Raw genomic sequence first — 115,343 nt, 5'->3', positions numbered from 1 at the left:
CGGAATTTCGAGACATGCTTCAAGACAATCGTAATAACAGGGAATGGCGACAAAAGTGGAGAAGAAATGGAAGCGAACAGGAGCAGGACGAAAAAGACTGGGGTCCATACGTGCCTGAACGAAGAGCTTATATGTTGAAGATTCTACTCCAAGCACAAAAAGAAGTACAGAAAACCGAAAAGGATCTGGTACTAATCAATTTTCAGGAATTAGTGGCAATTCAAGTAACTTGGCATCGTGATTCAATATTTCAATATAGCGTCGCGTCTATTTTCAATGATGTATATGGAACTGGGTACGAAAACTCCGACTTCAACGATCAGAACATTTTCGAAAAGCAAATATTAAAGGAAGCTTGCCAAACTGAAGAAGATTTTGAACTGATCAACGAGTTATTGGAAATTCAGAAGTCAAAATATATATTAGTCAATAACTATGGTTTGCAAAGTGACATAGAGAACCATATTGAGTCTTACTCTAAAAAATTATAAACTAATGTATATCGACAAAATCGAGATTAGTAATTTCAGGGTGTACTATGGGTTTAATCAGTTGCAGCTATCTAAAGATTCTACAGCTAATATTTCTGTGGTAGCTGGCAATAACGGATTTGGTAAAACTTCATTTCTTACTTCATTGGTATGGGCTCTTTACGGCAAAATTATGTCCGATGTTGACCAACGATATAAACAGGAGATTTATGAGGCGGGCGGTTACAAGAAATATTGCCATAAATTAATGAATAGAGTGGCATTAAAAGAATCTGAATTACAGCATGATAATTTGCCAATTGCTTTAGGAGAGGATAGTTTCCATCTTGGTAAAGAAAATACTTCAAGCGCAATAGATATTACAAATTCATTTAGTGTTACTATCAGGTTATCGGGAGTAATGATTCCGTCCGTTCAATCTGAGTTTGTACAAATTAAGAGAACTTATAATGTCAAAAGTCACAAAGAAGATGTAGAAATTCTTATTGATGGGAAGATCAACGAGTTAACTAAAAACGTTGGACCTGAGATTTTCATAAACGACTTTATTTTACCCAAGGAAATCGCTAAATTTTTCTTTTTCGACGCTGAAAAAATTGTTTCATTATCAGAAATTAAGACAACAGATGAAAAATTGTTTCTAAGCCAGGCTTATTCTGAAGTATTGGGAATTAAAAAATATACCGATTTAAAAAATCACCTGGAAAACGTTCGTTTGCGAATGCGAAATAGAGCGGCTGACAAAAGTGACAGAACGAAATTAAATAAGCTAACTGATCAGCTCGTTCAAAATGAAAAACTAATACAGGTCTTCAGGCAACAGATCACGGAAAAGAGCGAGATTCTTCAAAGTAAGTTGAATGCCTCCGATAGATATCAAGAACAATTAATCCGAGAAGGTAGTGGCATGACACTCTCGGAATTAAAGGGACTCAAAGAGTCGCAAATAAGCACAAATATTGAACTTGTGGCAGTTAAATCCCGTTTCAATGAGATGATAGAATTGGCTCCATTAGCAATGGCGGCTGGGATGATGCATGATGTTAAAACGCAATTGGAAAATGAAATTAGCAACAGTTCAATTGCTAATTCTATTTTGAAAAGCAAGGCCGATTTGATTGTTCATTCAATACAATCTCAACGAGAAGTTAATTTATCTCCCCAACAACAGACAATTCTTATTGAACTTATAAGAACAACTTTATTGCCAGCAGATTTGTCAAGTCATAAGGTTTTACTAGATCCTCAACCAGAATTTCAAAATAATTTTTTCGCAACTTATGAATTGCTGAGATCATCATATAGCAAAAATTTTAAATCAACGGTTGCAGATCTCAAACGTGTTCAAAGCATTTATAATGCTATTCAGAAAAAATTGGCGGATGCAGAATCAAAGGAAAAGGATTCGGTGGTAGCCGCTATAAGGAAGGCTAAAACGAAGGTTGATAATGAAATAGTTAATTTGGAAAATGAAATAGCTCAGCTAACTTATCAAATTAATAGTACAGGCACTGATAATCAAACCATTTTAAGACAAGTTTCGGAATTGAGCAAAAAAGTTAAGGTAGAAGATGCCGATCAACAGAAAGATTTAATTTCAGCAAGACTAATTGATAAATTAAACGTTTTCATTTTAAAATTCAAACACAAAAAAAAGGAATCCCTAGAACAAAATATATTAATAGAATTGAATCGCCTTATGCACAAAAATGGATTTGTGAAAGAGGTAAAAGTAATTATAGATGGTGAAATAATTGAGATTGAACTATTTGATCAACTTAACCATAAAATCGATAAAGAGTTACTATCAAAAGGCGAACAACAGTTATATGCGACCGCTTTGCTAAAAGCCTTAATCGAAGAATCGAATATAAGATTTCCTGTTTTTATTGATAGTCCATTACAAAAATTTGATAGAAAACATTCACAAAATATTATTAATCAATTTTATCCTAACATAGCAGCGCAGGTAATTTTATTTCCTCTAATTGGAAAGGAATTAACGGAAGTTGAATATAGGATGTTACTGCCAAAAGTTGGAAAAGCGTTTTTAATCAATCAAGTAGACAAATACCAGTCATCGTTTACAGAAGTTGATCCTGAAAATCTGTTCGATTATTATTTAAAACAAAATCAGTATGTTTAGTAATATTAAAACAGCAAAGGCAAATAAAGAAATTGTAACCAAACTCACAAATAAGCTGAATTTAGGTTCAGAGAACATTGTCGCTCGCATGGCACTGTCCTATTCTTTGACATCTGGCAAGAAATTCAATATAAGCGACATCTTAGATTCTGGAGGCAAGGAATATAGTATGAAAGTCTTGTTTGGTGAATTGTCAGAGTATTATATATCTTTCATTTGCGTACATTATTTGATTCACAAGACTAACAAAGACGTTTCCAAATATATTAAAATGCACATCGACGATGGTTTGGTAATGATTTCGTCTGAAATTGAAGGTAAAAATTCAATTTCCGGTACTGACTTTATTATTAACGAAGTAGAAAAAGGGCTTAGATATTTTGAAAATTAAAATAAATCCAAAATGAATGAAGCAAAAAATTAAGGATGTAGAGGCGTCGCCCTCAAAAAGAATCTATCATTCTATTATTGCTGATTATCATTTGGACATAGCATTATGTGAGTTAATTGATAATGCACTTGACAACTGGAAGCTTTTAGGAAAAAAAGCCAAGTTAACAGTTAATATCGACCTTGATTATACAAGACAGATAATACAGATAAGCGATAATAGTGGAGGATTAAGGGAAGATGAAATTCAATTGATGGTTAGTCCAGGGCATAGTAAAAATGCTGGTGATGAATCTAGTATAGGTTTTTTTGGTGTGGGTAGTAAACGTGCTGTTGTAGCATTGGCTGAAGAAGTAAAAATTTATACTCGCTTCAAAAAAGAAAAAACACTGTTTGTTGAAATAAATGATTCATGGATTAGTGATTCCAGTTGGGATGTCGAAGTTTTTCAAGTTGACAACATTGCTGAAAATTCTACATTAATTGAACTAGTAAAACTGCGGAGCCAACTGGTTGAGGCTAACCACCCTGACGCTTTCAATCACCTTGGCGCAACTTATTCAGAGTTTATAATAAATGAAGACTTTGAAATTGTTTTGAACGGAGAAGCGGTTGCTGCAGTTACATTCGAAAGTTGGTCATTTCCACCTGGATATGAACCTACCAGCTTTTCAGGAAACATTGACTTCGGTACAAAAGGTGTAGTTGGAGTAAATATAATTGGAGGGCTGACTCGTTCCGGTGATCCGTCTGGGGGTGAATATGGTGCATATTTTTATTGCAATGGCAGATTGATCGCCCGAGCATATAAGGGAAGTGAAATTGGTTATCGTCAAATTAGAATTGGTCAGCCTCACCCCTCTGTTTCCCTTGCTAGAGCTATTATTAAAATATCTGGCCCCGCCTCTTTAATGCCATGGAACAGTAGCAAGTCTGACATAAATATTAAACACCCAACTTACATTGCGGTTCTCGATCATATTGATCAAGTTTTATTTCATTATTCTCAACTTTCAAAAAAATGGAGTACCGGCGGCGGTTGGGAGCAAAATATATTTCAATATAAAACTGGTGAGATAAAAGAGGAATCTGTAGGCGTAATAACGAGTTCAACACGTATACATCTTCCTCCGATACCTAGGGTTGTTCAACACAAATTTGTTGATGTAATTAAAGCTCAAAACAAGGAGCTGGCCAAAGAAAAGCCGTGGGTGAAAGGTCATTATGAAGCGATTATCGCTGTGGATGAACTGCCCAAATTAAAATTAGAGCAAAATAATAGAATTAGTTTATTAATCTTAGACAGCACGTTAGAAATCGCCTTTAAAGATTATCTTGTAAATGAATCTCCCAATACAATATCTGAAACGCGATTGTTGGGAATAATGAAAGATAGATCGCAGGTTCATGCTGAAGTAAGGAGAACCGTCAAACTCACACCCAAAGTTTGGAAAAAAATAGAATATTATTACAAACTAAGATCTGAATTAGTACACAAAAGGGCAACTGTAACCATATCTGATGATGAACTTAAGGTCTTTAGGGAAACTGTAGAGTATGCGCTAAATAAAATGTTTAAGCTCACATTTAAGAGTTAAATAATTATGGCAAAAGATAACATTGAATATTTGGAGGCTGTAACAGCTTTACCGATAAAACAGGGTGAATTTGAATTTTATGTGTTTACTATTTCCGCCAAAAAATTACTTTCTGTTTCCTATACCAGCGAGCGTACGAAAAGTAATAGAACAGGTATTCAACGGGGCCTGAGAAGAGATCGTCTGATCACTATCGGGCGCTATTTGCAAGGGAAAATTTCTGGTGAGCCAATTTTGCCGAATACTATTATAATTAGCCTGAGTAATGACAGCTATTTTGAGAACGGTAAATTGCATATTGCTAACAAGCCGGCCGCTGAAGCTTTTGTCATTGACGGTCAACACAGGCTTTGGTCATTTAAAGAGGAATTCTCTGGCGACTTTGATACTCAAATAGTCGTTTCAGCATTTTTTGAATTAGAAGATGACAAAAAGGCTCTCATTTTCAAAACTATAAACGGGGAGCAAAGAAAAATAAATCCATCTTTAGTTTACGATTTGATCCCAATGCTGCGAGATAAAAATTGGGTTGAATTTGAAACATGGAGATCGCAAGAGATCGTAGAAATCTTAAACACAGATGAAAAATCACCATGGGCTGGTAGAATTTCCATGGTTGGAGAGTCAGGAAAAATAATTAGCCAATCGTCATTCATGACGGCTCTAAAAAAATTATTTAAAAAAGGGCATATTTTCAATATTTCTGATTCGCAGGATTTCTTAGAAACCATTACACAAGAGAAACTCTTATTTGAATATTTCGATGCTTTTAGCAACGAGTATAGTGTCGAATGGGATAACAAAGATTTCTTTTTATGTAAATATATAGGTGTGTCAGCGATCCTTAATTTATTAGAACTAATAATAGCTGATTTGAAATCAAATAATGTAACCGTCGTTGACAATGACGGTTTAAAAATACAATCAAAAGATTTTAAACCATACACTGATAAACTAAGTGTATATAGATTTTCCGCTAAAACAGCTAAAGCAGAAGGCAACTCATATGTTGGGGAAGGTGGAGTTAATGAGTTATTCAGAAAAATCAATCAAATAGTATTTCCTAAATAAAATGGTTGAAACCGGACCAATCACAACAAACTTTGATACGCTTAAAAGTAAAACTTGGACGTTAAATGATCAATTAGCCGCATTTTCGGGTAATTTCGTCAGTAATAAAGTTCCGTTAGCAAGCATAATTGAGCCTATAATTATTCCTTTGGGGTATGGAAATGCAATTCGTGACGGCCATACACTCGAAGGTAATGATATTACCTTTTCATTATTAAACCAATCATTAGAGTATTTTCAAAAAGCACTATACAATTTTGCTTCACACTATGCGCTCGCTCAAAAAGGATATAGCACTTGGGCGAGTGTTACTAATTATTACTCTAGCTACTTTTCGATCTTCTCCTTATTATCTCTTCAAGGTCGCGCATTAACAAGAATTAAATTAAATGGAGCCGATGACATATTGTGTTTATTACATCCCAGCGACTTCAGAAATCACCGATACATATTGACTACACAAGAAAATAGGAACGCTACTCATAAACTGCCATGGATAAAGTATTATGACATTTACAACCGCTATCCCTGTTTAAAACCTGAATTTAATGTAGTGCAATACAAGCAATTCGTAACTGAGCCGATAGATGAGTCGGAAGAAAGGAATAAAATAAACTATAAACCTTTTGAAGGTTTTCAAGAAGTGATGAGTCTTCCAGAGCTCGTTGCCTTTAAAACGCAATATACAAGTTCGATAGCTACACCTGCTATGGGCGATTCAATGGATAAATATTTACAGGCATTGAGCGCATTAGCAACTGATCCCGATTTGAAATTCTTTGCAAGGTCTGCATTGAGATTAGTATTAATAAGAACCCTTTTTGAAGAGTTAAGTAGTGTAAATGTAGATTTTAGAGATGAACTTCTTATAAGAATTCCAATTTGGCAGAATACTTTATTCGATACTTATAATCCGCCGGCAAATTACTACGAAGGTTTTATTCCAACTTTTGTGAATTAACTAAATTGAAATTATCGACGAAAAATAACAATAAAAAATCTTATAAAGAATTAGTAAGTTTGTTTAAGGCATAGGACCTTACCGATCATTTGAGAGGTCATTCTACGTTATGTTATTCATTAATTTTATCAGTTTAGCTACGGCATACTTTTAAAAGATGGGAACAGAATGCTAAAGGATGATAAAATCGAGCCCAAAGATGTTAGCCACTTTGGGCTTTTTAATATGATAATATTTATCCAATTTTCTATCACCGATGTCAGGGCCTTTAATGGAAGCCATAGCCATCTTCTTACATTGCCGCAATGGCCGTCTCCCACACCCGAGAAAGAATTTGTTAGAGGTTCAGGACAAATTATTGCGCGTTCTAAGAAAGGCTTAAATAATTGGATCGGTGAGAACTTTATATGTAAAATTAAAAGAGGTATCAAGTTAAATGAACCAATTTTGTTTGAGCCATTGAACCTCAAAATTCAAAATATTGGGAAGCACCAATTTTCATCAGAAAAGTTTATCTCAAATAAATATGAATTTGTTTTTGCGACCAGAGGATATGATGGAAAAAAAATAAAGTATGAAACTATTCTCCAATTAATAAGCGAATTGTTCCTTTTGAAATCTGAGGTTAGGGTTTCTTCTAATGAATGGAAAGCAGATCCTTTAAAAAGGTTAAGCATTAATTTAAAGAATTTTCACCTTTTTTATTCGACGAAGAAACTAAAGCTGTTACGAACTGATATTGATAATTTATACAATTGCACTCCGCAAGTCTACATTTATCTAGATGATAATGAAAAGTTTACATCAACACCAAAACTGATTGAGTCAAGTAAAAAAATATGGGCTGCTTGTAAGTTATATACTACTACGTTAAAAATTCAAAATCTACCAATACGGCTTTGGATTCATGAACGTTTCACACAAAGCACGTTGATTACTTTAAATAGATCTTTGAGGATAAGTATTTTACGATTACATACTGAATATGAATGTCTTAAAAACGTATTTTTGGCTATATCTCAAAATAAAATCGCTATTACTCCTTTTTCAGTTGAATCTGACAATCTTCAGGCATATCTAAATACGGCTATCAGCACTATTTTAAGTGATGAGAAAAATGTCGATGATCAAAGTGACAACGATTTTATATTGAGTATAAAAAAAGTGTTTTTTAATTTTCAACCAGGAGAACTGGAAACATTTAAAAATAAAATTTTAGCACTTAAATTTAGACCTCAAATACTCCAAAAAACAATTAATTATATAGATAATTCAATCAAAATTCAAATGGAAGAAAATTACAACGTCAGTCATTCTCAAGTCGGAGCAATAGGAAATAACGCTAAATCCGACAACAATACATTTCAGCAAATTCAATATAATATTCCTGGTGATATAAATTACGATGAATTGCAACAAGGCTTGGCAAAATTAAAGACAGCGATGAAAGGCGAAGCTGAGACATCGGATCAATTCGCCGCAGTGCAAAATATCGCAAAGGCAGAAGAAGAGGCGGTAAAGAAAGATGGGAATGGTGTTATTAAATTCCTAAAAGCCGGGGGGCAATGGGCGATAGATACTGCGACAAAAGTGGGCATTTCAGTTATCACAGAATTGATAAAACATAACATGTGATCTCATTTAACCATTAGTATTTTCAATCGTAAATCACTTATAACTTAGTTAATTGCAGAATTATGTTTGAGCAATAACCAGTTACGACGCTTTCAAGTGGTTTTCGTCAACTTTTTATAATTTGATTTGCCCTGATTATCAAACTATGCATTTTCGTATGATTAAAGGATAACTGAACATTATCAAAGCCTTTGACGGCCAGCAAGAGTGACTGTATTATGTGGTACACATGATTTATAAACACGCCATGGTATTGATAACGCCATCTATAAAACTTGCTTACAGGAATCATAATTTCTGTGTTTTATAAAATGACGAGAGAATATCCAATACCTGGAAAATTCAAATTCATCGCTATTCGCTGCTGCATTATCACCTATTATTAGCCGCTTACTACCCACCATTGTAACCTGACCGTTTCAAAAAATCATTGACGGCATCGACGTTGGCGTAATCCAGCTCGATTATCGCTTTCAGCGCTGCTTTTTTATCGGTCGCCTGGTCATAGTAGGCCTGGCAGATCCGGTAACCGACGAAATAGCCAAGGTCGGGTGCCGCTAATACCGGGTTATTACCGGTGCTCACCCAATTGTCGTTGTTCCGGGTGTACATTTCCTTTTGAAAGGACTGCCATACTTCTTTTTCATGCGCTGTCCCATGGTTCATATAGGGGGTTTTGGCGGGGATGTTCGTCACCAGGCTGGCTACAAAGTCGCATGCCCCTTCCCGGATAGCTGAGGTCAGCACGTTGATCTGCTGGAAATCCGGCCGCTTTTGCTGCGTGTGCATATATTCATGGATGCCCATCCGTACCAGTTCGTCGCCGGTCACCGCCTGGTTGTTCAAAACGACCTCAACCCCGATGAGGGAAAGATTACCGCGAATGGTTCCGCCCTGCTGCCTGATGCCAACGATCAGGAAAGACCGCGCGGGTTTAAAATCAGGGTACATTTTCCGGAAGCGAGCTATCTGGCTTTCCAACTGCCGCACGGCAGTATCGATCAGCGTTTTTTTCAGGTGCAGGTTATCCCAAAAACTTGGATCTGACTTCAGTAAGGCCAGCCATTGCAGGTCCAGGCCGTCTTTATTGCGCATAAAAGCGATCAGCCCCTCGCTCGCCCTGCCGATGTAAAGGCGGTTGACCAACTCCCGTTGCCTGGCGGTATTGCGGGTCACCCGAACACTGTCCCGCATTTGCCAAAAGTGTTCCCAATCGGTTTGAGAGACCTGTTGCGCACGGCAAAGCGCCGGCGTCAGTAAAAATAATACGATCAGCTTTTTCATAGAGATATGTTAATTAAATGTCCGCTCATTCGCTCCTTAGACTTCTGACCGGGTTAGTGATCGCTGCTTTGATCGATTGAAAGCTGATGGTGATGATGGCGACGCCGATCACCAGTAAGCCACCGGAAAGAAATAACCACCAGCTGAGCGCTATACGATAAGGATAGTGTTGCAGCCACCGGCTGGCAGCGATCCACGCGATTGGAACAGATACAGCCAGTGAGATCAAGATCAGTTTTAAAAAATCAACCGACAGCATGGAAACGATCCGGCTGACTGACGCCCCGAGCACCTTGCGCACACCGATCTCTTTGAGACGTTTTTCAACGGCCAGAATGGATAAACCAAACAGGCCGGTACAGGAAATAAAAATAGTCAGTATGGCACTGAAGAGGATGATCTGCTTCCACCTGGCCTCGGTCGCATAGCTTTGTTCATTTTGTTGCTGTTTAAAAGCGTAGATGAAGGGACTCATGGGAAAGAGCCGCTTAAATGTCCTGGCGATACCTTGCAGGCTTGCCGTTTCCGTACCGGGCTTGATCTTTATATACAGCATACCGTAGCCGCCAGCCGCATCCATTGTAAAAAACTGCGGGCCGATCTTCTCGGTTAACGGCCGGTAGTGGTAATTTTTTACTACGCCGGCAACCACATAGGTTTTCCCATCGAACGTTTTGATCTGCTCGCCGATGGGCTGCTTCCAGCCGGCTTCTTTTACGAACGCTTCATTCACCAACGCCGACTGTGCCGCATCCCCGGAATAATCCACAGAAAAATCCCGGCCTGCGATCACCGGTATGTGCAATAGTGTCAAATAGGAAGCATCAATAGTCTCCACGGAAATGTTTACCTGCTGGTCGCCACTTACTTTTACCGTATTATTATTATCGCCGCCATTCTTTGCTGCAACACCAGTGATCGTTGGGTTTTTAAGCAATTCCTCTTTAAAAAAAGCGGCTTCACTGCGGCTCAACGGATACTTGTTTACGGTAATCAAGTTCGTATCATCATAGCCCAGGTTTTGCGTAGTGAGGTAGCTGAATTGTAAATAAATGGTAATCGCGCCGATAATTAAAAAAGACGCCAGCGCAAACTGAAACACGACTAATATTTTCTGCAAATAATTTTTGCCTGCCAGGTTAAAACGGCTGTATAAGGTTGCTACTGGGTCATAGCCGGACAACACCATAGAGGGGTAAAATCCGGCCAGCAAACCCGTGCTCAGAAAAAGCGTGATATAAGAGATGATCATCCTGAAATTCAGCAGGTAGGTAAGCGAAAGCGCCTTATTGGCCAATTGGTTAAATACTGGCAATATTGTCACCACGATAGCCAACGCCAGCATAAAAGCCATCAGACAAAGGATCAGCGACTCACTTAAGAATTGGATACGCAATTGTCCACTGGTGCCACCGATGACCTTTCTTATGCCAATCTCTTTAGCTCGTTTGACAGAGCGCGCCACGGTAAGGTTGACAAAGTTGATGCAGGCGATCAGCAATACAAAAATGGCGATGGCTGAAAGGATATAAGAGAATTCGGGATTGCTTTTGTCGCTCAGGATCTCATTCTCATCTGGCACCAATCTGCCCAGATGGATGTCAGCAAGTGGCTCCAACAGGTAAGCTATGCCGATATTTTTTACGCCATATTTGTTTTTGATCTCGCTAATGGCCCTACCTGCATCAGATTCAAATACGCGGTCCATTTTATTTTGAACGGCTTTAATATCTGCACCGGGCGAGAGCACGACGAACGTGCTGAGGAAAGAATTGAACCAGTTGCCATTATTGCTTTCATCTGTGGCTGAAATATTGAGCGGCAGCAAAACCTCGAATTTTATCGAGGAGTTTTGCGGACAGTTCTGCGCAACGCCGGTTACCACATGAGGTGTAAAGATACTGTCCTGCCTTATGGCAATCGTTTTTCCTACCGCATCCGCAGTACCAAAATATCTTTTGGCCATTCCTTCGCTGATCACTATAGAATTGGGTTCCGTTAAAGCAGTTCGGGCATTGCCGCTAAGCAACGGGAAATTGAATACGGAAAAGAAATTTGTATCGACCAGGCGGATAGCTTGAGACTGAATGTCGGTACCTGTTTTAATATCCGCTTGCGCCGGTTGAAAACGTACAAAACTTTGTATTTCGGGGATGTTCGCAGCAAAACGCGGACCAGGGAAATAACCCGTATAGCTGCCATTTGAAACACTGCCGTCGCCTTTGCTAGTCTGCTTGTCTATGCGGTATATCCTGCTGACATTTCCATGAAAACGGTCATAGCTGACTTCATCCTGCACATACAGCAGGATCAGCATCGCACAGGCAAGTCCAAAACTTAAACCTGCGATATTGATGAATGAGTAGACCTTGTTCTGCAACAGGTATCTGAATGCGGTTTTAAAATAATTCCTGAACATGTAATTGCGGTTTGATTTTTCTTTGGCCCATGCTATCGGGCTTTCTGAAGGCAATATTACAGGGGGCATTGGTGAAGGGGTTGCCAACTTATCAATTGGCAGTTCTTTTTTCAAGCTATTTTTGTATTCTAAAGGGGTTTTGCCGGTCAGTTCTTTAAAAGCGCGGTGAAAAGTCCTTTCTGAGTTGAACCCTGATTCGTAAGCGATACCGACCAGCGTAAGGCGGTCGTTGGCCGGATCGCGCATTTTACGGACGATCTCTCGTACCCTGAATCCATTAATAAAATCGTTAAAATTTTGTTCCAGGCCAAGATTGATGCTCTTGGATAGATCATGGGGATGTATTCCCAATCTAACGGCGAGTGATGTTAATGTTAATTCCGGATCGGCATAGAGCCGGTTTACCGTCACTACCTCTTTTAACCACCTGCCTTTTTCCCTGGCATCTGACCTGTCGACCACGGGTACAGACAATTGAGTACTACCCTCCGGTTTTAATAACACATGCACAACCATTCCCATCAGCACAAATGCTATGGCAAAAGCGAAAAGGTCGTTAAACAGCCAGAGTATGCAGAAAAAGCCTAGCCACACCAAGGCTTTTTTCACTCTTCTGAAAGCGAAGCGTGGCCGGTCCATCAGGACAGGCTGTAGCTGACCATAGAACGCCTGTATTAGCTGATAGGACATGTATAAATAAATCAGCACCGATCCCGGGATCAACCAGGCCGGCATCCAGGCACCCGCAGGCAAGAGCCAAAAATGTAACATATCCTTCCAACTGAAATGCCTGTCTGGGGTGATACGTTGGCGCACATAAAAATATAACAAAGGCCCCAGGGCCGGCGAAAAAAACGAAACCATTCCCCCCGTTTTCAACACAGACACAGTCAAAGCGAAGTTTAAAAATAAGTTTGTTGTATGGCCGTTCTTTTTTGTGAACCCTAAAAGCAGAGCCAGCGTCAACCCGGAAAACAAAGTTGCCAATGAAGCCAAGTCGTAAAATGCGATATGCGAACTATGGTTCTCCAGTTGGTTTAACATTTCAATTGCTGTTTAAGAATAATAAAATACTGGCTATTATTCATGACAAAATTATCACATAAACATTGTGCGCGGATTGTATACCCAAAAATATGATTTGGGTGTACGGTACTAAGCATCAGCCGAAACGGGATAATTTATGGAGCATGATCTTAGATTTATTATACAAGACGCAGGGACACCTTAAATGTGACAAGCTGCCCCACTCAGCTATAAGAGCGGCCGCAGTTTTATTGGCAAAAAACACAAAAGCCAACCAAAAATATTTCATAATGAAAATAAGCCATTTAGGATTATCTTAAATGGATCTGTTGATATTCGCTTTCCTTTTTAAGTATTTGTTGTACAGTTGCCCAACCGGTAAGGAAGCAAAAAGAATTCTTACCATCACGAGTCCAAATAAAAGATGATAAAAATGTGCGTTGAGTGCACCAAATGGCATAAAACAGAGGCCGTCAGGACTATTTCGTGTTCTTGATAGGAATGAAAATCATAATTGTATTTGTTTTTACCGTTGAAATCCTTATTTTAAATGTTACAATTAGAGTTATTTCGCCTCATTGTTATTCGTAGCGCGGGAACACTTTTTTATCGTAAGATACTGACAATCAGATAATATAATGCGGATATTCAGAACCCTCCTTTTTCGCCAATTTTTATAAAACACCGCAAGCCAACGACTTGTGAGGATTTTTTCATTGTCTCTAAAAGACAGGAACCTTGCTTTTTAAAATTTACCCCCTAATTTGCGAAATTAAGCTGTTTTTAAATTTCGGTTCATTGAAAATTATCAAAAACACACCACCTCTCATTGCGTCTTTCGTTGCGTCTTTTTTTCTGGAAAAAGACGCTTTTTTGCCGTAATTAATTGAAAAGGAGATGATGTTATTGTTGGTGTTTTTTTGATAAAAACCATCATATACAAAGAAATCTAATTGATGAAGGAGAGCAGGTTACTGCGAAAAAATTAAAAACATTCTTACAGGCAAGAGAGAAAAAAAGCATTTCATTCTGGAAGCGTTCTCTTAGTTGGTAAATAGGAAATACCATACACGTGTAATAACTATTCATTCCGCAAACTTTGAACCGGATTTGCTGCCGCCGCTTTGATGGTTTGATAACACAATGTTATCATCGCAATGAAAAGCACAAATACAGTTGCAAACAGGAATATCCAAACGTTAAGATGGATTCTGTACGGATAATCCTGCAACCACGTTTGCATGGCCCACCAGGCAGCTGGTGTTGATATAGCTGCAGAAATTACAATCAGAAAGGCAAAATCGGCAGAAAGCTTTCTGACAATACCTTCGACGCTGGCACCTAACACCTTGCGGATTCCGATTTCCTTTTTTCGGTGTTCGGCAGATAATGTTGCCAACCCAAAAAGGCCAATGCAGGATATGAAAATAGTGAGTGCCGCCCCAAAAGTTACTATTTGCTTCCATCTGGCCTCTTTATCATATTGTTCTGCAAGTTCATCTTCTTTGAATTGATATTGATAAGGAATGAACGGGAAATCGGCCTTGAATTCTTTTTGGATGCGGTCTAATGCCTCCGGTTTATAATGGGGATTGATCCGGACAAAAATGTTCCCCCAGGGATAATCAGGGTTCATGCTGTACAGTATAGGTGAGGGTTTTTCCAATAGGGACAAGTAGTGATAATCCCTTACTACGCCGACCACCGTATACTTTTTATGATCATGAAAAAAATCTACTGTCTGCCCTATTGGATCTTTCCATCCGGCTTCTTTGACAAACTGCTCGCTTACCAAAACAGAATTGGCGCTGTCGGCAGCCATATTCCTTGAAAAATTACGGCCCTTAAGCACGGGCACCTGGAATAGAGGCAGGTAATCTTCATCAACTTTCTGCACATCAAAATTGAATACCCTTGATCCGTTTATGTAACCCTCCGTTCCCCATCTTCCGCCCTGGTCGGCGGTGATACCGTAGATATTCGGTGCTTTTGCCAGCTCTGTTTTGAACAGGTTGAATTTATTTTTGTCAATATTAAAAACGCGTATCGATACAACATTGTCCGCATTATATCCCAGGTCGAAATGCATGAGGTAATTGAACTGCGTATAAATGGTAATAGTTGCGATGATCAGAAATGTGGCTAATGTGAATTGCAGAATAACCAGGCCTTTTGATAAATACTTTTTATCCGTCAAATGGGGGCGGTTATAGAGCGTCTGTACGGGTTTAAAGCCGGATAATACCAATGCCGGATAAAAACCAGCCAGCAGACCGCTTAGCAGAAATATCCCGATATAGCCCGATACTAAGCGCCAACTCAGTAAATATGAAAATGCAAGTGCCTTATTGGTGAGTGTATTAAAAAAAGGAAGCGCCAGTTGAACCAAAGCTATTGCGAGCATAAATGCGATAAAGCTTAAGATAAGTGATTCGCCCAGGAATTGTACGATCAGTTGCGTTCGCTGGCCTCCAAATACCTTGCGGATGCCTATCTCTTTGCCCCGCTTGAGCGAGCGGGCCACCGTAAGATTCACGAAGTTCATACAGGCTATGGCCAGGATGAATAATGCTATTGCTATCAGGATATAGGAATATGTCGGTTTACTGGCATCGGATAGTCCATTACCAGCAGGGTAATCAGTACTGGTATGCATCGCTAGAAACGGTTGCAGTTTGTAAGTCATTTTATCCTTTGAGCCGGAAGACTTGAGCTCGCTTTCAGCATCATTCAGGTATAGCTGGTTGATTTTTGTAGACAGTTTTCGAATATCAGAGCCCGGTTTTATAATCAGGAAGGTGTTTTGGAAGAAGTTAAGCCAACCATCACGTACTTTTCTTGATGCCTGGGGCACCAGCATTTTAATTTTAATCGATGAGTTTTGGGGTGACTGCTTTGTCACGGCAGTTACCGTAAACGGCTGAAAAATATTGTGTATTTTTAGTTGAAGTGTTTTTCCTACGGGATCTCCGTGTCCGAAATATTTTTCCGCTGTTTCTTCCGAGAGGATAATTGACTGCGGATCGCTTAACGCATTTTGCTTTTTGCCGTACAGTAAAGGAAATGTAAAAACTGAGAGAAAATTGCTGTCTACAAATAGCGCTGTCTGGTCAAATACCTCATTATCCCGTTTAACCGTAAAATCAGTGCCATATACCCGGACAAAACATTGCACCTCGGGTAACTGGCTTTTGAATACCGGTCCCTGTACGTCGCCTGTGCCTGAAAATTTGTGTAGCTGTCCATCCGGGCTTTTGGCGTCAACCACCAGCTGGTAGATATTCGCAGCTTGTACGTGAAACCTGTCATAACTTACCTCGTCCATGGCATACAGGAAGATCAGCATGCAAGATGCTAATCCTACGCTAAGGCCTGCAATATTGATCACAGCGAACGACTTGTTGCGCCAAAGATTCCTGATTGCCGTTATAAAATAATTTCTGATCATAGATAGCTCATTTAATTTGTTGGACTGTTTTCAAATATTGTGAACGAAATTAGAAGAAGTACAAATGATTGACGTCCCAACTTATGAATTGGCACCCATTTGCCGCCTGTAAGCGAACAGTGCGCCGTCCGCTTTCATTACAAGGATGGTCTTTACCTTTTCCAGTAGTTTGATTACCAGATAAATGCTAAATTGGAACAATCATTGACAAACGATTTCCTGTTGAAAACACAACTATTTCATATCAGCTTATATGACCTGGCTTCATTGGGAACACTGTTCGCAGGAATTGCTGTTGCGCTGCTATTAGGGTTGGCTGAAAAGCCTGCGAAAAAGGCCAACTTATATTTGAGTCTGGCCCTGGTGGTTACGACAATATATACCGGGGGAATGACCTCATTTTTATTACCGGCAATGGGCCCGTTGTTATTTTTCTATGTAAGGCAGCTTATCCGGCCAGAACAACGGTTCGTTCTGAACGATATGTTATTACTCTGCCCCTTATTGATATCATACTGGATGCCGGTCTGGGCGATCTTGGTTTCAATCATCATTTATCTATACCTGGCGCATCGGCTGATTCAGAATTTTTATGATAAGCTTCAGCCTGTGCTGATGGACAGGCCGCGTTTTGCCTTTCGGCGACTTAACCGCACCTTGCTGTTGCTTGGTTTGCTTTGCCTGTTGTCCTGCTTCATTAACAGCCTGCTTTTTGCAATCGCTTTCCTGTTAATGATAATGGCGTCTGAACGGTTGATTCAACCGGATCATGATGTGGAGCTGATTAGGGCAAACAATGAAAACATCGATGCCAGGGAAAAAGGGCGATGGCTAAAGGAAACGGTTGCGGCAGGCCGTTTTTATACCGATCCCGATCTCGCACTGGCTACGCTTGCTGTGCAACTGGGGATTCACCCGCATGAGCTTTCGAAAATCATGAATTTGGGATTGAAGAAGAACTTCAGTGATTTTATCAACGAGTTCCGTGTCCGCGAAACCATCCGTAAAATGCGTGACCCGGCATACGATCACCTTAACTTATTGGGCATTGCCTACGAATCCGGTTTTAATTCCAAGACGACCTTTAACCGTGTTTTCAGGGAGATCACCGGCAAGACACCTTTAGAATATAAAAAAGAAGTACCAATTCATAAGTTGGCACTTCGCCCTGCTGTACAAGCTGCAATATTGCGTCAGGAAACCCAAAAACGCAATTTTATGATCAGGAATTATTTAAAGATCGCTTACCGCCAGTTGCTCAAGCAAAGAATGTATGCCGTGGTAAAGATCGGCGGCTTTGCCCTGGGCATCGCTGCTTGTTTACTCATTGGCCTGTATATACATTACGAAATGACCTTTGACCGTTTTTACCCGGGTGCTGATCGTATTTTCCGGGTGGTTGGCGATGGCGAGATGAGCCGTGGCCTGGCCTGGCCGGCACCCTTGTCAAAAGCGATACAGCAAGATTTTCCAGAGGTGGAATATGCCGGTCGCATGAGACTCCTTAACTCCTACCTGGGCCATGCACAAATACGCCGGGCCGATCAGCGGCAGAATACTTACGAGCAGGGTATCATTTATATTGATCAGTCGTTTTTCAGCGCCTTTGAGCTGCCCATGGTGTATGGTGATGGTGCTACTGCTTTAAAAGAGCCGCAAACCCTGGTGATCTCTAAAGCTATGGCCGATAAATACTATCCAGGCCAAAGCCCGTTGGGTAAGGTCATGTATATAGATAATGACCAGTCGCATCCTTACCGAATCGGTGGGGTGATGGCTGATATTCCTGCGAACTCGCATTTATACCCCTTCCATTTTTTCATCACCCTCTCCGGGATGGAATTTGGGGCCGGCGAGCAAAACAGCTGGCGTTGGTATAACTATATTCAGTACGTTAAACTGAAAGCCGGGACGAACGTGGCCGGATTTGAAAAAAAACTGAATACCGGCCTGCGCAAAAACTACCTGATGCCTGAAGCACGCAAAGGGGGCGCGCAAGACCCCAAGGCCGAAGCGGATAAGTTCCATATTTACCTGCAGCCGGTGCCCGATATTAATCTGTATTCTTACAATTTTTCAGACAGGTTAACCAATGGCGATATCCGTTTCGTCTGGCTATTCGGCGCTATCGCGCTGTTTATCCTGGTCATTGCCTGCATCAACTTTATCAATCTTTCTACGGCCAAATCGGCTAGTCGTGCTAAAGAGGTCGGCCTGCGCAAAGTGGTAGGTTCGCATCGCGGCAGCCTGATCGCCCAGTTCCTGACGGAATCACTGATCTACAGTTTCATTTCTTTCCTGCTGGGTATTATGATTGCCTGGCTGTTCCTGCCATATTTCAATAACATCGCTGCAAGATCGCTGGTCATGCCATGGCTGGAATGGTGGTTCGTGCCGGTCATCTTGCTTTCTGTTCTCGTAGTTGGTACGCTTGCCGGTTTGTACCCTGCTTTTTATCTTTCCGGTTTCCGGCCGGGACAAGTATTAAAGGGCACCATCAGCACCGGCAGCAAGAACCTGACTTTACGCAATGGGCTCGTTGTTTTCCAGTTCGCCGCCTCTATCATCCTGATGATCAGCACGGTGGTGATCTATAACCAAATGCATTTTATACTCAACCGTAAGGTGGGTTTTGATAAAGACCAGGTCATGGTCATCCAAAGCACGAATACGCTGGGCGATCAAAATATTAAGAATTTTAAGAGCGAATTGACTAAGATAGCTGCTGTCAAAAGCGCTTCCATCAGTGATTACCTGCCGATAAACGGCACCTCGCGTAATGGTAATGCTTTTTTTAAAGAAGGCCGTGAAAAACTTGATCCCCCCGTTTCGGGCCAGATCTGGCAGGTGGATGATACCTATCTCGGTACCTTAGGCATCAAGTTGCTCGATGGCCGGAATTTCTCTGAAGCTATGGCTGATGATACGGCAGGAAGATCGATGATCATCAATCAAAGTATGGTCAGGAAACTGGGTTTGAAACATCCGCTTGGCGCACGGATCAGCGACAACGGCATATTTACGGTCATTGGGGTGATGCGGGATTTTAATTATGAATCGATGCGGGATGAGATCGGGCCTGTGGCGCTTCACTATGGCCTGAGTACATCCATGATGACCGTTAAACTGCAAGGCGGCGACCTGCAGCATACGATTAGCAGTGTGACGGATGTTTGGAAAAAATACTCGCCCGATCAACCCATACGTTACACCTTTCTCGATGATGACTTTGCAAAAATGTATGCAGACGTGACCCGTACGGGTGAAATATTTACCAGCTTTGCAGCATTGGCTATTATTATTGCCTGCCTGGGTCTGTTCGCGCTTTCTGCTTTCTTAGCCGAGCAGCGCAGCAAAGAAATAGGCATCCGTAAGGTTTTAGGCGCCAGCGTACAGGGCATCACCACCTTATTATCGTTGGATTTCATTAAATTGGTTGTGGTAGCCATTTTAATTGCATCTCCCATTGCCTGGTGGGCCATGCACCAATGGCTACAGGATTTTGCCTACAGGATTACAATTAGTTGGTGGATGTTTGCACTGGCGGGGGTGGGTGCCATTTTGATTGCTCTGCTCACGGTCAGCTCACAATCCATCAAAGCTGCGCTGGCGAACCCTGTAAAGAGTCTTAGAAGCGAATAATGACTTTTAATACGCCGATTTCTGCTATGTCATCGTCGTACTTTAACTGAGTGAGTTAGTCTCGTCCAAGCAAAGATTCAAAAAGCATTTTATTTTTTCGCAACTTCTGCTTCAAGTATAGTTCCCATTAGTTACGTAAAACGCAGTTTTGAAGCAAAGCTGGCAGATAACTTATATACTGGTACATGCTGGAACATTTTTAGCTGAAAACGGAAATGAGATTTTAGCGTACACAGATACGTATTACGCATACTGTAACGAATTTTTTTTAAATACGTCTATTAGCTGTAAACCCATCCCATTGTTAACATGGTCGAGATCTTCGATAATATTAGAAAAACATACAACTTTGCATCACCATCTGGCGAACTTTACGAACATATAGAGTTTTACGGGGAGACTTGCGTTGATAAAACTAGCCTGTTTCTGAGGGGCCAGCACTATACGATCAAAATGTTTCCAAGCTGGACACCAACCATTTATCTGAATCTCGGAGCGCCATATCGTATGATCGTCGATGATAGACTCCATTTGATCGAAAAAGATCGCGATGTACTCATTTTGCGTGACTCCGTTGTCGAACGCTTGAATCAACCGGATGATCACATTTTCATCGTTAAATTCAATCCCGGTGGCCTAGAAGCGGTCCTGGGCATTAGTCAGTTGGCACTCCTGAATAAGGTAGTTGATCTACGATCTATACTGCCGCACTGTCTCATCAGCGAATTGAGGTCTGCAGAAAGCTTTTCGTGCCGGTGCAGGCTTATTGATGCTTATTTATTAAATAGTTATCGTCCAAAATATCAGCAAGATCATTACTTCAAATTAGTACAAGATGTTATAGATGTCTATGTCGATAGCGGCATGCAGCTCAATAATGCGGCGCTATCAGACAAATTTTTTACAACGTCCAAAACGGTGAACCGGTATTTTAGGAAAGTTATCGGGATCACGCCAAAAAAGTATTTTTCAACGCTCCGCGCACGTACCGCGCTGACAAGTTATATGACCCAAGGAAGCCATTTCAATCCTTATGCATTTGGTTATTTTGACCACAGTCATTTTTACAGGGATGTTGCCCACTTCACTGGTCAAAGCATCCGTCGGCACGATCTTTAAGTTGTCCGTTTTTTCCTATTTCGGCACCATTGCTTTGTTTTAATTTGTATCATGATGAAGATTAAACTACTTTCAGTGATACTCTTGCTTAAAATCATAGCAATTCATTCATCCGCCCATGCCCAGCATTCCAAGACTTCTATCGAGTGGAAAAAGTTTGCCCCCGCGGACCCTCGCCTGATCGTTAAATCCGGCTATCTTATCGTTTCCGAAAATCGGCTAAAGCCCAATGGGACTAAAGTAAAAATACCGTTTATCTTTATTCGTCGACCAGAGCAGGACGCGCGAAAAAACATATCGCTTTACTCAGTTGGAGGCCCCGGGTACAGTACAACGAGCGGCATTGACAGCATAGGTTATGAATTTGGCTATTTGAAATTCGGCGGCACCATTATGTTCAGCCAGCGCGGCACTAAAGATGCTATACCGTCACTGGCTTGCCCGGAGATTGACGAAGCCGTAAGGCAGAGTTATCGCTCGGGTAAAGATCGGAATGAGCTCCTTAATAATGCCGTCCGGGCAGCAAAGGAAAGATTAATCCGGTCAGGCATCGACTTGTCAGCTTATAACACATTGGCCTGTGCGGAAGATATCAACGATTTGCGACTGGCATTGGGGCTTGATTCCCTAAACCTGATCGGACTATCTTACAGTGGAGGCCTGATGATGACCGTCGCCAAGTTACATCCTGAGGCTGTACGGACACTCATTCTGAGATCCCCGCTTCCCAGCTTCGTTAATTACGAAGAAGATGCCTTAACAAATTTTAATGAAGCCTTAGAACAGATTTTCATAAATTGTAAAGCTGATTCCACTGGTAGCGAATATGGTGATCTGAAAAATAAGTTTCAGCGATATTTTACAAGGATAAGCGGAGAGAAGTTTAGCATGAAATATTTGGAAAAGGGAACAAAGGACAGTTTGACGGTCACCTATGATAAGAGTGATCTGTTGGATATAATCAACAGCAGGTTGAGCGACGGCGAGGTCAGTGGCACTCCAAAGGTCATCATAGATATGATCGGTGGTAAACACCAACCTTACATCAGCGCATTGCTTGACGGCTATTTTAAAGGCAACAGCTCCATATCACGCGGTATGCGATACTCGGTGTTTTGTTCTGAACAGGTTCAGTTCACCGATTACGCAAAACAAAAAAAACAGAATGAGGTACTTCCATGGTTAAATGGCTACAGATACAACGATGTAAACCCAACCGTCTGTAATTGCTGGAAGGTTGCAATTGAACCAGCCGCGGCTAAAATGGCTTTATACAGTTCTGTGCCGACCATTATTGTCGGAGGTGATACAGACCCCGGCTGCAGTATTTTCTATAACAGGTTAATTAAAAGAACGCTGCCTAACAGCCAGTTGCTGATCCGGCATAATGAAGGCCATGGAAGCGGGTTCAAGGTAGACGGTATCGATTACCTGGAGTTGTTTTTGGCTCATCCTTACCAAAAACTCGTAGCTCAATCTAAAGATCTTAAAATTGAGTGACCATTTGTGAACCAGGAATTCGCCTTTTCACAAATAATGCACTGAGGAGACAACGTAGGAAAAACATCGAATTAGAATAAAAACGCATTGACGTTTTTAGGATGTAACGCAGTATTTCCTTTTAATCGTAGCCCCAAACACCGGATCAAAGGTCGGTTCTTCTTGCAATCTGCTGAATACCCAGGATCAGTTGGTTCATGTTTATCCGGTTGTTCACCAGGATTACGCAGCCACTGCCTAATTCAGGAAAGGCTGAAAGATTAGCAGCAAAGCCCATCGTGCTGCCATTGTGCTGAATGTCCCTGTAACCTTTGCGGGCTGCCACGCCCCAACCAAGTCCTATCACATTTGCGGTTGGCTGATGGCTAAGCTTGACCGCCGCATCATTTTCGGCGATCTGTTGCGTCAGGTAAGTAATCATATCGTTAAGACTGGAATGGATAAAGCCGGCAGGGCTGAACATCCCTTCCTGTATGTAAATATTTGACCGGGCATTGTCGCTATAAGGTACTGCTATTCCTGCTTCAATGCCGGAGTAAGCGCTTACCAGGTGTCAGGCATTCCGAAGGGCCGGGTAACATATTGTTTTAATAGTCCCGCAAACGATTTACCACAGACCTTTTCCAGCAGGTGCCCCAGGAGGACATAGCCCCAATTGGAATACCGGAAGTGATACCCAGGTACCGTATCCAGTTTGACTTGATGGAGCGCTGCATAAAAATGTGCAGCATCAGTGAACGATTAATATTACGATTTTTGACTCAATCGCCGTAGAGACAAAGACTCGGCTCTTGTTCATACTAACCTGAACGATAGTTGAACCATTTTGTAAGATAGGACACAGTAACTTCGTTAACTTTCAAAGTAACATAGGCATGTAATCCAATAATAGATAACTGAACATTATCGTGCATCAAGTCAATTTGGTTTTTAATGAAAGAAGTCATTTTCGAATCTCCTACTTTATAGGAAATCGGCTAACGGAAATAACATAAAAAGGCAATCCGAAAATGATCCGGGTAAATTCAGGTACCAGACATTTAATGCAAATAGAATAATCGCCCTTTTTTAGGGTCTAGATTGTATTGATCGGATCGGCGCAAGACAAAAACAATTGACGCCTGTATTTGATATCTTTGCCGAATGACTAACGAAGAGTTGATCGCTTATTTTAAAGATCGAGAATTGCCTCAAATTTTAAGGATTAACCGCGCGATAACACAACATGAGGTAGCCGAAGCAGTGCAGCGGAATATCGAACTTTTACAGCATAACCCGAATGACAGCCGTGCTAAACACCGGCTGATGCAAATAATGGACGCACTGGAAAATCCCTACGACGGCCCTGGCATTCCGTCGTTATAACTGACAAAATTAAACCCCTTCGTAAGATTCGCGGAGGTACATAAATATTCGCGGTTTAAGTTCGTCAAGGCTGGTCAGCCGGATATGGTTCTCATACTTCTTGCCAGCGGCCACGCTTTTAATCACGGGCTTTTCTTTATGCTGCACTTTAGAATAGAATTTAAGGTCGAGCCACTTCTTCATCGGCCGGATCACCAGAAAACCGGTACGACGGTAAAATACAATGCAATTAGGTGTCGTACTGATGAGTACTTTCGGCCAGTCAGCAACTTCCGCCAGTATCTTGTCAAAAACCAGTAGGAGTTCTTCAGAGCGGCCTTCAAAAAGGCTATCCAGGCTGACCCGCTTACAATAATGCCGGAAGTCTTTCCAGGGCAGTTCGCGTTCGCATTTGGGACAGGTCCAGCTCATCATACTAATTTTTAAAAGAACAGGCCGAAGGGCGCTGTGTTTTAATCCTCAAAAAACTTGTTGGAATGGTATTTGTTAATTTACTAAAAACAACTAAAAACATCTACTATGAGCACCAGAGGAAGTAAAGTGGAACGGAACTCAGTATCGAACCAGCCACATGAGATCAAGTATGAAGCGCGTAAAGAAGGAACCAGCCAGCAGGCGATCAAAGACGCTAAGAAATCAGCCGGTAACCAGCGAAGCGCGATAGAAAAGAAAGTTAAATAAGCGAAGCCCCGAAAGGGGCTTTCGCATCAGCATGAATACCGATGAGCAGTGCATTTGTCAAAGAAACAGAATCCGAGCAGCTAAAAGATGTGATGCCAAATATGGCCTCGCTGTTATTTTTTCTGAAAAGGGAGAATGGCGGAACGATACGCGAACTCCATAGGCGCTTCAGCGAAAAGCATCAAAAGGAAGTCCATGAAATGAGCGACGGCCTCGGTTATATGCTCAATGAGGCTAACCAGTGGCAAGTCGTACTTGATTAAGCATGGAGGAACTGGAACAATACAAAGCCAAGCGGAATTTTAAAAAGACCGCTGAACCGGCTGGCGGCAAACCCGGCACGGACAAGCTGTTGTTTGTCGTCCAGAAACATCATGCTTCGCACCTGCATTATGATTTTCGCTTAGAGGTTAAAGGCGTACTCAAAAGCTGGGCCGTACCACGCGGTCCATCCATGGACCCCGAAGAACGGCGGCTGGCCATGCCCGTCGAGGATCATCCCTATGACTACAAGGATTTTGAAGGCATTATTCCCAAAGGGCAGTACGGCGGCGGCACCGTAATCGTCTGGGATGAGGGCTGGTATGAACCGGCCACCGACGAAAAGCTCCAAGACAAAGCCGCCAAAGAGCATTGGATGATGTCCAATTACTATAAGAATGCGCTGAAGATCACCCTGCATGGCCACAAGCTGAAAGGCGATTTTATCCTCATTAAATTCAAAGAAGATAAATACGATGGCGGCTGGCGGCTGATCAAAACGGATGACCAATACGCGACAAAAGATGATATTCTATTAAAAGACAAATCGGTAATTTCCAAACTGACCATTGAACAGATGGCAGAAAAGCAAGGCGTGAATATTTGGAATAGCAACCGTGAACCGGCAAAAGAAAAAACAACCGAAGTCAGCATCGATGACCTGAAAAAACAAGGTATTAAAAAAGCTATCCCTAAATCGGTGAAACCGATGCTCTGCACACTAACCAAAGACGTAGTGACGGATGAAGACTACCTGTACGAAGTCAAATGGGACGGCTACCGCATTATATCCTACATTGAAGATCGAAAAGTCCGCATGGATTCCCGCAGCGCGCTGGATTATACGAAGAAATACCCGCCGGTGGCCAAAGCATTAAAGGAACTGGGCCATGATGCTGTGCTTGATGGTGAAGTAGTGATTTTCAATGCGGAAGGTAAGCCTGATTTCGACGCGCTACAAACATTTAACGGTCACGATACACCGATAAATTATTGCGTGTTCGATCTGCTTTGGCTGGATGGCTACAGCCTGATGAATTTACCGCTGACTGGCCGCAAAGCGATCCTAAAAGAGTTAGTAGCGGGTAACGAAGTCCTGCGCTTCAGCGAATCGTTCGATGACGGCCAGGCGCTATACCAGCAGGCGCTCGACCTCGACCTGGAAGGGATTGTCGCCAAACGCAAAGACAGCAGTTATATCCCCAACGCGCGCGACAACAACTGGCTCAAAACACCCACCCGCAAACGGCAGGAATTTGTGATCGGCGGCTGGGCCGAATCCGATAAGGTGCGCTCTTTCAAATCCCTGCTATTCGGCGCCTATAACAGCCGGGGCGAATTCGAGTGGATCGGCCGTTCGGGCGGCGGCTATAAGCAAAAAGACATGCCGGGTATCCTGGCCAAACTCCAGAACCTCGAAATTAACAAAAGTCCTTTCATCAACAAAGTGCTGGATACCAAAGGTGCCAAGACCCACTGGGTCAAACCCGAGCTGGTGGCCAACTTTGAATTTGCCACCTGGACTAAGACCGGCCGGATACGCAAGCCGGCAACCTTTTTGGGTTGGCGGCTGGACAAAAAAGCGCAGCAGGTGGTGCGTGAAGTGCCTTTGAGTGACGCGCAGGAAGAACAGATCAAGGAAGAGCCAAAACCGGTTGTTACCGACGCAGACAGCAACTGGCCCAAGATCGAAAGCAAAAAGATCAACTCCGAACGCGAGTTTGATTTTGCCGGCCAGACCGTCACCATGAATAATATCGAGCAGGAGCTCTGGCGCGGCATCACTAAGGCGCGACTCATTACTTATTACTACCAGATTCGTCCCTATATCCTGCCGCACCTTAAAGACCGTCCTCTATCCCTGCACATTAAGCAGGACGGCGCTAATGCGCCTGGTTTTTATATCAAAAACATGGAAGGCAGGCAGCCGGAATACCTCGATATATTTTCGGATCAGCGCCGTCACAAAAAGAAAGGAAAACGTGACCAGATCGATTATGCGGTCTGCAATAATGAGGCTGCATTGTTGTACCTGATAAACCTCGGTAATATCGACCTGAATCCCTGGAGTTCGCGCGTCAGCAGCCCCCAGGAACCGGATTTCATCAGCATCGACCTGGACCCTTCGGATGAAGACTTCGGAAAAGCGATCAAAACAGCTCAAGCGGCCAAATCAGTTTTTGACACTCTCAAACTGACATCGTTTGTAAAAACCTCTGGTAAAACCGGCATCCATCTTTTCATTCCTTGCCAGGGCTTTGATTTTCCGAAAGCAAGGACATTAGCCGAAAAGATCTGCGACCTGGTTTGCCGGCAAGTATGCGATATAGCCACTACTGAAGTGAGCGTCGAGCATCGCGGCAATAAACTGTTTGTCGACCCCAGCCAAAACGATTATGCCGATACGCTGGCGGCGGCTTATTCGGTGCGCCCCTATAAACACCCGACAGTTTCTACGCCACTGGAATGGAAAGAAGTCAAACAAAAATTGGACCCCGCCAAGTTTACCATGGATACTCTGCCCGACCGGTTGGAAAAGAAAGGCGACCTTTGGCAGGACCTGCGCGCTTCAAAGGTCAGTCAGGCCAATACGAAAGCCTTATTGAAGTTGTAATTATGAGACCGGTTTTTACTATCTTCATTAAAGATTTCGTTTAACCCATGTAATATCTAAAATGGAGGAATATGTTGTTGAAAAGAATCGGGCTTGTATTTTTACTATTAGTAGCGCTTGGCCCGCGCGTCGTTGCACAAACCGAAACTCCGCTTTGGAAAACGCAGCCCGTTCCACCGCCCCTGCCTAAAGCGGATAAAAGTGGTTTCGCTCCGGTTAACCAGATCAATTTGTATTACGCCGTCTTCAATCAAAATGGAAAAGATCCCGTGATTTTGCTGCACGGCGGGTTTGTTAGTTCGGACGAATGGGGCTTTGAGGTACCGCTGTTGTCCAAAACGCATCAGGTGATCGTGGTAGACAGCCGCGGACATGGACGAAGCACACTGGGGTCTGCGCCGCTGAGTTATCAGCTGCTGTCCTCGGACGTGCTGGCACTCATGGATTACCTCAACATAAAGAAGGCATCCATCGTCGGTTGGAGCGACGGGGGCATCATTGGGATGATCCTCTCCGCCAAATACCCGCCACGCATTGATAAGCTTTTCACTTTTGGGGCAAACTATAACTTAGCCGGTTACAAAAATGAAGCGGGTGACCCCGAAGCGGGCAAGCGCTTTATGGCAAACGCCGAAGCCAATTACAGAAAGGTTTCGGCAACCCCCGACAGCTTCGCCCAGTTGAAAACAGCGCTTGGCAAAATGTATAGTTCCGAGCCGAACCTGAATCCGGCGGAGCTGAAAACAATCAAGGCTCCTACAGTTATCGCCTGCGGCCAGTATGAACAATTTATCAAAGCGGAGCATTTCAGGGAGCTGGCCGCCTTGATCCCGGCCGCCAAATTGGTCGTTATCCCGAATGTAAGCCATGGCGGGCCATTACAGGACCCGATCAGTTTTCACGAAGCCGTGGCAGGTTTACTCGATACCGCTAAATAATGTTCCCTCAGCTGCTGTAGCAATTTGTTGAAACTAAGCGGTCTGCTTTCTTGTTGCCATAAACAATGAAGATCGCGACTTATAATATCAATAGCATCAATCGCCGCCTGGAAAACCTGCTTCGCTGGTTGCAAGAGGCAAAGCCTGATATCGTTTGCCTCCAGGAATTGAAATGCGAACAGCACAAATTCCCCGAAAGGCAACTGAAAGAAGCTGGTTACAACGCGATCTGGCAGGGCCAGAAAAGTTGGAACGGTGTCGCGATCCTATCCAAAACGGAAATAAAGGAACTGCATGATGACCTTCCTGGCGAAGATGAGGAATTCACGCACAGCCGTTATATCGAAGCTTTCACCAATGGCCTGGTGATCGGCTGCATCTACCTGCCCAACGGCAATCCCTGGCCAGGCCCGAAATTCGACTACAAACTTCGCTGGTTCCAAAGGCTCGCTGATCATGCCAAAGACTTGGTGAACCGCGAACTACCGGTAATTCTGGTCGGCGATTACAACGTCATGCCCACCGAACTCGATACCTACAAACCCGAGAAGTACGTCAACAACGCCCTCTTCCGGCCCGAAACCCGCGAGGCTTACCGGCATCTGGTAGACCAGGGCTGGACCGATGCGATACGTACTTTACACCCCAACGAGCGTATCTATACGTTCTGGGATTACCTGCGCCAGGCTTATGAAAGGAACGCCGGCTTACGGCTCGACCATTTCCTGTTGAATAAAGCCATCGCACCGAAATTAATAAAGGCAGGGGTCGACAAGCTGGTTCGCGGCTGGGAAGACAGCAGCGATCACGCGCCCGTCTGGATTGAACTGGCCGGCAAGGCCGCTAAACCAACAAAGACTATGAAAAAAGAAAAGCCAGAAAAACCGGCCAAAAGTTTCCTCGATGAAAGTAAAGACAGCCAGACCGTCCAGGTGGATGGCTGCCCCTTAACTTTTAACCACCTATCCAAGGTTTACTGGCCGCAAGAAGGCATCACCAAGCGCGATATGTTCAACTACTATGACCAGGTCGCCGAATATATGGTGCCCTACCTGAAAGACCGGCCGATGTCGCTGCACCGTTTTCCCGACGGCATCAACGGCCTCGCCTTTTACCAGAAGGATGTTAAGGATAAAGCGCCCGATTGCATGAGTACTATGCCCCATACCACCAGTGACGGTGTCGAAAAAGAATACCTGGTTGCCAAAAACAAAGCCAGCCTGCTTTGGATGGCCTCGCTCGGTTGTATAGAGATCAATCCCTGGTTCAGCCGCGTCGGGTCACCGGATAACCCCGATTTCTGCGTCATCGACCTCGACCCGGATAAACAGCATTTTGACCAGGTCATTGAAGCTGCGCAAAAAGTAAGAGAAGTCCTCCACGCTATCGACGTGCCCTGCTATCCCAAAACCTCCGGTTCAACCGGCATGCACATCTATATCCCGCTGGGCGCCAAATACACCTACGACCAATCTCAAATGTTCGCCAAGATCATTGTCACTTTGGTGCACAAGCAGATCCCCGAATTCACTAGCCTGGAACGCATGGTCAAAAACCGGGGTGGCAAGATGTACCTCGACTTTTTACAGAACCGGCCGGATGCTACGATCGCAGGTGTTTACTCATTAAGGCCGAAACCGGGCGCGACCGTGTCTATGCCGCTGAACTGGGATGAAGTCAAACCTGGCCTGACCATGTGCGATTTTACTATCCATAACGCCATAGGCCGCCTGAAAGAAACCGGCGACTTGTTCCACGGCGTTTTAGGCGAAGGGATCGACCTGGTGAAAACGATCCAAAAAGCACAAAGCGTATTTTAAGTATTCTTAGAAGTTCCAAATCTGTTTAATTATTCCTGCAAGTTTTAAGGCATTTTCTTCGCGCTAAGAGATCCCCTCAGAGAGCACTATGCCTCCTCCGGCGAAGACCGTCCTCGGCAAAAGCCAATGGCTGCGCGTTCCAGTTCATGGTCTTGGTCAGGCCGCCTTTGCGGGCCGCCGCTTATTACATTATATGATTGGGCGAACACCCATATGCCATAGATCAAAGGTCTCACGGGGAAAGTTCACTGCTTATAACGAAGTCATCTGATAACCATATTTGACGGTTTTTCTACTAAAAGAAGACTCTTTTAAATAGCTTTGTTAAAAGCTTAATATGGTTCAACCCTTTGTACAATACTTGCGAGAAAAGGGCGGGCTTACGCCCGCCGAATTGGATGCTGTAGCAAGCGTTTCCACTTTTAAAAAGATCCGGAAAAATCAATACCTATTGGAAGAGGGACAAATCAGCGATTTTATAGGCTTTGTGGTTAAAGGCAGTTTCCGCCTTTTTCGGGTGGGAGAAGATGGACAGGAACACATCATGCGGTTTGCCATTGAAAATTGGTGGATAGCTGATTTCGCCAGCTTCATGAACGGGCAGCCATCGAAGTGTTATATTGAGGCGTTGGAGAACAGTGAGTTGGTGATCATCACTAAAGATCACTGGAATGGCTTATTGGAAACAATGCCCAACTTTAAACACATGATCGACATGCTCACCGCCAGGAATTTCGAAGCACATCAAAACAGAATCTACAGCAATATTAGTGAGTCTGCAGAAATAAGGTACGAAAATTTTGTCAGTAAGTTTCCAACCATTTACAACCGCATACCCTTGTACATGATAGCCTCCTTCCTGGGCCTTACCCGGGAAACGCTCAGCCGTATCCGCAAACAAGCGGTTAAAAAGAGCAGTACCGATCTTTAACAGGCTCTTCCTCCAACTCTTCCATCTTTAAGACATCGCCAGGCTAAAGCAATAGCAGCAGCTGGGTTCCTCTTTATTTATTGACATTTATCACGCTGCTTTTGTAACAATTGTCCTCACGCCAAGGGTATGAATTGGCTTAATTTTGTGCTTAACAAAAATTAGTCAATATGAAGTTAGAAAATAAAACAGCCATAGTAACTGGGGCATCAAAGGGTATCGGTGCAGCAATTGCTAAGGGCTTGGCCGCCGAGGGGGCAAAGGTAGTGGTAAACTATATGCACAGCGAAACAGGGGCGAACCAAGTAGTAGCAGAAATAGCAGCTAACGGCGGCACAGCGCTGGCTCTGCAGGCCGATGTTTCAAATGAGGCGGATATCATGCGTTTGTTTGATGAAACTGCTAAAGCCTTTGGCTCACTGGATATTTTGGTTAACAATGCGGGTATCTATAATTATGAACCCATTGAAGAAATATCTGTAGCCACCGTTCATGAACAATTCAATATTAACGTTTTAGGGCCACTGTTAACCATACGGGAAGCCGTTAAATTGTTTGGCAGGAAGGGTGGCAATATCATCAATATCAGTTCGGCAGCATCAAATCTTGCAATGGCTACAGGTTCTGTATACTCAGCTACTAAGGCTGCCTTGGATACCATCACCGTCGCGTTATCAAAAGAATTCTCCGGCAGGAATATCCGGATAAATTCAGTGCTTCCAGGTTCTGTTGAAACCGAAGGCACCCACAGAACCGGCGTAATGGGCAGCGATTTCGAAAAGACACTGATCGCAAACACCCCTTTAGGCCGAATTGGCCAGCCTGATGATATAGCTAAGGTGGTTACCTTTTTAGCGTCCGCAGATGCTGCGTGGGTTACCGGAGAGAAGATAGCCGTATCCGGCGGCATTTATGGATTTTAAATTTTAAACAATAAGAAAATGGAAAAGAATAATTATAACGGTGCACTGCAGCAACCAATTGGTTCAGGCTTTAACGCAGATTCAACCTCTGGCGAAGTTATTAAAGGTGCAAACCTGCACGGTAAAATTGCCATCGTTACGGGTGGCAACACGGGTATAGGGCTGGAAACTGTAAAAGCTTTATCGAAAGCCGGCGCAACAGTTATTGTTCCCGCAAGGGATGTAGAAAAGGCAAAGCAAAATTTGAAGGATATTGCCAATGTTGAAATAGAAGAGCTGGATCTTATCAAGCCAGCATCCATTGACGCCTTTGCGCAAAAGTTCATCGCCTCAGGCAGGGCGCTGCACCTGCTGATCAACAATGCCGGTATCATGTTTGTCCCACTGCGTCGTGATGCAGATGGAAACGAATCGCAGTTAGCAACCAACTACCTTGCTGTTTTCCGGCTTACGGCAGGGCTTTGGGATGCATTAACAAAAGCAGATAACGCAAGGGTAATTAACGTTTCTTCACTTGCTCATCATTATTCCCAATTCAATTTTGATGACCCCAACTATAAGCATCGCGAATACGATACCCTGCAAGCTTATGGCCAGTCTAAAACAGCATTAAACCTGTTTTCCCTTGAACTGAATGAGCGCGCCAGAGGTACCGGTGTTAAAGTCTATTCTTTGCATCCCGGGGCGATCTGGGGTACTGAACTAACCAGGGAAGCACCTAAAGCCATATTACAGCAATTTGGCTTTGTTGACGAAAATGGCGACGTAGTTCAGGCTGTGGTAGAAGCTATGAAGTCAGTACCACAGGGTGCTGCAACAACGATATGGGCAGCTACCACGCCACAACTGGAGGATTTGGGCGGCGTCTATCTCGAGGATGTAGAGGTTGCGTCGATAAATACTGATCCAGCAGAGTTTTCCGGGGTAAAAGCTTATTCCTTTGATAAGGCTAGCGCCAGCAAATTGTGGTTGTTAAGCGAAGAGCTGACAGGTATTAAATTTAATGGTTTGTAATTGCAGCTACTTGTCAGCTGATCTCAAAAGCCTGCTTACCATAAGCAGGCTTTTACTTTCGCCCGCAAGGATATAAAGATTTGAAATTAGATATTAAGACTGTTGATGGTGTATGGGCGGGGCTGGAAAACTGCTTGTCGATACTACCCGCGGCTGTTCACTCAAATATACCTGCCCGGCAGTATAATACGTTTTTCGTGAGGCTATTTCTCCCGGCGTGTGCAATAGGGTAAACTTTGCCGCCTGGCGAGTAGCCTTCTTTCAGCGCGAAGGTGATTTTATAGCTTTTCTTTTTCATAGTTCCGTTTTGTATTGCGTTTAGCCAGCCAGTCCTCAATAAACGCCAAAGGCTGCGCGTTCCAGGTCATTGCCTTCGTTAGCCCGCCCTTGCGTGCCGCAGATACGCCCCAGCGGATATTGTCGATCTCGTGGATACTGTGACTATCCGGGTCAATGGAGATCATTACGCCCTTCTCCAGTGCATAAGGGATATGCGACCAGTCCATATCCAGCCGATAAGGGTTAGCATTCAACTCGATCACCACGCCATTGGTCGCGCAGGCGTCGATCACCTTTTTAAAATCCAGCGGGTAACCGGGCCGTACCAGCAATTGGCGGCCGGTCATATGGCCGAGTATAGTGGTAAAAGGATTTTCAATAGCTTTAATTAACCTGGCCGTCGCTTTTTCTTCGGCCATTTTCAGCTGCTGGTGCACGGAGATGATGACCAGGTCAAACTGGCTGAGCAAAGCCGGATCATAATCCAGTTCGCCTGAGACCAGGATATCGCACTCAATACTCTTAAAGATCTTAAAGGGCCCGACCTTTTTATTCAGTTGGTCGATCGCTTCCAGTTGCCGCAGCACTTTATCCGGTTTTAATCCGCCGGCATAATGTGCATTTTGGGAATGATCCGATATGACCACATACTCATAGCACTTGCGCTGGCAGGCTTTGGCGAAGCTTTCCAGCCGGTCAACACCATCGCTCCAGTCGGTGTGGTTGTGCACCACGCCGCGGATATCTTCCAGGGTGATCAGCGGCTGCGGGTCTTTCGCCCAATCCCATTCCGCCATGTCCTCGCGCAGCTCGGGCACAATAAACGGCAGGCGGGCCTGTTGGTAGATGGCCTCTTCGCTGCTGAAATTGGCTGTAGCCGTCAACACCCGCTGCGTATGAGCCGAAGTGCCTGTGCGCAAAAACAATTCGCGGTAAAAGTCCGAAGGTGTGGTATGATAGATCGCCACCAGGATCTCGTCATGCGTATGACCCGTAGTTTCCGCCTCCGTCTGTTCGCTGACATTCATCAGCTTTTTCAGCCGGTCACGCGACAAAACCACACCCGCCAGTACTTCGATGCGCTCAACGGTCGTCGTTTGTCGCCGGATATCGCCGCACAAACTTATCAGCTCAGTATCAAAACGCTTTTTCAAAGCCGCCACGAATTCATCCGCCAGATCAGCTACGGTGGCGTAGTGAAAGTGTTCCGCACTACTGTTCATCGCCTCGATGGCTTCAATAATGTTTGCCTCGGTCTTGGCGCCGAAGCCGGGAATGCTGCGCAACTCACCGGCTTTAGCGGCCGACAACAAACCTTCGATCGTATCGATCTTGGCCGTTTGCCAGAGCACATGCAGTTTGCGCCCGCCCAGGCCTTTGATCCGCATCATATCGAACAAGCCGGAAGGGGTCAATTGGATCAGTCCTTCCAGCGCTGCGATGTTATGGCGCTTTTTTCCTTCCTTGATAATTTCGATGATCTCGGGACGGAATTGTTCCGCCATTTCATCCTCGCTCATATCCGTCACCCGCTTTTCCATTTGCCGGATACGGTAGGCGGCACCTGCCAGCCAATCCGACAACCGTTCACCCTGCCCGTGCAGTTGCAGCAGTTCAGAGTACAAAGAAAAAGCGCGGCTGACGAGGTGATTGTCCATAATGACTTAGGGCAATTTTACTTTAAACACCATATAAGGGCTCGTGCGTTTATTCACCCCGTTGTTATAGTCCGGCTGCTTATGGATCTGCGAGGTTGTGATGTAAATAAACCCGTCTTTGGAAATGGCATAGGTATCCGGCCAGATCAGGTGGCTGTCTTTGATCCAGGTATGCGGCTTCCCGTCAGGCGTAACTTGCACCATGCTGTAAGTCGTCGGGTCACCCAAATACAAATTGCCCTTAGCGTCGAATTCCATGCCGTCGGTATGCGCCACATTGCCCAGGTCCTGCACCTGCGCCGCCAGTTGCTGCGCGGTCAGCTTGGCATCATTCAATGCTGCGGTCGGTACCCGCCATAAGCGCGTATCCGTAATCGTCTTATAATACAGGTATTTGCGGTCGGGGCTCAGCGCGATCCCATCCGATTGAAAAGTCACCGGCTGCCCTTGCTTGCGCAGTTCATGGCCATCGATGATAAATTTAACGTTGGGCAGCGGGTGTACCGACTTATGCGCCTGCAATACCTGCCGCGACTTGCCCGTATTCAGGTCCAGCACCACGATACCGCCGGTCCCTGAATTGGTCAGGTATGCCATTTGCGTTTTGGTATCCACCCGGATATCGTTGAGGTAACTGCTGTTATCGATCGTACCCTCAAAACGGTAGACCTTTTCTATTTGATTGGTCGCCAGATCGAATCTGACCACCTTGGCGCTTCCAGCCACCACTTTGCCCAGCTTCGGCGCTGCCGGGTCCACGATATACAATTTATCCTGGTCATCCACATAAGCGGTCTGCACACAGACCCATTTATTTTTACCGTCCTGGCCGGGCTGCCATTGATTCATCGCAGCATCGGGATAGGGAACAGGCTTACCTTTTACAATTTCAACTACGCCATAGCGGTACGGCCCCGACCAGCGGGGGTAAGTCACAAATAAGCGGTTATGTGCCGAAACGGCCACGCCGGTCAATTGATACGTATTATCGCTGAATACCGGTTGCAGCCGCGGCTGCGCAAAAGACGCTGCGCTCAGCCCCAGGCCCAGCCACAGCAGTAAGGTGTGTTTCATAGATGAGGTGTTGTCATAAAATAAACAGCCTGAAAAATGAAAAGTTTACGAAAGGTGGGTTTCGTTATAATTGGAATGATAGTTTGTACTTTCGCCTAATGGAAGCAGAAAATCTGGTCACGTATTCACCGGCAGCGGTATTGAACCTGTTCAATAATTCTATTTCCGTGAACCAGACCAAACGGATCATCCAGCTGAAAGGTATCTATGTGCAGGGCAAAGGATCCTTGTACAGCGGCTATTATTATGATACCTTCCGGGATGAATCTTCGTACGCGGCTATCACGATACTCGCACCCCCGCTGATTCGGAACGAACTGCAGCCCAATAAAACGATCACGGTCAATGGCTTTATCACCCGCCGTATTGTGAATACGTCAGGCAGCATCCAGATCCAGCTCACCGTTACAGACCTGGTCGAACAAACGCTGAACAAATACTCGGACGAGGAGATCAAAAAGATCGAACTGATGCAGCGCAAGGCCAATGCCGGTTACCGCGACGTGTACAGCTGGCTGAAGGAAAAGATCATCAATGAAGAGCCGTTTAAGATCGGCATCATCATCGGCAAGACCGGTATCATCGATAACGATATCAAGCATCAGCTGCGCGAATCCATTGGATTTTATCATCTCAGCTTCCACCGGGTTAACCTCAGTTCGGAGGCGGAGATCCTCAGCACCATTGACCGGCTCAATACCGAACATTACGGGCTGATCGCCATTTCCAGAGGCGGCGGCGAGAACCTGGACATTTTTAATCAATTCAGCCTGGCCGAAAAGGCGATCACCAGCGAACCGCTGTTCATTACGGCGATCGGCCACAAGGACGATGTGACGCTGCTCCAAAAAGTAGCCGACAAATCTTTTATTACCCCATCTGAATTGGGTCAGTTCCTCAATGATACTTATAATCACACCGTCGAGGAGTTACAGAATTCCAGAGCCAAGCTCATCGATTCGGTCAAGGCGCAGCTGACAGCCAATTACCAGAAAGAGATCGATAATCTGAACGAGAAACTCAAAGCAAACGAAGAACTGCGGATCAAAACGGCCAATGATCTCGAGCAGGTCTATAAGGAAAAAATGGAGTTGCTGAACAGCCAGTTAAGCGGCAACCTGCAATTGCAAAATGAAAAAGTAGCGGTGCTGAACGAACAGATCAACGCTTATAAAGCACAGATCAGCGGCCTGGAAAACAAAACCGGCACGAACTGGACGCTGGTGATCATCGCTATTGTCCTGGGTGTCCTGATCGGTTACCTGCTCAACCGGCACTGACTCATTCTTGTCGGCATGTTCCGTTAAATATCAGGTTCCTGGTAGGTCTCGATAAAAACAACCAGATAAGCTTGTTCCGCGACACTCAGCACCTGGCCTTCAAAATGCTGAACGCTGCCGTTCTCAAAAACGAACCGGTCCAGGTAATCCGGATTCTCGTCGTCCGGCAGGTCATCGGCGGGTCCGTCGCTTTCCATGGGATCGGTAAATAAATGCGTTTCATCACCAAACGCATCTTTATAAATTTTAAAAACACCTGTGCTGCGCAGGCCTTGTTCGCCCTCCTTTTCCAGGATTGGTTCAATGATGACATAACGGTCGCTGCCATCCGGCTGCGGGATCGTGGTTTGTACTGGGTTGAACATCTTAAGCACCTTTTTTGGCGTTTAAGCTGCTCATCAGCTGGTCGTACAGGTCATCATTTTTAGCCGCTTTGGGTTTGAGTTTCTTGATGGTCGGACGTTTTCCCTTGGCTTTCTGTTCGATGATATTCATGAGCTCGGTATGGTATTCGTCTTTATATTTAGACAGGTCGAGCGGTTCGGCATACTGCTCGATCAGCGCCAGTCCCATTTTCAGTTCCTTATCGCTGACCTTGATATCATCGTCCAAATTCAAATCGCCCTGGTCGCGGATCTGCTGCGCAAAACGGATGCGGGTCACCACAATATCTTTATCTACCGGGTGAACAATACACAGGCTTTCGGTGCTGCGCAAAACGAAACGGGCTAAACCCGCCTTGCCTGATTTTTTTAAAGCTGCCAGCAATAAGGCGTAGGCTTTATTCTTTTTAGTAGCCGGTTCCGTATAATAGGAATTCTCATAATACATCGGGTTTACCGAATCAAGATCAACAAAACTTTCGATTTCAATCACCTTGCTTTTTTCCGGCGCGGCCGCTTCAAAATCCGCATCCTCAATGATCACATAGTCGTCATCATATTTATACCCCTTGACAATTTTGTCATAAGGCACTTCCTTTTTTGTGTTTTCATTTACGCGCTGAAACTTGATATGCGCATGGTCACGGCTGTCCAGCATATCCAGGTCAAGCCGGGTTTCCTGCACTGCTGAAAATAACTTAATAGGGATGCTCACCAGGCCGAAGCCGATAGAGCCCGTCCAGATACTTCTCATGGCTTTAATTTTCTAATGTTATCATTGATCCCGTGCGGGTGGTGCGCTTCGATCTTGTCCGCCAGCAAGTGCAGTACTTCCTCGTCAATACCGCCGGGATTCTGGCAGATATGCAAAAAGTCATTGGCATCCGGTTCAAAACTGGCTACGAATGCGCCGTTTTCGAACACACGGAACTTGCATTTGGTATCGTCATGGTGTGCATATTCCCCTACCTCGAAGTGATGCACCGCTTTATCTTTGCTGATCGTAATCGGGTAATTTTCCATAATGATACAACTATTTGAAAACCTTATTGTTTACGAATTATAATTCTCATACACAGCTTAACTAAGCAATTTGTCGTCCAGATCCGATATCGAAATTGTTTTAAGATCACGTCCTGTAAACGTTCTTCATACTTATCGCCCCACTGACCCAAAGCGGCAATTACGGTATTACCGTCCTGCCAATCGAAAATCGCAATCAATGCTTGTTTTATTGCTAATTTATTTAGTAAATTTGTTTCATGGCTGCTCAGATGGATGATCCAAGAGAATTTAATGTTGAGTTATACGGGCAAACAGCCAGTGTGTCGGCGCATACCATCAAGTCTGCGAAAGTCTTTCATATTACCTTTTGTGCCGGTCGAAAAGCACTAAATATTACCATTGGTACAGATAGCGAAGGCAATAAATTTTGGACATCGGTACCGGAAGGGCGTCAGGAAGAGGCAGAATTTGCAGGCAAGGTTATTGCTTCGTATATTCGTGAATACAGGAGGAACCAGCTATGTGTTACTACAACGGACAAAAAGTTACGCGCGCCGAGTTTATTCGATTAAAAGGACTCGAAAAGGCGATCAGGAACTATAATTTCCTGAATGCAGGCGTACACAATGGATTCCAATACGCCCCCTGCGCAATCCTCGTCCCTTCCGCAGATGGTAAGGACTTTGATATCGTACAGGCGGAATGGGGGTATGTACCCGGATTTGTAAAGACAAGAACCGAAGCTAATATCTTCCGGGCCAAGTACACTACGCTGAATTTTAAATCAGAAAACCTTTTTTTAAAGGAAGACGGCAAACCCTCTATGTGGTCTTCCGCAGCTAAGAACCGTCGTTGCCTGGTTCTGTCTACCGGCATTGTCGAAAGCCGGCATGTACCCAAAATTGGCAAGAAGGGCCAGGAATTAAAAGAGACCATCAAATACCCTTATTACGTGACGGTAAAAAACCAGGAGTATTTTTTTATGCCGGGCCTATACAATGAATGGTTAGACCCTGAAACGAGCCATTTCGTAAACACCGTCGCCATTGGAATTACCGAGGCCAATGCCCTTATGCGGCAGATTCATAATACTAAGTTGCGGATGCCAACTATATTAACGGAAGATTTGGCCTATGAATGGTTACTGGAGAAGCCGGACCAGGAACGTTTAAGCACCATCGCCCGGACGCAGATTCCGTCACGCCTGCTGGACTTTTGTACGGTTGACCCGGATTACCGTATCACTAAAGAGGCAACTCAGCGTGATTTTGGCGAATTAGCGCCTATTGACACGACTTACCTTGACTTTGCAGAGGAATTGCCGTTCAATCATTGGCCGGACGATCTGGAACCGGTTGCTGCTGACCTTGACAGGCCGAGAATGACCGTAGTTGAAAGTACAGTCAGGACCTATTATCCGCCGGGAATGAAAAAGCAAGGAGATCTGTTCAACTAGTCTTACTTAAAATTCCTGCCTTTGTGAAGGTAGTTCGCAGATTCCGTATCGAGCGTCTTTAGCGGCTTATCCATTGGAATGAATGGAGATGCTTTTTCATCAGCACGCGACAGTGTAAGTACAGGTTGCTTTTCATTTCGGATGGCTGTCAAATCTCCTAACAGTTTGGTAATATCAAATACACGCCTGACGATGATGTGGGTAACCTCGGTGCGTTCAACAACACCCTCTACCATCAGTAACCTGGCATGTGATATCTCTTTTCGGTATTTGGCAAACAGCTTGGGGAACACGACCAGATTAGTGGTCCCTGTTTCATCTTCCAAGGTAATAAAACAAACCCCTTTGGCCGTGCCGGGGCGCTGGCGAACGAGGATCAGGCCGGCAGTTTTGATCACCGTTTTATTTTCAGTTTGATTCGCATCTTTTGCCGTTTTGATATGCAGTAATTCCAGCGTATGACGAATGAAGCTGAGCGGATGGCCTTTGACAGACAGGCCGATAGTCGCGTAATCCTGCACCACGTGTTCCGAAAGCCGTAAGGTCGGCAAGGTAACTTCCGGTTCATGAAGGCTTTCTGAGGGCTGGCCCTGCATTAATTGCACCGGGCGGTCATGCAGGGCTGCGACTTCCCAAAGGGCGCGCCTGCGGTCAAGGTCCATGGAACGAAAGGCATCTGCGTTTGCTAATTTCTCCATGGTGGCTACACTGACCCCGGCATCGCAAATTTGATGCGGTTCGGTATAAGGATTTATCCTGCCGTTTACCAGCTTATCGATTTCTTCTTTGCGGATGCCGCCAATCTCCCTTAAGCCCAGCCGCACCGTAAAATACCGGCCATCTTTGGGTTCCAGTATGCTATCCCATTGCGAACGGTTTACATCAGGATGCAGGATTTTAACGCCATGTTCTCGGGCATTACGAACGATTTGTGCCGGTTGGTAAAAGCCCATAGGCTGACTGTTCAGCAGCGCTGCGCAAAATACTTCTGGATAATAGAATTTAAGCCAGCAGGAAACGTAAACCAACAAGGCAAAACTGGCTGCATGGCTTTCCGGAAAACCATAGCTACCAAAGCCTTCAAGCTGCTTGAAGATGCGGCGCGCGTATTCTTCGGTATAACCGCGTGAGGTCATGCCCGTGATCAGTTTATGCTCGAACTTGCTGACCATTCCGTTAAACTTGAAAGTGGCCATAGTTCTGCGCAGCAGGTCAGCTTCGCCCGGCGTAAACCCGGCAGCCACGATAGCCAGTTCCATTGCCTGTTCCTGGAAAAGCGGGACACCGAGTGTCCTTTCGAGGATCGATTTGATTTCGTCGGAAGGATAATCGACTGCTTCTTCGCCGTTCCTTCGCCTGATATATGGATGAACCATATCGCCCTGTATGGGGCCTGGCCGTACAATAGCAACTTCAATCACAAGGTCATAAAAGCAGGTAGGTTTCATGCGCGGCAGCATCGACATTTGGGCACGGCTCTCGATCTGGAATACGCCGAGCGTATCGGCCGCTGTGATCATCTCATAAACTTTGGGATCATCCTGCGGGATATTGGCCAGCGTCAGTGTAATACCATAGTGGCTTTGCACCAGATCAAAAGCCTTGCGGATACAGGTCAACATACCCAAAGCCAGCACATCCACTTTCATGAAGCCGAGCGCGTCAATATCGTCCTTGTTCCATTCGATATTCGTGCGATTTTCCATGCGGGCATGAAAGATCGGGCATAGGTCGCTGAGTTTACCGTCAGTGATCACAAACCCTCCGGTATGCTGGCCGAGCTGACGTGGAAAACCAATCAGAAGGGATGTCAATTCTATTACTTTGAGCAAATGCGGGTCTTTGTGGTTAAGCCCTAATGCACCAAGCTGTTCGGCGGTAATTTCTTCATCTGACAGATCACCATAGGCATCCGAAAGTTGTTTGACGACATCGACTGAAAGGCCCATGGCCCGGCCGACATCATTTATCGCACCTTTATAATGAAGGGTAAATACGGTTGGCAGGATAGCGGCACGATCACGGCCAAAGCGGTTATAAATATACTGGATCACTTCTTCCCGCCGCTCGTGCTCAAAGTCAACATCAATGTCAGGCGGCTCATTGCGTTCTTTCGACAGGAAACGTGCAAAAAGCAAATTCGACTTATCCGGCGGCACCGAGGTGATTCCGAGTACAAAGCATACGGCGGAGTTAGCAGCAGAACCACGTCCCTGACAAAGGATGTTTTGTTTCCGCGCCCAGGTCACATAATCTTCGACAGTCAGGAAATAATCAGCCACATCCAATTCCGCGATGATCTCCAGTTCATCTTTAAGGGCTTTAAATACTTTATCGGGGACACGGTCTATGTAGAAAGCATTTGCACCTTTCCAGGTTAGGTATTCCAATTGTTGCTGTGGCGTACGGCCATCCGTGGTCAGTTCATGGGGGTATTTGTATTTTAGCGACTTCAGATCGAACCGGCAGGTATCAGCAATATTCCGGGCATTAGTAATCGCTTCCGGGTAATTGCGGAACAGCCGCTCCATTTCCACTTTTTCTTTCAGGTGTCGCTCCGCATTTTGATGCAATTTATAACCGGCATTAAAGATGCTGCACTTTTCCCGGATACAGGTGAGCACATCCTGGAGTTCCCTCCTGGATACGTGATGATAATGTACATCATTGGTTGCGACTAAAGGGAGTCCCAGCTCGGCCAATAAGAATAAGCGCTTGGCATCATCGCCGGTGTAATACTTGGTGGCGGCTACATAAAGGTTGGACAGGTTTCGTTTGTAATCCTCGACGTGATGCGAAAAGACGAGTTCAAATTCGAAATCCTGCGTGATCTTATCAGGTGGTATAATAATAAAGTAGCTGCCTGCAGCGTGATCGTAAACATCTTTTTTACTGATATAGCATTTTTCCTTTTCGGCACGCAGGTTGCCTGACGTAAGCAGCGCGGATAGCCGGCCATAGGCTTCTTTGTTGGTCGGATAGGCTAGCAAGCTCGGTCCGTCCAGCAGGTCAAGGCGCACACCGGGGATCAGCCGAATATTGCGGTCTTTAGCAACTGCATAAGCACGTACGATACCGGCAAAAGTGTTACGGTCGGTCAGCGCAATGGCGTCATAACCGAGGTCAGCTGCCTGATCGACTAATTCTTCGGGATGGCTGGCGCCGCGCCTGAAGCTGAAATTGCTGGTCACCTGTAATTCGACGTAACTCATATGGTGTGTTAAGCAAAAAATCCATGTAAATACCAGTGCTGATTGTTTTCCGCGTTATAGTGACCGGAGCGGAAGAGCCAATAACGTCGACCTGCTTCGTCTTCGGCGATGTAGTAGTCGCGGTGTTCGCCCGGTTCCAGCCACCATTCCCGTTCTATACGTTCAGGGCCGTCTGCACCAACAATAATGTGCTGTTCACCTTTCCAGATAAAAAGCTTCGGCGGATAATCAGGCGTCAGCGCCATTGCTTCAATGGGTTCCGGTCTATCGAGTATCTGCATCGGCCGCGGTTTATCGGTGCGCCACTGGCTTTCGGGGGCCTTTTTGATATCGCTATTCAATTTCGGTGTACGTTCGGGCCAGTAATGTTCGCCGGGCAGGTAACGATGGATTGGGGCTGTGCCGATCTGGTTTGCCACGCGGTCGAGTAATTCAGCTACTTCTTCATTGTGGGCGCCACCTTTCGCGGACCATAATTCGCTTTGCTTGTCATTGATCGGCTCGGTTTTCAGGGCATCAAGCGTAAATAGTTCAATCCCGGCAAGACCGGGCGCAACCGTGTCCAGCTTAGTAAAAAAAAGCTTGAACAGATGTAGTACCCGGTTGCTGGAGTGATTGGTACCAATGGTTATATTACCGTTCTTCCCATCGACACGGAACCAGCTGAACATGGCCGAGCGCAGGCCCAGGCCTTCGCCATAAAGCCTTTTGCACAGTTTTTCCAGCAATTCATTCAGTGCGATCTCTATGGCCGGCCTTGTTTTGATGGCTTCCAGACATTCCAGCCGCTCACTGTAGGGAACGGGTTCTTTAAGCGGAAATAAATATTCCGGTTCCTGGCCGAGTGCCTGTTGTAAACGGAGCACCATATCCTTGCCAAAACGTCTGCGAAGTACCGAATTGGGCATATAAATAAAACTGCTAATCTGGTGCAAACCGAGGTTCCGTAGTTTCAGCAATTGATCCATCGGCAGGCGAAGTGCGGAAGGCGGTAGGGTCATCAGCGCATTACGATGAGCGCCGGCAGGAACAATCAGGCCCGAGGCTGCACAGCGCGCTACACCCCAGGCTGCGCCGATGGTATCGGCTATCGCCGGCCGGACGTCATAGCCGATTGTTTTCAGGCGCGAGGCGATTTCCTGCAAATAAGCTTTTTCGCCGCCCTTTAAATGCGTACACCCGGTGACATCTAATAATAAGCCGTCAGGCGGATCAAGCTGCACAAGCGGTGTATACCGCAGGCACCATTCGGCAAGGCCGGTTAGTAATTTTATATTACGGCCGGGTTTGCCGTCAAAAACCAAAAGATCAGGTGCGATCACCCGCGCGTCTGCAACGGTCATGCCCTCTGTTATCCCGTATTTACGAGCTTCCTCGGTTAGTGCCATGATCAGCATGCGTCCATGATCCGGCTCGGCGAAAACATAGGCTTTCCCTTTCAGGCCGGTTTGGTGGATTGCCTTTTGGTCTGTCAGTAAATGCCTGAACCATATGGAAGCAAAGCGCTTAGGCATAACGGCGGTTTGATTCGATGATCTGTGGAACAATAACGGTCTGGAAACTTTGCTTTTTCCATTCAACGGTCCAGTTTCCCGGCCTGCCGTTTCTAACCTTAAGCAATTCGACCTGCCAGCGCGGATGGCCAACACCCGGCATGCCTGGTCTTAACTGGCTGCGCACCGGCCGGATCTGCCAGCGAGTGACGCAGGCAGTGGTATTGGTTTTTTTGACATCCTTTCGCAGTATAAACCCGGTCACATGGCTCTTCTCAACGGCTAAAGCAAGACGTTGCGATTCCGTAAAACTAAGCGCTTTAGTTTCGCAGATCACGGTAGCCACGCCTTCGCACTTCAGTGCTTCCTCGGTCACCCAAAGAACATCTTTTTGCAGCGGTACATCGATAAAAATAACACGGTCCGGATCGACCCCGAACAGTTTCAGCGCTGGCGGATAAATGCGGCGGGTATAGCTGATCCACAGACAGGCCCCGCCGTTGCCTAGTATTTTTTGAACGAGACCGGCAATAAAGCCCCCGCTCGCGGCCGTATCTTCCGGGCTGCTGCTGATAAACTCATGGATAGCACCGGTGGGAAATACCCCATCCGAAAAAGCGGTTGCCACCGGTCCAAGTCCAAGGTCATTACTCGCGCCGGGTTGCTGCGGGCGAAAACCTTCCCAACGGATCATGTCCTGGCGAAGCTGGCTGATAATTTCTTCTTTTGTGGGTTTCATAAATCAGTAAATAAAGAGCGTTTCATGAATTTGTTGAACATACACCGCAGTTTGCGATTATACTGGCGGATAGCATTAGCTATTATTTGAATCTCTTCCGAAGCAAAATCATCTTCGATGCTGAATGCCAGCAAATGTTCAGGGTAATGGACGGCTTCAAAATACGCCTCCGCTTCCTGCGCTATTTCCAACGGCATTATTTGATCCTCAACTTTGAATGTACACCACAGCACGGCGCTTTCCCTCCCTGGCATCATAGCGTATAAAACCTTCGTCATCTGCTAAACGGTCAAGCTGTTCGATATTGATTATCACCGGTTTACCGGCCAGTTCTATTTCTAAATTAAATGGCACCATACTGTCAACATTTTAGGACTATAAAGTTATGCTAATATTTTTAGCATTTCCTTAATGTATTTTACATTTTTTTCTCCACTTTTGTTTTATGAGAAGTAAGTTGTTCGAAGAGCGGCCGAAAACGGCCAAAACAAACGAAGAAAGGTGGGTACGGGTGATGCCGGATAACGGAGATGGCTACCACCTTTATGACGTTTTACAAGAGACTGCTATCGGCCGGATACTGTTTGACTCAGCTGATAACTGGATTTATGACGGTGAGGAATTGACAGTAGAAGAACAGGAGGATGTGGCAGGTTTTATCAGCGGCCACCATAAAGAAATGAATAAATTGATCAACGGCCTATAAGAAGATGATGGAGCAATTGTGTTTTTTTCCCGAGGCGGGACAAAGTAAAGGCCTGCCTAATGATTATTTGGAATACTTTCCGGGCCTGTTCAGCCCACAGGAAGGTGATTTTTTCCTGCAAAAATTTATCGCGGAAACCCCATGGAAACAAACGGTGCAAAAGATGTACGATAAGGAAGTAATTACACCTCGCCTGACCGCGTGGTACGGCGACATCGGTACCGATTACTCTCATCCCGGACGTATATCCAACCCCACGCCCTGGACGCCAGAACTGCTGGCGATCAAAAAAGTGGTTGAACCACTGGCCGGAACCACATTTAACAGCGTTTTGCTGAACTATTATCGGGATGGCAACGATTCCGTTGCCTGGCATAGCGACAAGGAAAGCATTTTGGGCAAGCACCCGGTGATCGCATCGGTTAGCTTTGGCCAAGTCCGTAGTTTTGATATCCGCAGTAAAACGGATCACAGCGAGAAATATTCAGTTCGTTTGGAACATGGGTCGTTCCTGCTGATGAAAAGCGGGTTGCAGGAACGTTGGGAACACCGTATTGCCAAATCCGTTAAACCCATGACACCGCGTGTCAACCTGACCTTCCGGGTGGTGATCTAATGTTAACAGGCCACTATGCCGAATTGATAGCAACGTTTTCAAACGCTGGAATAAAAGAACAAACACGATACTCCTAAATCCGATATTTCGGTTAATTTCAACAGGGGAACAATAAGGATATTTCTCAGAACTGCTGAATTACAGGATTATATTGGATTGTTTAGCTTTATGCTTTGTTCAAATCGCTGATGCCTTTGGAAAATATTCGTCTTTCAACGGCAAAAAATAATCTTAAAAATCCATTTTAAAACGATGTCTAAAAAAAGCGAATTCGACTGGGAGGTTTATGAAGCCATCACGAAATACATCTTTGAGGAGCTCGGTGCCCGGCATGGGATTCAGGTTATAGGTTATGGACGCAATTTTAAGGTCAAAGGAAAATCCGGGCTGCAGCATCAAATCGACGTGCTAACTGAAGTTTTCGATGGGGAGCGAAAATTGCTTACTGCAATCGAATGCAAATACTGGAAGAAAAAAGTAAGCAAGGATACCGTCATGAAGCTTTCCGAGACCATGCAGGATTCAGGTATAGCGAGTGGCATCATCGTCTGTAAAACAGGATTTACCAGGGATACACTAACCTACGCTGAGTACAAAGGGATAAAACTTGTCGAATTGAGGGAAGCCGGGGAACATGATGTTGGCTTCAAAGAGTCGTTCGAAGTTGGAACCCTGGATGTTCATGTCAATATGATGGTTTCACGCGCTAACGTCACTAGCATTGATTTTGGCAGCCGAACTATCGCTGGTGAAGATGAAATAATGCGGATGTACTACGTCAATTTGGAGGATGCTTATGGAAAGGTAACTCCTTTTAGTAAGTACCTGGCGGCATTTTCGAGCGAACTGGAAAGTCGAGGAAAACTGCTGGAGACTACTACGATAGATTTTCCACTCACTTGCGAACTGTTCTGGAAGCTGCCGAAGGAGGAAATCACTGTCGAAAAGGTATCGATCACCGGATTTTTTACAAAGTCAGATAGAAGTTCCAAAAGATCGTTTCTATTAACCGATCAAATATGGATGATCATGAAAGAAATATTCGATAAGAGGAATATGGCCCTGTCAAAGAGCGGATTGATATGGAATTTAGCTCCAGACTGCTAAGATGCTGCTTCGAGTTCAATACGGAATCAGGTATTCGCTTTTATCCGACGAAAGATTTCCTCCAGCAAGTCACGGTCGTAGATATCGCCACCCGTAATTTCCCAGTCTTCTTCCATGAGTTCGATCTGGGCGGCTGGCTCGCCGTTGATCAGTACAATAAAATGGCCTTCCATTTCCTCCAACCGGATGTGGCTAACGACCTGGTCCCGGCCATATTTGAAGGTCAACGATATTTCCTGCTGATGCTCAGGTTTCGGCATAATGATACCATTGGCAACTTGCTGTTGTTTTCCCGCGGCAAAATCCTGTATGCAATCCACGATTTGCCAAACCTCGTCTTCCACCAGTTGATTGCCCTCGTATTTCCATTCAAATAAACCGATGCCTTTAAAATGGAGTTCACCTAAATAACCCGGGTTAGCATCCCCGATAAGTTCAAGGCTCTCCACATAACGCTCCCGTAAAGCATCAGCATCGAATAGATCGCTGTCGAATTCCGGAAAGCCACGATAAAGCTGAAATGTGCCGGTGGGTACCAGTTCATGATCCACCTCAATTAGCAAAGGGGCAGCCTCGACAATATCCCAGGTATTATCGGCCCTTTTGATTTGCAAATTGATCGGATTTGTCATAGCCAAATTTATAAAAAGGATTTTACCTGCTAACGGCTTGACCGTTAAAAGATATATTCTACAAAAGCTGTAGCGTTGCCTTGTCCGGTTCTCCGTGGAAATATTTTTTCAAGACTGCTGAAAAAACCGGATCGGCTCCCGGTACCTGCGCAAAAAGGGTCATGGATGAACGAAGCTTGAGATCATCCGGACTGCCCATCACCTCGTTTGCATTATTGGTGCTCAGCTGAAGCAGGACATGCGAAATCTCGATGAGCCTTTTGCCTAATACCGGATGTTCGAGGTAAGCCGCCGCTTCAGGTAAATTATTGATGGCGAAACGCTTTGACATTTCACTAAAGCCCAGGCCCGCGATCTGGGGAAAAATATACCAAATCCAGTGGCTGCGTTTATGACCTGCTTTTATCTCTGTTAATGCAATGGCATAATCCCGTTGCTGGGCATCTAAAAAACGTTTCAAACTATCGCTACTCATCTTTTGCTTTCTTCTTTTGCAAATTGGCGAAGTGTGCCCGCGCCTGTTTAAGTCCGGTGGCAATCGCTTCGCCCTCGTTACCGGTAGTTTTTAACACTTCGTTGGCTATCTCGGTCGCCTTATCCCGAATCTTCTTCGGTTGGTTCTTATATGAGGGCGGGTAATCTCCGTTATACCATGGCATAATTCTTCCTCCTGCTTTTATTCAAATTTTGCTTCAATCGCTTGTTTTACAGAAACGAAAACATCTTCTTCCAACGGCTCACCGCTGATTTGCTGCCATTCGCCAAGGTGCCGAATTTCCGCGATCACTTTGCCATCATAGGCGACAGTATAGCTGCATTCCCGCGCTGTTACTTCAAAACTATTCATTCCCCCATGATAGAATGCCTGCACATAAAAGCTCGCTGGCGATTCGTCTTTATCCTCCAACCGCTGGATATGATCAGCAATCTGTGATTGCTCCTCGTTATCCAGGAAATCTCCAAGATAAACCCATTCATATTTATTGTCCTGTTTGTGAGCGAATGACCCGATATCCGTAGTGTCGCCGGGATTATCCTCTGTATACTCACCAGCCGGGTCGTTGTGGCGCGTGGCCTGCAATTGGTAAACACCGGTATAAACGTATTTGCCGCCCTCATGATAGGATACAGGCTCAATTTCGACGTACAGCTTCGTTCCGTCGGTGCGTGTCAATTCGAGTGACGATGTAGCAATGACCATATTATTGATTGTTAACTCCTAATAAGACAACGCTCCTTAGTCTTTGTTTGTCGCACGGTAAACTCGGTACCATTGGCATACTCATTTCGAGAAACCTTTGCTGACAGCCGCCAGGAATGATGGCATTGTCCGGAGGCAGGTTTCATGCCCACAGACGAGACAGCGTTTATTCAAAGAGTTCCTGACTTGCCGTGTAATAAGTTTTCCGTGAATTGATTTCAGCTTTCAGAATAGCCTCGCCGGCCGGCGTCACCTGGTGCTTAGGCAAATGCACCTGCAAGAAATCGCGTTCCTTCTCTGTAATGGTATCAGGGAATAGGCTTGAAATATGGCTTTCGGCGTCTGCTAAGACCGTGTTTATCGCATTGATGATGACGTCAACTTTGTCTTCAGGGATTTTATTTGCTTTGGAAAATGGCGAGACCTTTGCTGCATAAAGGATTTCGTCAACATAGGCGTTGCCGATGCCCCGCACCACCTTTCCTTCCGTTAAAACCGTTTTGATAGGATGGGAATTGCCTTTTAACGCTGTGGTAAGATAACCGTCCGGAATGCTTAACGCGTCAGGAACCTTTGTAGGCTTCGGGTCGAGCGTTAATATGACTGCTTTTTGCCAGTCTGTTATAGCTAATCCCGTACCATCCGAAAACAGAAGCTCAGCGATTGTAAACCTGTTTTCATTCTTACCGTCGTACCAATACATCGTTCCATGCAGCATCAAATGGAGGCCCAATACATGCCCGTTTTCAAACGCAAAATGTAATTCTTTACCTTCCCTGGTGATAGCTGTGAGCTTTTGGCCTTCGAAGGCATCTTTAAGATCAGCTTCCGGTACTTTGAGTTTCCTGGGGACCAGGATGTTGATCTCACTAAGCGTTTTACCTGTAAGCCGCTTACGAAGATTTTTACCGAATATGTTTAAATCTGGAATTTCTGGCATATGATAGCTATAAATGATTGGTTGCTGCTTACTTTAATTATAGTGACTTTCGATTCTTTGCCCGATTTCGTCGATGATACTTTGTGGCAATATTACCCCTGACGCCTGAATCCAATTGAATTGGTCTGTGTGTTCGACAGACGCCATCCACAATCCATTAAAAAATATTTCATAACTCCGCTCAGTCATGCTCGCCTCACAATAAATCATTTCATCACCGTAAACTATCCCGAATCCAATAACAGGGTTTGCCATTGCTGCTAAAATAAAAATTTGCATCTATAATTACTATTGCTAATCGTTGAACTCTGATGCACCACGCACGATTTAATTATAAACAAGTCCATGTACAACTTGTGTTTTTTACTGTTTACTTTGCAATATGGAATTTGGCAGAGTTGACTCATTAGAACTTTCGGAAATTGAATTTGGGCTACCGGTTGATTCGGAATTAACCAATAAAACCCTTTTGGAATCGAACGGTAATGATGGTCTAAATATTTACGTTGGATGTCCGAGATGGGGAAATAAGGGATGGATCGGCCGGGTTTATCCTCCTAAAACAAATGAAAAACAGTTTCTCAATGAGTACAGTAAACAATTTAACTCGATTGAACTGAACGCTACATTTTACAGTATTCCCAAACCGGAGGATGTGAAAAGATGGAAAGACCAAGTCAGCGACAGACCGGACTTTAAGTTTTGTCCGCGATTTCCTCAGGCAATCACCCATATCAGGCGGCTAAAAAATGCAGAGGTACAGACAGCGCAGTTCTATGAATCAATAAAAGGATTTGGTGATAAACTTGGCGCATTAATGTTACAACTGGGAGACAACTTCAGTCCTAAAAGCTTTGACAACTTGAAACCTTATCTGGAAACTTTGCCTCAGGACATCCCGGTGTTCCTCGAGGTTCGCCATAAGGATTGGTTCAGGGATCAGGAAACCAGACAAAATCTGTTTTATACAATGCATGACTTAAAGATCGGTGCTGTGATAACTGACACTGCAGGCCGGCGGGATTGTGCGCATATGGAGCTAACAACGCCCCGCACTATGATTCGTTTTGTGGGTAACAATCTGCACCCAACTGATTACGCGCGTGCCGATGAATGGGTAAAAAGAATCAAAAGCTGGAAGGAAAAAGGCTTAAGGACGCTTTGGTTTTTTGTACACCAGTTAGATGAAAACAACAGTCCTGAGATGTGCGAGTATGTTATTGGAGAATTGAATAAAGAGTTGGGTACAAATCTCAGACCTCCAAGATTAATAAAATAGGCAGTAAGTACTAACGTTCCTACAAAGCATTTGAACAATTATAAGTTGAAATTCTGACATTTGCCAGCTGAAAATTTTTCTTTTTTTCCGTAATTTTTTTCAGTTTGGCGGGTTATTTTGTCAATGACATGGAGCTTGAAATAAGCTCGTTTGTTTAATTAATGATAAGTTTTAATCATTATTAATTTAAGGAGGACAGACCTATGACACTGGTTAAATTTAATTCCGACGAACGTAACAACGGTTCGTCATTGCCAGGCTTTAGCGACGTATTTGATTCTATTTTAAGCGACACCTTTTTTAGTGATAGTCTGACTCCGCGCGTACCTGCCGCAAATATCAGCGAAACAGAAGACCACTTCCATGTGGAACTGGCTGCACCTGGTTTGAAAAAAGAAAATTTTAAGCTAAATCTGGACCGCGATGCGCTGAATATCTCAGTAGGACAGCATCCGGAAGATTACAATCAGCAAAAAAACTACAGTAAACGCGAATACAGCTACGTATCCTGAGTACGTTCATTCACGTTGCCCGAAAGCGCCAATGCAGAGAACATAGAGGCAACTTATACCGATGGCATATTGAAGATCGATATCGCAAAACGCGAAGAAGCGAAAATGGAGCGTCGCCAGATCGAAATTAAGTAACTATTTTACAAGCTTGAAGTTGTTGAAAGGCCTCGCTCGCACGCGGGGCCTTTTCGGCATTAATAGTTTTTATAATAATAATCTTACGGAAGATCGGCTTTCGTTGCTGCTCAGTTTGAAAACTCCAGCCGGACGTCAGACGCTTTTTTGTGATGAGGCATCGCGTATTAGTAACTCGCAAACAGATCAGGCGGGAACCTAGTCGGTTTGTATGTTTTTAATTACGTTTAATAAACTCTTATCACGTTGATCGTAAATATCAATAAATCTAAGCTAAGCGAGGCACCTTACCGAGTCGGCCGGAAAGAAACATTCACATTTGAGATACGATTTAGGGGCGCAGGATATTTTTCACCTCATCCCAAATTATTGCGTAGATATCCGTACCAGCGTCGAGCAATTCGATCTTTTTAATGTTATAAGCCTTTTTTAATAAGTCATCTTTAACGCTCGAAAGATTAATATCAACGTTTAACAATACCGCACTAAGGCTTGCATTTAAAAGAGTTATCCCGGCCCCAATATCACTTATTACTTCTTTTTTTATAAATTCCAAAAGACGTTTTGCCAGTTTCATACCTTTCACAATTTCAGTCGCGGCTTCTAAGGGAGATTCAGTGGCCAACTTTACTGCTGCCTGAATCGCTTCTTTTCGAACTTGCCTTTCTTCGTCATTATTTTTAGGAAGCTTCAGAGCGAACATATAACGATTGAAAACCTCAACATCTTTGTCTGCATATAGTGATAAACATTCTGACGCTTTTTTGGCCTCTGTAATTAAATTCTCAAGCCCCGTTGAGGAATTATTTTTCTTCGAAATTTCAGCTGCCATGATAACTAATGACAGGCCTAAAGTCGCTGACACCACGCTTATTGATCCCCCACCTGGTGTGGGGGAATCACTTGCCACATTTCTTATCAGCTCATGCAGCGTGTTACCTAAAAGAGAAATCGACTTTTCCATTTTATTTGTTTTGCAACTTTACTGCTTTAATTAAATTTTTGAATATCAAAGTACTTGTTACGACTCCGACACCACCGGGAACAGGTGTATAAGTTTTAACTTTATCGTAAGTTGTAGGGGAAACGTCACCCACAAGTTTACCATTCAAAAAATTAATACCTGCATCAATTACAATTTGATTTTTTTGCAAATGAGTTTCATCAATTGCGTATGGCTTACCTATCGCCACGAATACGATTTCACAATCCTTAAGTTGATCGCGTAAGTTCACGGTTTTCGTATGGCAAACTACGACGGTAGCGCTGCGATTAATTAACATGTTAAAAAGAGGGCGTCCAACAGTCCGTCCACGGCCAATCACTGCAACTTTTTTCCCTATAAGTTCAGTTTCCAGTTCTGCCAAAGCTATACATCCTTGTGGCGTGGCTGGTAGTATAGCGTGACTTTCATCTCCCATAGCAATCAGACCAAGATTAGAAGCACTCAGTCCATCAATGTCTTTTATCGGATTAATCGAATTTAATGCTAGATCAGAAGTTATATTTTTATTTAAGGGAAATTCTAAAAGAATCCCGTGATTATTATTATCGTTGTTAAGACTTTCAATCAAGGTTAAAATTCGTAAATCGTTTGCGTTTGCCCCTATGTTTTCGACTTCGTACTTAATACCCAATTCAACGGCCACTTTACTTTTGTTGTAAGCGTAATTTATAGCCGCCGGATCATCAGTTGCCAGGACAACTGTCATTTTAGGGAAAATGCCCCGCGATTTTAACTCGTTGACATCATTAGCTATCTCTTGTTTAAATTTGACTGACAAGTCCTTGCCACTTCGTTTTGCTCCCATCTATTTTGCTTTTTTGGTATCTCTGATTTATTGGTTGATGCACTCGATAAATCTAAAAAAGAGAAGTTTGCTGCCCGTATTTTGGAATAAATAAGGTATGATCCAACTGCGGTGCTTTGTTCTGACCGATATACCTATTAACTGATAAGTTGAATAACTGGTGAATTGCTTCTGCCACATGTCCGTCGCCTTTCATGCGACGACCAAACTGGCTGTCATTTAAGTAACCCCCGTGACATTCGCGAATCTGATTCAGTATTTTTTCAGCACGATCAGGAAAGGCTTTGTGAATCCAGTCCGTGAATATTTCAGCAACAGATCCATTCAGCCTAATCAAAGTAAACAATGCAGAAGTCGCTCCTTTACCGGCGGCAGCTTTGATAATCTCCGGTATCTCATTGCTGTTTAAACCAGGGATTATCGGCGCTATCATGACGCGAACGGGAATACCGGAATTTGATAATTTTTGAATCACATTTAAACGACCCGCACCTGTTACGGTTCGTGGTTCTAACTTCTGACGAATTTGTTCATCAAGCGTGGTAATTGAAATATTCACTTTAACTAAATTCATTTTGCCAAGGTCTGTCAGAAGATCAAGGTCGCGCAAAATCAAGTTATTTTTTGTGATCAGACTTACCGGGTTTCGATACTTTAAAAGCACTTTCAAAAGTTCTCGCGTTATACCGAGCTTTCGTTCGATTGGCTGGTAGCAATCCGTATTCCCCGATAATTCAATAGTTACCGGCACATAATTCTTACGATTAAGATATTGCTCCAGAAGCTCCGGAGCATTCCGTTTTAAGATGATTTTTCTTTCAAAGTCAAGACCTGCGCTAAATCCATAATATTCGTGTGAGTTACGGGCATAGCAATATATACAGCCATGTTCGCAACCTTGATACGGGTTCACCGCATACATGTCGCCAAGATCGGGGCTGTGGGTTTCACTCACAATCTGTTTCGCAGATTCCTCGTAAAATTGAGTGGCCGAATTTTCCAACATTGGCTCATCCAAGCCCTCTATATGATCCTGAACATATTTATTTGACAGGAACTTATTCAGCGTGTTGAGCTGAGAACCCCGGCCTTTTAAATAATCGAATTTATCTTCCTCATTCATAAATCACCTTTCGAATTCTGATAGGACGCCGCCGAAACATATACCAAAGAGTCAACGACGGTTTAATACAACGCATTAAATATGGCGGACCGAACGACCCCGCAAACGTCGGATTTTTAAGACTGCTTCAAATGCGGTAGCATCCTAACGCTGACGCGGATCTAAATCCTTATACCTTTTATAATATTTGTTAACGGTCACCGGATGAGACACCAGGTCCTGTCTGACAGGGTGCACCGCGAGCAGTCGTTTTGGCCGTGTCGGCCTTTTTTCGAAGCCTCCGCCACAGTTTGGACAAACATTGTACAGCACATTCTCTACGCAATCCGTACAATATGTGCATTCATAAGTGCAAATCATCGCCTCACTACTTTCATTTGGCAAGGGCTTTCCGCAATTTTCACAGGATTGTCTTATTTCAAGCATGATTTTTTTATAACGTCAATCAATCGGTTAATTTGAGTGAATAATTAGTGACGAAGGTTCTTTTCCAACTAACGTCTAAATCAATTCTTCGATGCCATTTTATTCGCCACCCCGGCTTTATAAAGGGGGAATAAATTGGCCGATATCTCAAAGTCAGAAACCTAAATCCCGACAGCGTATTAGTCGTTGCTCGGTTCGGTACTAACCAATATTTTTCCTCGGCACTTCAAATGGTGACGGCATCAAGTACAATTGTCCAAGGTGATGCTCTAAATGCAGAACCCTGTTTAATAAAACGCTCAATTTGGTCCTTGACGGATCGGCTTCGAACGCTTCTGGGGAAACCAATTCATGCTTGTCCATCCAGGCGTCAAGCGGAATTTGTGCAAATTGCTTTCGTAATTCCGAATTGACATGTCTGAATTTATCCAGGAGTTGAGGGATCCCAGGCAGGTCACCATCTGGATAAGCCCGGTCTGCGCTAAAATACAAATCCAGCAATTCTGGATATAAAGCTGAACCCAACCCCAGGAAGTTAAAAAGCTCATCATTTGCCACGACTAGGTGGCCTAATAAATAACTTGCCCGGTTCTTTCCTGGTGCAACCTCTCTCTGAAAGAAGTCCGTATCGTAGGAGGTGAAAAATTTAACCACGCTACCATTATATTTCTCAAATTTTTGGAAAATTAGATTGATAGCTTTCTCATATAGAGTTTGTAACAATTTGTCTGAGGTATTTTTCATTTTTTGATAATTTAAAACTTAAATATCAATGACCGTTTGGTCATTCATCGTTTCTTAATATTTGATTTTGCATCTAGCAGCGCGGTGTCAACTAATGTTTCTACGTCCGCTTCTCTGCCTTCTATCTTTGCCAGGCGGGTATTTTCACTGGTAACCTGTAACTTCAAGTTGGACAGCTCATCTTTAAGCTGAAGGATTTCTTTTTTCATAGGAGCTAGTTTTGCTTCTATCATTTTTTCAAATTGGTCCATGGTTTCTTGTGGAGTCATTTTTTTGTGTTTTATTTCTTACTTTTTTTTAACCGACTGATCATCTGTAATACAACACAGAACGTGCTTGACGCACGTTGATTAGACAACCAAATTTTTTTTTGTGACAGAAAAAAAATTGGCTGTCTAATTAGTGTTTCGCTATCCGCACCAAAGGGGTCAGCGGGCATAATGACTGCCTATCGAGTAGCAATTTTGGAAGTTTGTTTTTCAGGAGAAAGGACCAAGTGATGCCGGTGTCCTTATTTTTTTGGCTTTTACGAAAAATTAAAACGATTTGCTCCAATTACGCATATGTGCTGTTTAGGAAAAATTCCAGTTTCTGGACATCAAAAATGTCATTATATCATTACTCTCGTGGCGTGAAAAGGGGCTAATAGCCTTAGAATTATCAACAATGCTTCTTTTGTTTTCTCGTTCGTGCTCATTAAGCTTTAAAACTTTTCATCTACAGCAAATCTTCCTGTGCTTTTTGTGAACGCCGGTAAGTTGTCACATTTATGAAAAATAGGTTCTAATTGCTGAGAAACTAAAATAAATCAATAAACCAGTGCCAAATTCAATTTTTGTAACAGATGCGCCGTTACCAGGATTTTAAAAATGAGTATCGAGGTCTCGATCATCGTCTCACTTTGTCTACCCGTCGGCCATTAGCTTGGCGAGGGAAACATTGTCGAGGATAAATTCAATTATAAAACAACCTTTAAATATATATATCATGAACAAACTGGAAACATTTTTTAACTTACATCAACAGGACAAGCCTTTAATTTTGCCAAATGCCTGGGACGCAGCTAGCGCTCGCATTATAGAAGATCAGGGTGCATTAGCAATCGCTACAACAAGTGCCGGCGTTGCCTGGGGACTTGGACATCGTGACGGGCACATTTTGCCGGTTAGCCTACTGGCTCAAGTCGCTCAAAGTATTACTCGCGTGATCAAAATACCGCTATCGATTGATTTTGAAAATGGTTACAGTGACAACGCCAAAGTTGTTGCAGAAAACATTAAGGCATTACTGGATGCAGGGATTGTCGGGATTAACCTGGAAGATGGTCGGGATTCCCCGGATGTTCTGTCCGCCAAAATATCTGCTATTAAAAGCGTGGTGGAAAGCCGGGGCTCAAGACTTTTTATCAATGCAAGAACTGATGTTTACCTGGCTGGCTTGGTCCCGGCAGAAGAAGCGGTAAATGAAGTAATCAAACGTGCGAAACTTTATAAAGATGCGGGTGCTGACGGCCTTTTTGTTCCGGTTATTACAGATGAAGGCGAAATCGCGCAAATCGCACAAAATGTTTCATTGCCCTTAAATGTTATGGCGATGCCCGGTTTAGGTAATGCTGACGAGTTAGGGGCATTAGGCGTAAAGAGGTTAAGTGCAGGGGCATGGATCACCCAGATCGCATTTCAAACTACCGCTAAACTCGCAAAAGCATTTCTTACCGAAGGAGATTCAGCAGTTTTTGAAGAAGACGCAATGTCAGGTGCAATGCTTCAAGAACTTTTCGCTGATAAATAATAAAATTCATAAAGCTATAATGCAATAAGCATTATAGCTTTATGATATAATTTCAAACGTTTATATAGTGCTTTTGGTAAAAATATATAAATATGAATTCCTTCAATATATATTTAATAAAAAGTAGTTTTACCAACAGCGAAATCAATTCTTCCACTTTTTTTGCCAATTAAACCTAAAGGAGTTTTAGGCCCTAAATATTAAATTTAATTGCTTACCAAATGGCATCCTTCGGATAAATCAATTATTATCCAGTTTAGCTGCAATTTTTTGTTTCAATTTTTCTTTGAACTCGTGGTTCAGGTTAGCTTCATCCTTTTGAGTGTTAAAAAGCTGCCGGATCATGCGATTGATCAGAATACTTTGCTGTTCGTAAACGCGGCAGATATAACAACCTGTAAGGTGAAATTGCAATTCCATTTTTTCTCTGACAGTCAGTTCAATTTCTTGCTGTTTTTCGATTAAAAGCGTCGCTTTCCTGCAATTATAAGCGATCCGTTCTTCCTCCGTTTTTAGTTCTTTTTTCATCTCACATCCAATTCTTCTGTAAACAAGATCTCAAGTTGACTTTTGCACGATGGATGATCACCCAATAGTTAGCCGAAGTGATCCTGAGTTTTTCGCAGATGAAACCCGTTTCTTCTTCGTCCAAATGCTTCAATTTGAAAACAGACATCCACAACGACGGAAGTTTAAACAGGCACTTTCGTAAAACATTCATAAATTCCTTATTATGGAGCGCGTCTTCGTCTTCAACGCCAAAAGGTGCCGGCCAATGCTTTTTTTTCCAGTTGTTCAAATCGGGGTCGAAAAACTCCGGTTCATCTTCGACAGAGCCTATACGCATTTCACCGCTTAAAGCGTTGGCCCTTTTGCGATAGGTATCAACGATCTTATTTTTCAGGATGGCGGTTAACCAGGAACGTATGGAACTTTCCGCCCGGAAAAGATTTGATTTTTCTAGAGCGGATAAAAATGTATCCTGCACCAAGTCCTGCGCCAACGCTTCGTCGTTTAGCCTTTTCAACGCAAAATTATACAGGTAGTCAGCATATTCATCTACCCATTTTGCTGGATTAAGTTCTTCATAATTTGCACGTTCCGTTATATTATTCACAATTATTTCATCACGCATGGCATCAAAGCTCAATTTTATATTTTAAATAAGACAAATCCATTAGATCTCGGGTCATAATTTAATGGACTCCGCGGCCTTTAGCAAAGATTTAGCTTCGACAAAACCCTCAATTCTGGTAATGATCTTTCCATCTTCATCTATAAACAACAATGTTGGATAATTATTAACGTTATAGTGTTCGGCAAATTTCTCACCGTCTCCTTTTTCTACATCAATGGAAATATTTATAAAATGGGAGTTGCAGTAAGCCGATAAAGCCTTATCCTTGAAGGTGTTCTGTTTAAGCTGCTGGCAGGGCGCACACCATACCGCGTAGGCATCAACAAAAACAGGCTTATGCTGTTGTTTCGCCGCTGATAAGGCAGCGTCAAGATTACCTTCTTTAAAAAGAATTTCGTTCCTTTTGCAAAGCTGCTGAGCGTAACTATAGCCGTTCAGCAGCAAGATCAAGGCGCATACAAGCCCTGGATATTTCCGATTAAAAATCATTGTCAAGGTTATTTAGCAAGATTTTCGTATTTCAAGGCAGTGGCAACAGCCTGCAAAAGCGTTGGACTGATGCGCTGTTTAAAATCGGGATTAATATATTCAAATTGGATGACGCCGTTTTTGTCTAAAATAAATACGGAAGGCACAGGCAATAATTTATCTACATTCTTTCCCGCCGAACCTTCAGTCAAGACCTTGCTGTAAGCAGCCGGGGCTTTGAATGCGATACCAAATTGCTTTGATACCGCAAGGTCGGCATCAGAAAGCAAGGTATAAGATAGCTGGTGTTTGTCGGCACTTTTATTCAGATTGTCAGGGCTATCGGTGCTTATGGCGATTATTTGGTAACCCATTTTGACTAGTTCTTCCTGAATACCTTGTACACCTGCTAGTTCCTTATTACAAAACGGGCACCAACCACCACGATAGAAGAATAAAACGGTTGGCTTATCACTAAGATGCGCATTAAGATCAAATGGCTTCCCGTTTGCAGCAGGGATGCTAACCGAAGGTATCTTTTCACCAATAAGGAGCGGACTGATATCGGTGGATTGTTGGGGGTATATCTGCGTAGCTGTAGTATCGCTTATGTTTAATGACAAGGCTGAGGCGTTGAAAGCGGTAAAACCAAGCAATAGTATGGTAATAAAGTTCAAGTAAAAAAAATTAAAGTTAGCCTTTAGTTTCATATAGATTAGATTAATGGAGTTAAAAAATGCCAACAAAAAGCACTGCTGGCGGCTGATATTACATTTTCGTCGTGTCCTTTTTTATTTTCGACATTTTGTCTGATGACTTGCTCATTTTATCATGGCTCATTTTAGACGTCTTCTTGGTGTCTTTTTTCATCGGGACCATTTTATCCTGCGCGTGAGCGCTTAATGATAAACAGATCGCGGCAATCGCGGTTAACGATAGGGCTTTAAATTTTAATGCTTTCATTTTGATTTTTTAGTATAAGATTTCCTCCTTAGTAGTATTCTTTGCCAATACCTTACAATATTTTTTAATAAAAAATTTTACGAGCTTCTTGTAAGGATTTTATGATTGTTACGACTAACATCAAACATTAAGTAGCGCGCATTAAGAAACATAGCCCTGCTTATATTTCAACTTACTTATTCAAATAATATATGTCACCATGTTAAAATTTTCTTTATTAGTCAAGCTGGAAGCAAAAGCAGGCAAAGAACAAGAACTAAGCGATTTCCTCAAAAGCGCATTATCATTAGCCCAGCAGGAAGCCGGAACGGTTAACTGGTATGCCCTGCAAATTGGCGCATCTACATTCGGCATATTCGACACCTTTGAGACTGAAGCGGCACGGGAGGCGCATTTAAACGGACCGATTGCTGCTGCATTGCTGGATAAAGCCCCCGAGTTGCTATCCGGGAGCCCGGTAATTGAAAAAGTCGATATTTTAGCTGTGAAGTAAAATAAAAAGAGCGACAGGTGTCGCTCTTTTTATTTCTGAAGCATGTATCAATTGCTGGCGTACCGGGAAAATCTACAGGAAGAACGATAAAGCCGTGCAGGTAATTACTGATCGTTTTATCTCCTTTACCAATATCATATCTATCAAATGGGCCTCGCTATAGTCCGCTGCTAAAAAATAATCTACTAAAGCTGCATCAGGCAGTCCGCTGTTTATCGCTGTTGCTTTAACAAACTTCGCCAAGGTACCAAGCCTGGTATCGAAATCGATATTCGCCTTACGGATCAGTAGAATCTCTTCCGTTGTAAAACCCTGTAAACCTCCAGCTACAGTATGCGCTATAAGGCAATAAGCGCATTCATTAACCTGGCTTACAACCAGGTTAATGACTTCCCGTTTTCTAGCCGTCAATGTATTTTTCCTGTTTTGGAGGACAAGGTAGTCTGCCAAGGCATTTGCATTTTGGCGAAATAGACGTACAGATTGGGAACCATACTCCAGATTAACAAACATATACCGGTTCATTTCTGATGTGTCAGCTTTCGTGAGAACTATAAAAGCTGTCATATCAATATGGAAAAAAGTGAGGCCGCCTATGCAGGCGGCCTATAATTTAATTATTTAAGGGTCACTTTGATAATACCGGTAACTGGCGGCAACGTGGTAAAGGCATTAGGATTTGGAACCGCAGTAATAGGTTGACTTTCCTTTAATGGAGTTCCTGCAAGGTTGAACTGCGTAAGTCCCGCACCGGGAAATTGATTGATTGCAGTTCCGTCATCGAACAATTTGATCGTGCCAGAAATGTCACCTTTTTGCGTGGCATCTACTCCATTATCGGCCGAAGCAAAGAACCAGTCATTCGAAAAACCATACATGGTGGCAATAGCCAAACGGTCGCCGGCGGCAACGTCAAGCTGTTGTGATACAACGCCGCCTTGCTTGCCTGCTATACTTGGTAGCAACACTTTAGTATTCGGCGCTGGCAAAACATAAACAGCCTTAACCCCTTTAACCGTTTTTAAATAAGCAGCGAGTGTATCTGCATTACCTTTTTGGGCCAATGGGGTAAGGCCTTTGCCTGCATCTGATTGGTTGGTGGTGTAAATAGGGTTATTAATGCCATTATATACAACTACCAGGACGGGGGACAACGGTGTGAAAATTCCTGTGATAGATTTAGCATATGCACTTAAAGCTGTGTTGTCACCAGCTTCAGCAATATTAGTTAAACCATTTGCCGTCGGCTGACCAACCGTATAAAGTGGATTTGGAGCCTGAAGTGCTCCGCCAACGATGTAAGAGACACTCCAAACGCCAGGGCTTAGCGGCGTCTCGTTGGTTGTGCCTGCCGACGTATTTTGCAGCGTCAACGTGAAAGTGGAATTACCATTGTATTTCAGCGTTGCCTTAACCAGTTTCGATGCAGGGAGGTAGGTGTTCCCTTGCGCGTCTGCGCCGATCACTTCTGAAATATTTTTCGCCTCTGTGACGCCTGGATGTGTTACTGTTGATCCTGGTTTCTGATTTACTCGGGTACCGTTGTCCCAAAGCTTAATCTGTGCGGAAACATCCCCCTCGATCGGGTTGCCGCTATTATCATAAACCTGAATACCGGGATTTGCCGGAGCAAAGAAAAGATCATTTGAAGCGCCGTACATGGTCGCAAAAGATAACGCTTCACCTTTTGCAGCTGCAAACGTGATCGTCGTTGACTGACCTGGTTGTATTAATGCCGGCGTACCGGTGCCCTGGAAGGTGCCGGATTCGACCAAAGGTTGGGATTCCAGCACATTCTCGATGGTAATCGTATTGGACTGAGGCGTTACCGGACTGTTATTACTGTCCTTTTTACATGCGGTTAAAGCGAAGGGCAGCAAAGCTGCCAGGGAAATTAATTTGATTTTCTTAAGTGGATTCATTTGGGTAATTTTTCTCCTTTGTCGACCCAGTTACAATTTGCTTACAGAAAAAAAGAAAGTTCATGTAAAACAGACATTCTCGTGACTTTCCCAGCACCCGGATTGGCTTAACCACGGGCAAATTGGGTTCTTTCTGATGATTCACTCCTGGCATGCGGCGATTCTTAACGGATTTTTGATTGATCACATCAATTCTATTTTTACAATGTTCTGTTCCTTTATCCGGCCAATGTGCGCACTTTTACAATAGGAATTTTAACGACGATGATAAAGATGAATAAGCATTTCAACGTGATTTATTTAGGTGGGCCGACTGTGATATTGGAAATCGGTGGTTTGCGCCTGATGACCGATCCGACCCTGGACCCTAAAGGTGAAACATATATGTTAGGTGATAAGCCTGGTTATTGGAAAACAGCCGGCCCTGCAATAAACAATATAGGTCATATAGATGCAGTTTTGCTTAGTCATGACCAGCATAAGGATAATCTGGATAACGCAGGAAGAGAATTGCTCGAACAAGTGGAAACAACGATTACGACAATTGATGGAGCGGTACGCCTGGGCGGGAATTCAAAAGGGTTAAAGCCTTTTGAGAGGATTGCATTAAATGACAGCATTTCTGTTACCGCAACCCCAGCTCGCCACGGGCCCGCAGGCACTGTTCACATCACAGGTGAGGTTATCGGTTTCGTCGTAGAAACAAGTGATGTGCAGGTCTATTTTACCGGCGATACCGTGTATTATGATGGTATTCAGCAAGTGGCTCAGCAGTTTAGCCCAGGTTTTGTTTTTATTTTCGCGGGCGCGGCGAAACCCCGAGGCCCTTTTAACCTGACTATGGGTACCAATGATGCCCTTGATACTGCATCCGCATTTCCTAAAGCGGTCATCATTCCGTTACATTTTGAAGGATGGTCGCATTATACCGAGTCTGATAAAGAATTGCGACAGGCCTTTGATATTGTCGGCATGGGTAATCGCTTGAGAATACTTGAGCCGGGAATTGCAACCAGCTTTTAGGAATTTTGTCCGCAGTATAAAAATGGTGAGCTCAACAGGCTGGCTCACCGTTCGAAAATTAATTGATTGGTTGCATTTCTGCAGTGATTTTTTAGTTAACAAGGGGTCTCAAGAGTATTCGCCTACATCGGGAAGTATCAAAGCTAACAGACCTGCTATACAAACCAGGTTTAATTAATATCCATGTGCTCCAAACACCGACCTTGTGGAGCCAAACCTGTTGAGATAGGAACCAAAAATATTACCCAGAATTATCTGAACGCCTGCAAACAGACAAGACGTTGATATTATTGCTTGTAAAATCGTTACATTACGAACTTTCGCAGCAGGCAAATTGACGCAAGAGCCATTTTGAAACATTTATGGCAATCAGCCCGCCTTGGCGAGTTGGGGGGACAGAGTGTGACTGCTCTTATGATTGTGACTTTGAGCTTTTACCGGGCCAACGCTAAACAGAGCGCCAGATCTTAAAACAGTTTTCATACGTACCATCCAGATCTTTTATAACAAGCGATAAGTGTTCATTTCGAATTGGAAAATGCTGGTCAATGGTACGATAGATTTGTTGGAGAAGGTTGCCTAACCGGTGCTCGACTTCGAACCTGGAAAGGGAAACAACTATTTGATTGGCGACCGTTTGAACGGTACCATTGGAAAGTTCACTTTTGATCAGTTTGGCTACAGAAGCGCAAAGACTTGCGACCTGGGAGATTTCAATCGGGTTCATTTCAATTTTCTTTAATCAGTAAAAAATAAACCAGCTTTCTGTACGGTGGCTGTACAAATATATTAATCAAGGAATTATTCTACTAAGTTCTGACGCCAATTTCTGTAGGCCTTATACAGCAAAGTCACTAAAAAGCTGGTTTATTAACATGGAAACCTCATTTCACACCCTCAGGGGTTAACTGCGACTGGGGATGTTAATGGCTTTGACAAGCTCCGCCAAAGATAATTGACGAGGTACGCCTGCCAACCGTTAAATCTATCAAATACGGCATTCACCCCATTCATGTCCGCTCTTCCGTTTATCAATTTGTGATTTTCTAACGCCCTTAATAACCCTACATCACCTAAAGGCAGACCAGTGGGGTCATTGAGAGATTGCATTATTACTGCGTTTGCCGTCCACAAGCCGACGCCCTTTAGGGCAGTCAATTTTTGTACACGTTCTTGGGAGGATACGGCCAACAATATCGATTTGCTGAGTTCGCCAGACGCAAACGCCGTTGCCGCATTGATAATATAAATCGATTTTTGTCTTGAGAACTGTAACGCTTGTAAATTTTCGATGGTTAAATTTTGGAGCATCTCGGCCGGTGGAAAAAGCATTAGTTTTTTGCCGTCGTAATCTATGCTCCCACCGTATGTTTGAATTAATGCGCGCTTCAACTTAAAGGCGAAGGTCATGTTGATTTGTTGGCTGATAATACTCCATATTAACGTTTCAAAAGTTTCAGGGTTTCCGATCAAACGAAGCCCTTTGAACTCCTCCGTCATGTAACTCAGTTCCGGATGTTGACTCAGAATTTTATAAAACGGCATCAGGTCTCTTTTGAGATCAAGCCAGTCTTCTACGAAGCTTTGAATGAATGGTGCAACTTCCAGATCTTCTGTATTAAGTTCGATCAGGATATATTCATCGCTCTCAGAAACGGTAAACGGAACATATTTACCATTCACTCTGATTGCCCGGCTAACACTTTCCTCATCAATTAATATGAGAGAGTCATCAAAATCCCTGTGAATAAACCATAAACACTCCTGAAAAGAGAATAGTTCAGGCCTTTTAATTTTTATTATAGATTTCATTTGATATAAATTCTTAAATTTTGTTTTTGCAGCAATTTTCGAAGCGTTTACCGGAAGAAGAAATCGTTATTTTCATACCGGCAAGCGAATTGAATGTCCCTTCCTCGTTTTATGTTATTGCGCCCTCCGACACCAAGCCTTCATCCACCAAAATACGCCCACAAAATTCGCAAACAATAATCCTCTGATGGAGTCTTATCTCCGCTTGTTGTTGCGCAGGGGTGTGGTTAAAACAACCTGAACAGGCATCACGTTCAACAGTAACGATTGCCAGGCCGTTCTTCGCTTTCTTTCGCAGCAGGGTATAGGCCGCCAGAAGGTTGCTATCTATATCCCTACCGGCGTCTAAAGCCAGTTGAGTTAGCTCCTTTTCTTTCGCTTGTGTCTCAGCGGATATTTTGTCAAGTTCGTCCTTCTTGATAATCAAATATTTTTGGTTTGCCTCGAGGTCGGTTTGAGCCGAGCGATAATCACTCGTTTTATTGACGATGTCGCCTTCGATTTTCATCAGCCTTTTCTGATGTAGCTGAATATCCAGGTGTTGTATTTCTATTTCTTTAAGCAGCGCATCGTATTCCCGGTTGTTTTTAACAGAACCCACCTCACTCTGATACTTACTCACGGCATCGTTGGACGCCCTAATTAAGTTCTTCGTGTTATCAAATTCGTGTTTCAGGGCATCAAGATCATTTTTTAACTGGTCTACCCTCGTTTTTATTCCGACAATTTTATCCTCGTAATCAGATACTTCCTCCGGCAGCAAACCCTTCAATTGACGAATTTTGTCAATTTGGGTATGCAGCGCCTGCAGCTTATATAGCGCTTTAAGTTTGTTTGCAATTGTGGTTTCCATAACAATTTTGTCTTAGACTTGAAAAATTCAACTTTTCTAAAAATTAAAATGCCTTATCTCCTGCCGTCTTATTTTTCAGCTCAAACTCATGGTTCATTTCACAATGTGAGCAAGAATACGGGTGCGGCCGGTGGCGATCACATTTTATCATGAGCTCATGCAGCCTCCCTGATAAACTGACAATTAGCGGTAATCACAACGTCTTCACCAAGCAACAATTGGCCTCCTTTGGTGTGTATAACATCCCCCACGCCGAAGTCTATTCTGTTAATCGTCGTGCTGATGGTAAATCCCGCCCTGATTTTTCGCCCAGCCTCCAAAATTGCGCCTCCGAAGGAGCCATGCATAATGACTGGCTTTGTAATTCCTTTAATGGTAAGTATTCCTTTTATAGCAAATTCTTTTTTCTCGGCTGAAAGAAATTCCCCTGGCAGTCCATCACTGCCTTGTATGATTTCTGTGCTCGTAAACAATATATCGCTGTACCGCGAAGCATCAAAATATTGATCATTTTTTAAATGCGCGTCCCTCATTGGATTGTGTGTGTTCAAAGAATTTACGTCCGCTACTAGCCGTACCTGTGTAATATTTTTAAACCCAGTCTCGTCCGTTTGAAAACTCGCGTCAAAAGAGGTTATAAATCCAGAGATCTTGGAGATCACGAGATAATCTGTCTCAAATCGCAGCTCACTATGCTCACGATCAATTTTCCAGTTACTTTTCATGTTGTTGTCAATGTTAAATTTTGCCTTGCCGCCAAAGTGTTCTGATGAGATCCTTCATCGTATTAATGCTCTGTGAAACGATAAATATCTTTCATCGGGTCATCAGGCTTCTAAGCATACATTGGACACAAAATTGGAAAAGTGTGACATGTTTTTGAATCATAGGCAAAGTTTGCTGCCCGGGATTTGGGCTTATTTTCTGGATTGTCACAGAAATTGAAATCGTTGTCTAACCGTAAATCTTAAAATATGAAACCTAACGAATTTAAAGGAAAAACCGCCCTCATAGTCGGTGGTACAAGTGGAATGGGAAAAGCAACTGCTCAATTACTCTCGTCACTTGGAGCTAACGTAATAGTTGCTAGCAAAAGAAAAGAAAGCGTCGCAGAAACCGTTACTTCGCTCTTAACGAACACCGGTGATAATTTTGTTAAAGGGCTGATAGTGGATCTCGCAGAACCGGTCAGCGTCGAAAGATTTATCGATGATCTGCGAGGTGAAGGCAAAATCGACTATCTTGTGAATGCATCCGGGATTTTCAGGCCAAAACCTTTTTTAAACACCACGCCAGAAGAATATCTCGCGCTGCTTAACATCAACCAAGGATTTTATTTTATCACCCAGGCGGTAGCGAAAATTATGAAGAACAACGGCGGTGGTGCAATAGTGAATATCGGTTCATATTGGGCAGATAACGTCGTGAAAGGAATGCCCACCTCCGCTTATTCTATGGCGAAATCTGGTTTACATTCTTTCACTAAACACCTGGCGGTTGAACTTGCACCGGATCAAATACGTGTAAATGCCATTGCACCGGGCCTCATCGAAACTAATGTGCTCAATGATGTTGTTGGATTGGATAAAGTAGAAGAAACATACAACAGTTTCACTGGGCTTAATCCAACAGGTCGAAATGGTAAAGCTGAAGAAGCAGCTAGCGCCATTAAATATCTACTTTCTGAGGAAAGTTCGTGGGTGACAGGGGTGATCCTATCAGTCGATGGCGGGATGGCTACCGGAAGAGGGTGAAATTATTAAACGCAGATATTTTCATTTATTTACGGGGCGTCAAAGCAGGCTTGAATTTCGAAGACATTGATCCGTCCCGTAAATATCGAATTTATTCCGAATTGAATCGTTGCAAGATGACATTGCCTGCGGCATCGAAGGTTGCATCTAGTTTTATTATTGGTGTCTGACTAACCTCGCCTTTAAATGATTTTGAAATTCAGTTGCCTGGTGTGTAGACATATTCAATTCATAAGTGATGCTGTCTTTTTCGAATGTGAAAATACGTTGCGAATGAATTGTTTTCGGGTCAACCTGGATGTTTACGCTATCAAAAACAAAGTGGTCATTGTCGTATGACGTCAACTTGTACTGCTCCATACGCCCGCCAACTTGCACACTATGAAGCAAAATGTCATTCTCCTTTAATAAGATAAACCCAGTGTCCCAAAATACGGTTTGGCCATTATTGCTCGTGTTATTTTTATACCATGTTTTTTGATTGAAAAGAATGGCATCTTTATGTTCGTCGGGAATAAAAACTGTTACTTCGGTGTAGGCAGTGTCGTCTATTGTCGGGAATTTGGCAAACCCTTCACCCATCCAATCACCTACTGATAATTTTTTTATTCGGTTAATTATCTCCTTCAAATCCATGATGCAGCTGGTTTAATTAAAAAGTCTATCTGCAATTATTCCTTGCAGGCACAAATCTACCCGTAATAATTGCAGTTTGTAAAAAATATTTTGAGTTTCTTGGCCGCTTCAACTTTCCAAGCGAATTTTTAAGAGATATTTTTAGTTCTTACTACTGAAAAGTTAATATTTGAATTTTTGATCGACAGATATTGACAAATATTAAACAATTCAAGACAATGATTTTATTTGTAGGTTATTTTTTCTTATCATTCCTAATAATTTTAAAAAATTCAGTCAATATTTTGTAATTATGTTAATTGTTTATCAATTACCGCGCATACGTAAATGTATATTTGATAATGCAAAACCGTTTTAACTCCCTTGTAATTAGGTGATAATAGCTTTTTATTGACGTTTCAATATACTGGAAAAATGAAAGATGACTTTTATTTATCTGTCCATGAACCCTGATAATCAATTTTCCCCGTAAGTAAATGAGGTAATGTATGGATGGCTATAGTGATTTTCCGGATTCTCTGCTCGTTGAACGATTAAGATCAGATGATAGGGCGGCTTTTGCCGAAATTTATCGTCGTTATAAAGGTCCTCTGTATGTTCATGCCTTCCATCGGCTACAAGACAGAGAGGAAACCAAAGATTTGTTACAACAGTTATTTGCAACCCTTTGGGAAAATCGAAAACACTTGAATATCGACGGTTACTTATCGGGCTATCTTTTTACTGCCGTAAGAAATCGAGTATTAAAATTTGTCGCACGCCAGAACGTTAATTCGAGATATATTGCATCTGTTCAGTCTACGATAAATAATACGTCTTATCAATCAGATCAACTGGTAAGGGAAAAAGAGCTTTCAGCGATCATTGAGAAAGAAATAAGCGCGCTCCCTACTAAAATGCGCGAGATATTTGAATTGAGCCGCAAGCAGCATCTTTCAAACGCGGAGATAGCCGAAATTCTTGACATCAGTGAGAAAACCGTCCGTAATCAACTTAACAACGCTTTGTCAATACTTCGCTCAAAACTTGGATTGTTCGGCGTGTTGTTTGTTATGTTATATCAACATAAATTTTAATTCGTTGAATATCAACTTATTAATAATTAACGTAAAAATAACCTTAAATTTATTTCAATTTAATCTGGGCAAATCCTTATTCAAGGGGTCTTTATCATCAATTATCTAAAGATGAATAAAGAACAAATTCTAGCTTTGCTTTCAAAATACGCTTCGGGAGAATGTACTGAAGAGGAAAAAGTATTATTGGAGCATTGGTTTTATATTCAAAATTCAACAGACTTACCGTCTATTGAAGAAATTAATGCGGATTTGGATGACGTATGGAGCGGCCTTCAGCAAGAACCTGTATCGATGCGCCTTTGGCCTCGATTTGCTGCCGCGGCTTCTATTATACTATTTCTTTCTTTTGGTGCTTACGTCATTACCCGTAAAGCGAAGCCAGAATCGAATCGCGAAGCGAAAAATCAAATCATTACTCCCGGACATAATCAGGCTACGCTTTCTCTTGCTAATGGGAAAAAGATAATATTGACTAAGGGTTTGTCCGGCCGACTGGCAATCCAAGGTAAAACAAATATCATTGCGTCTCAAGGCAATATTTCATATGCCGGTTCTGCCGACGAGAAGAGTGTTAGTTACAATACCATGTCTACTTCAAAAGGTCAGCAATCTCCTTATCCCCTGGTTTTAGCGGACGGCACAAAAGTTTGGCTAAACGCAGATTCAAAGTTGACCTTTCCGACTGCGTTTATTTCTAGAGAAAGAAATGTCAAACTTAAAGGCGAAGGATATTTTGAAGTGGCTAAGGATCCAAAACACCCTTTTATAGTAACTACCGACAAACAAGAAGTCAAAGTTTTGGGAACCCATTTTAACATATGCAGTTATGATGATGATCCTGCCACAATCACCACTCTTATAGAAGGAAGCGTCGAGATAACTGAAAAGAAAAATGAAAGGGAGGGCATTCTTAAACCGGGCCAACAATCCATTCTCTCGAGCAACCAGATGAAAATTCGTGAAGCTGATGTTGATGAAGCAATCGCCTGGAAAGACGGATATTTTATGTTCGAAAGCGGCGATATCGAATCAATTATGCGAAAAGTCGCCAGGTGGTATGATATTGAGGTCGTATATGAGGGTCCTATACCACAAACAAAATTTTATCTCTCGGCTGACCGTTTTTCAAGTATTTCGAGTCTTTTAAAACCTTTGGAATCTTCCAAAAGAATACATTTTAAAATCGAAGGAAGGAGGATTACTATAAGTAAATAACGTTTCCTCAACCTCTAATTCATGGTCTGCAGAAAAAAAAAGCCAGAAGTGCTACAACACCGCTGGCCAAGTTCGGATCATGTTAAACTACGTAATTGTTAAACCTTTAACGAACATTCAAATGTATAAAAATTATACTAATAGAATTTCTTTGCCTTTTCGGTGGCAAAAATACCGAAATCTTCTACTGGGCGTCCCGCTTTTTTTATGTCTTATTTTTGTTGCTTCTGTTGCCAACGCACAATCTATTACGGCCAGCTTTAAAAACGCTCCCTTAAAGTCTGTTATTAAAGAGCTAAGAAAACAAAGCCATTACAGCTTCTTTATTGCAGAGGACCTGTTAAACACGGCTCAACCCGTAACGTTGAGCGTTCAAAAGGAAAATTTAAAATCAACTTTAGATCTGATATTTAAAGATAGCCCGCTTACTTTCATTATTGAAGATCGATCTGTAACGATTACCGAGAAGGACAAAAAGCCCGGTAAACAAAAATCTTCCTCTGCCTCAGTGACGGCATTGGGACTAGTCTATAATGAAGACCATGATCCTTTAGAGGGGGCAACAATCCGAGTGAAAAATAAAGACTTAACTACAACTACCCAACGTGGGGGAGTTTTTACATTGCCAGGGGTTGAAGAAGGAGATTTACTTCAGGTAACCTATATTGGCTATGCACCGGAAACGCTTTCGGTGACCGGAAAATATCAAATTGTAAATTTAAAACGCGCCCAATCAGAACTCGACGAAGTCCAGGTTATTTTTAACGGCAAAACGAGTCTGCGCAGTAGCACCGGTTCACAAGTAACTATCACTCACGAACAATTAGCGGTCTCTCCATCACCAAATATAATTGAAGCCCTCGCCGGTCTGGTTCCTGGATTAACCATCACTCAAAACGGGCCGAATGCGAGCGCCAACTACGCAATCACACTAAGGGGAACAAATGCTTTGCCAGTTAACGGATCTTCCGATTTATTGCCCTACGTGAATCAACCTTTGATTTTACTCGACGGTTTTCCTATAGCGCAGATGCCTGGCACGACGGGTGGACCTTCTTCATCAGGTCAATTGGGAACCTTTAGCAAAAGCTCTTCTCAGAGCGCAAATGGTTTGAGTGCCCTGTTTTCACTTAATCCTGCAGATATCGAAAGTGTTACGGTATTGAAAGACGCCGATGCGACCGCTATTTACGGAACAAGAGGGGCTAACGGAGTTATAATCATAACGACAAGGAAAGCCAAAGGTGGCGATCTGGTCGCTAGCGCTTCTGTTCTGTACGGTTTATCAACTTACGCGCGAAAGCTCGATCTGATGAATACAGACCAATACCTGGCTATGCGAAGGCAAGCCTATAAAACTGATGGTAAGTCTCCGACAGCCAGTGATGGCCCGGATCTTTTGACATTTAGTCAAACTCAAAATACAAACTGGCAAAAGGAACTTTTGGGAAGCAAACCAACTTACACAGCGAATTTTTCAGTGTCAGGAGGAAAGGGTACAACGACGTTTATCGCCAACGGCGGTTATTTCTATTCCGATGGCGGAGTAAAGGGAGCGCCAAGCGCAACCCTTAGAGACTACAATGAGAAAAGGACCAGTTTTTCACTGTCTACACAAAGCGTGTCCGCAAATGGCCGTTTACATTTAGACTCTTATTTCGGTATTTCCGTGGTCAACAATGATTTGCCGGCGGGCTCACTAGAGAGCCTGATATTTTTAGCCCCGAATGCGCCGTCACTTTTTGATGCGCAAGGAAATCCGAATTTTGCTGGTTGGGCCGAAAAGGGCGCTGTATATCCTGGAAGCGCACCAGGCGTCTTCCTGCCTACTAATACCAAGAATACCGCAACTAACGCCAATATAAAATTCGGGTATGAAATTCTTAAAGGATTAATTTTTAATCTTGAAAGTGGCTATTCTATCAATAATATAAACTCGTTCTTCGAAAGTTCGTCTCTTTACACCACCAACCCAAGTACGGTTGCTCTTTATGCGTCCATCGGACTTGGAACCAGCTCTTTTAGGAGCAGCAGTTTCAATTACGGAACGATCAGTAATTTTACGTTGGAACCCAATTTGAATTACAATCGCAAGATCGGGAAGGGATACCTCAATGCACTGGCTGGTATAAGTTACAATGATCAGGCTTACAATACCCAAAGTTTTGCCGCATCAGGCTTTACGAATGACTATCTGGAGCGAAGTTTGGTTGCCGCCGGATCGATTACGCCAAGCGCTAACCTGGACCAGCAAAAATTAGCATCTGCCTATGCGAGGTTAAATTACAGTTATAACGCCCGGTATATTCTAATGGTTTCAGGAAGACGAGACGGAGCTAGTACATTCGGACCGGATAAACGTTGGGGCAGCTTTGGATCAGTGGGCGGTGCCTGGGTATTTTCAGATGAGGAGTTTTTGAAAAAAATGAAAAGCGATTTCTTTTCATTTGGAAAGTTACGGTCTAGCTATGGAATCACGGGAACCCCAGTGAATAGCTCATTCGGCTACCTATCCACGTTCACCGCTGGTTCTGGATATACTTATGAGGGACAGTCGACTTTTAACATTACCCAAGCTTCAAACCCAGACATACGCTGGTCCCAGACCAAAAAACTTGACATCGGGACAGACCTGGGATTTTTGAATGACCAATTGGTAGTAGCCGGTGATGTTTATAGGTCTTTAACCGATGATCAGATCGTTACTACAAACTTGGGATCTGTTACCGGGCTCAATTCACAGGTTATCAATCTACCCGCTAAAGTTCAAAACAAAGGCCTTGAAATTTCAATAAGTTATCGTTCTGAGGCGATGCATAAACTTACCTGGTACCTGGCTGGAAACATCGCCTTTAATGCGAATAAGCTTGTTTCATTTCCGAATTTGAAAACTTCCGCATTCGCAAACTTTTATGATGTCGGTCAGCCGATTGGGCGAGTTAGAGTGTATAATTTACCGCCGTTAAACAGCCAAACAGGCGTTTACGATTATACTAATATCCCGCCAAATTACGTATTCGTGAACTTCGCACCGAAATTCGCGGGCGGCATACAGCAAGGAATAAATTACAAAGGATTTAGTCTGTCACTCAACTATGAGTATAGGAGCCAGGCTGGATTTAACAGTTATAGCCAAGGAGCGGTTTTAGGCTCGTATCAAAGCGGAATCGGAAATCAGTTAGTGAATGTTGGGAAAGATAGCTGGAAAAGTCCGGGGGATCAAACGATTTTCCCGAAGCTATCGAATAGCTATACCTCGAGCTTCTTTCTAAATTCACAATGGCTCGAAACACAGGTGTTTTATATCTCATTAAAGAATGCTCGCCTTGGTTACACACTTCCTAAATCTGCGATGAAAAAGATCGGGATAAATTCTTTGGGATTTAATTTGGCAGGAAACAACCTCTTTTATATCACCAACTATAAAGGTCCTAACCCGGAAAGTCCGAACCCGACCATTACGACAGGTTCATTGTTACGCCGTCAGTTCTCAGCAGGTATAAATGCAACGTTTTAATCTTAAGTATTCGCAAAATGAAAAGAACAATACGAATAAAAAACAAAGTGATTAGCCTCTTATTAGGCTTTTCAGCGCTGTGCATCGTTTCGTGCAAAAAAGCGCTCGAAGTTCCCTTGCCTTCAAATCTTATCCTGGTTCAAAATGCTTATAATGATGATGGTACTGCAATTGCCGCCGTCAGTAGCATGTATACGCAAATGACTAAACACACCAATTTTGAGTGGGGTGGGATAACGGCTAACACTTCTCTTTATAGCGATGACATACAACGTTCCTCTAGCGGAGTTACTACGAATAATTTTTATATAGCAAATCTTACTGCAGCAGGTTCAGATGTTAAGTCAATGATGGCTGAAGCATATTCGACGATTCTTTATATAAATACTAGTATCGAACAATTAACTGCTAGTGCCTCTTTATCACCACCAATCAAAAAACAACTGTTAGGTGAATGTTATTTTGCCCGGGCATATACCTATTTCTATATAGTTAATTATTGGGGCAGTGCTGCCGCAATGCCATTAACAAGTGAGCTTACGATTAGTCAGGTATCACCAAGCACACCGGCGGACAAAATTTATGCACAAATAATTGCGGACTTAAAACTTGCACAAGCGAATCTAACGAATGCTTATCCCGTTACAGATAAAGGCAGGCCGAACCTGCAAGCGGCAAATGCATTATTAGCCCGAGTTTATCTGTATTCGGGAAAATATGCTGACGCCATTACCCAAGCTAGCGCAGTAGTTAATAGCGGGTTGTACTCCCCACTGCCTTCTCCAGCGGTCAGTTTTTTGAAAACAAGCAATGAAATTATCTGGTGTCTGCAGGGCCAAGCCAGTCCTACGCTCAATCCGACTCCGGATGCTTATCTTTTTTTTCCCACAAATTCCTATTTCCCACCGACCTATACGCTCACCCCTAGCTTGCTGGCTTCTTTTGAACCAGGGGATCTACGTTATACGAATTGGGTTTATACGGTTGCCGTTAGTGCGGTGATCGGATCACCTGTAAAGACTAATTACTATGTTCCCGGAAAATATAAACAGCCTACGGCTTCATCCATTTCTTCGGCAACAGAAAACTACGTTTTATTGCGGGCAGCAGAAATGTATTTGGTATTGGCGGAAGCTTATTATAAAACCGGTGACTTGCCAAACGCGGTAGCTAACCTCAATGTCATTAGAACCAGGGCAGGATTGGCCAATTTGTCTCCATCGTTGACGATGGATCAATGCAGGGCCGCGATTGAGCAGGAAAACCGCATCGAATTTTTTGCAGAACAAGGCCATCGCTTTTTTGATCTTAAAAGATGGCCTGGCATTTCCGGAGGGAAATGGCGTTCTGACGAAGTTATACCCGTATCAAAAGCCGGGGTGCCAAATTTTACCTGGGCCACTTACAAAAATTATTTTCCAATCTCTGATCTTGATCTGTTGTCGGATAAAAATCTTATTCAAAATCCTGGCTATTAAACTTGATCTACGGGGGATATAATTCGCTTGACATGAAATTGCTACGCCCCCTCGAGGCTTTAAGCCAAAGCGGGTGTAGCTTTTTAAAATGCTGCCAGAGAAGGTGTATCACAAGGAATAAACATATTACATGCCATATAAATCGCCTCCTTTTATTGAATTCAATTATGAATAAATATATTCTCTTTTGGCTGCTTTTTTTTGCCATTACGGCGACATCCGCACAAACAGCAAAAAAGTTTCGGCCTTTTAACTCGGTCATTACCGAAGATGCCATTGCCTCTAAGGGGCTTTTTAATACCTATCAAGTCCGTGATTCTGTATTTATTGAAATTCCTGATTCGCTTTTAAAACGGCCGATCATGGCAATCAATGAATTTGTCAAAAGTGCCGTTAGGGCGACGGATAAAGGGACACTATTAAGTCCTTCTAAATTGCCAGAAGAAAACCTTAACTCGGTGACTTTTTATTTTGAATCATTTCGCTCAGAAAACATCTTGGCTAGGCACTCGCAAGATAATATCCTGGCAGATGTAAACAGCAAAATTCGAAAAGCCGTGAAGAGAGCCAATGATGATGAGATTCTTCAGACAATGAAAATTGTTGCTCGAAGCGAAAACCAATCTGCATACCTGGTTGATGCTACCGACTTCATTAACAACACGACTTTATTTGCGAGCGCGCCGGGAACTGCGAAGCATATCGACTACGTGCGAAGTTATCCCACAAATGTCGATTTCGGTATTGAACGAGTCCTTGCCCAAGATCCATTTTTAGGTGGATCAGATGAAGTCATCGTCAATACTTCCTTTATAGCGCTGCCAAAAATACCGATGCGAGCCAGAATTTTTGATTCAAGAGTCGGCTTTTTCAAGCCCCTCACAAACGTAAAGACCATTTATGCCGACAATCAACAGGGAAGCGCCACTGTGAAATATATAGACCGCTGGCGCATGGAGCCCAAGCCTGAAGATCGCGAACGTTATTTACGCGGAGAATTGGTCGAACCGTCAAAGCCCATTATTATTTACATTGATCCGTACACCCCAAAAAAATGGGTTAAATATTTGATCATGGGTATTAATGATTGGCAAGCCGCATTCCGGCAGGCGGGATTTAAAAATGCAATTAGGGCAGAGGAATGGCCCAAAGATAGGCTAGCCGATCTTCACGATGCAAGGTATTCATTTTTATGTTACCTGCCATCATCCACTCCAAACGCATATGGGCCTCATATTTCTGATCCCCGTACAGGAGAAATCATTCAAACTCATATTGGATGGTTTCACAGCGTGCAGGTCATTCTCGACGGCTGGTATAAATCTCAGGCAGGCGCGTTAGACTCAAATGCAAGGAAACTAAAATTTGACGATGAATTAATGGGGCAGTTGATCAGGTTCGTCTCCAGTCATGAGGTTGGTCACACTTTAGGTCTCGCACATAATTTTATTTCCAGCAGTGAAACCCCGGTAGAAAAAATGCGTGACAAAGCATACCTTAAAGTTCACGGACATACCAGCAGCATCATGGACTATGCCCGATTCAATTTTGTAGCACAGCCTGAAGACAGCATTCCTAAGGAGAATCTGTGGCCTCATATCGGTGAATATGACAGATGGGCTATTCAATGGGGGTATAAATATCTTGCTACGAACGATATCGAGAAAGACAGGTTAATAATGAGCAAATTAGCCTCGGATAGTTTAAATAGTAATCCAAGACTTTTATTTGGTAATGAAGAGATGGAAGTCTTTCCACAACTTGGAATGCTGCCAAACGACCCAAGGATTCAAATGGAAGCCTTAGGTGATGATAATATGAAAGCTAATAGCTATGGTATTAAGAACTTTAAAAGAGTTTTATCCGACCTCCATAGCTGGAATTATGAGGAAAATGGCCAGTATGACGAAACAGCACAAGTTTACACTTGGCTGTTCAACCAATATAAGAAATTTATAACGCAAGCGATCGCCTACGTAGGCGGAGTTCAACGGACTTATAAAAGTGAAACTCAGTTAGGAGCAGTTTACGAATCAACACCGAAAATCCTGCAAAAAGAGGCGGTAAGTTTCATAAATGATGAATTATTTAAGACGCCAAATTGGCTTCTAAACCCCGCTATATTAAATAAGATATCAGCTCCCGTGGGGACCAATGATATTGCTAAACTTCAACGTTCGACATTGAGACAGTTGCTGGACTTAAAGACGTTTGTTCGGCTCACCAAGGGAACTACGCTATTACGGGATGATAGTTATACGCCAAATGAGTATTTATCTGATTTGCATAAATCGGTTTGGAGCGATATTAATGAGCGCCAGCTAACAGACGTAAACAGACGGGATCTTCACATAACCTATTTGAACAGCGTAGCCATCTTGCTCACAAGCCTCGACCCCAACGTGAAGGAGACCGCTTGGTGGGAAGCGATATATAACGATTTCAAAAGAATCGACAAAGAGGTGAAAATAGCGGCTGCAAACTGCCCTGATGACACAGTTCGGGAGCATCTCCAATCAGTAGAGTTTCTTATCAACAAAATTTATAAATCATTGCAATCCAGGAATACATAATCTTATGAAAACTAAAATTTTAAAACACATTTCCGCAGCTTGTCTCTTTTTAGGAGCCTCAATTTTTTTATTTAGCTGTGGTCTACCAATTGGAAACACTAGTAATACCAAAGGCGGGCGAAAAAAAATGCTTTATTCTGATGGCGGGGGGATTGGCTGGGATGCATATAATTCAACAGGTTCGACTGCAGCAAATCAGTCGGTTGATCAAACTCCTTATCCTGCTCTACCTTTCCAAATTGCCGATACCGTAATTAATTTCGGGACAAATAAGGCATCATTTTATGTAGTGCGTGTGCCCTCTGATAATTTTGACTTTTTACTTCCGTTGGCTAAAATTTATGAACCTTATTTGGTCAGCTCAATGAGTACCTGGGCTCAAACTGGCAGATCTGGAATCGCAATAGATTTTTCGTCGGGTAGCATCAGTCGCCGTAGCTTATACTCTCTGAACAATTCTTCACTTCATGTTTCGATTCCGTTAGTGATTCTTTACGATGACGCCTCCCAGGCGCGAGCAAACAATTTAACAAAGCTTATCCAATCCTTGAACACGATTCGCATTACCGAATTACAATAACCCACTCAAAAACATTGATACTAGCCAACTCAAAAATGAAAAAATATCTAATTCTATTCATCATATTACTGTCTTTTGGCAATGCCAAAGCTCAACTGCCTTTTCCTTTTGGCCAAACGAAGCCGAAAACCGAGGGCGACCGATTGGACTCGCTGTTAGCGCTTTTGAATGGGAAAAAGAAGAATACGAAAATCAGACCCTATCAGGCCGTAATCACCAAAGATGCAGTATCGGAAAAAGGCCTCTTCAATGTATACCGCGTCCGTGACTCTATTTTTTTTGAACTACCTGACAGCTTATTTGAACGACGGGTACAACTGATTAAACGTCTGACTAAAGGAACAGCCAGCAAAGGTCCTGCGGGAACAATAATGCCTGGAGAAGAAATTGACGACAAAACCGTCTATTTTTCATTTGGGCGTAATTCAACTATTGATCTGTACGAAGATGTGATTTTAAATCTCGCCGATCCTAAAAGTAATATTGCCGCCGCTGTTAAAAACGCCAGTGCAAATCCTATACTAAATAGTTTTACCATCGTCGCCATTGATAAAAAGCGAAGTGTTTACCTTGTTGACGCTACTAGCTTTATAAAATCCAGGACTCCGTTGAATAGCATTGGTACTGACGCGACGGCCAAAGCTTTTGACCTGGATTATGTGCACGCATATCCGATCAACGTTGAATTTGGGATTTATTGTACGATTGGGAATTCAGCGGTTCCAATACAGCTCAACGCTTCGTTTATTGAGTTGCCTAAAGTGCCTATGCAACAGCGTATTTTAGACCGTCGCATAGGCTATTTGAGCGACTTCGCCTATTACTATTCCGATGACCAGCAAAAGGTTGAAAAACGTAATTTTATACTGCGGTGGAATTTACAACCACGTCAGCAGGACGTGGAGAAATGGAAGCGTGGCGAATTGGTACAGCCGTCAAAACCGATTGTCATTTATATTGACCCCAATACGCCTAAACAATGGGTAAAATATCTTATTCTCGGGATAAACGATTGGCAAAAAGCATTTGAAAAAGCGGGATTTAAAAATGCGATTATGGGAAAAGAATGGCCAAAAAACGATACGATACATTTAGATGACGCCAGGTATTCTTTCATAGATTATATTCCGGTTGAGAAGACCAACGCCTACGGCCCCAATATCCATGACATGCGAAGTGGTGAAATAATTCAAACCCATATTGCGTGGTACCATAATGTAATGTCGTTATTACATAACTGGTATTTGATACAGGAAGGCGCTAATGATCCTCGGGCCCGAAAAGCTAAATTTGATGATGAGCTGATGGGGCAGCTAATCCGTTTTGTGATCAATCACGAGGTCGGGCATACTTTAGGCTTAAAACATAATCTGGGCTCTAGTAGCCAAACACCGGTAGCTAATCTCCGAAACAAGGAGTGGTTGAAAAACCACGGACACACGGCAAGTATTATGGACTACGCGCGTTTTAATTACGTTGCTCAGCCCGAGGATAAAATTCCCGCGGAATATTTAATGCCTCGAATTGGAGAATACGATTATTGGGCTATCGAATGGGGTTACAAATATTCTGGAGCGACCTCAGCTGAGGAAGATAAAAAGATCTCCGGAAGATGGATCACAGAAAAATTGGCAAAAAATCCTCGCCTATGGTTTGGAAGCATGGAGGGTGAAAATAAAAGTTCCCCGGGATGGACTGTAGATCCCAGGATGCAACCCGAAGACCTGGGCGATAACAATATGATCGCCAACACTTACGGTATAAGGAATTTAAAACGTATACTCCCGAATCTGGCAAAATGGACACAGGAGCCCGGTGGTCAGTATGAAAACTTGAATTCCGCCTATGACGCGTTGACAGATCAATTCCGCAAGTACATGGGCCAAGTTTTGGTAAATGTAGGCGGAATAGAACGCACCTATAAAAGTGAGGATGAAGCCGGTGACATCTACGCGCCTGTACCAAAGGCGATGCAGGAACAGGCTCTTGCTTTTTTCGGCGAGCAATTATTTACAACGCCGGCTTGGTTATTAGACGCAGAGGTTATAAATAAGATACCTCAGGACAAAGGCGATCCGGACTTTGTAGGGGATTTGCAGGTACGAGTACTAAATTCATTATTGGACACTGGAAAACTGACATCTATTTCCAGCCTAAATTCCAGGTTTGGTAGCCAGAAAACGTTCTCTCAAAGTGAATATATCGCTCATATTCATAAAATGATCTGGGACAATTTGGCTACGGGCAAACCGATGGATTTTTATAGAAGAAATCTTCAAAAAAGTTATATCGGAGCGCTGATTGATATTATAGTTACAGTTGATCCAAACGTTACGGAAACGGAAAGCTACACAACGGCGAGGACAGAATTGATACGTTTGCGAAAAGAATTGGAAAGCGCATTGCCTAAATTTAATAATGCCGATGACAGAAATCACATTGAAAGCCAGCTCGAGGTTTTAAAACGGGCGTTTAATGAGAAATCGTCTGCGTAGCCGCACATTGTGAAAATGTTGCAATATCGATTTTTTGCTAAATTTTATTCAATATTTAAATGGATCGGCTTACAAGCTGGTCCATTTAAGTTATCAACTATATATGAGGCAGCTGTATTCCAGTACGTACAAAATAATTTTATTTTAGATTTATGCCTTTTTATTTTTTAATAAACAATAAAGAGTTCGACTGGTCTCTTCATTTTCTTATTCAAGAAGGCCGGCCAAATGCTTAAATGGAGCGTATTCCTATTAAAGCGGGCATAGAAGTTTTAGCGGTTTGGTCCGCACTTCCTTTTTTATCACCATTCCTTTTAAAGGCACTTTAGGCACATGCAATTTTATAAGAAAAAACTGTTTGCCAGTTACAATTATTATTCATTTTTATGGCGGGTAACCGATGCGATAAGAATAACGCTTTCTATCGTTTTCCCTGTGGCACTATTGTATGCGTATGGCATACCATCGGCCGCCATGCCAATCGGGATCGGGTCGCTGCTTGCCAGCTTGATCGATTACTCAGATGTCTGGAAGGAAAAGGCGAAGGTTTTTCGAATCCTGACAGTTTTGTTTTTTCTTATCTGTCTCATGGTATCTGAGGCCTTGCTCTATCCAATTTCCATAGTCACTATTATTTTTTTATTCTCGTTTGGGTTTTCGTTTTTTCATGTGCATAGCAAAAGGTGGGCTATTGCGGGTTCCGTCTGCATCGTACTTATGGTATTTGCAATTGCCTTTAGGCCTACTAACCCTGTTTTATTTAGCGCGCTGGTTACCGTCGGTTCTTTATGGTATTACCTGTTGAGTTTCATTTTCTATCGTCTTTGGCCATTTAGATCAGCCAATCAGGCCATCATAGAGTGCATGATAGAAATGGGCAAATTCATGTATTGTAGAAAAAAATTATACGACCCTGATATTCCACTTGAAAATGCATTCAGGCTTGTCATTTCCGGACATGAAACAGTCAATGCGAAACAGGAAATGCTACGATCGCTGATTTTATCAGATAAAGTAATCGTTAACCAACAGAGTAAAAGCTCCAAAAAGTTGCTTCCTATATCAATTATCCTTATTGATCTTTATGAACAGATACGTGCTATGCCTTTGGACTATGGGGCACTGCGGCGAAATTTAAGAAAAGATGAGTTATCCCTAGTTCGCAATTATATTCAGATAACGGCTTTGAGGCTGATCAAGTTAGCCATAACGAAATTCAAAATGGACGCAAATTTCAGCCATCCGGTTTTTCAAACTAATTCTGCTATAATTAGCCAGCAAACTAGGCAGCACGCCAGCAAGCAGATCGGCTCAAAAAAAGAAATCTTTGAAGGTATTATTAAAAACATCGATAACATTTCAGCCCAGCTCGAAACGCTGCAGCGTCTTATTTACGATCGTGACGGGATTCCAATCGCTGTCATTGAACCGTTGAAATTCGCCAAATTTGTAGAACCGCCCAATCGCCTGACTGGTCAAATCAGGAAGCACTTCACTTTGAATTCCGATACTTTTCGTTTTTCGCTGCGCATGGCGGTGGCGATGACGACTGCTTACTCCATTTCAACAATTTTTTCTTTGGGGCACTATAGTTATTGGATCATGCTCACGATTGCTTTGGTGCTCCGGCCTGATTTCGTTTCGACACAACGGAGAAGTTCAGCCAGATTAACGGGTACATTTACTGGCGTAATCGTTGGGATTCTACTGACGCTGGTATTCAATAATTTTTCTTTTAACATTTGCGCGCTATGTGTTTGTTTAACGGGCTATTTTTATTTCTTGCAGATCAGTTATGCGACCAGCGTGGCTTTTATCACCACGTTCGTAATCATCGCCTTGTCTATGGGCAAAAGTAACCAACCCATGTTCGTGACGGAGAGAATATGTGATACCTTGTTGGGCTGTGGCTTGTCATTTTTAGCGTGTTTTATTTTTCCGGCTTGGGAGGTTAATAGTCTTAATAAAAACCTAAACGAGTTGATAAAGGCCAACCTGGGCTTCGTCGAAAGCAAACTTGATAAGCTTAAATTCAGGACCCCGGATTTTACACACTATAAACTATCGAGACGGTGGTTTTACATTAATTCGGCTCAATTTACAGAAGCAGCAAATCGAATCAGTCATGGGCCAGGCAAAAATCGAGTTAATCTGCCAGCAATCGAACGATTTGTGATTTTGAACTACTTGCTTTACGCTGCCATATCTTCTATGGATGCAGGGAGTTTTTATAATGAAGGCTCATATGATTCTATCATATTCGCCATTGAAAACGCGGTAAAAGTACTTCGATCTGAATCTTCGCCCTTTAAAGATTTTCAGCGCAATTTCACCCATTACGGCTATAACGTTCCTCGCACTGATACAATGATTTATAATAGTCAAACCTGTAAAACATGGCATAGCGACTATATTCAACGCCTTGCATTCGATATAATCTTTCAGTTAAATTCTATAACTAAGAATAAGGGGTAAAATAATCACCTGATCAGGTCCCTTCATTTTTTCGTGACCATATAACCCGAGTTGTCACACTTTATTTTTTTTGCATCAAAAGGTAGTCAACATTAAAAACAAGATATATGAAACTTCTATCTTCTAAAAGAGTAATAATTGTCGGCGGAGGATTCGCCGGCGTAAATTTCGCTCAAAATATTGCTGGAAATGACAATTTTCAAATCACTTTAATCGACGCGAATAATTACAATTACTTTCCGCCTCTATTGTACCAGGTAGCTACCGGTTTTCTAGCACCATCGGATATCAGCTATCCGTTTAGGAAATTATTCAGGCATCGCAACATTCAATTCCGCATGGGGAAACTATTGCGAATAGATCCGGACAACAAGATATGTTATCTTGATAATGGGGAATTGGCGTACGACTTTCTGGTGCTGGCACATGGTGCAAAAAGCAATTTCTTTGGAAATGCCCTGGTCGAAAAAAACGCTTTACCTATGAAAACTGTTGACGATGCGCTAAGCATGAGAAACGTGCTTTTTACTAATCTTGAAAAAGCGACGGTAACCACTGACCTTGAAGAACGCAAAAAGCTGCTGACCATCGTAGTTGCTGGTGGCGGTCCCACGGGCGTAGAAGTTGCGGGGATGCTCGCTGAGATGCGAAAATACATTTACAAAAAAGATTATCCGGAGTTACCGCCTTCTGAGGCTACGATCATGCTCGTTGACGGTTCGCCAAATGTTTTGAACCCTATGAGTGAAAAGTCTCATAAAAACGCTAAAACTATTCTTGAAAATCTTGGCGTCACCGTGATCCTAAACACGACAGTCACGGGTTACGATGGAGAAGCGGTAATTTTATCCAATGGTTCGATTATACCTTCAAAAACATTAATATGGGCAAGTGGCGTGACTGCTAACACGCTTCCTGGAATTCCGCAATCTTCCTTAGGCAGACAAAACCGAATTTTAGTTAACGAGTTCAATCAGGTGTTGGGATTATCGGACATATACGCGATCGGAGATATCGCGCTCCTCACCTCTGATAAAGCTTATCCTAATGGCCATCCTCAGCTGGCTCAACCCGCCATTCAGCAAGGCAATAACCTCGCTCGTAACTTGAAAAAGTTGGCTAACTTAAAACCCATGAAACCTTTCGTATATTTTGATCGAGGGGACATGGCCGTTATCGGAAGAAATAAAGCCGTGATCGACCTTTTTAAAAACAAAGTCCATTTTACGGGAATAATTGCAATATTCAGCTGGTTATTTATACACTTAATTTCATTGGTTAACTACCGAAATAAATTGAAGACGCTCTATAACTGGATAGCCGCCTACATCTCAAGGGACCAAGCTCTTCGGATTATTTTCAAAACCAAACTGCTGGATTAACGCCAGGCTTCTCATTGCTTCAAGAAAGAGAGAGTGCTGCATTATACCTGAAAACTGGATTTGTAATACAGTATTCCATTAAAAAAACGGTGACTTTTGCAATTTTATAAGAATTGCCGCACCCGGTTTCATTTAAAACGCCCGAGACAATCCTTTTCCGTTGAATCGAAAACACGCTCAGTAAGGTAGTATATGACATTGATAACATATTATGATTCGCTTCGATTTTGTCACAGTTTTAAAATTGCGTGTCCTAGTTTAAAACAAATCATTCGAACATTATGACTCAGGTAGTAGACCAACAAATCGCTTTCGAGACAGAAATCTTAGAGGGCTTATCCTCTCATCCCAAACGGCTGCCCTCTAAATATTTCTACGATACTTTAGGTGATGCGATATTTCAGGAAATTATGGACATGCAGGAATATTATCTAACCAGAAGTGAAATGGAAATTTTCATCACGCAGTCCAAAAAGCTTGCCAGAATCATTTCGAGTTACTTCAAAGAATTTAGCCTAATAGAACTTGGCGCAGGAGATTGTATCAAGACGGTCTATCTGCTAAAACAACTGCTATCAGATGCTGCTCGTTTTACTTATGTTCCAATCGATATTTCCGCCAATGTTGTGGATAATTTGACTATTGATTTGCCGAATCGACTTCCAGGATTAAATCTTGAAGCCCTTAACGGCGAATATTTTGATATGTTAGGCCGGTTTAGTCAACAGGATGGAAGGAGGAAGGTGGTCTTATGTCTGGGAGGCAATGTAGGCAACATGACAATAAAGCAGTCGGAAGAGTTCTGTAACAATATTCGGGCTTATCTTGTCCCTGGCGATTTGGCCATAATTGGATTCGATCTTAGAAAAGACCCGGAAAGAATTAGAGCTGCTTACAGCGACCCGGCAGGGATCACGGCGCGGTTTAACTTAAATCTGTTGGAAAGAATTAACAGAGAACTAGGCGCGAACTTTGATCTTTCAAACTTTAAACATTATTGTAACTATGATCCTGAAACGGGAGCATGTAAAAGCTATCTTATCAGTAAGCAGGATACTACAGTTGTTGTTGCAGGAAATGCGATTCAATTCGACCAAAATGAGTTCATTATTACGGAGATATCCCAAAAATTTTCGGTCCCGGAAATTCATCAACTAGCCGAAAAGTCCGGTTTTAACACGCTCGACATGCTGTACGATACTTTTGGCTTTTTTACAAATGCTGTTTGGATGGCCGAATAAAACGGAATTCCTTACTGACCCATTACGCCAAGATAACGTAAAAACAACCGTAAATTTGATACTGTTGTCGAGGTGTGAAAGTTAGAGGCGTTGGTTTAATCCCACGACTAAACCAAAAGGTCGCGCCTGCGACCTTTTGGTTCTTAAATAAGCATGCTTGACCCGGTTAACGATCAAAGTACCTTAAAAGCTACCTATTCATTTCGAAGTGCTAATAAAACTTATCGAGGTTCCTTATAAATTCCGAATTCCGCGATCGAAGGAGGAGTGTCGTATGATTCAATCAGCATTCTTACCTTCTCGCCTCGTAGCGTCCCAAAACGATGAAGTTTTACGCGCTCGGACTTTTCGCCATCAAAAAGGGTGTTCCATTTATTATTTGCGAAGTACTCCAGTTTATATTTTTTAATATTAGACTTGTGTTCAAAAATGACGATCTCGTTGAAAGATTGAGGTGATTTAAAATCAACTTCATACCAGGGACTCTTTACTTCCGGATTCGACTGCCAGGACGAACCAAAGTCGTCATCGTTCGCAAAATCCATTATATTCATGTCGTCGCTCCAGCTGGAATTCGCGGGCTGGTGTTTAGCCAGGTTCGTCGCTATAATTGGTGCGCCGGTTGGCTTAAAATCCACGTTGGAACCATCGCTATGCCAAAGTTTTCCAATTTCTTTTAACGCTGCGATCGCATTGTCATCAAACAAGCCATCGCGGTTCGGAGCGACATTCAGAATAAAATTACAATTAGCTTTATTAAGTGGCACGATGGTTTCCTCAACCAATTTTGCCGGATTTTTCACTTCGGTTGATGGGAAATTAGTTTTCCAAAACCAGGAAGATTGCAGTGGCAGACAGGCTAATGACGGCATCTGGTTGATGTCTTTAGACATCCGCTGGCCGGCGCCCATTTCGTAAGTTTTGATATCGGTATAATAAAGACCATCCTTCGGATATTTAGCGCCGTTGAGATCCATTAGGATACAATTTGGCTGAAGGGCTTTTACCAATTTGTAAATCTGCTCAAATGGCACGTCATCATAAGATATACGTGACCAGGGAGCATCCCAGCCATCAATAATCAGCGCTTCAATCTGACCGTAATTAGTTAACAGTTCGGTTAATTGTCTTTTAACCATCTCGATGTGCTTTGGCTGGATCTCATTTGGACGTAATTTATGATGCGTATCTAATATCGAATAGTATAACATTACTTTCAATCCGTTGGCACGGAATGCATTGACAAACTGCCGCACTACATCTTTTTTGTATGGGCTGTGCATAACGTTATAATCCGTGGTTTTCGTATCCCATATACAGAAGCCGCTGTGATGTTTGGTAGTAAGGCAGCCATAGGTCATGTTCGCTGATTTTGCAGCTTTGGCCCATTGATCAGCATCTAGTTTTGTCGGGTTAAACGCAACCGGTGACGCCTCCGGATCAGGCCAGTCCTGGTTAAAGTAGGTTGGGATATTAAAATGAATGAACATACCGAATTTAAGGTCAACAAACCTTTGCTGAAGCACACCAAGCGGTTGTTTGGATGTCTGTTGGGCAAAAGCTTGCACCACGAATAAATGTAGAAGTAAAAACAGACCGGTTTTTAAGGCAGATTTAAATTTCATGCGTATGGATTAGTTATAGGACAAAAAGATAGTGAATAGAAGGGCAGCAAACTTTGCTGCCCTTTTGATAAATTATTTCCATAATGGATTTTGGGTCAATATACCCTTAGATGCATCGATAGCTGATTGGGGGATCGGCCAAACATAAAATTTCGCATTGTTAAAAAAACGTTGCTCGATGACCGTTTTCGGGTATTTATTGATATGACCGTTAGCAGTGCTGATATTTGTGATACCGGCAGTAGCATCAACCGTATAGATAGGGCCTTGCATCACCTGCTCTCCAATTTTCCAGCGTAATACGTCGAAATAACGAAGTCCTTCTCCTGCCAGCTCTATTCTACGTTCATGGCGTATGAAAGTTCGCATGTTCCCCTGATTGAGGGCTAAAGAATTCGTGGCAAAAGTCTGGGCGATTGTTGGCATGCCTGCCCTTGCACGTATTTGGTCTAGCGCGGCGACAACATCGGCCGTTGGGCCGCCCACCTCGTTTTGTGCTTCTGCGTAATTCAATAATATTTCAGCAAAATGAAAAGCTTTCCAGTTATTGACGCCTGATCGTACATAATCATATCGGTCCACATTTTTGCACCAGGAATAGCCTGAACGGGAGCCTAAATCCCCTCCGATACGATCGCCTTGATTGTTAAACGGATCATACTGATTGATGTTGGGGAAATACGGATACTTATAAATGTCACCAGGGCAAAGAATAGTTTGCCTTAGCCGCGGGTCACGGTTGTTGTAAGGATCGGTCGCAATGTACCCTGGATCTTTGGTATAAGGATAATAGCCGTTTTTGCTTTCATAATCGTTAACCAGTTCAGAAGTCGGGTCTAAAATGTTTCTACCGTTCATCAGAGCCTGTGATCCTAGTATATCACGCAGGCTGTTTTGATGTACGGATAGGGTATACCCAAACGACCAAATATCTTCAGATGAATAATCACCGTCCTTCTGGAAGAAATCAAAGTAGCTTGGGTAAAGTTTATAAATGCCCAGGTCCATAACCGATTTTGCCGCCGCCGCTGCGTTAGCGTAATCTCCCGCGTATAAATAAATGCGGGATTTTAATGCAAGCGCAGCACCTTTGGTTGCCCGACCCTGGTCCGCTCCGGTATAGCTCAATGGTAAATCAGTTGCTGCTTCATCTAGCCATTGTAGCTCCGCCTTCATTATATCCGCTTTGGCGCTTTTGGGAATATCTGCCTTGTTAGGATCAGTTATCAGAGTAGTAACCAACGGAATATCGCCATACAGCGTGGTCATTATAAAATACCGATAAGCTAGCACAAACTTGACCTCCGCAGTTAAACGTTTCTTTAACGCCGGGTCCATATCGGGGACCTTATCTACGTTGGCAAAGAAACTGTAAGCCTGGCGCATAGGCTCATAACTCCACTCCTTGCTACTTATCGTTGGATCCTGGGTACTGTTGCCAAAACGGCGCGTCGTTGGATCATTACTGATCCCATTGTCGCTCATGCCTTCATAATACACAAAATTGTCTTGGGGCATGTAGGTGTACATCCTTGTTGCAAACATCGTCGCATCAGTTGCCGACTGCCAATACGTTTCATCGGTGATCTGATTGAGCGGATGCTGGTCAAGCAGCCCCTTTTTACATCCCGCCATAGAAAAAATAGCTGAGATGGCTATTATCGTTGTTGATATCTTATATCTTAAATTTTTCATGATCTTATCTTCAAAAATTAAACCTTTGATCAGAATGTCACATTTAGCCCTAGACTGATATTGCGTACCTGCGGATAGTTTGAGCCGTCTCCATAATTTGCGATTTCCGGATCAAGGCTTTTGGGAAAGTTTTTACTGGTGATCAGGAACAAATTATCCCCGGTTAGGAAGAACCTTGCTGAGCCTATTCCAAGATGTTTAGTCAAACGATCTGAAAACGTATAACCGATTTGCGCATTTTTAAAACGCATGTATGCAGCTTTGAAAAGCCACCAACTGTTGAACTGTCCGTTGTTAATAGATTGATCAGTTCGTAAAATAGGATAACGGGCATTGGGATTAGAAGGAGACCAATAATCAAGTTGTGATTGCAGGATATTGCCATCTCCGTTAAAATAAAACGGAACCTGTGCCCCTCCTTGAACACGAAGTAAATTGCTCATTACCCCCTGCAACAAGATCGAAACATCAAAGCCACCATAGCTCGCGCCAAGGCTGATACCGTATCGATAATGTGGTGTTGCCTGGCCCAGGACCACGCGATCATCTGGAGTAATTTTACCGTCTCCATTAACATCCTTGATTTTGATGTCGCCCGGGATATCACGCGGGTCTTGTGTAGCATGATTAGCAATGTCTTCTTTTGACTGGAACAGGCCCTCCGCCTGAAGCCCGTACCAGACCCAGCGAGATTGTCCGACAAGCAAAGGGTTGTCGCCTAGTTGCTCTGGTGCCCCGCCAAGACTTAAGATTTTATTCCTGGCATCTGAGAAATTGATGGCGGCACGATAAGTAAGCTTGCCAATATTGTTCTTGTAAGCTACATTGACCTCAAAACCCTGATTCCTTAAAATACCAACGTTTTGTTGAGGACCGGAAATACCATATGTAGTTGGAACTGTCAGGTATTGTAAAATGCCAGTTGTTCTGTCACGGAATACATCAACATTGACATCCAGGTGTCTGAGCAATGTTAAGTCCAGCCCGAGGTTGATCGTTGTTTTTACTTCCCAGGTTAAATTAGGGTTCGGAGAATTATTATAGAATGTCGTGGTCGAGGCCGCTTTATTTAGCACATACTTATCCTGTCCAATGGTATTGGCCCACGGATACAAGCCACTCGCATTTTGATTACCCACCTGTCCTAATGAAGCACGAATTTTCAGGAAGTTGACGGTATTTTCCAGAGGCTTGAAGAAATCTTCTTCGGATGCCACCCATCCGGCTGAAACTGATGGAAAGAAACCATATTTTTTGTTTTCAAATACGGAGGTTCCGTCGTAACGGGCGTTCGCTTCCAACAAATATTTACCGTTATAATTATAATTAACGCGACCAAACCACGATCTGATGGCATATTCAGTAGCATTACCTGAAACGTTCGTCAGCGTAGGGTCTGAAGAGCCGGCATCGATCTGATCGAGTGAGTTATTCAGGAAACCGTAACGCGTGATACTATTGTAGTCATAACGATCCTGTTCCTGCGAGTAGCCTGCTAAGGCTTTGATATTATGTTTACCAAAAGATTTGTTGTAATTTAAGGTTATCAGCGTCGTTGGATGAACCCTTGAATAGTTCGCTTTATAAGCGCTGTTAGGATCATTATTGTATACCACAATCTGCTCATCATCATTATAGAGAGGATATTTATTATTAAATCCTGATAAAAAGCTGCTGGTATAGTTATATCCATAGGTCGCGTTCAACAACAGATTGTCAAGTATCTTGAATTCCGCCAGGAAATTCGTATTGATCGTGTTAAGCGTTTCGTTTTGAACGCCAGCCTTGGTCATAATATCGTTCGGCTGATCACCACCCCGATAACTGCGGTCATGCCCGTCTTTTGTGTATGGATATTCTGTTACAGGAACGATGTAAGACCATTGCAGCGCGTTTCCCAAGCCGTATGATGGCTGTAATTTATCCTCCTTGGTCAACACTGTGTTGATACCCAGTTTTAATCTTTTGGATACCTGAACATTCACATTCGCCCTTGTACTGTACCGCTTGTAGTCAACGTTTTTTATCAGACCTCCTTGGTTGAGGTAGCCACCGGAAACATAGTAGTCAGCGGTTCCTGATCCGCCTGCAACACTCAGGTTTTGCTGATTTTGCAAGGCCTGGTTGTGTAAAATGTAAGGCAGCCAATTGGTACTTGGCAACTCACCAGATTTATATTTTTGTACCTGATCAGGCGTAAACTTTACCTGCACCCCTGGATTATCATTAAGTTGAGCCTGATTATATAGATCCACGAATTGTGGCGCATCGACGAATTTTGGAAGCCTGGCTGGACGCTGATAACCGAAGATAGAGCTGTATTGAACTATAGGTTTAGAATTCAGCTTGCCTTTTTTGGTAGTAACCAGTAAAACTCCACCGGAAGCCCTGGCACCGTAAATTGCCGTCGCGGACGCGTCTTTTAAAATACTTACGGATTCGATGTCATTGGGATTCAGATAGTCAATTCCATTGACCGCCATTCCGTCCACAATGTAAAGCACTGGATTATTGGAAATTGTACTGTTACCACGAATGTCGACCGAGGTCGATCCGTAACCTGGATTGCCATCGGTTTGCTGAATGTTAAGACCTGCCGCCTCACCCTGCAAAATGTTTAATACGGAGGGAACAGGACGGTTTACTATTTCTTTGCTGGATACTGTTTCAACTGAACTGGTGAGGGAAGCTTTTTGCTGGGTACCATAGCCAACTACAACCACTTCGTTAAGACTGGCAGACAAAGTAGCCAGTGTTACTGCGAGATCCTTGTTGTCCCCGTTTACAGTGATATTTTTTTCGTATCTGGCAAAACCTATGCTGGTGACAACTATATGGTAATCACCTTGGGGGACCTTTTCAATTTTGGACTCGCCATTTTGATCCGTTATGGCGCCTTTTTCAAAATTGTTGCCTTTAATGCTAATCGTTGCACCTGGCAAGGGCTGACCTTTATCATCCTTAACGGTTATGTGAAAATCAACGGAAAGCAGTACTGCTTTAATCCTGTCAAGGAAGGATATCTCCTTTTTTTGCACCACAACAGTTTTCTTGGATATACTGTATGTTAACGGCAAGCCGTTGAAAATTTGTTGCAGCGCGTCGTCCAGGCTTGCATTTTTAATATCCACTGACAACCTGATACGGGAAACATCATCGCCCTCCCAAAAGAAACGATAACCAGTTTCCTTTTGGATTTGCTTGAACATGTCAGTTAATGGTTTATTGGTGCCATTTACGGACACCAGTTGCCCATAAGTTTTTGCAGAAACATGTAAACACGCAACAATCACCATGATGAAAATTAGCTTCATTATCATCAAAAATTTTAGCACAGCACGCCGTTGCTCATAGGAGCGCGCCATACACCAGTTTAAATTCATACTTTTGTACGTTTGGGTTAGTGTAGTTAATTTATTGCTCGATTGTTGACTGGATTTCCAGCCAGTGAAAGGACTACCCGGACGGCGCTGGGGAAGGGTTCGAAGCACTCCTCAGCGTTCCTTTATCCTTTGGAAAGGTTTGTTTTTTATCTCATCATAGGCATATATGCATTTGGTTATTTGTTGGATTTATTATTCGATAATGAGGCATTTTTGACTACCTGCATTAGACGCTTTTTCTATTTTGAAATGAATATTTCCGAGCTCCAATACTTTTAAAACTTCTAATAATGTATAGTCGCGTTGGATCTCCCCAGAAAAATTTCTTGACTTAAGGTGTTCTTTATAAATTATTTGTACGTTATACCATCTGGCTAACTGACGCATCAGCTCGTGTAAATCTGTATGGTCAAATACAAAGACCCCATCCTTCCATCCCGCAGCGGCATCACTATTTACGGAACGAATCTGTATCATTTCGTCATCCTGTTGAGCTTGTTGTCCCGGTTTGATGATCACCGTCTTGGGTGTCTTATCGTTCGTGGTTATTTGAACTAATCCTTCCAGCAACGTTGTCCTTTGTATCTTTTCGTCGTCGTAGGCGTTAACATTAAAGTGTGTTCCGAGAACTTTGATGTCTTGTTGAGGAGTATGTACAACAAACGGCCAGGTCTTACTTTTGGCGACTTCAAAATAGGCTTCTCCCGAAAGAGTTACCGGTCGACTATGACCCGAAAATGCTGAGGGATAACTGAACTTAGATTTGGCATTCATCCATACTTTAGTCCCGTCAGAAAGAACGACCCGGTATTGGCCACCGGATGGAACAACCAGGCTGTTATCTCCATACTTCGGACCATTAAAAATTGTTTTATCGATATGGTAGGATATTTGACCCGTCGAATCTTTAGTAATAAGCAGATTCTCTTTTTGAAATAATGGCCCTATTTTAGCTTTTTCAAGGTCTATGACCGAACCATCTGACAATATTAAATGCGCAGTGTTTTTTCCGGGATTAGCATCAAGTGTCGCCGGATTATTGGGTTCAGACTGCCGGAATTTGATTAAAGAAAATATAAGGGCCGGAAATAATATAAGCCCGATTCCGATGAAACGCCAATTTGCCCGTTTCCTGTCAATTCCACTTTTTGAATCTCGCTTTGGAAGTTTTTGATTGATCCTGGCCAGCATTCGGCCGCGAACAACATTTATCTGGTCCCCATTCAGTTCATCTGTCAGTTTTGTCTCCTTGTCAAATGAATCGTACCATCTATCCAGTTCAGCTAATTCCTCGGGTGTCGCCACGCCATTCTTAAACTTTTCAAGAAGGAGAAGTATTCGGGTTTCACCGTAGTTCATATCAGCCTTTTTAATGAAGTCACTTTAAAAAGGAAAAGGTGCTATACGAACTAAAAAATTATTTAAAAAAAGGCAACAACAAAAAGAAGGTGATCAGGAACGTGCCGGAATTATCATCACGAAACTCTGTTCGCATGGCGGCTATCGCTTTGGTTAAATGTTTTTTTACTGTGCTAAGGGAAATCCCCAGGCGATCGGCGATTTCCTGCTGACTGAGATGCTCAAACCTGCTTAGAATGAACACTTGTTGGCATTTATCAGGAAGCTTAGCAGCAGTGGCCTCAATCCGGTGCCTGATTTCTTTAAGGGCAACGGCCTCGTCTGGTCTGAGCGGGGATATCTCGTTTTGGCGAATAAGTTCGTTAAGATGTCGCAAATGAATTTGCTGCGACCGGTAATTATTAAAAACCTTATATTTCAGCGATGTTTTCAACCATGCTTCTAAGCTGGACGTTATTTCTATTTTTTTCCTGTTCTGAAAAAGACTTAAAAAAACCTCCTGGACTATTTCTTCAGAAGCCTCGCGGGATCTGATGCGCTGGTATGCCGCGTCCAGCAAAATCTTCCAATATCTAAAATAAATTTCTGTGAAAGCGTCATAGTCATCCCTCGCCGCTAAAAGAGCAAGAAGCTTTTTATCCGTAAAAATAGAGAGTTGGTATTTACGCATCGATACGGTTACGAAGACAAATTTAAAGGTATTGTAGTTCTTTTTAAAATTATGATTAACAAATTGTTGTGTTAAACATCATCTGTATTAGGTTCTGGAAAAATTGCGTCAATGCCTTTACCGGCTTCAGCAGGGAAAATCATGTTGGTGTTTTGAAATCTCCAAGCGATACAACATTAAAATCTTCCCGCGTTGAGGTCTATAGATCCCAGGATTTGTTGAAAGTAAAAATGTTACCGTATATAGTTACATTTTTAAATGTCATATTAATAGGCGGGTAGAAGCAAAGGTAAAGGATATTGAATCCGATTTACCGTCATAGTTCCGCGGTCCATTGAAGGAAAAATATCAAAAAATCGTAGGATTGTCTATTTTTGTTCATATACACTTGGTAAAATGGGAAAAGCCGAAAGGACAAAACAATTTATTATTGAAGAGGCCGCGCCAATTTTTAATACCAAGGGCATTATGGGCACAACTGTCGATGACGTTATTAAAGCCGCAAAGGTTGCGAGGGGGTGCCTCTACAACCATTTCAATACGAAAGACGCTTTAATATATGAAACCGTGGATTATCTTTTAAAAGAAGCTGTGGAAAAAGTGCTTTATGCCGTTAATAAGAAAAAAAGTGCGAGGGATAGAATATTTGCCTATCTCGATTATAACAAAGACGTACTGGAAACTTACTCAGGCGGAGGTTGCCCAATTCTTAATATGGCTGTGGATTCCGACGATATCAACCCCGTTGTTAAACAAAAAGTAAAGAAGGTCATCTCACTGGAGAAAAAAATGTTAATGTCAATTTTTGAAATGGGGATCATAAATGGTGAATTTTCAAGTGATTTAAACCCGGAAGAATTTGCTTATAAAATATTCGCGTCTATCCAAGGAGGAATTGCCATATGCCGGGTTTTAAATAGCAACAAACCTATGTCTTTTATCATAAAAAGCCTCAAAGCAGATATTTTGACCTTCAAGATTAATCGAATTTCATGAGCGTTAACATCGATTGGTTTGAAATCCCCGCGAGAGGTGGGGGTTTCAAACCACAGCATATTGTTTCTAACTACAAATGCTGATTAGGCGGCCTATCGGCCACTTGCGCACCCCAAGTTTTGTTAGGCCTTGGGCCCATATCAAACTCAATAACGCCTCCTTTAAGAATATCACTGTATGTTAAATAGGCGTGACTATACTTTTTTCCATTTAATTTGGCCGATTGAATGTAGATATTTTGTTGAGCGTAGTTTTTCGTAATGACCTGAAAATTCTTATTGTTAGACAACTCTATTCTGGCTGATTTCAATACGGGTGAGCCTATCGCGTAAACTTGCCCGGTAGGGTTAACGGGATAAAATCCCATGGCACTAAAAATATACCACGCGGACATCTGCCCGCAATCTTCATTGCCTGCATATCCAGATGAACTGGTATTATAAAGCTCGCTGCACACTTTAGCATTATAATACTGGGTTCTCCACGGCTGCCCCGCAAAATCGTAAAGGTAAATAATATGGTGGCTCGGCTCATTACCGTGTGCGTACTGGCCGATAAAACCCGACGCATTGTTATTCAGTTGCCCTGAAGGGTTTTCTAAGGAAAAAAACCTATCCAGCCTTGCCACAAATGCTTTTTCTCCTCCGATCAAGTCTATAAGATCCCTGATATCTTGTGGGACATACCAATTGTATTGCCACGCATTTCCCTCGGTGTAAGGATATCCTCCGTTGCCTCCATATCGTAATGGCTCAAAGGGTGATAACCATTGCCCGTCAGAATTTTTGCCCCTGAAGAATTTGGTCTGGGCGTCGAATAAATTTCGATAATTTTGTGAACGCCGCAGAAAATAGTTATAATCCTCAGGCTTATTTAATTTCCGTGCCAGCTGAGCTACGCACCAATCGTCATAGGCCATTTCAAGCGTAATTGAAACAGACTGCGTTTGCTTGTCCTCTGGTATATAATGATACCTATCCCAAATGTCAAAGGGCGAGCCTGGATGAGATAAGACAGAAGAGTTCTTAATCGCCTCATATGCCCGATTCACATCGACCCCGGGAATAGATTTTAAGGCCGCGTCAGCAATCACAGGGATAGCATGATTACCTATCATGCAATAATTTTCTTGCCCCCAAAGCTGCCATATCGGTAGATAGCCAAATTTTTCATATTGAGAAATCATGCTATTGACGAATGCGGCGTCCCGACCTGGTTGTACCAAAGTGTATAAGGGATGTGCTGCGCGATAGGTATCCCATAGCGAGAAGGTGCTGTAAAAACCGTTTCTATTCAGACCAATGCTATTATTGATTGCCGTATATTCACCGTTCCAGTCTGCGTAATTATTGGGTTGTACAAGAGTGTGATACATTGCTGTGTAAAATATCTGCATCTGTTCAGGCGAACCTTCGACTTTGATTTTATTAAGTTGACGCTCCCACGAGTCTGCTGCTTGTTCTACAGTCTTTTCAAAATCCCAAGCGGGTATTTCTTCTAATAAATTGGTTTTTGCGTTTGTCGTACTGACTGTCGAAAGCCCAACCTTAACCAGTAACGGATTAGGCTTATCGTCGTCAAAATCCAACACCGCTCTCAAATCTGTGCCATTTAGAACAGAGGTGTCAAAGTACTGATTCCCCCCATCGATGAGATCACTTTTGATAATCGGCTTATTGAATTGCATGAAAAAATATACTTTCCTAAGACTGGCCCAGCCAGTTATAACTCTAAAGCCTTCGATGGTCCGATTGTCGAGTATTTTAAATTGTGCCGCAATAACGTGACATCCAAATACGCCTTTTTTCATTGAATGGTTAAGATCAATAACCAGTTTGGCATCATGACCGCTGGAGAAAGTGTACCGATGAAAGCCTGCATGCTCCGTCGCGGTCAGCTCGGCCTGGATATTGTGATCGTCCAGTTTTACCTTATAATAACCAGGGGAGGCAGATTCGCTCGCATGCGAGAAATGGGAACCATAACCACTGCCTGGCTGATCGGGGTTTCCCGCGCGGGTCTTTTCACCTCCGTTGTAAGGCATTAACAGAATATCAAAGAGATCCGGCGCTCCGGTCCCGCTAAGATGGGTGTGACTAAATCCCGCAATGAAATCGTCGTTATAATTATAGCCAGACCCTGCTTCCCAGTCGGGTTCATCTTTAGTATCGGGGCTTAACTGAACCATGCCGAATGGCACTGTGGCACCAGGATAGTTATTTCCCGACAGGCCTCCCTTGACAGCCCCGGTCCCGATGAAGGGGTTAACATATTTGCCATAGAGTTTAGGTGATTGCGCGTAAATTATAGACGATGAAAATAGGGATAATGAAAAAAAAGCCAGCTTGTAAAAATGATTCATGAAATAGTTTGATAAAAATTAGTAGAGATATATTGTGGACTTACTTTAATGTGCATTTTTTCCTTGAAGTCGATATTGGCCTGGCGAAGATCCAGTATGTTGTTTAAATAGTCTTGAAAAGTAAAACGGGTCTCTATACCCCAGTTCAGAGGCGATAATTTTGATTTTATCCCTGCTGCCAAACAACAATTGACAAGCTCTTTGCATTTTCAGGTGATTGAAGTAATCTATAGGTGGATAGCCTGTTTTTTTTCTAAATAAATATGAAAAATGAGAAACAGAAATGTGATGGCCGTTAGCCAAAGCTTCGACGGTTAATTTTTTGTTGATGTTTGACCACATGACATTAATCGTTTGAGTAACGATGCTGGCTTCATGCTCAGTTATTTGTTTAGAATTATTGGTTGGGAAAATGAAGGTGGCTACCAAATGATAAAGACAGAAACTCGCTTTACAAAGCGAATCAAATGAGCACTCAAAATCAAGGGTTTCATACATCGATTTCCAGATTTCGATCCCGGCTTCATTAAAATTAATTCGTAGTGGCCGATTGAAAACACCACTTGGTAATGATTCATTAAATGAAAGTATGTTAGGGCCAGTGAAATGCACCCAATAAATGGACCATGGATCTTCAGCGTCGGCCCAGTACCGCATATATTGGTCGGTCGCGGCTAAGAATACAAATTCATTACAGTGAACCTCATATTTTTGATTTCCTAAGATATAATGCCCTTTGCCCTGTGTACAGTAGATTAATATATTGTCTTCGCAACCTTTTCTGCGTTCTCTGTAATGATAACGCGCTTTTGGAAAGTACCCGATTTCTGTTATAAATATCCTGAATACTTCCGATGCTTTCCTCCTTATAGTCCGAAGTAAAGGTAACGGAACATTGACCAGCTTTTCACCTGTAAAGCCATTTCTTCTCTTTTGCCCCTTGCTCATAACGAAAATAGATTGGTTTATAACTAAGTGAACCGTAGTGTCTTTAAATAGACTATATTGTCCAATTATTGTACAATAGTGTCACTTTTTTGCGATTATAACTAAAACATTGTTTAATCGCAACATGGTGTTTCGATAATGCCAAGTGCGCTCATCATTTTGCCAAAAATTGACAATATTAGGTCCAATTGTCCATCAGGTTTGCTAAAACAACCTCGGCAGAGCAAGGGAGATTGTTGTTTTAATTGTCTGTTATCGTTTGATAATTAACATGTTAAAAATTTCATCGTTGAAATTGTGCACAAGTCTTCTCCCTGTTTAAATTAAATAATGCATCTATATTTTCCGGCTAAGAATTAATCTGCCAGGAATGATAATAGAATAATCCATTACTCAATTCTTTGGAGCATAGATGGATTTTATAGTCGTTTTCCTTCTGACCATTATAATCTTTAGGTGACTTAAAGATGAAATATTTATTTATTTGTTTTTCAGGTACTTACGATCATTTTCGACAATCCCCTTTGCTATGCTCGAATTCTACATACTTTTCCAAGATTTCTCCATTTTTTCTGAGTTAGGCTCGTTCTACTTTTACTCAACCGATTTAATCACAAACTAACCAAAACTTTATGGGAAGATTTTACATATAGACTCCTCTTTCAATAACCGGGTATTTCTCCTGATAAATGTCCGTCCTGCAAAAAGGTGTAAAACTGAAAGCTATTCCTGACGCAGCCTTAAATCATTCAATTTAATTGCGCTTAGGAGATAGAATCAACATACTCCTGTAGCAAAATATCGACTGCTGAGTGACGAAGTCACTCAAATGAATCTTCCTGCTTTCTATTAGCCACATTTTAATAACCCTAATAACTAGATTATGAGAGAAATCTACGAAGTCAAAGATTGGCAGCTGCCAAGTAAAAAGCTCAAAATTCGACTGATTTGCAAATCATTAGCCATCGTATGCTTATTGATATTGATGGCGAACATTGGCGCCGCCCAAACTAAAATCACTGCCATTGGGTCAGTAACTGATTCGTTAGGCAAAGCTATAATTGGAGCGAATGTTACGCCTGCCAACGCAAAGGGCAATAGCACGGCAACAGACGAAAATGGCAAGTTTTTACTTGACGTTGTTCCTGGAACCGTATTAAAAATCACGTTTGTAGGATTTGTTGCAAAGGAAATTACCGTAACAGAAAATAAAAAGGTTTTCAAAATCATCTTAAACGAGGCAAAAAGCCAGTTTGACGATGTGGTAATTACGGCTTATAATAGGAAGCAAACAAGGGAAGCTCTTGTTGGCTCAGTTACAACGGTTAAGCCAGGAAATCTGCGGGTGCCCGCCAGTAATTTGACAAATGCGTTAGCGGGCCAGGTAGCAGGAATAATAGCCTATCAACCGAGTGGACAACCTGGCGTAGACAATGCAAATTTCTTCATTCGTGGGGTTACAACATTTGGATATCGGCAAAGCCCGCTGATTCTCATTGATAACGTGGAACTGACAGCGTCTGATTTGGCGAGGCTCAACGTAGACGACATCGAAAGCTTCACTATTTTAAAAGATGCGAGTGCAACGGCCCTTTATGGAGCACGAGGCGGAAATGGAGTTATCCTGGTCAAAACCAAAGAGGGAAAGGCGGGGAAGCCCCAAATAAATGTAAGGGTAGAAAATTCCTCGTCTCAAAATGTTAAGAATATTAAGCTTGCCGATCCAATCACCTACATGAATCTATTCAATGAGGCTACCCGGACCCGTTATCCATTGAATCCATTACCTTATACGCAAAACAAAATTAACGAGACTCAAAATACTATTAATCACGCTCCGGGCAGTAATGAATTCGTATACCCGGCGGTAGACTGGCTCGCTCTTCTTTTTAAGAAAAGAACCAGCACTCAGCGTGGGGATTTAAGTGTTCAGGGCGGTGGTGGTGTTGCACGGTATTATATCGCGGGATCGTACAGTAATGATAATGGTAATCTTAAGACGGATATCAGAAATAACAACAACAACAACGTCAAATTCCAAAACTATCAGCTGAGGTCTAATGTCAATGTCAATCTAACTAGTAATACTGAGGTGATAGTACGTTTGTCAGGTACATTTAATGAATATAACGGACCTAGAACAAATGACGCCTCACTGCAAACAGACCTTTATAACCTGGTTATGCATACTAGCCCCGTGGATTTCCCTGCCTACTATCCTCCGGATTCAGCAAACTTAAAGACAAAACATATTTTGTTCGGCAATGCACCAGCTGCAAATGGTGGAGTAGGGGCTTCTCAATATATTAATCCATATGCCAATTTGCTTTCCGGGCACCAGAACTTTTCTGAGTCCAGAATGCTCGCACAATTCGAACTCAACCAAAATCTGCAATTTATAACGCCTGGACTGAATTTTCATGGAATTTTCAGCACAAACCGCTATGCGAGATTCCAATCTTCGATGAATTATAACCCTTTTTATTACACGGCCACTGATTATAATAAAGCAACAAATTCATACAAGCTTGATTGGATTAACGATCAGCCGGGGCAAGCTCGGGAGTACTTGAGTTACTCTCCCGGAGCGAGCGCACTTAGTACCTTCCTGTATTTGCAGGGCGTGTTAGATTATTCCCACGGCTTCGGCAAAAATAACAACGTAAGTGCATCCCTGATAGGTACACAGCAGCAGACCAGGAACGCCAACGCGGGTACATTGTTTGATTCACTTCCTTTCCGAAATGAAACGCTGGCAGGACGTGCTACCTATTCTTATAAAGGAAGATATTACCTAGAATTCAATTTCGGTTATAATGGGTCCGAACGCTTTTCCGCAAATCATAGATTCGGTTTTTTCCCTACCATCGGGGGATCATGGATCATATCCGATGAGAAATTTTGGGGCGATTTGTATAACGTATTTGACAGGTTTAAATTACGGGCGAGCTATGGTCTGGTAGGCAACGACCAGATCGGAAGTCAGCGATTTTTTTATTTGTCAGATGTAAATCTTAACGGCGGAAATTTCGCTTATTTCGGCAACAACAATCAATACTACAGAAATGGTGTCAATATTAATAACTATGAAAATGACGATGTAACCTGGGAAACCTCAAAACAAACAAACTTAGGGTTAGAGTTCACATTACTTAAGAAGTTCAATGTCATTGCAGAGGTGTATCAGAATAATAAATATAACATCCTCCAAAATAGATCTTCAATTCCGACAACAACAGGTCTTGAAGCTGCCATAGCTGCAAATATCGGAAAAGTCCACTCGCAGGGTGTAGATATCTCAGTCGATGGAACTCAATCCTTCGGCAAAAACTTTTCATTGGGGGTACGGGGCAACTTTACTTATTCTACCAACAAGTACACGCAATACGAAGAGCCACATTGGCTTGAGGCATCCCGATATTTGGTAGGGCAGCCTTTAAATAGACAATATGGCTATATCGCAGAAAGATTGTTCGTTGACGATAATGAGGCCGCGAACTCTCCGACACAGATTTTTAGCAGTAACGGCTTCCCCCCTAAAGGAGGCGATATCAAATATCGGGATTTGAACGGAGATGGGAAGATCGACGGAGCTGATCAAACGTACATCGGAAATCCTACGGTGCCTAAGATTGTATATGGATTCGGTTTAACTACGACCTATAAGAACTTTGACCTCTCAGGATTCTTTCAGGGCCAGGCAAAAGTGTCATTCTTTATTGATCCCGCCAGAACGGCGCCCTTCATCAAAAGTCCGGATAGTTACTTTACAGGCAATACCCAACTGCTGAAAGCTTATGCAGACGATCACTGGTCAGAACAGAATCAGAATCTTTACGCGCTTTACCCAAGGCTCGGGCCGGACGGAGCTGCTATAGAAAATAACAGGCAATCCAGTACCTGGTGGTTACGTGACGGCAGTTTTCTACGCCTTAAATCACTTGAGATAGGCTACACTCTGCCCGACAGGTTTGCAAAAGCGATTAACCTGAAAAAGGCTCGAATTTATCTCAATGGATTGAACCTCCTGACCTGGAGTCCTTTTAAACTCTGGGATCCGGAACAGGGGGGCAACGCTTTCGCATATCCGGTTCAGAAAGTGTTTAACGTCGGGTTGAATATCAATATATAATTCTTAAAGCATTTTTAAAATATGAAAATATTTCATTTGTACTTAGTCGTAGCAGCTACTGTGCTCTTTTGTTCTTCCTGTAAAAAATATCTGGATGTTACGCCTGATAATGTAGGAACAATAGATTATGCCTTCAGAAATCGTAACGAAGCAGAAAACTATTTATTTACCTGTTATGCGCAACTGCAGCAGCTCAATTATCCGCAGTATAACGCCGGCTTCGTTACCTCTTCGGAGATTATTTATCCAAACGATTTAAGCGATAATTCCGGGGTCGATCCGCAGGGTTTCAATCTGATTAGAGGCACCCAAACCAGCCAAAATCCCGCCTTGAATTTTTGGGATGGAAATAACGGCGGCCAATCGAGTTTTAAGGCGCTTAGACGGTGTAACACCATGTTAGAAAACATTGATAAACCTGTCGACCTTAGCGCTGATGAAAAAAAACGATGGATCGCGGAGGTTAAATTTTTAAAGGCCTATTATCATTTCTACCTATTCCGTCTTTATGGCCCTATACCAATCATTGACAAAAACCTACCCATCAACGCTTCTGAGGAAGCGGTGAAAGTAAAAAGAGCACCAGTTGACTCAGTGGTAAATTACATGGTGAGATTATTAACGGAAGCAGCTCCCGACCTCCCCGTTGTTATTCAAAATCAGGCGAAAGAACTCGGACGAATTACAAGGCCTATCGCTCTCGCGGTTAAGGCTCAAGTGTTGGCGACCGCCGCTAGTCCGCTTTTTAACGGCAATCCAGACTACGTAAGCGTCAAGAATAAAGATGGCCAACCGCTTTTTAACTCGACCTATGATGCCAGTAAATGGGATAAAGCCGCGACCGCGTGCCAGGAAGCAATCAATGTTGCTGAGGCAAATGGGTTTAAATTGCACCAATACATTCCAATTGCAACCATTCCCGCAAATTTGCCAGATTCTTTACGTACCGTTCTTTCCCTGCAAACGTCCATAACCGAAGACTGGACGTTAAATACAGAACTTATTTGGGCCTTAAATCCAACGTTTGGACAACAAGCCTATTGCGGTCCGAGATTAACGACAAAATCAGCTGCAAATGTGGTTTTTCCAGGAACTTTCGCCGTTCCAATTTCTGAGCAGGAATTATTCTATACTGATAAGGGCGTTCCCATTAATGAAGACAAAACCTGGGACTATATTAACCGGTACGATATCAAAGCCGGCGATGACCAAAACAGATTTTACATCGGGAACGGTTATGAAACAGTCAAGGCGCATTTTAATCGCGAGCCCAGATTTTATGCAGACTTAGGTTTTGATGGTGGTATATGGTACGGAAACGGCAACTTGAATCCTGAAGGAGCTTATTTCATTCAGGGCAAAGGAAATACCTCCTTGGCTGGTCCAAAAGATAATGTCCGAATAAATGTTACAGGTTATTGGCCAAAGAAATTAGTCAACTACCTCACAGTTTATGATGACGGAGCCCAGGTAGTTGATTTTCGCATGCCGCTAATTCGTTTAGCTGGGTTGTACTTGCTATATGCCGAAACACTTAATGAGCAAGGCAAACCTTATGCTCAAGTGGTGCCTTACCTCGATAAGGTAAGGCAAAGAGCTGGCTTGCCTGGCGTTGTCGAAGCATGGACCAACTACTCCAAGACTCCAAATAAGTTCATTTCCAAAGAGGGGCTTCGGCAAATTATTCATCAGGAAACGCGAATAGAACTGGCATTTGAAAGCGAGCCAGGCTGGGCACTTCGCCGCTGGAAAGAATTGCAGCAAGTGTTAAGTAAGCCGCTGCAGGGGTGGAACATCTATGAATCTACTGCCGTCAACTATTACAGGCCCAGGACGTTGGTGACGCCTGTTTTTAATGTCAGGAATTATCTATGGCCTATTGCCTCTGATGATCTGCTCATTAACAATAATCTCGTTCAAAATCTCAATTGGTAATCATTAATTATCGATCAAGCATTATGAAATACTTAAAAAAAATATCAGTCGCTTTTTATTTGGTTTGGATAACCGCAACCATCTATTCGTGTAAGGAAAATAAGGGTTATAATGATCCGGTCTCTAAAGACCCTGCTAAACCGGGAGTAATCACCGACGTTAAGGTTGACAATTACAATGGCGGAACCTATATAACTTATAAACTTCCTAAGTCGCAAAATCTTTTGTATGTCCTGGCCCAATACGAAATCCGAAAAGGAGTTACGAGGGAAACTAAATCATCGTACTTCAGTGATACCGTGAACGTGGAAGGTTTCGCGCGGGCTCAGGAATACAAAGTCACATTATATTCAGTCACTCGGGCAAATATTTATTCTGACCCGGTAGTAGTGACGGTTAACCCGAAGACGCCTGTTTATCAGCTTGTCAGTCGCCAACTTAGTTTAAACGCCGATTTCGGAGGGGTTAATGTCAATACGTTAAATCCGCTCAGAAAAGATATAGGTGTAATCATCACAGCCTTTGATAAATCCACAAACCGAATGGAAGTTCAGGATCAGCATTATGTGAATGCAGATACGATTAATTATTCCCTGCGAGGATACGACGCGGTTTTGCGGAAATTTGGGGTATATGTCACAGATGGCTTCGGGAATATTTCAGATACATTAAGCAAAAATTTAACGCCGCTGCCGGAGGTATTTCTCGATAAGGGTAAGTTTTCTGCGTTTACGTTGCCATCGGACACGGAGCTGGGCTTTACCGATTATGGCTTTTCTGTTCAAAAATTATGGGATGGTAAAATTGACGGTTTTGACGGTTGGCATACTATGCCTGGTCACACAGCCCCCTTCGTTACTACTTTTTCAATTGGGGGATTGTATAAATTGAGCCGTTTCGTTATTTGGGAACGTCCAGATGACGGAAGCAATATTTATTCGTTTTCACATTTCAATCCAAAAGTATTTACGCTCTGGGGCTCCAGCGCGCCAAATCCCAAAGACCAGGTGCTTCCATTGACATCTGCCGTGGGGACGGTATTGGGAGACTGGGTAAATCTTGGCAATTTCAGATATCCAAATCCGCCCTCCGGCCTTCCACCCAATAATCACAATGCCGCCGATAATGCTTTTGTGCGAGCAGGAGTGGGATTCAATTTTGCTTTGACTAACCCGGATGTTCGGTACATACGCGTAGCCGTTGGGCAAACATGGTCCAATGGCGATGCTGCACACATTATGGAACTCTCATTTTACGGACAACCGAAATAAAACTTAAATCTAAAAAAATGAAAAAAATTAGAAATATCGCATTGTCGATGATTCTATTGACGGCGATTATTAGTTGTAAAAAAGGCGATCAACAGACTGACTTTAAAAAATATCTCGGTGATCACGAATTGGTGTATACTGGAGCTGTTAATAAAGTTATCGTTCAACCCGGCAATTTAGAAATCGCGTTAAAATGGAAAAGCAGCTCAGATCCATCTATTACGCGTTACGTTATTTACTATAATAATAAGACCGACTCTTCTGTCGTTAACGTTTCCACGCCAACGGATACGATCAGAACGGTAATTAAAGGTCTATCAGAATACACTTACTCATTTACTATATACTCTTTCGATGCTTTGGGAAATAGATCCATTCCGTTTGAAGTAAACAATGCAAAAGTTTATGGACCTATTTACGAGTCGAATCTGCTCAATCGTGGTTATGACGCGGCAAATCCTTACTTGTTAAACGACGATGGTTCATTGGTCCTTAACTTCATAGCGCCGGATACTATCAACATTAAAACCCTTATTCATTACACCAACGCACAAGGTGTGGCCAGTACGGCAACACTCGCCCCACAGGATAAATCAATACGCCTGCCGAGTTATAAATTAGCCACACCTATCAGCTATCAGTCATTTTATATCCCTGAAAGAGATGCGATTGATACTTTTAAGGTCACATCTATGGACGACTTTCCAAGGATATTCTCCTACGTCTTATGTGATAAAAACCAATTCAAAGATGGCGTGTCTCTTCCGAATGACGTTCATGCCGACTTTGGAACAAGTTTGAGTAAACTTTGGGACGGAAGTGTCGGACCTCAAGCTTATCCTAATATCTTCCATACCGATAGTGAGCATGGCATGCCCCATACGTTTACGTTTGATCTGGGCAAGACTTACGAAAATCTTGGCCGGGTTGAAGAAACAGGGAGAGATGGGTATCATAACCCAGGGACTTTTGAGGTATGGGGCATTGCGGACCTGACCAACGCCGCTACGGCTCTTCCCGCAAACAATTCCGGATGGAAATCGGAAATGATTTCAAAAGGCTGGGTCCTTTTAAAAGAATGTGTTAGGACAGACGACGGAACACAGCCACTAAAATTTGAACTCAATAGCAATGGTAAGAGCGTAAGATATATTCGTATTCGCGTCACGAAAGATGTGGATAATGATCAGACAGCAAGTAATTGGGGAGAACTTACTTTTTGGAATAAACAATAGTTTTTTTCGCGAGTGTCGTTACTCAGAGTATTTGGTAAGAATAATCAATTCTTTATTGAGGCGTAGCCACGTTTGAATTTACCCAAAGCTGCGAAATTAAAATTGATATCACCTGTCCGGGAAGCCGGACAGGTTTTGCCAAACCCGAAATGAAAATAAAATACTTCATTCTTATCGCGGCCTTAGCCGGCCTAAACTTATACCGACCTTCATATGCCCAAACTGGCGCGAATCCTGAAATGCATTCTGATTTGCAAAGAAAGTTTGTAGAGTTGCGATTCGGGATGTTTATCCACTTTAATAATGCCACGGACGAGAATGGAGACTTGCCCGACCCCGAAGCACCGCCATCTGACTTCAACCCGAAAAAAATTGATGCAGACCAGTGAGATACCGATGGATAAAACACACAAAATTGCCCAATCCGTCCAGATCAAAAAGGTCCTCCTTGCCAGTTGAAAGTGGCCACGTTCGCCAAAGCAAAGTGACCCCTCTGTCGTCCTAAATCAAAAGAATCATTTAGGGGTCGACTTTGGCCTTAAAAAAAGTGGCTTTTGACGCCCAAGTTTAGTATAAACATGAATTTTCGCTATTCATCCAAACTAATTGTGCAGCCCTCAAACTTTCGACCCTTACCCTAAATTCTCGCTCTTTTTTAATGAATGAAATTCTTTCTTCTTCACTCAGAGATTCGGAGGAAAGAACGCCAGGCAGATAAACAATATATTTCAGTTGAAGTTCCGGCAAAATAGCTAAAAATGAATTTAGCAACGCTAAATGTGATTGAATGAAATTTCTATCCTTTATGTTTGACGGAAGAATTATAAATACATTTTCGAGATCGCTAAGCGTCTTCTTCATTAAACCAAAGTCCCTGAAATCAACGACATACACGAGGCCGTCCATCGAATCAGACGCTTTGTCGGCAAATTTCTCGTCGATTATAATTTTTAATCGAAATCCGGTATCGATCAATGATTTTGAAATTACGCCACCGGCATCGTATTGAGCACCAAAGATTGCGCTGGTGTCCATATTAATCATTTTGGATCATTTTTGAGCCTTGCCAATGATTATCACTTCTGCGATTCGTTCCGAACCCGTAGCCTACTGATCGTAGATTCCTACTCATAATCGTATGATTGTTTATTGGTTTTTTAATATATAAAGTAAGTCACTCGAAAAGATAAAAGGTGCTAATCAATTTTCTTTTTTATCAGAACCCGGTTCAGCTTTTTGAAATTTTTCCACGAGCACCCCCCCCGTTTTCACCCCGCGACAGTAAGGGTTATCTGTCAATTCTTCCATTGAAACGCAAACATAATTTTGAATCGAGCTCGGCATGCTTGATCCAACGCTCATCAATCTTTTTTCACTTGAAAATCCTGCATAAATAATTGCAACAGAAGTAATTTTAAACTAATTCAAACAGTTGCTTTACCATAGGGTCATTTAAGATATCACGTGATTTTGCTTCGTTATCTCTACGCCTTTCATAAGGCTGATTGGTGAATAGGTAAAGATAGCGGCCTTCGATAAGGTGATCCATTTCATGAGTTTTGTGCTCCGCAATAGCTTCGATGGATTCTGTAACTTCGGAATAAAATTGTATCGTTTCAGGATGTACTATTCCTTCGCTTATGAACCCTTTCGTCTTTTTGTGACAACGACATGGATTGTTAGGATTCATCAAACCGCACTTGTTTTGCATAAAACTGAACAAGTCAGCTTTGGCCCGAGAAAGTTGCTTTCTGAAATTTTCAGGGGTCATATCCAATATTTCCGCAGCAACCGGGGATTTTAAGTTAAAGACAGCTCCCAAAATGAAAACCATCCTTTGCTGGCGATCCAGGCACAGAAGCGCCCCGGACATACACTTATTGCGGGTCCAGGTGATCTCTTTTTCCTTTAGTTCCATTTCCTCCCGGGTCATCTCTTCTTCATTGTGCACGGTATCCAGGTACTCTCCATACTCATCAAAAGAAACAATTGCGGCTTCCCTCTTTTTTTTCTGGCTATTTAAAAAATGATTAGCAACCATTTTGTAGAGCCAGGTGCGGAAGCTGCTTTTCCCTTCAAACTGGTTTAATTTGGTGACCATTTTTATCAGAACTTCCTGCGTAAGATCTGCCGCGTCATCATCGTCCCTTACAAATTTTAAAGCAACATTGTAAATAAACTGCTGATGTCGCTGCACCAATGTGTTTAGTGCGTCGGAGGCTCCTTTAAATGCCTGGCTAATTAGTAAGAGATCTTCCTCTTCGTTATACTTCGTGCTGTATGGGTTCATTACTGCGCTTTCTTTCATGTTAGTCCGTTTTAAAGTGTTGTTGAGTGTCTTTGTTCAAGTGCAGATTTTGACATCTGCATGGTTAGACACGCAAATGAAAAAGTGTGACAAAACTTTTTCGTTAATTCTTTCTCTTCAAAAGAATTAATAATTACTACAGTAAACGACCAGGCTTAATACCACGCCGCATTAGGAATTCAGCTTGGAGAAGAAGTGACGACGATAGCTCTTGACCGCAAAAAGAAAATTGGAATATTTTTTTCGTTCCGGATTTCCCTTTCAAGCTGAATGACAGAATTCGTTGCATTAATCAACCGGTGCGGTATTAAGATTTAAAGAGTTGCGATACTGTTTGGGGAGAAAAAGCAACATCAGGCTTACCAGCACACCACAAGCAATTTGTGCTGCCAGCGCGTAATGATAGGCGGTTTGTATGCTATGGACTTTATCTGAGATAAAGAAAAATAATCCTCCGATCAGGCAGATCCCAAGAGCTGAGGCCGTTTGTTGAACGGTTGAATAAATTCCTGCGGCAGCGCCCGCGTATTTTGGGGGTACACTTCGAAGCGTGAGGTTTAATAACGATGGAACGACAAACCCATTTCCCAACCCATATAGTGCTTGAAGCGAAAATAATGTAAAAACACTAGCGCCAGTTTTGAAAAATACGATCTGCAAAGCAAAAGTCCCCAGAATGATGATGACACCAAGCTGAACAATAGACGGGCCGGTCTTTGGAATTAACTTCCCGGCGACAACTGAACTTAAGGTAAAGAGTACGCCAGGCGCGACGAAATATAATCCGGCAATTAATGGACTTAAACCCAGACCGCTTTGGAGATAATATGCGCTTAAAAACAGATAACAGGTATGCAACATAAAATGGAATAAAACCGCCGCAAGGCCTATTCGAAAATCCGAAAAATGAAACAGATCTTCGTTGACGAGCGGGGTTCTGCCCGAAAGCTTTTTTTTGCGCTGATCGTAAAAAAAGTAAATAAATAGAATTACAGAGGCTGCTAACAAGGAAAAGCTCCACCACGGCCAACCAGCCTCCCTCCCTTGAATAATCGGAACAATCAGACAAAAAAGGGAAATGGTGAGTATCAGTACGCCGGAAACATCCATTTTCGCTTCTTTCTGTCGCGTGGTTTCCCGAAGAAAAAAATGCGCTGCAAAAATTGCGAGTATCCCAATCGGAACATTGATCAAAAAGATCAACCGCCAGCCGGCTATAAAAAAATGACCGCCGGAAAAATAGCCGCCGAGCACCTGTCCAATTATTGATGCAGTGCCAAGGGTTATACCAAACCAGCCAAATGCCCGGGATCGATCTTCCGTATTTACAAATAATACCTGTATAAAGGCTATCGCCTGCGGCACCATGAACGCAGCGCTCAAACCCTGGGCAAATCGCATAATATTTAACTGCAGGGGACTTTGCGAAAAACCACATAAACCTGAAAAAAAAGAAAAACAAATCATACCCCATATAAAAATGCGCTTTCGTCCGTAGTGATCCCCGGATCTTCCGCCGGTTATCAGGAATGAAGCGTAACCTAATAAGTAAGATGCGATCACCAATTGTACCTGTGCGTTGTTGGCACGAATGCCTGCCTTTATAGATGGCATGGCTACATTAATGATGAAAATATCAATGACCGATAATAAAGGCGCAGTCAAAACTATACCTAAGGACAGCCAGGGAGAAATGGATTTATTCATTGCCGAATTTCTAAAATACAGCATGCGACTGCCTGGCCACATGCTATTCGTTTACAACAAGGCTTTTTCACCGGATACTAAACCCGCCATTCCTTCGACCAGAAATGGTCGACTGCTGAAATTTTTCAATTTCATCTATTCTGGCAAACGTGTTAGCCTTGCTGTTTTAGACACTCAATTTAAAAACTGTGACAATTTCCTTTGGATAAAAAAAACGCCCCGGAAATATCCGGAGCGCCCAATCAAACACATCAACAAAACAACGAAAACACTTAACTTTAATTCCAACCTCCACCTAAAGAACGATATAGATCTACCGCGGCAATTAATTGAGCCTTCCTGATACCCGCCAATTCCAATTCACTTTGCAAGACATTGCTCTGCGCTGTGATCACTTCCAGATAATTCGCCAGGCCATTCTTGAACAGGGCGTTAGCATTATTGGTTGCCTGCTGCAAGGTCTTGGCACGATTGCTAACGATGATCTTCTGCTCACCCAATTTGTCAAACGCTACAAGCTGATCTGAAACTTCACCAACCGCGGTAAGTACTTGCTGGCGGAACTCAATTACACTTTTCTCTCTATTAATTTTTGCTACTTCGTAATTTGTCTTTAACTCCCTACGTTGTAATAAAGGTTGAACAACACTACCTGTTACTACTCCAAAAAGTGAGGCCGGAAGCGTAAACCAATTACTGGCTTTAAACGAGTTGACACCACCCTGAGCGGTAATTGCCAACGTGGGATACATTGCCGCTTTTGAATAACCAACCTGCGCGTTGGCTTTGTCAACCGCTAATTCAGCGCTGCGAACGTCAGGTCTGTAGGTTAACAACTGTGAGGGCACACCGGCAGATAAATTTTTCGGAAGAGCTATATTCTCCAGCTTTCCGGACCTGGTAACCGCTTCAGGCAATTTGCCTGCCAGAATGCTAAGGGCGTTTTCCTGGATAGCGATCGCCTGCTCAAATTTAGGCACCAGCGCAGCTGCGGTCAGTCTTTGAGCTTCTGCTTGTTGAACAGCCAGCGAGGTGGTCTGGCCTGAAGTGAATTGTAACTTAATGATACTTATAGTGCTATCATTAAGCCGGACGTTAGCTTTCGCGATTTCGATCTGTTCGTCCAACATCAATAAATTATAATAGCCACTGGCTACATTTGATATCAGTCTGATCTGGACCGCTTTACGTGCCTCTTCGGTCTGCAGGTAAGCGGATAACGCTGCCGCCTTACGGCTGCTGATTTTACCCCATATATCTGCTTCCCAGGATAGGTTCAAGCCGGCATTGTAATCATTAATATGGTTGGTTTGCAAAGCTGAGTTCAACGATAAGCCAGTAAAACTGTTATCGGAAGGATTGTTTGTAGCAGCCGATACCCCCAATCCTACGACAGGAACGTTTCCCCACTTGGCCTGCGTCAATAGCTGGCGTGACGATTCAATATTTTTGACTGCAATTTGCAGATCATTATTCCGTAAGATAGCGCTGTCGATAAGACTCCTCAGCGTTGGATCAGTGAAGAAGTTTTTCCAGCTCAAACGACCTACGGAAGCGGTATCCTCAACAGTCGCAGCGCGGTAATTCTTAAGTTGCATATCCGGAAGTTGGGTATCTTTCGATACTTTACAGCCGCTCAGTATGGCCAAAGTGATAAGAGCAAGCCATCCAAATTTTAAGGTTTTCATTTCGTTGTGATTTAATCTATGGAGCTCCGAAGCTCCATAGAAAGATTTTACAT

Annotated in this window: 97 protein-coding genes and 2 pseudogenes (1 of these 99 cut by a window edge); 47 read left to right on the top strand and 52 right to left on the bottom strand. The window is 42.9% G+C overall.

Going from position 1 to position 115,343, the window contains the following annotated elements:
- The 7 genes from dndC to FHW89_RS13555 form a co-directional block, all read left to right on the top strand.
- Positions 1 to 491: the 3' portion of a DNA phosphorothioation system sulfurtransferase DndC gene (gene dndC / locus FHW89_RS13585; RefSeq protein WP_172335594.1), read on the top strand. 826 nt of this gene lie to the left of the window's left edge; only the last 491 of its 1,317 coding nucleotides appear in the window; its start codon lies off the left edge, out of view; it ends in the stop codon at positions 489 to 491.
- A gap of 4 nt (positions 492 to 495) precedes the next feature.
- Entirely contained in the window at positions 496 to 2,637 is a 2,142-nt protein-coding gene (locus FHW89_RS13580; RefSeq protein WP_172335593.1) for an AAA family ATPase, read from the top strand.
- Positions 2,630 to 3,028 carry a DndE family protein gene (locus FHW89_RS13575; RefSeq protein WP_172335592.1) on the top strand — a complete coding sequence of 133 codons (399 nt, stop codon included), beginning with the start codon at positions 2,630 to 2,632 and terminating at the stop codon, positions 3,026 to 3,028. Before FHW89_RS13580 ends, FHW89_RS13575 begins: the two co-directional genes overlap by 8 nt.
- Before the next feature lie 16 nt (positions 3,029 to 3,044).
- The gene (locus FHW89_RS13570; protein ID WP_172335591.1) at positions 3,045 to 4,625 is read left to right on the top strand and encodes an ATP-binding protein; all 1,581 of its coding nucleotides are present in this window, start codon (positions 3,045 to 3,047) and stop codon (positions 4,623 to 4,625) included.
- Between the two features lie 6 nt (positions 4,626 to 4,631).
- On the top strand, positions 4,632 to 5,696 hold the full coding sequence (locus FHW89_RS13565; RefSeq protein ID WP_172335590.1) for a DGQHR domain-containing protein: 1,065 nt from the start codon (positions 4,632 to 4,634) through the stop codon (positions 5,694 to 5,696).
- Position 5,697: 1 nt separating this feature from the next.
- Entirely contained in the window at positions 5,698 to 6,657 is a 960-nt protein-coding gene (locus FHW89_RS13560) for a hypothetical protein (protein ID WP_172335589.1), read from the top strand.
- A 168-nt stretch (positions 6,658 to 6,825) separates the two neighbouring features.
- Positions 6,826 to 8,292 carry a hypothetical protein gene (locus FHW89_RS13555; RefSeq protein WP_172335588.1) on the top strand — a complete coding sequence of 489 codons (1,467 nt, stop codon included), beginning with the start codon at positions 6,826 to 6,828 and terminating at the stop codon, positions 8,290 to 8,292.
- A 393-nt stretch (positions 8,293 to 8,685) separates the two neighbouring features.
- Here FHW89_RS13555 and FHW89_RS13550 read toward each other — a convergent pair whose 3' ends face one another.
- The 3 genes from FHW89_RS13550 to FHW89_RS13540 all read right to left on the bottom strand — a co-directional run bounded on the left by FHW89_RS13550 (position 8,686) and on the right by FHW89_RS13540 (position 16,469).
- Entirely contained in the window at positions 8,686 to 9,576 is an 891-nt protein-coding gene (locus FHW89_RS13550) for a hypothetical protein (protein ID WP_172335587.1), read from the bottom strand.
- 25 nt (positions 9,577 to 9,601) lie between these two features.
- Positions 9,602 to 13,039: an ABC transporter permease gene (locus FHW89_RS13545; protein WP_172335586.1), complete on the bottom strand. Its 3,438-nt coding sequence runs from the start codon at positions 13,037 to 13,039 to the stop codon at positions 9,602 to 9,604.
- Between the two features lie 1,063 nt (positions 13,040 to 14,102).
- Positions 14,103 to 16,469 carry an ABC transporter permease gene (locus FHW89_RS13540; RefSeq protein ID WP_172335585.1) on the bottom strand — a complete coding sequence of 789 codons (2,367 nt, stop codon included), beginning with the start codon at positions 16,467 to 16,469 and terminating at the stop codon, positions 14,103 to 14,105.
- Positions 16,470 to 16,691: 222 nt separating this feature from the next.
- Between FHW89_RS13540 and FHW89_RS13530 the strand changes: the two genes are divergently transcribed.
- The 3 genes from FHW89_RS13530 to FHW89_RS13520 all read left to right on the top strand — a co-directional run bounded on the left by FHW89_RS13530 (position 16,692) and on the right by FHW89_RS13520 (position 22,730).
- On the top strand, positions 16,692 to 20,111 hold the full coding sequence (locus FHW89_RS13530; protein WP_216650567.1) for an ABC transporter permease: 3,420 nt from the start codon (positions 16,692 to 16,694) through the stop codon (positions 20,109 to 20,111).
- A gap of 309 nt (positions 20,112 to 20,420) precedes the next feature.
- On the top strand, positions 20,421 to 21,230 hold the full coding sequence (locus FHW89_RS13525) for a helix-turn-helix domain-containing protein (protein WP_172335584.1): 810 nt from the start codon (positions 20,421 to 20,423) through the stop codon (positions 21,228 to 21,230).
- Positions 21,231 to 21,281: 51 nt separating this feature from the next.
- A complete protein-coding gene (locus FHW89_RS13520; protein WP_216650566.1) occupies positions 21,282 to 22,730 on the top strand; it encodes an alpha/beta fold hydrolase in 1,449 nt (482 codons plus the stop codon).
- Positions 22,731 to 22,875: 145 nt separating this feature from the next.
- Here the strand turns inward: FHW89_RS13520 and FHW89_RS13515 are convergent, their stop codons facing one another.
- Together FHW89_RS13515 and FHW89_RS29140 are read right to left on the bottom strand one after the other, a co-directional pair.
- Positions 22,876 to 23,193 (bottom strand): serine hydrolase, encoded by a 318-nt coding sequence (locus tag FHW89_RS13515; protein WP_172335583.1) that lies wholly within the window; start codon positions 23,191 to 23,193, stop codon positions 22,876 to 22,878.
- A gap of 80 nt (positions 23,194 to 23,273) precedes the next feature.
- Positions 23,274 to 23,444: pseudogene (locus FHW89_RS29140) on the bottom strand (serine hydrolase); the annotation flags it as partial.
- 429 nt (positions 23,445 to 23,873) lie between these two features.
- On the opposite strand from FHW89_RS29140, the gene FHW89_RS13505 reads away from it, so the two are divergent.
- Entirely contained in the window at positions 23,874 to 24,095 is a 222-nt protein-coding gene (locus FHW89_RS13505) for a hypothetical protein (protein ID WP_172335582.1), read from the top strand.
- Between the two features lie 9 nt (positions 24,096 to 24,104).
- Here the strand turns inward: FHW89_RS13505 and FHW89_RS13500 are convergent, their stop codons facing one another.
- Complete coding sequence (locus FHW89_RS13500) at positions 24,105 to 24,506, bottom strand: DUF5655 domain-containing protein (RefSeq protein ID WP_172335581.1); 402 nt, start codon at positions 24,504 to 24,506, stop codon at positions 24,105 to 24,107.
- Between the two features lie 108 nt (positions 24,507 to 24,614).
- Here FHW89_RS13500 and FHW89_RS13495 point away from each other — a divergent pair, with 108 nt between their 5' ends.
- The 8 genes from FHW89_RS13495 (at position 24,615) to FHW89_RS13460 (ending at position 33,277) form a co-directional block, all read left to right on the top strand.
- Positions 24,615 to 24,776, top strand: a complete 162-nt coding sequence (locus FHW89_RS13495) for a DUF3606 domain-containing protein (RefSeq protein WP_172335580.1) — start codon at positions 24,615 to 24,617, stop codon at positions 24,774 to 24,776.
- A gap of 41 nt (positions 24,777 to 24,817) precedes the next feature.
- A complete protein-coding gene (locus FHW89_RS13490; RefSeq protein ID WP_172335579.1) occupies positions 24,818 to 25,039 on the top strand; it encodes a hypothetical protein in 222 nt (73 codons plus the stop codon).
- A gap of 2 nt (positions 25,040 to 25,041) precedes the next feature.
- Positions 25,042 to 27,651, top strand: a complete 2,610-nt coding sequence (gene ligD, locus FHW89_RS13485) for a DNA ligase D (protein WP_172335578.1) — start codon at positions 25,042 to 25,044, stop codon at positions 27,649 to 27,651.
- Positions 27,652 to 27,722: 71 nt separating this feature from the next.
- Positions 27,723 to 28,589, top strand: coding sequence for an alpha/beta fold hydrolase (locus FHW89_RS13480; RefSeq protein ID WP_172335577.1), 867 nt, complete (start codon positions 27,723 to 27,725; stop codon positions 28,587 to 28,589).
- 65 nt (positions 28,590 to 28,654) lie between these two features.
- Positions 28,655 to 30,409 carry an exodeoxyribonuclease III gene (xth, locus tag FHW89_RS13475; RefSeq protein WP_172335576.1) on the top strand — a complete coding sequence of 585 codons (1,755 nt, stop codon included), beginning with the start codon at positions 28,655 to 28,657 and terminating at the stop codon, positions 30,407 to 30,409.
- Between the two features lie 337 nt (positions 30,410 to 30,746).
- On the top strand, positions 30,747 to 31,340 hold the full coding sequence (locus FHW89_RS13470) for a Crp/Fnr family transcriptional regulator (protein WP_172335575.1): 594 nt from the start codon (positions 30,747 to 30,749) through the stop codon (positions 31,338 to 31,340).
- Between the two features lie 170 nt (positions 31,341 to 31,510).
- On the top strand, positions 31,511 to 32,263 hold the full coding sequence (locus FHW89_RS13465; RefSeq protein WP_172335574.1) for an SDR family NAD(P)-dependent oxidoreductase: 753 nt from the start codon (positions 31,511 to 31,513) through the stop codon (positions 32,261 to 32,263).
- 18 nt (positions 32,264 to 32,281) lie between these two features.
- Positions 32,282 to 33,277, top strand: coding sequence for an SDR family NAD(P)-dependent oxidoreductase (locus FHW89_RS13460; RefSeq protein WP_172335573.1), 996 nt, complete (start codon positions 32,282 to 32,284; stop codon positions 33,275 to 33,277).
- A 157-nt stretch (positions 33,278 to 33,434) separates the two neighbouring features.
- On the opposite strand, the gene FHW89_RS13455 is transcribed toward FHW89_RS13460, so the two are convergent.
- From FHW89_RS13455 to FHW89_RS13445, 3 genes are read right to left on the bottom strand one after another with little or no spacing between them, the layout of a single operon-like run.
- Positions 33,435 to 33,575: a hypothetical protein gene (locus FHW89_RS13455; protein WP_172335572.1), complete on the bottom strand. Its 141-nt coding sequence runs from the start codon at positions 33,573 to 33,575 to the stop codon at positions 33,435 to 33,437.
- Positions 33,556 to 35,214: a DNA polymerase/3'-5' exonuclease PolX gene (locus FHW89_RS13450; RefSeq protein WP_172335571.1), complete on the bottom strand. Its 1,659-nt coding sequence runs from the start codon at positions 35,212 to 35,214 to the stop codon at positions 33,556 to 33,558. The genes FHW89_RS13455 and FHW89_RS13450 overlap by 20 nt, the downstream gene beginning before the upstream one ends.
- A 6-nt stretch (positions 35,215 to 35,220) precedes the next feature.
- Positions 35,221 to 36,288: an SMP-30/gluconolactonase/LRE family protein gene (locus FHW89_RS13445; RefSeq protein ID WP_172335570.1), complete on the bottom strand. Its 1,068-nt coding sequence runs from the start codon at positions 36,286 to 36,288 to the stop codon at positions 35,221 to 35,223.
- A gap of 98 nt (positions 36,289 to 36,386) precedes the next feature.
- On the opposite strand from FHW89_RS13445, the gene FHW89_RS13440 reads away from it, so the two are divergent.
- Positions 36,387 to 37,568, top strand: coding sequence for an exodeoxyribonuclease VII large subunit (locus FHW89_RS13440; RefSeq protein ID WP_172335569.1), 1,182 nt, complete (start codon positions 36,387 to 36,389; stop codon positions 37,566 to 37,568).
- A 23-nt stretch (positions 37,569 to 37,591) separates the two neighbouring features.
- On the opposite strand, the gene FHW89_RS13435 is transcribed toward FHW89_RS13440, so the two are convergent.
- Genes FHW89_RS13435 through FHW89_RS13425 form a run of 3 tightly spaced genes read right to left on the bottom strand, consistent with a single transcriptional unit; the run spans position 37,592 to position 38,974 of the window.
- Positions 37,592 to 37,933: a hypothetical protein gene (locus FHW89_RS13435; RefSeq protein ID WP_172335568.1), complete on the bottom strand. Its 342-nt coding sequence runs from the start codon at positions 37,931 to 37,933 to the stop codon at positions 37,592 to 37,594.
- Between the two features lies 1 nt (position 37,934).
- Positions 37,935 to 38,705, bottom strand: a complete 771-nt coding sequence (locus tag FHW89_RS13430) for a Ku protein (protein ID WP_172335567.1) — start codon at positions 38,703 to 38,705, stop codon at positions 37,935 to 37,937.
- A complete protein-coding gene (locus FHW89_RS13425) occupies positions 38,702 to 38,974 on the bottom strand; it encodes a hypothetical protein (protein WP_172335566.1) in 273 nt (90 codons plus the stop codon). Before FHW89_RS13425 ends, FHW89_RS13430 begins: the two co-directional genes overlap by 4 nt.
- Positions 38,975 to 39,213: 239 nt before the next feature.
- Here FHW89_RS13425 and FHW89_RS13420 point away from each other — a divergent pair, with 239 nt between their 5' ends.
- Both FHW89_RS13420 and FHW89_RS13415 read left to right on the top strand, forming a co-directional pair.
- Positions 39,214 to 39,528 carry a hypothetical protein gene (locus FHW89_RS13420; protein ID WP_172335565.1) on the top strand — a complete coding sequence of 105 codons (315 nt, stop codon included), beginning with the start codon at positions 39,214 to 39,216 and terminating at the stop codon, positions 39,526 to 39,528.
- Entirely contained in the window at positions 39,477 to 40,412 is a 936-nt protein-coding gene (locus FHW89_RS13415; RefSeq protein ID WP_172335564.1) for an SOS response-associated peptidase, read from the top strand. Before FHW89_RS13420 ends, FHW89_RS13415 begins: the two co-directional genes overlap by 52 nt.
- A 2-nt stretch (positions 40,413 to 40,414) precedes the next feature.
- On the opposite strand, the gene FHW89_RS13410 is transcribed toward FHW89_RS13415, so the two are convergent.
- From FHW89_RS13410 to FHW89_RS13390, 5 genes are read right to left on the bottom strand one after another with little or no spacing between them, the layout of a single operon-like run.
- The gene (locus tag FHW89_RS13410) at positions 40,415 to 43,624 is read right to left on the bottom strand and encodes an error-prone DNA polymerase (protein WP_172335563.1); all 3,210 of its coding nucleotides are present in this window, start codon (positions 43,622 to 43,624) and stop codon (positions 40,415 to 40,417) included.
- An 8-nt stretch (positions 43,625 to 43,632) separates the two neighbouring features.
- A complete protein-coding gene (locus tag FHW89_RS13405) occupies positions 43,633 to 45,138 on the bottom strand; it encodes a DNA polymerase Y family protein (RefSeq protein WP_172335561.1) in 1,506 nt (501 codons plus the stop codon).
- Positions 45,131 to 45,856 (bottom strand): ImuA family protein, encoded by a 726-nt coding sequence (locus tag FHW89_RS13400; RefSeq protein ID WP_172335560.1) that lies wholly within the window; start codon positions 45,854 to 45,856, stop codon positions 45,131 to 45,133. Before FHW89_RS13400 ends, FHW89_RS13405 begins: the two co-directional genes overlap by 8 nt.
- Complete coding sequence (locus FHW89_RS13395) at positions 45,853 to 46,053, bottom strand: hypothetical protein (RefSeq protein WP_172335558.1); 201 nt, start codon at positions 46,051 to 46,053, stop codon at positions 45,853 to 45,855. The genes FHW89_RS13400 and FHW89_RS13395 overlap by 4 nt, the downstream gene beginning before the upstream one ends.
- A 10-nt stretch (positions 46,054 to 46,063) precedes the next feature.
- Positions 46,064 to 46,213, bottom strand: a complete 150-nt coding sequence (locus FHW89_RS13390) for a hypothetical protein (RefSeq protein WP_172335557.1) — start codon at positions 46,211 to 46,213, stop codon at positions 46,064 to 46,066.
- 88 nt (positions 46,214 to 46,301) lie between these two features.
- Here FHW89_RS13390 and FHW89_RS13385 point away from each other — a divergent pair, with 88 nt between their 5' ends.
- From FHW89_RS13385 to FHW89_RS13375, 3 genes are all read left to right on the top strand, one after another.
- Positions 46,302 to 46,562, top strand: coding sequence for a hypothetical protein (locus FHW89_RS13385; protein WP_172335555.1), 261 nt, complete (start codon positions 46,302 to 46,304; stop codon positions 46,560 to 46,562).
- 4 nt (positions 46,563 to 46,566) lie between these two features.
- Positions 46,567 to 47,178 carry an alpha-ketoglutarate-dependent dioxygenase AlkB gene (locus FHW89_RS13380; RefSeq protein WP_253952231.1) on the top strand — a complete coding sequence of 204 codons (612 nt, stop codon included), beginning with the start codon at positions 46,567 to 46,569 and terminating at the stop codon, positions 47,176 to 47,178.
- Positions 47,179 to 47,430: 252 nt separating this feature from the next.
- On the top strand, positions 47,431 to 48,285 hold the full coding sequence (locus FHW89_RS13375) for a restriction endonuclease (RefSeq protein ID WP_172335554.1): 855 nt from the start codon (positions 47,431 to 47,433) through the stop codon (positions 48,283 to 48,285).
- Between the two features lie 26 nt (positions 48,286 to 48,311).
- Here the strand turns inward: FHW89_RS13375 and FHW89_RS13370 are convergent, their stop codons facing one another.
- The 6 genes from FHW89_RS13370 to FHW89_RS13345 form a co-directional block, all read right to left on the bottom strand.
- Positions 48,312 to 48,917 (bottom strand): hypothetical protein, encoded by a 606-nt coding sequence (locus FHW89_RS13370; RefSeq protein WP_172335552.1) that lies wholly within the window; start codon positions 48,915 to 48,917, stop codon positions 48,312 to 48,314.
- 58 nt (positions 48,918 to 48,975) lie between these two features.
- Positions 48,976 to 49,392 (bottom strand): DUF1810 domain-containing protein, encoded by a 417-nt coding sequence (locus FHW89_RS13365; protein ID WP_172335551.1) that lies wholly within the window; start codon positions 49,390 to 49,392, stop codon positions 48,976 to 48,978.
- The gene (locus FHW89_RS13360; protein ID WP_172335549.1) at positions 49,385 to 49,576 is read right to left on the bottom strand and encodes a hypothetical protein; all 192 of its coding nucleotides are present in this window, start codon (positions 49,574 to 49,576) and stop codon (positions 49,385 to 49,387) included. Before FHW89_RS13360 ends, FHW89_RS13365 begins: the two co-directional genes overlap by 8 nt.
- A gap of 17 nt (positions 49,577 to 49,593) precedes the next feature.
- Positions 49,594 to 50,118 carry a hypothetical protein gene (locus FHW89_RS13355; RefSeq protein ID WP_172335548.1) on the bottom strand — a complete coding sequence of 175 codons (525 nt, stop codon included), beginning with the start codon at positions 50,116 to 50,118 and terminating at the stop codon, positions 49,594 to 49,596.
- Positions 50,119 to 50,284: 166 nt separating this feature from the next.
- Positions 50,285 to 51,058 carry a DNA-formamidopyrimidine glycosylase family protein gene (locus tag FHW89_RS13350; RefSeq protein ID WP_172335547.1) on the bottom strand — a complete coding sequence of 258 codons (774 nt, stop codon included), beginning with the start codon at positions 51,056 to 51,058 and terminating at the stop codon, positions 50,285 to 50,287.
- Between the two features lie 33 nt (positions 51,059 to 51,091).
- The gene (locus FHW89_RS13345; RefSeq protein ID WP_172335546.1) at positions 51,092 to 51,337 is read right to left on the bottom strand and encodes a hypothetical protein; all 246 of its coding nucleotides are present in this window, start codon (positions 51,335 to 51,337) and stop codon (positions 51,092 to 51,094) included.
- Between the two features lie 103 nt (positions 51,338 to 51,440).
- Between FHW89_RS13345 and FHW89_RS13340 the strand changes: the two genes are divergently transcribed.
- Positions 51,441 to 52,337, top strand: coding sequence for a DUF72 domain-containing protein (locus tag FHW89_RS13340; RefSeq protein ID WP_172335545.1), 897 nt, complete (start codon positions 51,441 to 51,443; stop codon positions 52,335 to 52,337).
- Between the two features lie 203 nt (positions 52,338 to 52,540).
- Positions 52,541 to 52,984, top strand: a pseudogene (locus FHW89_RS13335) (Hsp20/alpha crystallin family protein).
- Between the two features lie 331 nt (positions 52,985 to 53,315).
- Here FHW89_RS13335 and FHW89_RS13330 read toward each other — a convergent pair.
- The 6 genes from FHW89_RS13330 to FHW89_RS13305 form a co-directional block, all read right to left on the bottom strand.
- Entirely contained in the window at positions 53,316 to 53,948 is a 633-nt protein-coding gene (locus tag FHW89_RS13330) for a cyclodeaminase/cyclohydrolase family protein (protein ID WP_172335543.1), read from the bottom strand.
- 1 nt (position 53,949) lies between these two features.
- The gene (locus FHW89_RS13325) at positions 53,950 to 54,795 is read right to left on the bottom strand and encodes a bifunctional 5,10-methylenetetrahydrofolate dehydrogenase/5,10-methenyltetrahydrofolate cyclohydrolase (protein WP_172335542.1); all 846 of its coding nucleotides are present in this window, start codon (positions 54,793 to 54,795) and stop codon (positions 53,950 to 53,952) included.
- A gap of 52 nt (positions 54,796 to 54,847) precedes the next feature.
- Positions 54,848 to 55,918: a PA0069 family radical SAM protein gene (locus FHW89_RS13320; protein ID WP_172335540.1), complete on the bottom strand. Its 1,071-nt coding sequence runs from the start codon at positions 55,916 to 55,918 to the stop codon at positions 54,848 to 54,850.
- Between the two features lie 144 nt (positions 55,919 to 56,062).
- Complete coding sequence (locus tag FHW89_RS29135; protein WP_172335539.1) at positions 56,063 to 56,344, bottom strand: DUF1272 domain-containing protein; 282 nt, start codon at positions 56,342 to 56,344, stop codon at positions 56,063 to 56,065.
- A gap of 201 nt (positions 56,345 to 56,545) precedes the next feature.
- Positions 56,546 to 57,088: a DinB family protein gene (locus FHW89_RS13310; RefSeq protein WP_172335538.1), complete on the bottom strand. Its 543-nt coding sequence runs from the start codon at positions 57,086 to 57,088 to the stop codon at positions 56,546 to 56,548.
- A 44-nt stretch (positions 57,089 to 57,132) separates the two neighbouring features.
- Entirely contained in the window at positions 57,133 to 57,357 is a 225-nt protein-coding gene (locus tag FHW89_RS13305) for a hypothetical protein (RefSeq protein ID WP_172335536.1), read from the bottom strand.
- Positions 57,358 to 58,075: 718 nt separating this feature from the next.
- On the opposite strand from FHW89_RS13305, the gene FHW89_RS13300 reads away from it, so the two are divergent.
- Positions 58,076 to 58,879, top strand: coding sequence for an isocitrate lyase/phosphoenolpyruvate mutase family protein (locus FHW89_RS13300; RefSeq protein WP_172335535.1), 804 nt, complete (start codon positions 58,076 to 58,078; stop codon positions 58,877 to 58,879).
- A 240-nt stretch (positions 58,880 to 59,119) separates the two neighbouring features.
- Here the strand turns inward: FHW89_RS13300 and FHW89_RS13295 are convergent, their stop codons facing one another.
- The 5 genes from FHW89_RS13295 to FHW89_RS13275 are packed head-to-tail and all read right to left on the bottom strand — an operon-like array spanning position 59,120 to position 61,448.
- Complete coding sequence (locus FHW89_RS13295) at positions 59,120 to 59,407, bottom strand: hypothetical protein (RefSeq protein ID WP_172335534.1); 288 nt, start codon at positions 59,405 to 59,407, stop codon at positions 59,120 to 59,122.
- Position 59,408: 1 nt separating this feature from the next.
- Positions 59,409 to 60,014: a sigma-70 family RNA polymerase sigma factor gene (locus FHW89_RS13290; RefSeq protein ID WP_172335533.1), complete on the bottom strand. Its 606-nt coding sequence runs from the start codon at positions 60,012 to 60,014 to the stop codon at positions 59,409 to 59,411.
- Positions 60,015 to 60,068: 54 nt separating this feature from the next.
- Positions 60,069 to 60,506 carry a thioredoxin fold domain-containing protein gene (locus tag FHW89_RS13285; RefSeq protein WP_172335532.1) on the bottom strand — a complete coding sequence of 146 codons (438 nt, stop codon included), beginning with the start codon at positions 60,504 to 60,506 and terminating at the stop codon, positions 60,069 to 60,071.
- An 8-nt stretch (positions 60,507 to 60,514) separates the two neighbouring features.
- Entirely contained in the window at positions 60,515 to 61,195 is a 681-nt protein-coding gene (locus tag FHW89_RS13280) for a peroxiredoxin family protein (protein ID WP_172335531.1), read from the bottom strand.
- A gap of 58 nt (positions 61,196 to 61,253) precedes the next feature.
- The gene (locus tag FHW89_RS13275) at positions 61,254 to 61,448 is read right to left on the bottom strand and encodes a hypothetical protein (RefSeq protein ID WP_172335530.1); all 195 of its coding nucleotides are present in this window, start codon (positions 61,446 to 61,448) and stop codon (positions 61,254 to 61,256) included.
- Positions 61,449 to 61,647: 199 nt separating this feature from the next.
- Here FHW89_RS13275 and FHW89_RS13270 point away from each other — a divergent pair, with 199 nt between their 5' ends.
- Positions 61,648 to 61,941: a putative quinol monooxygenase gene (locus tag FHW89_RS13270; protein ID WP_172335528.1), complete on the top strand. Its 294-nt coding sequence runs from the start codon at positions 61,648 to 61,650 to the stop codon at positions 61,939 to 61,941.
- A gap of 72 nt (positions 61,942 to 62,013) precedes the next feature.
- Here the strand turns inward: FHW89_RS13270 and FHW89_RS13265 are convergent, their stop codons facing one another.
- Both FHW89_RS13265 and FHW89_RS13260 read right to left on the bottom strand, forming a co-directional pair.
- The gene (locus tag FHW89_RS13265; RefSeq protein WP_256367800.1) at positions 62,014 to 62,454 is read right to left on the bottom strand and encodes a carboxymuconolactone decarboxylase family protein; all 441 of its coding nucleotides are present in this window, start codon (positions 62,452 to 62,454) and stop codon (positions 62,014 to 62,016) included.
- 104 nt (positions 62,455 to 62,558) lie between these two features.
- Positions 62,559 to 63,863, bottom strand: coding sequence for a spondin domain-containing protein (locus FHW89_RS13260; RefSeq protein WP_172335526.1), 1,305 nt, complete (start codon positions 63,861 to 63,863; stop codon positions 62,559 to 62,561).
- Positions 63,864 to 64,136: 273 nt separating this feature from the next.
- Between FHW89_RS13260 and FHW89_RS13255 the strand changes: the two genes are divergently transcribed.
- A complete protein-coding gene (locus tag FHW89_RS13255) occupies positions 64,137 to 64,886 on the top strand; it encodes an MBL fold metallo-hydrolase (RefSeq protein ID WP_172335525.1) in 750 nt (249 codons plus the stop codon).
- A gap of 448 nt (positions 64,887 to 65,334) precedes the next feature.
- On the opposite strand, the gene FHW89_RS13250 is transcribed toward FHW89_RS13255, so the two are convergent.
- The 4 genes from FHW89_RS13250 to FHW89_RS13235 form a co-directional block, all read right to left on the bottom strand.
- Entirely contained in the window at positions 65,335 to 65,613 is a 279-nt protein-coding gene (locus tag FHW89_RS13250) for a hypothetical protein (protein ID WP_172335524.1), read from the bottom strand.
- A 170-nt stretch (positions 65,614 to 65,783) separates the two neighbouring features.
- The gene (locus FHW89_RS13245; protein ID WP_172335523.1) at positions 65,784 to 66,698 is read right to left on the bottom strand and encodes a DNA-3-methyladenine glycosylase; all 915 of its coding nucleotides are present in this window, start codon (positions 66,696 to 66,698) and stop codon (positions 65,784 to 65,786) included.
- A 109-nt stretch (positions 66,699 to 66,807) separates the two neighbouring features.
- The gene (locus FHW89_RS13240) at positions 66,808 to 67,551 is read right to left on the bottom strand and encodes a zinc ribbon domain-containing protein (protein WP_172335522.1); all 744 of its coding nucleotides are present in this window, start codon (positions 67,549 to 67,551) and stop codon (positions 66,808 to 66,810) included.
- A gap of 155 nt (positions 67,552 to 67,706) precedes the next feature.
- On the bottom strand, positions 67,707 to 68,276 hold the full coding sequence (locus FHW89_RS13235) for a YceI family protein (protein WP_172335521.1): 570 nt from the start codon (positions 68,274 to 68,276) through the stop codon (positions 67,707 to 67,709).
- A 249-nt stretch (positions 68,277 to 68,525) separates the two neighbouring features.
- On the opposite strand from FHW89_RS13235, the gene FHW89_RS13230 reads away from it, so the two are divergent.
- Positions 68,526 to 69,305, top strand: coding sequence for an SDR family NAD(P)-dependent oxidoreductase (locus FHW89_RS13230; RefSeq protein ID WP_172335519.1), 780 nt, complete (start codon positions 68,526 to 68,528; stop codon positions 69,303 to 69,305).
- A 156-nt stretch (positions 69,306 to 69,461) separates the two neighbouring features.
- Here FHW89_RS13230 and FHW89_RS13225 read toward each other — a convergent pair whose 3' ends face one another.
- The gene (locus FHW89_RS13225) at positions 69,462 to 69,941 is read right to left on the bottom strand and encodes a heme-binding beta-barrel domain-containing protein (RefSeq protein WP_172335518.1); all 480 of its coding nucleotides are present in this window, start codon (positions 69,939 to 69,941) and stop codon (positions 69,462 to 69,464) included.
- Between the two features lie 488 nt (positions 69,942 to 70,429).
- Here FHW89_RS13225 and FHW89_RS13220 point away from each other — a divergent pair, with 488 nt between their 5' ends.
- The 10 genes from FHW89_RS13220 to FHW89_RS13175 all read left to right on the top strand — a co-directional run bounded on the left by FHW89_RS13220 (position 70,430) and on the right by FHW89_RS13175 (position 87,976).
- A complete protein-coding gene (locus FHW89_RS13220) occupies positions 70,430 to 71,017 on the top strand; it encodes an RNA polymerase sigma factor (protein ID WP_172335517.1) in 588 nt (195 codons plus the stop codon).
- 111 nt (positions 71,018 to 71,128) lie between these two features.
- On the top strand, positions 71,129 to 72,235 hold the full coding sequence (locus tag FHW89_RS13215; protein WP_172335516.1) for a FecR family protein: 1,107 nt from the start codon (positions 71,129 to 71,131) through the stop codon (positions 72,233 to 72,235).
- 121 nt (positions 72,236 to 72,356) lie between these two features.
- On the top strand, positions 72,357 to 75,752 hold the full coding sequence (locus tag FHW89_RS13210) for a SusC/RagA family TonB-linked outer membrane protein (RefSeq protein ID WP_172335515.1): 3,396 nt from the start codon (positions 72,357 to 72,359) through the stop codon (positions 75,750 to 75,752).
- A 17-nt stretch (positions 75,753 to 75,769) separates the two neighbouring features.
- Positions 75,770 to 77,230, top strand: a complete 1,461-nt coding sequence (locus FHW89_RS13205) for a RagB/SusD family nutrient uptake outer membrane protein (protein WP_172335514.1) — start codon at positions 75,770 to 75,772, stop codon at positions 77,228 to 77,230.
- A 167-nt stretch (positions 77,231 to 77,397) separates the two neighbouring features.
- Positions 77,398 to 79,803, top strand: coding sequence for a zinc-dependent metalloprotease (locus FHW89_RS13200; RefSeq protein WP_172335512.1), 2,406 nt, complete (start codon positions 77,398 to 77,400; stop codon positions 79,801 to 79,803).
- Between the two features lie 4 nt (positions 79,804 to 79,807).
- Positions 79,808 to 80,383, top strand: a complete 576-nt coding sequence (locus FHW89_RS13195) for a hypothetical protein (RefSeq protein ID WP_172335511.1) — start codon at positions 79,808 to 79,810, stop codon at positions 80,381 to 80,383.
- A gap of 35 nt (positions 80,384 to 80,418) precedes the next feature.
- Complete coding sequence (locus tag FHW89_RS13190) at positions 80,419 to 82,878, top strand: zinc-dependent metalloprotease (protein ID WP_172335510.1); 2,460 nt, start codon at positions 80,419 to 80,421, stop codon at positions 82,876 to 82,878.
- A gap of 333 nt (positions 82,879 to 83,211) precedes the next feature.
- On the top strand, positions 83,212 to 85,353 hold the full coding sequence (locus FHW89_RS13185) for an FUSC family membrane protein (protein WP_172335509.1): 2,142 nt from the start codon (positions 83,212 to 83,214) through the stop codon (positions 85,351 to 85,353).
- A gap of 107 nt (positions 85,354 to 85,460) precedes the next feature.
- Positions 85,461 to 86,735 (top strand): NAD(P)/FAD-dependent oxidoreductase, encoded by a 1,275-nt coding sequence (locus FHW89_RS13180; protein WP_172335507.1) that lies wholly within the window; start codon positions 85,461 to 85,463, stop codon positions 86,733 to 86,735.
- Positions 86,736 to 87,016: 281 nt separating this feature from the next.
- Entirely contained in the window at positions 87,017 to 87,976 is a 960-nt protein-coding gene (locus tag FHW89_RS13175) for an L-histidine N(alpha)-methyltransferase (protein WP_172335506.1), read from the top strand.
- Between the two features lie 221 nt (positions 87,977 to 88,197).
- On the opposite strand, the gene FHW89_RS13170 is transcribed toward FHW89_RS13175, so the two are convergent.
- From FHW89_RS13170 to FHW89_RS13150, 5 genes are all read right to left on the bottom strand, one after another.
- Positions 88,198 to 89,601 carry an alpha-L-fucosidase gene (locus FHW89_RS13170; protein WP_172335505.1) on the bottom strand — a complete coding sequence of 468 codons (1,404 nt, stop codon included), beginning with the start codon at positions 89,599 to 89,601 and terminating at the stop codon, positions 88,198 to 88,200.
- Between the two features lie 72 nt (positions 89,602 to 89,673).
- Entirely contained in the window at positions 89,674 to 91,296 is a 1,623-nt protein-coding gene (locus FHW89_RS13165; protein ID WP_172335504.1) for a RagB/SusD family nutrient uptake outer membrane protein, read from the bottom strand.
- A 29-nt stretch (positions 91,297 to 91,325) separates the two neighbouring features.
- Positions 91,326 to 94,610, bottom strand: a complete 3,285-nt coding sequence (locus FHW89_RS13160) for a TonB-dependent receptor (RefSeq protein ID WP_172335503.1) — start codon at positions 94,608 to 94,610, stop codon at positions 91,326 to 91,328.
- A gap of 261 nt (positions 94,611 to 94,871) precedes the next feature.
- The gene (locus FHW89_RS13155; RefSeq protein ID WP_172335502.1) at positions 94,872 to 96,038 is read right to left on the bottom strand and encodes a FecR family protein; all 1,167 of its coding nucleotides are present in this window, start codon (positions 96,036 to 96,038) and stop codon (positions 94,872 to 94,874) included.
- A 58-nt stretch (positions 96,039 to 96,096) separates the two neighbouring features.
- Complete coding sequence (locus FHW89_RS13150; protein WP_172335501.1) at positions 96,097 to 96,708, bottom strand: RNA polymerase sigma-70 factor; 612 nt, start codon at positions 96,706 to 96,708, stop codon at positions 96,097 to 96,099.
- 396 nt (positions 96,709 to 97,104) lie between these two features.
- Here FHW89_RS13150 and FHW89_RS13145 point away from each other — a divergent pair, with 396 nt between their 5' ends.
- On the top strand, positions 97,105 to 97,704 hold the full coding sequence (locus tag FHW89_RS13145) for a TetR/AcrR family transcriptional regulator (RefSeq protein WP_172335500.1): 600 nt from the start codon (positions 97,105 to 97,107) through the stop codon (positions 97,702 to 97,704).
- Between the two features lie 70 nt (positions 97,705 to 97,774).
- Here the strand turns inward: FHW89_RS13145 and FHW89_RS13140 are convergent, their stop codons facing one another.
- Positions 97,775 to 100,066 (bottom strand): GH92 family glycosyl hydrolase, encoded by a 2,292-nt coding sequence (locus tag FHW89_RS13140; RefSeq protein ID WP_172335499.1) that lies wholly within the window; start codon positions 100,064 to 100,066, stop codon positions 97,775 to 97,777.
- A gap of 45 nt (positions 100,067 to 100,111) precedes the next feature.
- Positions 100,112 to 101,014: an AraC family transcriptional regulator gene (locus FHW89_RS13135; RefSeq protein WP_172335498.1), complete on the bottom strand. Its 903-nt coding sequence runs from the start codon at positions 101,012 to 101,014 to the stop codon at positions 100,112 to 100,114.
- A gap of 883 nt (positions 101,015 to 101,897) precedes the next feature.
- On the opposite strand from FHW89_RS13135, the gene FHW89_RS13130 reads away from it, so the two are divergent.
- The 5 genes from FHW89_RS13130 (at position 101,898) to FHW89_RS13110 (ending at position 109,976) form a co-directional block, all read left to right on the top strand.
- Positions 101,898 to 105,146, top strand: coding sequence for a TonB-dependent receptor (locus FHW89_RS13130; RefSeq protein WP_172335497.1), 3,249 nt, complete (start codon positions 101,898 to 101,900; stop codon positions 105,144 to 105,146).
- Between the two features lie 21 nt (positions 105,147 to 105,167).
- Positions 105,168 to 107,081, top strand: a complete 1,914-nt coding sequence (locus FHW89_RS13125; RefSeq protein ID WP_172335496.1) for a RagB/SusD family nutrient uptake outer membrane protein — start codon at positions 105,168 to 105,170, stop codon at positions 107,079 to 107,081.
- Positions 107,082 to 107,104: 23 nt separating this feature from the next.
- Positions 107,105 to 108,352, top strand: a complete 1,248-nt coding sequence (locus tag FHW89_RS13120) for a DUF5000 domain-containing lipoprotein (RefSeq protein WP_172335495.1) — start codon at positions 107,105 to 107,107, stop codon at positions 108,350 to 108,352.
- Positions 108,353 to 108,369: 17 nt separating this feature from the next.
- Entirely contained in the window at positions 108,370 to 109,587 is a 1,218-nt protein-coding gene (locus FHW89_RS13115) for a DUF4998 domain-containing protein (RefSeq protein ID WP_253952230.1), read from the top strand.
- A 149-nt stretch (positions 109,588 to 109,736) separates the two neighbouring features.
- Positions 109,737 to 109,976 carry a hypothetical protein gene (locus FHW89_RS13110; RefSeq protein ID WP_172335494.1) on the top strand — a complete coding sequence of 80 codons (240 nt, stop codon included), beginning with the start codon at positions 109,737 to 109,739 and terminating at the stop codon, positions 109,974 to 109,976.
- Positions 109,977 to 110,154: 178 nt separating this feature from the next.
- Here the strand turns inward: FHW89_RS13110 and FHW89_RS13105 are convergent, their stop codons facing one another.
- The 4 genes from FHW89_RS13105 to FHW89_RS13090 all read right to left on the bottom strand — a co-directional run bounded on the left by FHW89_RS13105 (position 110,155) and on the right by FHW89_RS13090 (position 115,290).
- Positions 110,155 to 110,622 carry a hypothetical protein gene (locus FHW89_RS13105; RefSeq protein ID WP_172335493.1) on the bottom strand — a complete coding sequence of 156 codons (468 nt, stop codon included), beginning with the start codon at positions 110,620 to 110,622 and terminating at the stop codon, positions 110,155 to 110,157.
- 379 nt (positions 110,623 to 111,001) lie between these two features.
- A complete protein-coding gene (locus tag FHW89_RS13100; RefSeq protein WP_172335492.1) occupies positions 111,002 to 111,895 on the bottom strand; it encodes an RNA polymerase sigma factor in 894 nt (297 codons plus the stop codon).
- Positions 111,896 to 112,183: 288 nt separating this feature from the next.
- On the bottom strand, positions 112,184 to 113,602 hold the full coding sequence (locus FHW89_RS13095) for an MFS transporter (RefSeq protein WP_172335491.1): 1,419 nt from the start codon (positions 113,600 to 113,602) through the stop codon (positions 112,184 to 112,186).
- 278 nt (positions 113,603 to 113,880) lie between these two features.
- The gene (locus FHW89_RS13090) at positions 113,881 to 115,290 is read right to left on the bottom strand and encodes a TolC family protein (protein ID WP_172335490.1); all 1,410 of its coding nucleotides are present in this window, start codon (positions 115,288 to 115,290) and stop codon (positions 113,881 to 113,883) included.
- Between the last annotated feature and the right edge of the window lie 53 nt (positions 115,291 to 115,343).

The organism is Mucilaginibacter sp. SG564 (assembly GCF_013149275.1).
Classification (GTDB): Bacteria; Bacteroidota; Bacteroidia; order Sphingobacteriales; family Sphingobacteriaceae; genus Mucilaginibacter.
This window is presented reverse-complemented; position numbering and strand designations above follow the sequence as displayed.

Coding starts and splice junctions, on each gene's coding strand:
- FHW89_RS13580 (WP_172335593.1), top strand. CDS start 496: ATGTATATCGACAAAATCGAGATTAGTAATTTCAGGGTGTACTATGGG.
- FHW89_RS13575 (WP_172335592.1), top strand. CDS start 2,630: ATGTTTAGTAATATTAAAACAGCAAAGGCAAATAAAGAAATTGTAACC.
- FHW89_RS13570 (WP_172335591.1), top strand. CDS start 3,045: ATGAAGCAAAAAATTAAGGATGTAGAGGCGTCGCCCTCAAAAAGAATC.
- FHW89_RS13565 (WP_172335590.1), top strand. CDS start 4,632: ATGGCAAAAGATAACATTGAATATTTGGAGGCTGTAACAGCTTTACCG.
- FHW89_RS13560 (WP_172335589.1), top strand. CDS start 5,698: ATGGTTGAAACCGGACCAATCACAACAAACTTTGATACGCTTAAAAGT.
- FHW89_RS13555 (WP_172335588.1), top strand. CDS start 6,826: ATGCTAAAGGATGATAAAATCGAGCCCAAAGATGTTAGCCACTTTGGG.
- FHW89_RS13550 (WP_172335587.1), bottom strand. CDS start 9,576: ATGAAAAAGCTGATCGTATTATTTTTACTGACGCCGGCGCTTTGCCGT.
- FHW89_RS13545 (WP_172335586.1), bottom strand. CDS start 13,039: ATGTTAAACCAACTGGAGAACCATAGTTCGCATATCGCATTTTACGAC.
- FHW89_RS13540 (WP_172335585.1), bottom strand. CDS start 16,469: ATGATCAGAAATTATTTTATAACGGCAATCAGGAATCTTTGGCGCAAC.
- FHW89_RS13525 (WP_172335584.1), top strand. CDS start 20,421: ATGGTCGAGATCTTCGATAATATTAGAAAAACATACAACTTTGCATCA.
- FHW89_RS13520 (WP_216650566.1), top strand. CDS start 21,282: ATGATGAAGATTAAACTACTTTCAGTGATACTCTTGCTTAAAATCATA.
- FHW89_RS13515 (WP_172335583.1), bottom strand. CDS start 23,193: ATGTTCAGCCCTGCCGGCTTTATCCATTCCAGTCTTAACGATATGATT.
- FHW89_RS13505 (WP_172335582.1), top strand. CDS start 23,874: ATGACTAACGAAGAGTTGATCGCTTATTTTAAAGATCGAGAATTGCCT.
- FHW89_RS13500 (WP_172335581.1), bottom strand. CDS start 24,506: ATGAGCTGGACCTGTCCCAAATGCGAACGCGAACTGCCCTGGAAAGAC.
- FHW89_RS13495 (WP_172335580.1), top strand. CDS start 24,615: ATGAGCACCAGAGGAAGTAAAGTGGAACGGAACTCAGTATCGAACCAG.
- FHW89_RS13490 (WP_172335579.1), top strand. CDS start 24,818: ATGAGCAGTGCATTTGTCAAAGAAACAGAATCCGAGCAGCTAAAAGAT.
- ligD (WP_172335578.1), top strand. CDS start 25,042: ATGGAGGAACTGGAACAATACAAAGCCAAGCGGAATTTTAAAAAGACC.
- FHW89_RS13480 (WP_172335577.1), top strand. CDS start 27,723: ATGTTGTTGAAAAGAATCGGGCTTGTATTTTTACTATTAGTAGCGCTT.
- xth (WP_172335576.1), top strand. CDS start 28,655: ATGAAGATCGCGACTTATAATATCAATAGCATCAATCGCCGCCTGGAA.
- FHW89_RS13470 (WP_172335575.1), top strand. CDS start 30,747: ATGGTTCAACCCTTTGTACAATACTTGCGAGAAAAGGGCGGGCTTACG.
- FHW89_RS13465 (WP_172335574.1), top strand. CDS start 31,511: ATGAAGTTAGAAAATAAAACAGCCATAGTAACTGGGGCATCAAAGGGT.
- FHW89_RS13460 (WP_172335573.1), top strand. CDS start 32,282: ATGGAAAAGAATAATTATAACGGTGCACTGCAGCAACCAATTGGTTCA.
- FHW89_RS13455 (WP_172335572.1), bottom strand. CDS start 33,575: ATGAAAAAGAAAAGCTATAAAATCACCTTCGCGCTGAAAGAAGGCTAC.
- FHW89_RS13450 (WP_172335571.1), bottom strand. CDS start 35,214: ATGGACAATCACCTCGTCAGCCGCGCTTTTTCTTTGTACTCTGAACTG.
- FHW89_RS13445 (WP_172335570.1), bottom strand. CDS start 36,288: ATGAAACACACCTTACTGCTGTGGCTGGGCCTGGGGCTGAGCGCAGCG.
- FHW89_RS13440 (WP_172335569.1), top strand. CDS start 36,387: ATGGAAGCAGAAAATCTGGTCACGTATTCACCGGCAGCGGTATTGAAC.
- FHW89_RS13435 (WP_172335568.1), bottom strand. CDS start 37,933: ATGTTCAACCCAGTACAAACCACGATCCCGCAGCCGGATGGCAGCGAC.
- FHW89_RS13430 (WP_172335567.1), bottom strand. CDS start 38,705: ATGAGAAGTATCTGGACGGGCTCTATCGGCTTCGGCCTGGTGAGCATC.
- FHW89_RS13425 (WP_172335566.1), bottom strand. CDS start 38,974: ATGGAAAATTACCCGATTACGATCAGCAAAGATAAAGCGGTGCATCAC.
- FHW89_RS13420 (WP_172335565.1), top strand. CDS start 39,214: ATGGCTGCTCAGATGGATGATCCAAGAGAATTTAATGTTGAGTTATAC.
- FHW89_RS13415 (WP_172335564.1), top strand. CDS start 39,477: ATGTGTTACTACAACGGACAAAAAGTTACGCGCGCCGAGTTTATTCGA.
- FHW89_RS13410 (WP_172335563.1), bottom strand. CDS start 43,624: ATGAGTTACGTCGAATTACAGGTGACCAGCAATTTCAGCTTCAGGCGC.
- FHW89_RS13405 (WP_172335561.1), bottom strand. CDS start 45,138: ATGCCTAAGCGCTTTGCTTCCATATGGTTCAGGCATTTACTGACAGAC.
- FHW89_RS13400 (WP_172335560.1), bottom strand. CDS start 45,856: ATGAAACCCACAAAAGAAGAAATTATCAGCCAGCTTCGCCAGGACATG.
- FHW89_RS13395 (WP_172335558.1), bottom strand. CDS start 46,053: ATGCCGTTGGAAATAGCGCAGGAAGCGGAGGCGTATTTTGAAGCCGTC.
- FHW89_RS13390 (WP_172335557.1), bottom strand. CDS start 46,213: ATGGTGCCATTTAATTTAGAAATAGAACTGGCCGGTAAACCGGTGATA.
- FHW89_RS13385 (WP_172335555.1), top strand. CDS start 46,302: ATGAGAAGTAAGTTGTTCGAAGAGCGGCCGAAAACGGCCAAAACAAAC.
- FHW89_RS13380 (WP_253952231.1), top strand. CDS start 46,567: ATGATGGAGCAATTGTGTTTTTTTCCCGAGGCGGGACAAAGTAAAGGC.
- FHW89_RS13375 (WP_172335554.1), top strand. CDS start 47,431: ATGTCTAAAAAAAGCGAATTCGACTGGGAGGTTTATGAAGCCATCACG.
- FHW89_RS13370 (WP_172335552.1), bottom strand. CDS start 48,917: ATGACAAATCCGATCAATTTGCAAATCAAAAGGGCCGATAATACCTGG.
- FHW89_RS13365 (WP_172335551.1), bottom strand. CDS start 49,392: ATGAGTAGCGATAGTTTGAAACGTTTTTTAGATGCCCAGCAACGGGAT.
- FHW89_RS13360 (WP_172335549.1), bottom strand. CDS start 49,576: ATGCCATGGTATAACGGAGATTACCCGCCCTCATATAAGAACCAACCG.
- FHW89_RS13355 (WP_172335548.1), bottom strand. CDS start 50,118: ATGGTCATTGCTACATCGTCACTCGAATTGACACGCACCGACGGAACG.
- FHW89_RS13350 (WP_172335547.1), bottom strand. CDS start 51,058: ATGCCAGAAATTCCAGATTTAAACATATTCGGTAAAAATCTTCGTAAG.
- FHW89_RS13345 (WP_172335546.1), bottom strand. CDS start 51,337: ATGCAAATTTTTATTTTAGCAGCAATGGCAAACCCTGTTATTGGATTC.
- FHW89_RS13340 (WP_172335545.1), top strand. CDS start 51,441: ATGGAATTTGGCAGAGTTGACTCATTAGAACTTTCGGAAATTGAATTT.
- FHW89_RS13330 (WP_172335543.1), bottom strand. CDS start 53,948: ATGGAAAAGTCGATTTCTCTTTTAGGTAACACGCTGCATGAGCTGATA.
- FHW89_RS13325 (WP_172335542.1), bottom strand. CDS start 54,795: ATGGGAGCAAAACGAAGTGGCAAGGACTTGTCAGTCAAATTTAAACAA.
- FHW89_RS13320 (WP_172335540.1), bottom strand. CDS start 55,918: ATGAATGAGGAAGATAAATTCGATTATTTAAAAGGCCGGGGTTCTCAG.
- FHW89_RS29135 (WP_172335539.1), bottom strand. CDS start 56,344: ATGCTTGAAATAAGACAATCCTGTGAAAATTGCGGAAAGCCCTTGCCA.
- FHW89_RS13310 (WP_172335538.1), bottom strand. CDS start 57,088: ATGAAAAATACCTCAGACAAATTGTTACAAACTCTATATGAGAAAGCT.
- FHW89_RS13305 (WP_172335536.1), bottom strand. CDS start 57,357: ATGACTCCACAAGAAACCATGGACCAATTTGAAAAAATGATAGAAGCA.
- FHW89_RS13300 (WP_172335535.1), top strand. CDS start 58,076: ATGAACAAACTGGAAACATTTTTTAACTTACATCAACAGGACAAGCCT.
- FHW89_RS13295 (WP_172335534.1), bottom strand. CDS start 59,407: ATGAAAAAAGAACTAAAAACGGAGGAAGAACGGATCGCTTATAATTGC.
- FHW89_RS13290 (WP_172335533.1), bottom strand. CDS start 60,014: ATGCGTGATGAAATAATTGTGAATAATATAACGGAACGTGCAAATTAT.
- FHW89_RS13285 (WP_172335532.1), bottom strand. CDS start 60,506: ATGATTTTTAATCGGAAATATCCAGGGCTTGTATGCGCCTTGATCTTG.
- FHW89_RS13280 (WP_172335531.1), bottom strand. CDS start 61,195: ATGAAACTAAAGGCTAACTTTAATTTTTTTTACTTGAACTTTATTACC.
- FHW89_RS13275 (WP_172335530.1), bottom strand. CDS start 61,448: ATGAAAGCATTAAAATTTAAAGCCCTATCGTTAACCGCGATTGCCGCG.
- FHW89_RS13270 (WP_172335528.1), top strand. CDS start 61,648: ATGTTAAAATTTTCTTTATTAGTCAAGCTGGAAGCAAAAGCAGGCAAA.
- FHW89_RS13265 (WP_256367800.1), bottom strand. CDS start 62,454: ATGTTTGTTAATCTGGAGTATGGTTCCCAATCTGTACGTCTATTTCGC.
- FHW89_RS13260 (WP_172335526.1), bottom strand. CDS start 63,863: ATGAATCCACTTAAGAAAATCAAATTAATTTCCCTGGCAGCTTTGCTG.
- FHW89_RS13255 (WP_172335525.1), top strand. CDS start 64,137: ATGAATAAGCATTTCAACGTGATTTATTTAGGTGGGCCGACTGTGATA.
- FHW89_RS13250 (WP_172335524.1), bottom strand. CDS start 65,613: ATGAACCCGATTGAAATCTCCCAGGTCGCAAGTCTTTGCGCTTCTGTA.
- FHW89_RS13245 (WP_172335523.1), bottom strand. CDS start 66,698: ATGAAATCTATAATAAAAATTAAAAGGCCTGAACTATTCTCTTTTCAG.
- FHW89_RS13240 (WP_172335522.1), bottom strand. CDS start 67,551: ATGGAAACCACAATTGCAAACAAACTTAAAGCGCTATATAAGCTGCAG.
- FHW89_RS13235 (WP_172335521.1), bottom strand. CDS start 68,276: ATGAAAAGTAACTGGAAAATTGATCGTGAGCATAGTGAGCTGCGATTT.
- FHW89_RS13230 (WP_172335519.1), top strand. CDS start 68,526: ATGAAACCTAACGAATTTAAAGGAAAAACCGCCCTCATAGTCGGTGGT.
- FHW89_RS13225 (WP_172335518.1), bottom strand. CDS start 69,941: ATGGATTTGAAGGAGATAATTAACCGAATAAAAAAATTATCAGTAGGT.
- FHW89_RS13220 (WP_172335517.1), top strand. CDS start 70,430: ATGGATGGCTATAGTGATTTTCCGGATTCTCTGCTCGTTGAACGATTA.
- FHW89_RS13215 (WP_172335516.1), top strand. CDS start 71,129: ATGAATAAAGAACAAATTCTAGCTTTGCTTTCAAAATACGCTTCGGGA.
- FHW89_RS13210 (WP_172335515.1), top strand. CDS start 72,357: ATGTATAAAAATTATACTAATAGAATTTCTTTGCCTTTTCGGTGGCAA.
- FHW89_RS13205 (WP_172335514.1), top strand. CDS start 75,770: ATGAAAAGAACAATACGAATAAAAAACAAAGTGATTAGCCTCTTATTA.
- FHW89_RS13200 (WP_172335512.1), top strand. CDS start 77,398: ATGAATAAATATATTCTCTTTTGGCTGCTTTTTTTTGCCATTACGGCG.
- FHW89_RS13195 (WP_172335511.1), top strand. CDS start 79,808: ATGAAAACTAAAATTTTAAAACACATTTCCGCAGCTTGTCTCTTTTTA.
- FHW89_RS13190 (WP_172335510.1), top strand. CDS start 80,419: ATGAAAAAATATCTAATTCTATTCATCATATTACTGTCTTTTGGCAAT.
- FHW89_RS13185 (WP_172335509.1), top strand. CDS start 83,212: ATGCAATTTTATAAGAAAAAACTGTTTGCCAGTTACAATTATTATTCA.
- FHW89_RS13180 (WP_172335507.1), top strand. CDS start 85,461: ATGAAACTTCTATCTTCTAAAAGAGTAATAATTGTCGGCGGAGGATTC.
- FHW89_RS13175 (WP_172335506.1), top strand. CDS start 87,017: ATGACTCAGGTAGTAGACCAACAAATCGCTTTCGAGACAGAAATCTTA.
- FHW89_RS13170 (WP_172335505.1), bottom strand. CDS start 89,601: ATGAAATTTAAATCTGCCTTAAAAACCGGTCTGTTTTTACTTCTACAT.
- FHW89_RS13165 (WP_172335504.1), bottom strand. CDS start 91,296: ATGAAAAATTTAAGATATAAGATATCAACAACGATAATAGCCATCTCA.
- FHW89_RS13160 (WP_172335503.1), bottom strand. CDS start 94,610: ATGAAGCTAATTTTCATCATGGTGATTGTTGCGTGTTTACATGTTTCT.
- FHW89_RS13155 (WP_172335502.1), bottom strand. CDS start 96,038: ATGAACTACGGTGAAACCCGAATACTTCTCCTTCTTGAAAAGTTTAAG.
- FHW89_RS13150 (WP_172335501.1), bottom strand. CDS start 96,708: ATGCGTAAATACCAACTCTCTATTTTTACGGATAAAAAGCTTCTTGCT.
- FHW89_RS13145 (WP_172335500.1), top strand. CDS start 97,105: ATGGGAAAAGCCGAAAGGACAAAACAATTTATTATTGAAGAGGCCGCG.
- FHW89_RS13140 (WP_172335499.1), bottom strand. CDS start 100,066: ATGAATCATTTTTACAAGCTGGCTTTTTTTTCATTATCCCTATTTTCA.
- FHW89_RS13135 (WP_172335498.1), bottom strand. CDS start 101,014: ATGAGCAAGGGGCAAAAGAGAAGAAATGGCTTTACAGGTGAAAAGCTG.
- FHW89_RS13130 (WP_172335497.1), top strand. CDS start 101,898: ATGAGAGAAATCTACGAAGTCAAAGATTGGCAGCTGCCAAGTAAAAAG.
- FHW89_RS13125 (WP_172335496.1), top strand. CDS start 105,168: ATGAAAATATTTCATTTGTACTTAGTCGTAGCAGCTACTGTGCTCTTT.
- FHW89_RS13120 (WP_172335495.1), top strand. CDS start 107,105: ATGAAATACTTAAAAAAAATATCAGTCGCTTTTTATTTGGTTTGGATA.
- FHW89_RS13115 (WP_253952230.1), top strand. CDS start 108,370: ATGAAAAAAATTAGAAATATCGCATTGTCGATGATTCTATTGACGGCG.
- FHW89_RS13110 (WP_172335494.1), top strand. CDS start 109,737: ATGAAAATAAAATACTTCATTCTTATCGCGGCCTTAGCCGGCCTAAAC.
- FHW89_RS13105 (WP_172335493.1), bottom strand. CDS start 110,622: ATGGACACCAGCGCAATCTTTGGTGCTCAATACGATGCCGGTGGCGTA.
- FHW89_RS13100 (WP_172335492.1), bottom strand. CDS start 111,895: ATGAAAGAAAGCGCAGTAATGAACCCATACAGCACGAAGTATAACGAA.
- FHW89_RS13095 (WP_172335491.1), bottom strand. CDS start 113,602: ATGAATAAATCCATTTCTCCCTGGCTGTCCTTAGGTATAGTTTTGACT.
- FHW89_RS13090 (WP_172335490.1), bottom strand. CDS start 115,290: ATGAAAACCTTAAAATTTGGATGGCTTGCTCTTATCACTTTGGCCATA.